Origin of the sequence: Streptomyces sp. SCPE 10 (genome assembly GCF_051980735.1) — a bacterium.
GTDB classification, from domain to species: domain Bacteria; phylum Actinomycetota; class Actinomycetes; order Streptomycetales; family Streptomycetaceae; genus Streptomyces; species Streptomyces misionensis.
This window is the reverse complement of record NZ_CP197069.1, coordinates 4,439,646-4,551,092: the sequence shown is the minus strand read 5'-3', so window position 1 is coordinate 4,551,092 and position 111,447 is coordinate 4,439,646. Positions and strand designations below refer to the sequence as shown.

The 111,447-nt window shown below is 71.9% G+C and carries 107 protein-coding genes, 3 tRNA genes, 1 pseudogene and 1 riboswitch (2 of these 112 running past the window's edge); of the genes and pseudogenes, 36 read left to right on the top strand and 75 right to left on the bottom strand.

Annotated features, from left to right (window positions below; translation table 11 throughout):
* On the top strand, nt 1–386 hold the 3' end of the coding sequence (locus ACSP97_RS21160) for a pyridoxal phosphate-dependent aminotransferase (protein ID WP_355145415.1). The gene continues 841 nt to the left of window position 1, outside the view; 386 of the gene's 1,227 nt are visible here — the last part of the coding sequence; its start codon lies off the left edge, out of view; its stop codon occupies nt 384–386.
* Between the two features lie 128 nt (nt 387–514).
* Complete coding sequence (locus ACSP97_RS21155) at nt 515–1,555, top strand: adenosine deaminase (RefSeq protein ID WP_440553772.1); 1,041 nt, start codon at nt 515–517, stop codon at nt 1,553–1,555.
* 9 nt (nt 1,556–1,564) lie between these two features.
* On the opposite strand, the gene ACSP97_RS21150 is transcribed toward ACSP97_RS21155, so the two are convergent.
* From ACSP97_RS21150 to ACSP97_RS21095, 12 genes are all read right to left on the bottom strand, one after another.
* On the bottom strand, nt 1,565–2,620 hold the full coding sequence (locus ACSP97_RS21150) for a UDP-N-acetylmuramate dehydrogenase (RefSeq protein ID WP_355324401.1): 1,056 nt from the start codon (nt 2,618–2,620) through the stop codon (nt 1,565–1,567).
* Nucleotides 2,621–2,691: 71 nt separating this feature from the next.
* Nucleotides 2,692–5,079: an ATP-binding protein gene (locus ACSP97_RS21145; RefSeq protein WP_440553770.1), complete on the bottom strand. Its 2,388-nt coding sequence runs from the start codon at nt 5,077–5,079 to the stop codon at nt 2,692–2,694.
* Nucleotides 5,076–5,684 (bottom strand): DUF6879 family protein, encoded by a 609-nt coding sequence (locus ACSP97_RS21140; RefSeq protein ID WP_388311160.1) that lies wholly within the window; start codon nt 5,682–5,684, stop codon nt 5,076–5,078. Before ACSP97_RS21140 ends, ACSP97_RS21145 begins: the two co-directional genes overlap by 4 nt.
* Nucleotides 5,677–5,946, bottom strand: a complete 270-nt coding sequence (locus tag ACSP97_RS21135) for a hypothetical protein (protein WP_355145406.1) — start codon at nt 5,944–5,946, stop codon at nt 5,677–5,679. Before ACSP97_RS21135 ends, ACSP97_RS21140 begins: the two co-directional genes overlap by 8 nt.
* Nucleotides 5,947–6,037: 91 nt before the next feature.
* The gene (locus ACSP97_RS21130) at nt 6,038–6,439 is read right to left on the bottom strand and encodes a hypothetical protein (RefSeq protein ID WP_355324405.1); all 402 of its coding nucleotides are present in this window, start codon (nt 6,437–6,439) and stop codon (nt 6,038–6,040) included.
* Nucleotides 6,440–6,712: 273 nt separating this feature from the next.
* The gene (locus ACSP97_RS21125; RefSeq protein ID WP_440553766.1) at nt 6,713–8,140 is read right to left on the bottom strand and encodes a DHA2 family efflux MFS transporter permease subunit; all 1,428 of its coding nucleotides are present in this window, start codon (nt 8,138–8,140) and stop codon (nt 6,713–6,715) included.
* 94 nt (nt 8,141–8,234) lie between these two features.
* Nucleotides 8,235–8,804, bottom strand: coding sequence for a TetR/AcrR family transcriptional regulator (locus ACSP97_RS21120; RefSeq protein WP_388295132.1), 570 nt, complete (start codon nt 8,802–8,804; stop codon nt 8,235–8,237).
* A gap of 147 nt (nt 8,805–8,951) precedes the next feature.
* Nucleotides 8,952–9,380: a MaoC family dehydratase gene (locus ACSP97_RS21115; RefSeq protein ID WP_355145398.1), complete on the bottom strand. Its 429-nt coding sequence runs from the start codon at nt 9,378–9,380 to the stop codon at nt 8,952–8,954.
* 7 nt (nt 9,381–9,387) lie between these two features.
* Nucleotides 9,388–9,840, bottom strand: coding sequence for a MaoC family dehydratase N-terminal domain-containing protein (locus ACSP97_RS21110; RefSeq protein ID WP_074993004.1), 453 nt, complete (start codon nt 9,838–9,840; stop codon nt 9,388–9,390).
* Nucleotides 9,841–9,952: 112 nt separating this feature from the next.
* A complete protein-coding gene (gene rpmG / locus ACSP97_RS21105; protein WP_003948671.1) occupies nt 9,953–10,117 on the bottom strand; it encodes a 50S ribosomal protein L33 in 165 nt (54 codons plus the stop codon).
* Nucleotides 10,118–10,206: 89 nt separating this feature from the next.
* Nucleotides 10,207–10,279: transfer RNA gene (locus tag ACSP97_RS21100), tRNA-Met, on the bottom strand.
* Nucleotides 10,280–10,325: 46 nt separating this feature from the next.
* Nucleotides 10,326–10,398: transfer RNA gene (locus ACSP97_RS21095), tRNA-Thr, on the bottom strand.
* 343 nt (nt 10,399–10,741) lie between these two features.
* Between ACSP97_RS21095 and ACSP97_RS21090 the strand changes: the two genes are divergently transcribed.
* Together ACSP97_RS21090 and ACSP97_RS21085 are read left to right on the top strand one after the other, a co-directional pair.
* On the top strand, nt 10,742–12,025 hold the full coding sequence (locus ACSP97_RS21090) for a hydrolase (RefSeq protein ID WP_355145396.1): 1,284 nt from the start codon (nt 10,742–10,744) through the stop codon (nt 12,023–12,025).
* An 81-nt stretch (nt 12,026–12,106) separates the two neighbouring features.
* Complete coding sequence (locus ACSP97_RS21085; protein WP_355145394.1) at nt 12,107–12,763, top strand: SDR family oxidoreductase; 657 nt, start codon at nt 12,107–12,109, stop codon at nt 12,761–12,763.
* 28 nt (nt 12,764–12,791) lie between these two features.
* On the opposite strand, the gene ACSP97_RS21080 is transcribed toward ACSP97_RS21085, so the two are convergent.
* The 3 genes from ACSP97_RS21080 to ACSP97_RS21070 form a co-directional block, all read right to left on the bottom strand.
* Nucleotides 12,792–13,004 carry a hypothetical protein gene (locus ACSP97_RS21080; RefSeq protein WP_355145392.1) on the bottom strand — a complete coding sequence of 71 codons (213 nt, stop codon included), beginning with the start codon at nt 13,002–13,004 and terminating at the stop codon, nt 12,792–12,794.
* 18 nt (nt 13,005–13,022) lie between these two features.
* Complete coding sequence (locus ACSP97_RS21075) at nt 13,023–13,247, bottom strand: hypothetical protein (protein WP_355145390.1); 225 nt, start codon at nt 13,245–13,247, stop codon at nt 13,023–13,025.
* A gap of 301 nt (nt 13,248–13,548) precedes the next feature.
* Nucleotides 13,549–13,630: transfer RNA gene (locus ACSP97_RS21070), tRNA-Tyr, on the bottom strand.
* Nucleotides 13,631–13,853: 223 nt separating this feature from the next.
* Here ACSP97_RS21070 and ACSP97_RS21065 point away from each other — a divergent pair.
* Entirely contained in the window at nt 13,854–14,342 is a 489-nt protein-coding gene (locus ACSP97_RS21065) for a YajQ family cyclic di-GMP-binding protein (RefSeq protein WP_070026353.1), read from the top strand.
* A gap of 82 nt (nt 14,343–14,424) precedes the next feature.
* Here the strand turns inward: ACSP97_RS21065 and ACSP97_RS21060 are convergent, their stop codons facing one another.
* Nucleotides 14,425–14,691 (bottom strand): GlsB/YeaQ/YmgE family stress response membrane protein, encoded by a 267-nt coding sequence (locus ACSP97_RS21060; protein WP_355145388.1) that lies wholly within the window; start codon nt 14,689–14,691, stop codon nt 14,425–14,427.
* A gap of 260 nt (nt 14,692–14,951) precedes the next feature.
* Between ACSP97_RS21060 and ACSP97_RS21055 the strand changes: the two genes are divergently transcribed.
* Together ACSP97_RS21055 and ACSP97_RS21050 are read left to right on the top strand one after the other, a co-directional pair.
* Complete coding sequence (locus ACSP97_RS21055) at nt 14,952–15,353, top strand: YccF domain-containing protein (RefSeq protein WP_355145386.1); 402 nt, start codon at nt 14,952–14,954, stop codon at nt 15,351–15,353.
* A gap of 206 nt (nt 15,354–15,559) precedes the next feature.
* Entirely contained in the window at nt 15,560–16,111 is a 552-nt protein-coding gene (locus ACSP97_RS21050; protein WP_355145384.1) for a DoxX family protein, read from the top strand.
* Nucleotides 16,112–16,144: 33 nt separating this feature from the next.
* On the opposite strand, the gene htpX is transcribed toward ACSP97_RS21050, so the two are convergent.
* From htpX to ACSP97_RS20995, 11 genes are all read right to left on the bottom strand, one after another.
* Nucleotides 16,145–17,008, bottom strand: coding sequence for a zinc metalloprotease HtpX (htpX, locus tag ACSP97_RS21045; protein WP_355145382.1), 864 nt, complete (start codon nt 17,006–17,008; stop codon nt 16,145–16,147).
* 166 nt (nt 17,009–17,174) lie between these two features.
* Nucleotides 17,175–18,701, bottom strand: a complete 1,527-nt coding sequence (locus tag ACSP97_RS21040) for an NADH-quinone oxidoreductase subunit N (protein ID WP_440553759.1) — start codon at nt 18,699–18,701, stop codon at nt 17,175–17,177.
* Nucleotides 18,698–20,299 (bottom strand): NADH-quinone oxidoreductase subunit M, encoded by a 1,602-nt coding sequence (locus ACSP97_RS21035; protein WP_358680316.1) that lies wholly within the window; start codon nt 20,297–20,299, stop codon nt 18,698–18,700. The genes ACSP97_RS21040 and ACSP97_RS21035 overlap by 4 nt, the downstream gene beginning before the upstream one ends.
* A 6-nt stretch (nt 20,300–20,305) precedes the next feature.
* On the bottom strand, nt 20,306–22,300 hold the full coding sequence (locus tag ACSP97_RS21030) for an NADH-quinone oxidoreductase subunit 5 family protein (RefSeq protein WP_440553757.1): 1,995 nt from the start codon (nt 22,298–22,300) through the stop codon (nt 20,306–20,308).
* Complete coding sequence (gene nuoK, locus ACSP97_RS21025) at nt 22,297–22,671, bottom strand: NADH-quinone oxidoreductase subunit NuoK (protein WP_070026359.1); 375 nt, start codon at nt 22,669–22,671, stop codon at nt 22,297–22,299. The genes ACSP97_RS21030 and nuoK (ACSP97_RS21025) overlap by 4 nt, the downstream gene beginning before the upstream one ends.
* Nucleotides 22,671–23,273, bottom strand: coding sequence for an NADH-quinone oxidoreductase subunit J family protein (locus tag ACSP97_RS21020; RefSeq protein ID WP_382071291.1), 603 nt, complete (start codon nt 23,271–23,273; stop codon nt 22,671–22,673). Before ACSP97_RS21020 ends, nuoK (ACSP97_RS21025) begins: the two co-directional genes overlap by 1 nt.
* Nucleotides 23,270–23,824 carry a NuoI/complex I 23 kDa subunit family protein gene (locus tag ACSP97_RS21015; protein WP_355145372.1) on the bottom strand — a complete coding sequence of 185 codons (555 nt, stop codon included), beginning with the start codon at nt 23,822–23,824 and terminating at the stop codon, nt 23,270–23,272. Before ACSP97_RS21015 ends, ACSP97_RS21020 begins: the two co-directional genes overlap by 4 nt.
* A gap of 2 nt (nt 23,825–23,826) precedes the next feature.
* Nucleotides 23,827–24,795 (bottom strand): complex I subunit 1/NuoH family protein, encoded by a 969-nt coding sequence (locus ACSP97_RS21010; RefSeq protein ID WP_355145370.1) that lies wholly within the window; start codon nt 24,793–24,795, stop codon nt 23,827–23,829.
* Entirely contained in the window at nt 24,792–26,276 is a 1,485-nt protein-coding gene (locus ACSP97_RS21005) for an NADH-quinone oxidoreductase subunit C (RefSeq protein WP_440553754.1), read from the bottom strand. The genes ACSP97_RS21010 and ACSP97_RS21005 overlap by 4 nt, the downstream gene beginning before the upstream one ends.
* Nucleotides 26,273–26,899: an NADH-quinone oxidoreductase subunit B gene (locus ACSP97_RS21000; protein ID WP_358270980.1), complete on the bottom strand. Its 627-nt coding sequence runs from the start codon at nt 26,897–26,899 to the stop codon at nt 26,273–26,275. The genes ACSP97_RS21005 and ACSP97_RS21000 overlap by 4 nt, the downstream gene beginning before the upstream one ends.
* Nucleotides 26,890–27,309: an NADH-quinone oxidoreductase subunit A gene (locus ACSP97_RS20995; RefSeq protein ID WP_355145364.1), complete on the bottom strand. Its 420-nt coding sequence runs from the start codon at nt 27,307–27,309 to the stop codon at nt 26,890–26,892. The genes ACSP97_RS21000 and ACSP97_RS20995 overlap by 10 nt, the downstream gene beginning before the upstream one ends.
* 232 nt (nt 27,310–27,541) lie before the next feature.
* On the opposite strand from ACSP97_RS20995, the gene ACSP97_RS20990 reads away from it, so the two are divergent.
* From ACSP97_RS20990 to rarD, 6 genes are all read left to right on the top strand, one after another.
* A complete protein-coding gene (locus tag ACSP97_RS20990) occupies nt 27,542–28,762 on the top strand; it encodes a sensor histidine kinase (protein ID WP_355145362.1) in 1,221 nt (406 codons plus the stop codon).
* Between the two features lie 253 nt (nt 28,763–29,015).
* Nucleotides 29,016–30,413 carry a sensor histidine kinase gene (locus ACSP97_RS20985; RefSeq protein ID WP_440553751.1) on the top strand — a complete coding sequence of 466 codons (1,398 nt, stop codon included), beginning with the start codon at nt 29,016–29,018 and terminating at the stop codon, nt 30,411–30,413.
* A gap of 149 nt (nt 30,414–30,562) precedes the next feature.
* Nucleotides 30,563–31,222 carry a response regulator transcription factor gene (locus ACSP97_RS20980; RefSeq protein ID WP_279628633.1) on the top strand — a complete coding sequence of 220 codons (660 nt, stop codon included), beginning with the start codon at nt 30,563–30,565 and terminating at the stop codon, nt 31,220–31,222.
* A gap of 272 nt (nt 31,223–31,494) precedes the next feature.
* A complete protein-coding gene (locus ACSP97_RS20975; protein ID WP_358270984.1) occupies nt 31,495–33,423 on the top strand; it encodes a 2-oxoacid:acceptor oxidoreductase subunit alpha in 1,929 nt (642 codons plus the stop codon).
* Nucleotides 33,416–34,477 (top strand): 2-oxoacid:ferredoxin oxidoreductase subunit beta, encoded by a 1,062-nt coding sequence (locus ACSP97_RS20970; RefSeq protein ID WP_440553749.1) that lies wholly within the window; start codon nt 33,416–33,418, stop codon nt 34,475–34,477. Before ACSP97_RS20975 ends, ACSP97_RS20970 begins: the two co-directional genes overlap by 8 nt.
* A gap of 247 nt (nt 34,478–34,724) precedes the next feature.
* Nucleotides 34,725–35,696 (top strand): EamA family transporter RarD, encoded by a 972-nt coding sequence (gene rarD, locus ACSP97_RS20965; protein WP_355145354.1) that lies wholly within the window; start codon nt 34,725–34,727, stop codon nt 35,694–35,696.
* Nucleotides 35,697–35,709: 13 nt separating this feature from the next.
* Here rarD and ACSP97_RS20960 read toward each other — a convergent pair whose 3' ends face one another.
* The 3 genes from ACSP97_RS20960 to ACSP97_RS20950 all read right to left on the bottom strand — a co-directional run bounded on the left by ACSP97_RS20960 (nt 35,710) and on the right by ACSP97_RS20950 (nt 39,765).
* A complete protein-coding gene (locus tag ACSP97_RS20960) occupies nt 35,710–36,972 on the bottom strand; it encodes a tetratricopeptide repeat protein (RefSeq protein ID WP_440553747.1) in 1,263 nt (420 codons plus the stop codon).
* A gap of 262 nt (nt 36,973–37,234) precedes the next feature.
* Nucleotides 37,235–38,461 carry a LolA family protein gene (locus ACSP97_RS20955; protein ID WP_440553745.1) on the bottom strand — a complete coding sequence of 409 codons (1,227 nt, stop codon included), beginning with the start codon at nt 38,459–38,461 and terminating at the stop codon, nt 37,235–37,237.
* A 293-nt stretch (nt 38,462–38,754) separates the two neighbouring features.
* Nucleotides 38,755–39,765 (bottom strand): polyprenyl synthetase family protein, encoded by a 1,011-nt coding sequence (locus ACSP97_RS20950; protein ID WP_440553743.1) that lies wholly within the window; start codon nt 39,763–39,765, stop codon nt 38,755–38,757.
* 532 nt (nt 39,766–40,297) lie between these two features.
* Nucleotides 40,298–40,506: riboswitch (cyclic di-AMP (ydaO/yuaA leader) on the top strand.
* Between the two features lie 3 nt (nt 40,507–40,509).
* On the opposite strand from ACSP97_RS20950, the gene ACSP97_RS20945 reads away from it, so the two are divergent.
* Nucleotides 40,510–40,995, top strand: a complete 486-nt coding sequence (locus ACSP97_RS20945) for a transglycosylase SLT domain-containing protein (protein WP_355145346.1) — start codon at nt 40,510–40,512, stop codon at nt 40,993–40,995.
* A gap of 29 nt (nt 40,996–41,024) precedes the next feature.
* On the opposite strand, the gene ACSP97_RS20940 is transcribed toward ACSP97_RS20945, so the two are convergent.
* A complete protein-coding gene (locus tag ACSP97_RS20940; RefSeq protein WP_358270990.1) occupies nt 41,025–41,837 on the bottom strand; it encodes an HAD family hydrolase in 813 nt (270 codons plus the stop codon).
* Nucleotides 41,838–42,134: 297 nt separating this feature from the next.
* Here ACSP97_RS20940 and fahA point away from each other — a divergent pair, with 297 nt between their 5' ends.
* Nucleotides 42,135–43,355, top strand: coding sequence for a fumarylacetoacetase (fahA, locus tag ACSP97_RS20935; RefSeq protein WP_355324467.1), 1,221 nt, complete (start codon nt 42,135–42,137; stop codon nt 43,353–43,355).
* Nucleotides 43,356–43,561: 206 nt separating this feature from the next.
* Nucleotides 43,562–44,500 carry a M56 family metallopeptidase gene (locus ACSP97_RS20930; protein WP_355528000.1) on the top strand — a complete coding sequence of 313 codons (939 nt, stop codon included), beginning with the start codon at nt 43,562–43,564 and terminating at the stop codon, nt 44,498–44,500.
* 77 nt (nt 44,501–44,577) lie between these two features.
* On the opposite strand, the gene pntB is transcribed toward ACSP97_RS20930, so the two are convergent.
* The 4 genes from pntB to ACSP97_RS20910 all read right to left on the bottom strand — a co-directional run bounded on the left by pntB (nt 44,578) and on the right by ACSP97_RS20910 (nt 50,728).
* The gene (gene pntB, locus ACSP97_RS20925; RefSeq protein ID WP_355145338.1) at nt 44,578–46,053 is read right to left on the bottom strand and encodes a Re/Si-specific NAD(P)(+) transhydrogenase subunit beta; all 1,476 of its coding nucleotides are present in this window, start codon (nt 46,051–46,053) and stop codon (nt 44,578–44,580) included.
* Between the two features lie 4 nt (nt 46,054–46,057).
* Nucleotides 46,058–47,599 carry a Re/Si-specific NAD(P)(+) transhydrogenase subunit alpha gene (locus tag ACSP97_RS20920; RefSeq protein WP_391869839.1) on the bottom strand — a complete coding sequence of 514 codons (1,542 nt, stop codon included), beginning with the start codon at nt 47,597–47,599 and terminating at the stop codon, nt 46,058–46,060.
* 316 nt (nt 47,600–47,915) lie between these two features.
* Complete coding sequence (recQ, locus tag ACSP97_RS20915; RefSeq protein WP_358270994.1) at nt 47,916–49,907, bottom strand: DNA helicase RecQ; 1,992 nt, start codon at nt 49,905–49,907, stop codon at nt 47,916–47,918.
* A 182-nt stretch (nt 49,908–50,089) separates the two neighbouring features.
* Nucleotides 50,090–50,728 (bottom strand): HD domain-containing protein, encoded by a 639-nt coding sequence (locus ACSP97_RS20910; protein ID WP_355324476.1) that lies wholly within the window; start codon nt 50,726–50,728, stop codon nt 50,090–50,092.
* A 136-nt stretch (nt 50,729–50,864) separates the two neighbouring features.
* Here ACSP97_RS20910 and ACSP97_RS20905 point away from each other — a divergent pair, with 136 nt between their 5' ends.
* The 3 genes from ACSP97_RS20905 (at nt 50,865) to ACSP97_RS20895 (ending at nt 53,853) form a co-directional block, all read left to right on the top strand.
* Nucleotides 50,865–51,833, top strand: coding sequence for a GlxA family transcriptional regulator (locus ACSP97_RS20905; RefSeq protein WP_355324479.1), 969 nt, complete (start codon nt 50,865–50,867; stop codon nt 51,831–51,833).
* A 176-nt stretch (nt 51,834–52,009) separates the two neighbouring features.
* A complete protein-coding gene (locus tag ACSP97_RS20900) occupies nt 52,010–52,687 on the top strand; it encodes a DUF429 domain-containing protein (protein ID WP_355145328.1) in 678 nt (225 codons plus the stop codon).
* A gap of 338 nt (nt 52,688–53,025) precedes the next feature.
* On the top strand, nt 53,026–53,853 hold the full coding sequence (locus ACSP97_RS20895) for an SDR family NAD(P)-dependent oxidoreductase (protein ID WP_440553738.1): 828 nt from the start codon (nt 53,026–53,028) through the stop codon (nt 53,851–53,853).
* A 334-nt stretch (nt 53,854–54,187) separates the two neighbouring features.
* Here the strand turns inward: ACSP97_RS20895 and ACSP97_RS20890 are convergent, their stop codons facing one another.
* The gene (locus ACSP97_RS20890; protein ID WP_440553737.1) at nt 54,188–55,048 is read right to left on the bottom strand and encodes a helix-turn-helix transcriptional regulator; all 861 of its coding nucleotides are present in this window, start codon (nt 55,046–55,048) and stop codon (nt 54,188–54,190) included.
* A 196-nt stretch (nt 55,049–55,244) separates the two neighbouring features.
* On the opposite strand from ACSP97_RS20890, the gene ACSP97_RS20885 reads away from it, so the two are divergent.
* Both ACSP97_RS20885 and ACSP97_RS20880 read left to right on the top strand, forming a co-directional pair.
* Entirely contained in the window at nt 55,245–55,679 is a 435-nt protein-coding gene (locus ACSP97_RS20885) for a nuclear transport factor 2 family protein (protein ID WP_382071330.1), read from the top strand.
* 161 nt (nt 55,680–55,840) lie between these two features.
* Nucleotides 55,841–56,677: an SDR family oxidoreductase gene (locus tag ACSP97_RS20880; protein WP_358680360.1), complete on the top strand. Its 837-nt coding sequence runs from the start codon at nt 55,841–55,843 to the stop codon at nt 56,675–56,677.
* Nucleotides 56,678–56,769: 92 nt separating this feature from the next.
* Here ACSP97_RS20880 and ACSP97_RS20875 read toward each other — a convergent pair whose 3' ends face one another.
* The gene (locus tag ACSP97_RS20875) at nt 56,770–57,486 is read right to left on the bottom strand and encodes a DUF4232 domain-containing protein (protein WP_388295183.1); all 717 of its coding nucleotides are present in this window, start codon (nt 57,484–57,486) and stop codon (nt 56,770–56,772) included.
* 782 nt (nt 57,487–58,268) lie between these two features.
* On the opposite strand from ACSP97_RS20875, the gene ACSP97_RS20870 reads away from it, so the two are divergent.
* The 3 genes from ACSP97_RS20870 to ACSP97_RS20860 all read left to right on the top strand — a co-directional run bounded on the left by ACSP97_RS20870 (nt 58,269) and on the right by ACSP97_RS20860 (nt 60,856).
* The gene (locus tag ACSP97_RS20870) at nt 58,269–58,856 is read left to right on the top strand and encodes a hypothetical protein (protein ID WP_358680763.1); all 588 of its coding nucleotides are present in this window, start codon (nt 58,269–58,271) and stop codon (nt 58,854–58,856) included.
* A gap of 90 nt (nt 58,857–58,946) precedes the next feature.
* Nucleotides 58,947–60,170, top strand: coding sequence for a sensor histidine kinase (locus ACSP97_RS20865; protein ID WP_440553734.1), 1,224 nt, complete (start codon nt 58,947–58,949; stop codon nt 60,168–60,170).
* On the top strand, nt 60,167–60,856 hold the full coding sequence (locus ACSP97_RS20860) for a response regulator transcription factor (protein WP_358271008.1): 690 nt from the start codon (nt 60,167–60,169) through the stop codon (nt 60,854–60,856). The genes ACSP97_RS20865 and ACSP97_RS20860 overlap by 4 nt, the downstream gene beginning before the upstream one ends.
* Before the next feature lie 85 nt (nt 60,857–60,941).
* Here ACSP97_RS20860 and ACSP97_RS20855 read toward each other — a convergent pair.
* Both ACSP97_RS20855 and ACSP97_RS20850 read right to left on the bottom strand, forming a co-directional pair.
* Nucleotides 60,942–62,063 (bottom strand): annotated as a pseudogene (locus ACSP97_RS20855) (IS630 family transposase).
* Between the two features lie 83 nt (nt 62,064–62,146).
* On the bottom strand, nt 62,147–63,070 hold the full coding sequence (locus tag ACSP97_RS20850; protein ID WP_355145316.1) for a ketopantoate reductase family protein: 924 nt from the start codon (nt 63,068–63,070) through the stop codon (nt 62,147–62,149).
* A gap of 206 nt (nt 63,071–63,276) precedes the next feature.
* Between ACSP97_RS20850 and ACSP97_RS20845 the strand changes: the two genes are divergently transcribed.
* Nucleotides 63,277–63,819 (top strand): hypothetical protein, encoded by a 543-nt coding sequence (locus tag ACSP97_RS20845; protein WP_355145314.1) that lies wholly within the window; start codon nt 63,277–63,279, stop codon nt 63,817–63,819.
* A 101-nt stretch (nt 63,820–63,920) separates the two neighbouring features.
* Here ACSP97_RS20845 and nuoN read toward each other — a convergent pair whose 3' ends face one another.
* The 14 genes from nuoN to ACSP97_RS20775 are packed head-to-tail and all read right to left on the bottom strand — an operon-like array spanning nt 63,921 to nt 79,919.
* Nucleotides 63,921–65,570: an NADH-quinone oxidoreductase subunit NuoN gene (nuoN, locus tag ACSP97_RS20840; protein ID WP_358271013.1), complete on the bottom strand. Its 1,650-nt coding sequence runs from the start codon at nt 65,568–65,570 to the stop codon at nt 63,921–63,923.
* Nucleotides 65,567–67,138 (bottom strand): NADH-quinone oxidoreductase subunit M, encoded by a 1,572-nt coding sequence (locus tag ACSP97_RS20835; RefSeq protein WP_355145310.1) that lies wholly within the window; start codon nt 67,136–67,138, stop codon nt 65,567–65,569. The genes nuoN and ACSP97_RS20835 overlap by 4 nt, the downstream gene beginning before the upstream one ends.
* Nucleotides 67,139–67,143: 5 nt before the next feature.
* Complete coding sequence (gene nuoL / locus ACSP97_RS20830) at nt 67,144–69,090, bottom strand: NADH-quinone oxidoreductase subunit L (RefSeq protein WP_355324494.1); 1,947 nt, start codon at nt 69,088–69,090, stop codon at nt 67,144–67,146.
* Nucleotides 69,091–69,105: 15 nt separating this feature from the next.
* On the bottom strand, nt 69,106–69,405 hold the full coding sequence (gene nuoK / locus ACSP97_RS20825) for an NADH-quinone oxidoreductase subunit NuoK (protein WP_070025335.1): 300 nt from the start codon (nt 69,403–69,405) through the stop codon (nt 69,106–69,108).
* Nucleotides 69,402–70,244 carry an NADH-quinone oxidoreductase subunit J gene (locus ACSP97_RS20820; protein ID WP_355145306.1) on the bottom strand — a complete coding sequence of 281 codons (843 nt, stop codon included), beginning with the start codon at nt 70,242–70,244 and terminating at the stop codon, nt 69,402–69,404. The genes nuoK (ACSP97_RS20825) and ACSP97_RS20820 overlap by 4 nt, the downstream gene beginning before the upstream one ends.
* Nucleotides 70,241–70,843, bottom strand: a complete 603-nt coding sequence (gene nuoI / locus ACSP97_RS20815; RefSeq protein ID WP_180329893.1) for an NADH-quinone oxidoreductase subunit NuoI — start codon at nt 70,841–70,843, stop codon at nt 70,241–70,243. The genes ACSP97_RS20820 and nuoI overlap by 4 nt, the downstream gene beginning before the upstream one ends.
* The gene (nuoH, locus tag ACSP97_RS20810; protein ID WP_355145302.1) at nt 70,836–72,212 is read right to left on the bottom strand and encodes an NADH-quinone oxidoreductase subunit NuoH; all 1,377 of its coding nucleotides are present in this window, start codon (nt 72,210–72,212) and stop codon (nt 70,836–70,838) included. Before nuoH ends, nuoI begins: the two co-directional genes overlap by 8 nt.
* Nucleotides 72,209–74,713: an NADH-quinone oxidoreductase subunit G gene (locus ACSP97_RS20805; RefSeq protein ID WP_355532001.1), complete on the bottom strand. Its 2,505-nt coding sequence runs from the start codon at nt 74,711–74,713 to the stop codon at nt 72,209–72,211. Before ACSP97_RS20805 ends, nuoH begins: the two co-directional genes overlap by 4 nt.
* On the bottom strand, nt 74,710–76,059 hold the full coding sequence (gene nuoF, locus ACSP97_RS20800) for an NADH-quinone oxidoreductase subunit NuoF (protein WP_355145298.1): 1,350 nt from the start codon (nt 76,057–76,059) through the stop codon (nt 74,710–74,712). Before nuoF ends, ACSP97_RS20805 begins: the two co-directional genes overlap by 4 nt.
* Nucleotides 76,056–76,919 carry an NADH-quinone oxidoreductase subunit NuoE gene (gene nuoE / locus ACSP97_RS20795; protein WP_355145296.1) on the bottom strand — a complete coding sequence of 288 codons (864 nt, stop codon included), beginning with the start codon at nt 76,917–76,919 and terminating at the stop codon, nt 76,056–76,058. Before nuoE ends, nuoF begins: the two co-directional genes overlap by 4 nt.
* A complete protein-coding gene (locus tag ACSP97_RS20790; RefSeq protein ID WP_355145294.1) occupies nt 76,916–78,241 on the bottom strand; it encodes an NADH-quinone oxidoreductase subunit D in 1,326 nt (441 codons plus the stop codon). Before ACSP97_RS20790 ends, nuoE begins: the two co-directional genes overlap by 4 nt.
* Nucleotides 78,238–78,993: an NADH-quinone oxidoreductase subunit C gene (locus ACSP97_RS20785; RefSeq protein WP_070025327.1), complete on the bottom strand. Its 756-nt coding sequence runs from the start codon at nt 78,991–78,993 to the stop codon at nt 78,238–78,240. The genes ACSP97_RS20790 and ACSP97_RS20785 overlap by 4 nt, the downstream gene beginning before the upstream one ends.
* Complete coding sequence (locus ACSP97_RS20780; RefSeq protein WP_009190037.1) at nt 78,990–79,544, bottom strand: NuoB/complex I 20 kDa subunit family protein; 555 nt, start codon at nt 79,542–79,544, stop codon at nt 78,990–78,992. Before ACSP97_RS20780 ends, ACSP97_RS20785 begins: the two co-directional genes overlap by 4 nt.
* A 15-nt stretch (nt 79,545–79,559) precedes the next feature.
* The gene (locus ACSP97_RS20775; RefSeq protein WP_030494815.1) at nt 79,560–79,919 is read right to left on the bottom strand and encodes an NADH-quinone oxidoreductase subunit A; all 360 of its coding nucleotides are present in this window, start codon (nt 79,917–79,919) and stop codon (nt 79,560–79,562) included.
* 742 nt (nt 79,920–80,661) lie between these two features.
* Here ACSP97_RS20775 and ACSP97_RS20770 point away from each other — a divergent pair.
* Both ACSP97_RS20770 and def read left to right on the top strand, forming a co-directional pair.
* Complete coding sequence (locus tag ACSP97_RS20770) at nt 80,662–81,489, top strand: C40 family peptidase (protein WP_355145291.1); 828 nt, start codon at nt 80,662–80,664, stop codon at nt 81,487–81,489.
* Between the two features lie 145 nt (nt 81,490–81,634).
* Nucleotides 81,635–82,258, top strand: coding sequence for a peptide deformylase (gene def, locus ACSP97_RS20765; protein WP_358271022.1), 624 nt, complete (start codon nt 81,635–81,637; stop codon nt 82,256–82,258).
* A 22-nt stretch (nt 82,259–82,280) separates the two neighbouring features.
* Here def and ACSP97_RS20760 read toward each other — a convergent pair whose 3' ends face one another.
* Nucleotides 82,281–83,564 carry a geranylgeranyl reductase family protein gene (locus tag ACSP97_RS20760; protein ID WP_355145287.1) on the bottom strand — a complete coding sequence of 428 codons (1,284 nt, stop codon included), beginning with the start codon at nt 83,562–83,564 and terminating at the stop codon, nt 82,281–82,283.
* A 97-nt stretch (nt 83,565–83,661) separates the two neighbouring features.
* On the opposite strand from ACSP97_RS20760, the gene ACSP97_RS20755 reads away from it, so the two are divergent.
* Both ACSP97_RS20755 and ACSP97_RS20750 read left to right on the top strand, forming a co-directional pair.
* Nucleotides 83,662–84,192 (top strand): GNAT family N-acetyltransferase, encoded by a 531-nt coding sequence (locus ACSP97_RS20755; protein WP_355145285.1) that lies wholly within the window; start codon nt 83,662–83,664, stop codon nt 84,190–84,192.
* Nucleotides 84,193–84,320: 128 nt separating this feature from the next.
* Entirely contained in the window at nt 84,321–84,602 is a 282-nt protein-coding gene (locus ACSP97_RS20750; RefSeq protein ID WP_440558459.1) for a PASTA domain-containing protein, read from the top strand.
* A gap of 12 nt (nt 84,603–84,614) precedes the next feature.
* On the opposite strand, the gene ACSP97_RS20745 is transcribed toward ACSP97_RS20750, so the two are convergent.
* The 6 genes from ACSP97_RS20745 to ACSP97_RS20720 all read right to left on the bottom strand — a co-directional run bounded on the left by ACSP97_RS20745 (nt 84,615) and on the right by ACSP97_RS20720 (nt 90,647).
* Nucleotides 84,615–85,307, bottom strand: a complete 693-nt coding sequence (locus tag ACSP97_RS20745; RefSeq protein WP_355145281.1) for a demethylmenaquinone methyltransferase — start codon at nt 85,305–85,307, stop codon at nt 84,615–84,617.
* A 73-nt stretch (nt 85,308–85,380) separates the two neighbouring features.
* Nucleotides 85,381–85,986, bottom strand: coding sequence for a hypothetical protein (locus ACSP97_RS20740; RefSeq protein WP_355145279.1), 606 nt, complete (start codon nt 85,984–85,986; stop codon nt 85,381–85,383).
* Between the two features lie 7 nt (nt 85,987–85,993).
* Nucleotides 85,994–87,193: a cyclic dehypoxanthinyl futalosine synthase gene (gene mqnC, locus ACSP97_RS20735; RefSeq protein ID WP_355145277.1), complete on the bottom strand. Its 1,200-nt coding sequence runs from the start codon at nt 87,191–87,193 to the stop codon at nt 85,994–85,996.
* 44 nt (nt 87,194–87,237) lie between these two features.
* Nucleotides 87,238–87,957: an A24 family peptidase gene (locus ACSP97_RS20730; RefSeq protein ID WP_355145275.1), complete on the bottom strand. Its 720-nt coding sequence runs from the start codon at nt 87,955–87,957 to the stop codon at nt 87,238–87,240.
* The gene (locus tag ACSP97_RS20725) at nt 87,954–89,675 is read right to left on the bottom strand and encodes a protein kinase domain-containing protein (RefSeq protein WP_440558458.1); all 1,722 of its coding nucleotides are present in this window, start codon (nt 89,673–89,675) and stop codon (nt 87,954–87,956) included. Before ACSP97_RS20725 ends, ACSP97_RS20730 begins: the two co-directional genes overlap by 4 nt.
* A 123-nt stretch (nt 89,676–89,798) precedes the next feature.
* Complete coding sequence (locus ACSP97_RS20720) at nt 89,799–90,647, bottom strand: menaquinone biosynthetic enzyme MqnA/MqnD family protein (protein ID WP_355145273.1); 849 nt, start codon at nt 90,645–90,647, stop codon at nt 89,799–89,801.
* A 286-nt stretch (nt 90,648–90,933) separates the two neighbouring features.
* On the opposite strand from ACSP97_RS20720, the gene ACSP97_RS20715 reads away from it, so the two are divergent.
* The 3 genes from ACSP97_RS20715 to ACSP97_RS20705 all read left to right on the top strand — a co-directional run bounded on the left by ACSP97_RS20715 (nt 90,934) and on the right by ACSP97_RS20705 (nt 92,372).
* Nucleotides 90,934–91,137 carry a cold-shock protein gene (locus ACSP97_RS20715; RefSeq protein ID WP_006133199.1) on the top strand — a complete coding sequence of 68 codons (204 nt, stop codon included), beginning with the start codon at nt 90,934–90,936 and terminating at the stop codon, nt 91,135–91,137.
* 229 nt (nt 91,138–91,366) lie between these two features.
* Nucleotides 91,367–92,026, top strand: coding sequence for a class I SAM-dependent methyltransferase (locus tag ACSP97_RS20710; RefSeq protein WP_355532011.1), 660 nt, complete (start codon nt 91,367–91,369; stop codon nt 92,024–92,026).
* Between the two features lie 160 nt (nt 92,027–92,186).
* Entirely contained in the window at nt 92,187–92,372 is a 186-nt protein-coding gene (locus ACSP97_RS20705) for a hypothetical protein (RefSeq protein WP_355145269.1), read from the top strand.
* 176 nt (nt 92,373–92,548) lie between these two features.
* Here the strand turns inward: ACSP97_RS20705 and ACSP97_RS20700 are convergent, their stop codons facing one another.
* The 5 genes from ACSP97_RS20700 to ACSP97_RS20680 all read right to left on the bottom strand — a co-directional run bounded on the left by ACSP97_RS20700 (nt 92,549) and on the right by ACSP97_RS20680 (nt 98,668).
* Nucleotides 92,549–95,566: an AfsR/SARP family transcriptional regulator gene (locus ACSP97_RS20700; protein ID WP_355324509.1), complete on the bottom strand. Its 3,018-nt coding sequence runs from the start codon at nt 95,564–95,566 to the stop codon at nt 92,549–92,551.
* Nucleotides 95,567–95,737: 171 nt separating this feature from the next.
* Nucleotides 95,738–96,532 (bottom strand): AfsR/SARP family transcriptional regulator, encoded by a 795-nt coding sequence (locus tag ACSP97_RS20695; protein WP_355145265.1) that lies wholly within the window; start codon nt 96,530–96,532, stop codon nt 95,738–95,740.
* 114 nt (nt 96,533–96,646) lie between these two features.
* Nucleotides 96,647–97,462 carry a hypothetical protein gene (locus ACSP97_RS20690; protein WP_355324515.1) on the bottom strand — a complete coding sequence of 272 codons (816 nt, stop codon included), beginning with the start codon at nt 97,460–97,462 and terminating at the stop codon, nt 96,647–96,649.
* Between the two features lie 151 nt (nt 97,463–97,613).
* Nucleotides 97,614–97,862, bottom strand: coding sequence for a DUF397 domain-containing protein (locus ACSP97_RS20685; RefSeq protein WP_358271035.1), 249 nt, complete (start codon nt 97,860–97,862; stop codon nt 97,614–97,616).
* Entirely contained in the window at nt 97,859–98,668 is an 810-nt protein-coding gene (locus tag ACSP97_RS20680) for a helix-turn-helix domain-containing protein (RefSeq protein WP_358271036.1), read from the bottom strand. Before ACSP97_RS20680 ends, ACSP97_RS20685 begins: the two co-directional genes overlap by 4 nt.
* Before the next feature lie 161 nt (nt 98,669–98,829).
* Between ACSP97_RS20680 and ACSP97_RS20675 the strand changes: the two genes are divergently transcribed.
* On the top strand, nt 98,830–99,249 hold the full coding sequence (locus ACSP97_RS20675; RefSeq protein ID WP_355145259.1) for an ATP-binding protein: 420 nt from the start codon (nt 98,830–98,832) through the stop codon (nt 99,247–99,249).
* A 77-nt stretch (nt 99,250–99,326) separates the two neighbouring features.
* Here the strand turns inward: ACSP97_RS20675 and ACSP97_RS20670 are convergent, their stop codons facing one another.
* Together ACSP97_RS20670 and ACSP97_RS20665 are read right to left on the bottom strand one after the other, a co-directional pair.
* A complete protein-coding gene (locus ACSP97_RS20670; protein WP_355145257.1) occupies nt 99,327–100,085 on the bottom strand; it encodes a G1 family glutamic endopeptidase in 759 nt (252 codons plus the stop codon).
* A gap of 184 nt (nt 100,086–100,269) precedes the next feature.
* A complete protein-coding gene (locus ACSP97_RS20665; protein WP_440553721.1) occupies nt 100,270–102,198 on the bottom strand; it encodes an AMP-dependent synthetase/ligase in 1,929 nt (642 codons plus the stop codon).
* A 241-nt stretch (nt 102,199–102,439) separates the two neighbouring features.
* Here ACSP97_RS20665 and ACSP97_RS20660 point away from each other — a divergent pair, with 241 nt between their 5' ends.
* The gene (locus ACSP97_RS20660) at nt 102,440–103,279 is read left to right on the top strand and encodes a MaoC family dehydratase (RefSeq protein WP_355145253.1); all 840 of its coding nucleotides are present in this window, start codon (nt 102,440–102,442) and stop codon (nt 103,277–103,279) included.
* A 61-nt stretch (nt 103,280–103,340) separates the two neighbouring features.
* Complete coding sequence (locus ACSP97_RS20655; RefSeq protein ID WP_355145251.1) at nt 103,341–104,204, top strand: hypothetical protein; 864 nt, start codon at nt 103,341–103,343, stop codon at nt 104,202–104,204.
* Between the two features lie 6 nt (nt 104,205–104,210).
* Here ACSP97_RS20655 and ACSP97_RS20650 read toward each other — a convergent pair whose 3' ends face one another.
* The 8 genes from ACSP97_RS20650 to ACSP97_RS20615 all read right to left on the bottom strand — a co-directional run bounded on the left by ACSP97_RS20650 (nt 104,211) and on the right by ACSP97_RS20615 (nt 110,928).
* On the bottom strand, nt 104,211–104,858 hold the full coding sequence (locus ACSP97_RS20650; protein ID WP_440553719.1) for a TetR/AcrR family transcriptional regulator: 648 nt from the start codon (nt 104,856–104,858) through the stop codon (nt 104,211–104,213).
* Nucleotides 104,859–104,953: 95 nt separating this feature from the next.
* Nucleotides 104,954–105,253 carry a DUF4229 domain-containing protein gene (locus ACSP97_RS20645; RefSeq protein ID WP_355145247.1) on the bottom strand — a complete coding sequence of 100 codons (300 nt, stop codon included), beginning with the start codon at nt 105,251–105,253 and terminating at the stop codon, nt 104,954–104,956.
* 193 nt (nt 105,254–105,446) lie between these two features.
* The gene (locus tag ACSP97_RS20640) at nt 105,447–106,097 is read right to left on the bottom strand and encodes a UdgX family uracil-DNA binding protein (protein ID WP_358271047.1); all 651 of its coding nucleotides are present in this window, start codon (nt 106,095–106,097) and stop codon (nt 105,447–105,449) included.
* 28 nt (nt 106,098–106,125) lie between these two features.
* Nucleotides 106,126–107,289 carry an aminofutalosine synthase MqnE gene (mqnE, locus tag ACSP97_RS20635; RefSeq protein ID WP_355145243.1) on the bottom strand — a complete coding sequence of 388 codons (1,164 nt, stop codon included), beginning with the start codon at nt 107,287–107,289 and terminating at the stop codon, nt 106,126–106,128.
* Between the two features lie 38 nt (nt 107,290–107,327).
* Nucleotides 107,328–107,783, bottom strand: a complete 456-nt coding sequence (locus tag ACSP97_RS20630; protein ID WP_070025304.1) for an Lrp/AsnC family transcriptional regulator — start codon at nt 107,781–107,783, stop codon at nt 107,328–107,330.
* A 50-nt stretch (nt 107,784–107,833) separates the two neighbouring features.
* Entirely contained in the window at nt 107,834–108,484 is a 651-nt protein-coding gene (locus ACSP97_RS20625; RefSeq protein WP_355145241.1) for a UbiX family flavin prenyltransferase, read from the bottom strand.
* Nucleotides 108,485–108,580: 96 nt separating this feature from the next.
* The gene (gene mqnP / locus ACSP97_RS20620; RefSeq protein ID WP_440558457.1) at nt 108,581–109,462 is read right to left on the bottom strand and encodes a menaquinone biosynthesis prenyltransferase MqnP; all 882 of its coding nucleotides are present in this window, start codon (nt 109,460–109,462) and stop codon (nt 108,581–108,583) included.
* A 14-nt stretch (nt 109,463–109,476) separates the two neighbouring features.
* Nucleotides 109,477–110,928 carry a menaquinone biosynthesis decarboxylase gene (locus tag ACSP97_RS20615; RefSeq protein WP_355145239.1) on the bottom strand — a complete coding sequence of 484 codons (1,452 nt, stop codon included), beginning with the start codon at nt 110,926–110,928 and terminating at the stop codon, nt 109,477–109,479.
* Between the two features lie 291 nt (nt 110,929–111,219).
* On the opposite strand from ACSP97_RS20615, the gene ACSP97_RS20610 reads away from it, so the two are divergent.
* A protein-coding gene (locus ACSP97_RS20610) for a condensation domain-containing protein (RefSeq protein ID WP_355145238.1) crosses the window boundary here: on the top strand, nt 111,220–111,447 show its 5' end (the start). The gene runs 1,179 nt beyond the window's last position; only the first 228 of its 1,407 coding nucleotides appear in the window; the start codon lies at nt 111,220–111,222; the stop codon falls past the right edge of the window.

The following is a 111,447-nucleotide window of genomic DNA, read 5'->3' as shown; positions in this document are numbered from 1 at the left end:
CCAACGTGGCCCAGGCCGCCGCGCTGGCCGCCGTCTCCGGTGACCTTCAGGCCGTGGCGAAGATGCGGGAGGCCTTCGACCGGCGCCGCAGGACCATCGTGCGGATGCTCAACGAGATCGACGGCGTGTTCTGCCCGGAGCCCGAGGGCGCCTTCTACGCCTACCCGTCGGTCAAGGCGCTGATCGGCAAGGAGATCCGCGGCAGGCGCCCGAAGGACACGGTCGAGCTGGCCGCGCTGATCCTGGAGGAGGCCGAGGTCGCGGTCGTCCCGGGCGAGGCCTTCGGCACACCGGGCTACCTGCGGCTTTCGTACGCGCTCGGCGACGAGGACCTGGTGGAGGGCGTGAGCCGGATCCAGAAGCTGCTGGCGGAGGCGCGGGACTGACGTCCCCCGGCGTGCATGGAGGGCCCACCTACGGACATCCGTAGGTGGGCCCCGTTCGTTTGTGCGAGCAAGACCTCGACCGGGGAAACGGCTACCGGGACACCGGGTGAGTGAGGCAGCATCTGGGAATGGAGCGCGTACGTGATCTCTCTGAGCTGCCGAAGGCCCATCTGCACCTGCATTTCACCGGCTCGATGCGGCCGGGCACCGTACTGGAACTGGCCGACAAGCACGGCGTACGGCTGCCCGAGACGCTGACGGAGGCGCTGACCAGCGGGGAACCGCCGAAACTCAGGGCGACGGACGAGCGGGGCTGGTTCCGCTTCCAGCGGCTGTACGACGCGGCGCGCTCCTGCCTGCGCGAGCCGGACGACATCCGGCGCCTGGTGCGGGAGGCCGCGCAGGAGGATCTGCGGGACGGCTCGGGCTGGCTGGAGATCCAGGTGGACCCGACGTCGTACGCGCCCCGGCTCGGCGGGCTAATCCCGACGCTGGAGATCATTCTGGACGCGGTGGAGAGCACCTCGCGGGAGACCGGGCTCGGGATGCGGGTCCTGGTGGCCGCGAACCGGATGAAGCACCCGCTGGACGCCCGCACCCTGGCCCGGCTCGCGGTGCGGTACGCGGACCGGGGCGTGGTGGGCTTCGGGCTGTCCAACGACGAACGGCGCGGCATGGCGCGGGACTTCGACCGGGCCTTCCACATCGCGCGGGAGGGCGGTCTGCTGTCGGCCCCGCACGGCGGCGAGCTGACCGGCCCGGCGTCGGTGCGGGACTGCCTGGACGATCTGCACGCGGCGCGGATCGGGCACGGGGTGCGGGCGGCCGAGGACCCGAGGCTGCTGAAGCGGCTGGCCGACCGCCAGGTGACGTGCGAGGTGTGCCCGGCGTCCAATGTGGCGCTCGGGGTGTACGAGAAGCCGGAGGACGTGCCGCTGCGCACCTTCTTCGACGCCGGTGTCCCGATGGCGCTGGGCGCCGACGACCCGCTGCTGTTCGGCTCGCGGCTGGCCGCGCAGTACGAGATCGCCCGTCATGTGCACGGCTTCTCGGACCCGGAACTGGCGGAGCTGGCCCGCCAGTCGGTGCGCGGCTCGGCCGCCCCCGCGGACGTCAAGGCGCGGCTGCTGGCGGGCGTGGACGACTGGCTGACGCGCCCGCCGGCCTGATCACCGGGCCTACAGGCCGACGCCCACCATCACCGGCTCGTTGACCAGGGTGATCCCGAAGGCCTCGCGCACCCCGGCGACGACCTCGCGGGCGAGGGCGAGCAGGTCCTCGGTGGTGGCCTCGCCGCGGTTGGTGAGGGCGAGGGTGTGCTTGGTGGAGATGCGGGCGGGCCCGGTGCCGTACCCCTTGGTGTAGCCGGCCTTGTCGATCAGCCAGGCCGCGGAGGTCTTCGTGCGGCCCTCCCCCGCCGGGTAGGCGGGCGGCTCGACGTCCGCGCCGAGCCGCTCGCGCACGCGCGCCCGGAACGCCGTGAACTGCTCCTCGGTGAGGATCGGGTTGGTAAAGAAGGAACCGGCCGACCAGGTGTCGTGGTCCTCGGCGTCGAGGACCATGCCCTTGCCCGCCCGCAGCTTCAGCACCGTCTCGCGGGCTTCGGCGAGCGGCACCCGGTCCCCGGGCTCCACGCCGAGCGTCCGGGCCGTCTCCGCGTACCTGACCGGCGCGGACAGCCCGCCCGCGTCCTCCAGCTCGAAGCGGACGCGCAGCACGACGTACCGCTCGGGGTCGGCCTTGAAGCGGCTGTGGCGGTAGGAGAAGGCGCACTCCGCGTTGGTGAGGGTGACCGTCTCGCCGGCGCGGCGGTCGTAGGCGATCACCTCGGAGATGGTGGCGGACACCTCCTGGCCGTACGCCCCCACGTTCTGGATCGGCGTGGCGCCCGCGGACCCGGGGATCCCGGCCAGGCACTCGATCCCGGCGAGCCCGGCCTCCACACTGCGGGCGACGGCGTCGCTCCACACCTCGCCGGCTGCCAGCTCCAGGGTCGTACCGCGCAGCTCGACCCCCCGGGTGGCGATCCGCAGCGCGGTCCCGTCGAATCCCTTGTCCCCGATGACCAGGTTCGACCCGCCGCCGACGATCAGCAGAGGGGTCCCGCGGTCATCGGCCTCGCGTACGGCGTCGATCACCTCGGCATCGGTCCCGGCGGTCACCAACCGCGTGGCGGGCCCACCGAGCCGGAAGGTGGTGAGCGGGGCGAGGGGGGCGTCGTGGAGTACGTGCACGGCCCCAAGACTACGAGAACGGCCCGCCGACGCCGGACGAGCGGGGTGGGGTGCCGCGGGGGCGGGGGTGGTCATGGGGGTGTGTGGCCGGGCGGTGAGTGGCCCACCAGGCTGTCCCGCAGCCGTAGGGCGCGCGGGTCGGCGAATTCCGTGAGCAGGCGGAGCGCCCGGGCCCGTGCGTCGGCTGCCTCCCGGGGCGCGGGGAGGCGGTCCAGGGCGAGGCCCAGGTGCGCCAGTGTCCGTGCCGTCTCCCACGGCAGTCGGAGGTCCCGGAAGGTCTCCGCCGCCCGGCGGTGGCAGTCCGCCGCCTCCGCCGCACGGCCCAGTTGCAGGCATGCCTGGCCGAAGCCGTCCCAGGCGGCGGCCTGGCGGGCGCGGTCGCCGAGGTCTTCCTGGAGCGCGGCGGCGCGCCGGTAGGAGTCCTGCGCCCGGGCGGGCTGCCCGGTGGCGCGTTGGGCGTCGCCCAGGGTCAGCAGCCAGTAGGCCTCGGTGGCCGCGCTGCGGATCTCGGTGGCGATGGCCACGGCCTCCTCCGCGTGCGCCAGCGCGGCGTCCGCGTGCCCGCTGTCGAGTTCCGCCGCGGCGAGGAGCCTGAGGGCGTTGCCCTCGGCGCGTCGGTCGCCGCGGGCCCTGAACGCCTCGATCCCGCGGCGCAGCGGGCCGGCCGTATTACGAGGGTGCCCGAGTTCCAGTTCCACCTCCGCGAGGTTGACCGCCACTCGGGGCTCCCAGAACCGGTCGTCCAGGGCCGCGAACAGTGCCCTGCCGCCTTCGAGGGCCGCCTGCGCCCGGTCGAGGTTGCGCCGGCGCAGTTCGAGCAGTCCCAGGCCGTTGAGTGTCAGGGCCTCGCCGAAGGTGTCGCGCAGTTCCCGGCGCAGGGCCAGTGCCGACTCGTAGTGCTCCGCGGCGGCCGTCAGGTCCTGGGACTGGGCGTATGCCATGCCGAGGCTTTCGTGGAGTTCGGCCTGGGCGCCTCGATCGCCGTCGCGCCGGGCGGCCTCCAGACCGGTCAGGGAGGTGGTGAGCCAGTCCCGGAACGGGTTGTTGGTCATGTAGACGGCGCGCAGGACCACCGCCAGCTGCCAGGCGATCCGGTCGAGGCCGCCACTCGCGGCGGCCCGCACGGCGGCCACCAGGTTGTCCCGTTCCGCCTCGTACCACCGCATCGCCTGTGCCGCGTCGGCGAACGGCGGTGCGGGCGGTCCCGCCCCGGCGGGTACCAGTGCCACGCGCGGCTCCTGCGGTGCGACACGGGCCTGGACCGCGTCCGCGGTGTGCAGGTACCAGGTCAGCACCCGGCGCAGTGCCTCCTCGCGTTCCTGCGGCGCCTCCTGAAGCCCGGCCTGATCGGCGGCGTAGGCGCGCAGCAGGTCGTGCAGGCGGAAGCGGTCGGACGCGGTCTGCTCGGCCATGTGCGCGGAGACGAGGACGTCGAGCAGACGTCGGGCGGTTCGCGCGTCGACCCCGGCGAGTGCCGCCGCGGCCGTGTCGCTGAAGTCGGCTCCGGGGTGCAGCCCGAGCAGCCGGAAGAACCGGGCTGCGTCCTGCGGCAATGCCCGGTAGGACCACGTGAACACGGAACGCACCGCCTCGGACTCCTCATCGCCGTCTGCCGACAGCGCTTCCCACCGTCCGGACGCGTCACGCAACTCGCCGATCAGATCCGCCAGACGCATCAGCGGTCGTCCGGCGGCCCGCTCGGCCGCGATTTTGAGCGCCAGCGGCAGGTGCGCGCACAGGGAGGCGAGTTCGGCCACCTGGGCGGGATCGTCCCCGTCCCGGTAGCCGGAGACGACGCCCTGGACCAGGGCGACCGAGCCGTCGCGGTCGAGCACGTCCAGGGTGAGGCGCCGCGCCCCCTCCCGGATCGTCAGGCCGGGCAGCCGGTGCCGGCTGGTCACGATGGCCAGGCATCCCGGCGTTCCCGGCAGCAAGGGCCTGACCTGGGCCACACCGGCGGCGTTGTCGAGCACCAGCAGCAGCCGGCGGCCGGCCAGCCGGGAGCGGAAGGCCGCGGCCATGTATTCGCCGTCGGCGTGGATCGTGTCCGCGGGGGCGCCGAGCGCCAGCAGAAAGCCTTCGAGCACCCGCTCGTAGGCGGCCGGGGCCTGCGGATCGTAGCCGTGCAGGTCGGCGTACAGCTGGCCGTCCGGGAACCGGTCGCGGACCGTGTGCGACCAGTGCAGCACGAGAGACGTCTTGCCGACACCGGCGGTGCCGGTCACCAGCAGCACCCGTGCGCCGGCAGTGTCGTCGAGCAGCCGGTCGAGTGCCGCCCGCTCGGCGCACCGATCGACGAACCCCCGTCCCGCCGCGGGGAGCTGGCGCGGGACGGGTGGTGCCGCGCGGTCGGCCGCCGGGGCGTGGAAGTGAATCCCGCCCCGCACGTCGCGGGCCTGTACGACCTCCCGGGCCGTACCGGAGAACGACGAGTCGACGTTTCCGTGCGGCCCGGTCATCGGCGGGGAGGTTCGAGGTGGGCCACGTCGCGGTCGAAGAACGTGCCGATGTCCTCCCCCAGCGCGTACAGGTTCTCGATCCGTGCCGCCACACGGTTCCTCGTGGCCGTGTCCACGTAGCGCACGGCGCCTTCGAGGACGCCCTCCGTGTCGTAGCGGATCTCGTAGACGGTGTCGTCGTTCAACGTGATCAGTTCCGGTACGGGGCCTGTGTCCTCGTACGCCGTGATGTGGTCGGGGCCGATGACGCGGATCAGTTCGCCGCACTCGGCACGCACCCGCAGCAGGTGCAGTTCCCAGTGCAGGTAGGGGGTGAGCGGCGGCTCCACCACGCGGACCCGCAGCAGGCGGCATCGGTGTCGCGCGGCCAGCCGGGACAGGTCGAGCAGCCCGGTCCGCTGTGCCTCGATCAGCCGCAGCGCCTCCTGCCAGTCCCCGCGGGCAAAGGCTTCCCAGCTCGGGTCCCCCGGCTCACGGAAGTGCTGGCGGCGCTCCAGCTTCCACGAGTCCCAGCCGTCCACGGCGAAGTCCCGGCTGCGGAAGTCCTCGCGGTACGCGTCCAGTTCCAGCTTCTCGCCACGGGAGGCGTCGAGGAGGTCACGCATCCGGAATGTGCGCCTTCGCCGCGAGCAGGGTGAGCCGTGGGATGACCACGAGGCGTTCGCCGCCGCCGATCACCGCGTCGTCGGGCAGGCCCTCGGCGTACACGTGTGTGAGGTCGCGGCCGATGACCGCGAAGTCGCCGTTGTCCAGCTCCCAGATGTCCGGGCAGCCGTCCCGTCCCCCGGTCGTACCCAACTCAGCCGGCGCGATCCCGACGCGCCGGACCAGCCGGGCCTTCCGGTCCGCGTCCCAGGTGTCGCTCATACGTCGCCCCCAGCTCGGTCCGTCCGGACAGGCCACTCAGCGTACGGATGCGACGACGGACCGTCCACCGCCATAAAAGGCCGCCTGCGGCCTACAGGGGGCGGACGAAATTGCGGCTGCTGTTGTGGTGGAACACCGTGAGGCCCGTCTGTGAAGAGCCCTGGGGGCGGGTGGCCCAGCGTTCGACGCGGGCGATCTCGGGGCACTCGGCGGCGCCGATCGCCGCGGTGAGCCAGGCGTCCGCGGTGTCGTCGGGCTTCGGGGCGGGGGCGGAGAACGGGGTGTCCGCGACCCCCTTCTCCACGTGCTCGTGCTTCTCCCCTTCGCCGAGTTGGTGGGTGATCTGCCAGCGCTCCTCACGGTCGCCGCGGGTGAGGGTGATACCGAAGGGCAGGTCGGTCTCACCGGCCTCGGCGAAGGACTGGACGCGGCTCACACCGGGCGTGTTCTTCACGGTGTCGATCAGCCAGCCCTGGAACCGTTCCGGACGCATCTGGCGCATTCCCTCTGTCGACGGCGGGCCCGCCAGGTTAGGAGCGCGGCCGGAAGAACAGGCCGAAGACGGGGACCGGACCACACCATCGTGGTAACCGCCCCGAAAACACGCTTGGTTGAGGGCTCAGCCCGCCGGGGCGTACGGCACGTGGTCTTGAACCACGCGGCTCCGGCCCGCCGGGGCCACCGAGTCGAGGCATGGACTGCTCCCGGTGGAGGCCCTGGCGGACCGTCGGGGGGGATCGAGGTGTTCCGGGGTGGCGTGCCGGGGTCAGCCCGCCGTGGCCTCCAGGGCCGGTGCGGCCGGTTCCGCCGGTGCCGGGCGGGGGCTGCCGGCGCGGGCCGGTATGACCAGGGCGGCCAGCGCGGCGAGGGCGACCACGGACGCGCCGGTGATCAGGGCCGGGCGTAGACCGTCGACGAAGGACTGGGCGGAGGTGTAGCCGCCGTACGCGGAGAAGATCGAGGACATCACCGCGATGCCGAGCGCGCCGCCCACCTCGCGCAGGGCGTTGTTCGCGCCGGAGGCGATGCCCTGTTCCCGCGGGCGCACGCTGGACATCACCAGGGCGGCGGCCGGGGCGAAGTACAGGGCCATGCCGACGCCGCTGAGGACGAGGGCGGGCAGCTGCTCGGCGTAGGAGGCGTGCGCGGTGACCACGCAGGCCAGGTAGCCGAGGCCGGCCGCCTGGAGCAGCAGGCCCGCGGCGACGACCGGACGGCCGCCCACGCGGTCGGACAGGAACCCGGCGATCGGGGCGACGAGCATCGGCATCCCGGTCCACGGCAGCATCCTGAGCCCGGCGGCCGTGGGCGAGTAGCCCAGCACGTTCTGCATGTACTGGCTGAGCAGGAAGATCGAGCCGAACATGCCGACGAACATCAGCAGGCTCGCCGCGTTGATCCCGGAGAAGGCCCGGGAGCGGAACAGGCGCATCGGCAGCATGGGGTTCGCGGCCCGCGAGCTCCAGCCCACGAAGGCGAGCAGGAGCACGCCGCCGGCCGACAGGGCGGTCAGCACGACCGGGTCCGTCCAGCCGTCGGAGGGGCCCCTGACCAGGCTGTACACGATCCCGAAGAGACCGCTGCCGGCGAGCAGGGTGCCGGGGACGTCGAGGCGGGCGTCGGTGCCGTGGGACTCGGCCAGCCGCAGACGCGCCAGCGGCAGGACGAGCAGGCCGAGCGGAACGTTCAGCCAGAAGATCCAGTGCCAGGACACGTGCTCGGTGAGGCTGCCGCCGATCAGCGGGCCGGAGGCGACCGCGAGGCCGTTGACCGCGCCCCAGATGCCGTACATCGTGCCGCGCCTGGCCGCCGGCACCGCCGCGGTCAGCAGGGTCAGCGTGAGCGGCATCATCACCGCCGCGCCCACGCCCTGCACCGCGCGGGCGGCGATCAGCGAGCCGATGCCGGGCGCCATCGCCGCGGCGGCGGACGCGCCGGTGAAGACGGTGAGCCCGGCGATGAACAGCCGCCTGCGCCCGAACCGGTCGCCGAGCGCGGCGCCGAACATCAGCAGGCAGGCGAAGGTGAGCGTGTACGCGCTCACCGTCCACTCCAGGTCGTCCAGCGCGCCGCCGAGATCCTGTCGGATCGAGGGCAGGGCGGTGGTGACGACGAGGTTGTCCAGGGCCGCCATGAAGCCGGCGACGCTGGTGACGAGAAGTGCCCAGGCGGCGCTTCCGCGGGTCTGTGACATCGCTCCCCCAGGGATGAGGTCCCGTTCGGTTGGTTAGTAATTACTGACTAACTTTTGCGGACGCGGGTGTGCCCATGGGTGTCCCGCGCTTTGCCTACGCCTGCGGTTCGCTCGGTCCGCACCGGAGCGGGTCCACGTCCAGCCCCTCCCACACCCGGTGTCCGACCGGGAAGCCGAGGGCGACCAGGCAGTTGATGAGCATCCCGTGGGCCATGAACCGGGTCGTACCGTCCACGCCGAGCGGCACACGGACGGCGTCCCACAGCCGCATCCACCCGGCCCGCACGGCCTCGCCGAACTCCCGGTCGCCCTCCTGCTCGGCGGCCGCGACGGCCAGGAACATCTGCATCTGCATCATCAGCCGCGAGGGCTGCTCGGCGATCGCCCTCTTGTAGGCCGTGCCCATGGCGTGCAGGGCCTCCTCGCCCTCCAGCCCCTCGGCCGCCTCCTCGAACATGCGGATGGTGTCCTGGATACAGCGATCCGCCGCCGCCAGGAAGATCGCCCGCTTTCCCGGGAAGAGCCGGAAGAGGTACGGCTGCGACACGCCGACCCGCTGTGCGATGGCCTCGGTGGAGGTGCCGTAGTAGCCCCCTCGGCCGAACTCCTCCATCGCCGCTCGGACGACGCTCTCGCGCCGCTCCTCCGCACTCATCCTGGGCATGGAAGTAAGTTAGTACTCAATCACTAATCGCACAACCCCATGGGTCCGCCTGGGAAACGTAAGGGGCGCCCCGCCAGGAGGACGCCCCTTACGTCTACCGCTGCGTCTACCGCTCAGCCGTGAACCCGCGGGCCCGCGGGCCCGCCGTCAGGCCAGTCGTACGACCGCCCGCGACATGCCCAGCACCTTCTGGCCGCCGCTGGTCGCCGTGAGGTCCACGCGGACGGTGTTGTCGTCCAGCTTGGCCGCGACCTTGCCGCTGACCTCGATCAGGGCGCCCTGGTCGTCGTTGGGCACGACGACCGGCTTGGTGAAGCGGACGCCGTACTCGACCACGGCGCCCGGGTCGCCGAGCCAGTCGGTGACCACGCGGATCGCCTCGGCCATGGTGAACATGCCGTGCGCGATCACGTCCGGCAGGCCCACCTCCTTGGCGAACTTCTCGTTCCAGTGGATGGGGTTGAAGTCCCCGGAGGCGCCCGCGTAGCGCACCAGGGTGGCGCGGGTCACGGGAAAGGTCCGGGCCGGCAGCTCGGTGCCGACCTCGACGTCGTCGTAGCCGATCTTCGCGGTCATCAGCTGCTCACGCCTCCTCGGCCGCGCGGGCCACGAGCTTGGTCCAGGCGGTCACAACGTGCTCGCCCGCCTCGTCGTGCACCTCGCCGCGGATGTCCAGGATGTCGTTGCCCGCGAGGGACTTGATCGCCTCGATGGTCGAGGTGACCGTGAGCCGGTCGCCGGCGCGCACCGGGCGGCGGTAGGCGAACTTCTGGTCGCCGTGCACCACCCGGCTGTAGTCCAGGCCGAGCTGGGGGTCCTCGATGACCTGGCCGGCAGCGCGGAAGGTGATGGAGAACACGAAGGTCGGGGGGGCGATCACGTCGGAGTACCCGTACGCCTTGGCGGCTTCCGGGTCCGTGAACACCGGGTTGGTCTCCCCCACGGCCTCGGCGAACTCGCGGATCTTCTCCCGGCCCACCTCGTAGGGGGCGGTGGGCGGGTAGGTCCGTCCCACGAAGGACTGGTCGAGCGCCATGGCCCGGCACCTCCTGATGTCTGGTGTGAGGGTCCCAAACTAGCCGGGCCCGACCGCGGGAACGCCGCGAGGCCGCCCCCTCGGAAGGGGACGGCCTCGCGAACGAGCCTATTTATCGCGTTTCGCGGTGCGCGGTGTGCGCGTTGCAACGCGGGCAGTGCTTCTTCATCTCAAGGCGATCCGGGTTGTTACGCCGGTTCTTCTTGGTGATGTAGTTCCGCTCCTTGCACTCCACGCAGGCCAGCGTGATCTTCGGGCGGACGTCGGTGGCAGCCACGTGAGTGCTCCTAGGACGAACGGATGGACTTATTTAACGCAAGAAGAGTAGCCGATCGAAGGACCGACCCCACAATCGGCTACTGTCAGTAGCGGTGACCGGACTTGAACCGGTGACACAGCGATTATGAGCCGCTTGCTCTACCGACTGAGCTACACCGCTTTGATGAGATCGGATCCCGTCTTACGACGGGAACCTCTCACACCAGAGCCCCAAAACGGAATCGAACCGTTGACCTTCTCCTTACCATGGAGACGCTCTGCCGACTGAGCTATTGGGGCGAGCGATGAAGACATTACACGGTCCGCCGCCGTTCGCCCAAATCCGTATCCGCCCGGCTGCGGGCGCGCGTCGTGGCGGGCGGCCGGGGTGCGGGTGCGCGGGTGCCGCGGGTGCGGCGAGGGGGGCCGAGGGGGTGCGACGGCACGGCGGCGGAGGGGGCCGGACGCGCCGGCGCGGGGAGCGGGAACGCACGGTCACCGCGCCGTGGGCCACGCCGGTATGACTATTGCGCTCCTGCGCCATCCGCGCGGCTCGCCACCCTAGGCTCGGTCCGCCCTGTGTGATCTTGGGATGTCTCCCGGTCACCGGCCCCCGCCCCCCTTCTGCCCTCCCTGGAGCGCGATGCCCGACAGCCAGCCGCAGCCGCACCCGCCGTCGAACTGGTCGGGGTCCTCGGGCCCGTCCGGGTCCCGGGGACCGGACGATCCGGGCGGCCTGCTGCTGTGCGGGGCGCGGCTCACCGACGGACGGACCGTGGACGTGCGGCTGGGCGGCGGGCGGATCGAGGCCGTGGGCACCGCGGGCAGCCTGGCGTCGGCTCCGGCGCGCGCGGGCGTGCAGCGCGTCGACCTGACGGGCTATCTGCTGCTGCCTGCCCCGGCGGAGCCGCACGCCCACGGCGACACCGCCCTGTCCGCCGAGCGCCCGGGCCCGGCCTCGTACGCCCCCGACGACGTCCAGCGAAGGGCCACGGAATCCGCGCTGCTACAGCTGGCGCACGGGGCGACGGCCGTCCGGGCGCACGTGCGCGTGGGCGATGTGCAGGGGCTGGGCGCGCTGGGTGCCGTGCTGCGGGCGCGGCGGGCGCTGCGCGGGCTCGCGGAGCTGACGACGGTGGCGATGCCGCGGCTGCTGACGGGGGTGGCCGGCGCGGACGGGCTGGCGGTGCTGCGGGACGCGGCGAAGATGGGCGCGGCGGTGGTGGGCGGCTGCCCGGACCTGGACCCGGATCCCACGGGGTACGTGGAGGCGGTCCTGGAGGTGGCCTCGGAGCACGGCTGCCCGGTGGACCTGCACACCGACGCGGCGGACCCGGCGCGGTTGTCCCGGCTCGCGGCGATGGCGGGTGGTCTGCGCCCCGGCGTGACGATCGGGCCGTGCGCCGGTCTCGCGCACCTGCCCGCCGACATGGCCTCCCGCGCCGCCGACCAGCTGGCGGCGGCCGGGGTGACGGTGGTGTGCCTGCCCCAAGGCGGCTGCGCGGGCGCCGACCGCCGGGGGACGGCGCCGGTACGGCTGCTGCGGGCGGCCGGGGTGCGGGTGGCGGCCGGCAGCGGCGCTCTGCGGGACGTGTCGAACCCGGTGGGCCGCGGCGACCCCCTGGAGGCGGCCTACCTCCTCGCCTCCGCCCACGGCCTCGGCCCCGAGGACGCCTACGACGCGGTGAGCACCTCCGCCCGGGCCGCGCTCGGCCTGCCCCGGGTCAGCGTGGAGGCGGGCTTCCCGGCCGAACTCCTCGCCGTGCGCGGCGACCACCTCCCCGGCGCCCTCTCCCTCGCCTACAGCCGCATCGTGATCCACCACGGCCGGGTGGTGGCCCGTACCAGCGCGGTCCGCGAGTACCGCAACTCGGCGATGGCCGCGGAACCCGGGCTGCCTCGGCAGGGGCGGGGAGAGGCGCCGTAGGGCCGGCGGGCGCGCCCGGCCGGCCGGGGCCGCGGTCAACCCGTGCGGCGCGCAGGGACCTTCGGGCGTACGGTCGGAAGCATGCGCATTGTCATCGCTGGAGGGCACGGTCAGATCGCGTTGCGGCTGGAGCGGCTGCTCGCCGCGCGCGGGGACGAGGTCGCGGGGATCATCCGCGCGGCGGGGCAGGCCGACGACCTGCGCTCGGCCGGCGCCGAGCCGGTGGTGCTCGATCTGGAGTCGGCGTCGGTGGAGGAGGTCGCCGAGCGGCTGCGGGGCGCGGACGCGGCGGTTTTCGCGGCCGGCGCCGGTCCGGGCAGCGGCACGGCCCGCAAGGAGACGGTGGACAAGGGTGCGGCGGTGCTGTTCGCGGACGCGGCCGTGCGCGCGGGCGTACGCCGTTTCGTCGTGGTGTCGTCGATGGGCGCGGACCCGGCGCACCAGGGCGACGAGGTCTTCGACGTCTATCTGCGCGCCAAGGGCGAGGCCGACGCCCATGTGGCCCGCCAGAAGGACCTGGACTGGACGATCCTGCGGCCCGGTTCGCTGACCGACGACGCGGGCACCGGCCTGGTCCGGCTGGAGGCGCACACCGGGCGCGGCACGGTTCCGCGCGACGACGTGGCGGCCGTACTCGCGGAGCTGGTGGACACGTCGGCGACGGCCGGTCTGACGCTGGAGCTGACGAGTGGTTCGACGCCGGTGTCGGTCGCGGTGAAGTCGGTGGCCGGCAACTGACGCCTGCGCGGGGCGAGCTGACGTCGCCTCAGAACAGCGGCAGCTGACCGGGGAACTCGGGTACGACATAGCCGTCCAACGTGGGCTGCGCCGCCCCGAGTCGGGCCTGTCGCCGGGACCCCTCGCAGGAGACGAGCCGCGTGCCCTCGCGGGCCCCGGGCGGGTCGTGCCGGGCGAAGCGGCCCGCCACGACGGCGATCTCACGGTGGCACACGGGGCAGGTGCTGCGTCGGGAGGACATACCGCCAGTGTGCCCGGTTCAGGTGCGCGACTCCGTCTCCCAGCGCTCGGGGCCCACCCCGCGCCAGTCGATCAACGGGGAGTCCGCCACCTGCTCGGGTTCGATGTCCAGCCCCGCCCGGCGCAGGAATTCCACCAGGTCGCGCACGTTGTGCGCGAGCCCGAGGATCTCCCCGTCCACCCGGACCCGGCGACCGCCGGTCGGGGAGGGCAGATGCACCACGATGGGTCGCTTGCCGGTCATGGCTCCAGCATCGTCCGGGTGCGGCACCGCCGCACCCGCACCCGGATCACGGTCCGGGCCCGGCCTTCCATAATCGTTCACCCGTTCGATTCTAGTGAACCCTCCGGACGAGCCCCGGGTGGGGTGGACCCATGTGGGCATCCGACGACCATGGGCACGGCGACGGCCGGGGCCTGGGACGACGGGTCGGCGCGGGGAAGAAACGGCCGCGCTCCGTCCACGACGAGGCGAACTCCGCCTAACAACGAGAAACCCCCTCTGACCAGGTCATCGACCTGATCAGAGGGGGTTTCCCTCCGTGTGGCGGCGCCAGGATTCGAACCTGGGAAGGCTGAGCCGGCAGATTTACAGTCTGCTCCCTTTGGCCGCTCGGGCACACCGCCGGGTTTGCTGCCAATCGAACCCGCTTGCGGCGGTGTTCCCCGGCAACGACGTAAACAATACCCGATCCACGGGGGTGCTTCGCCACCCGGTTGATCTCCGGCTCTCGGGTCCCGGGGTGGCTAGGCTGGTGCGGATGCGGCCCGGCAGGATGCCGGGCCCGGCGGCCGCCGCCGCACACGCCGGTACGCACGACACGCACCCCGATACAAGGAGCCACAGGACATGGCCGACTCCAGTTTCGACATCGTCTCGAAGGTCGAGCGGCAGGAGGTCGACAACGCCCTCAACCAGACCGCCAAGGAGATCTCCCAGCGTTACGACTTCAAGGGCGTCGGCGCCTCGATCTCGTGGTCCGGGGAGAAGATCCTCCTGGAGGCGAACTCCGAGGACAGGGTGAAGGCGGTCCTCGACGTCTTCGAGTCCAAGCTGATCAAGCGCGGCATCTCGCTGAAGGCGCTGGACGCGGGCGAGCCCCAGCTGTCCGGCAAGGAGTACAAGATCTTCGCGACGATCCAGGAGGGCATCTCCCAGGAGAACGCCAAGAAGGTGGCGAAGATCATCCGCGACGAGGGCCCCAAGGGCGTCAAGGCCCAGGTGCAGGGCGAGGAGCTGCGGGTCAGCTCCAAGAGCCGCGACGACCTCCAGACCGTGATCGCCCTGCTCAAGGGCAAGGACTTCGACTTCGCGCTGCAGTTCGTGAACTACCGCTAGGGAGAAGGAAAGAAGGGTGGGCGTCCCGTGCGGGAGCCCACCCTTCCGTGCTGCCGGGGCCGGTCGTCCGGGGTGTGCCGGATCAGTCGCGGGAGTTGCCGAAGACCAGGCGGTAGGCGATCAGCAGCACCAGGGAGCCGCCGATGGCCGCGACCCAGGTGGGGCCGTCGAAGAAGTTCTTGCTGATCTCGTGGTGCAGCCAGCGGGACGAGATCCAGCCGCCGATGAACGCGCCGGCGATGCCGATGACCGTCGTGCCGAGCAGGCCACCGGGGTCGCGTCCCGGCAGCAGGAACTTGGCTATGGCGCCGGCCAGCAGCCCCAGAATGATCCAACCGATGATGCTCATAGCGCGATCCCTGCCCCTTCGTGCCCTGCGCGCACGGTGGCCGGCGTGAGATCTCCGTGAAGATCGGCGGTCCGCCGGCGCGCTTTCGTGCCGTCTCGGAAGGGAGGACGCCGGGGGTCCGGGACGCGGTTGCCCGCGGGTTCGTACCGGATTGTTCCCGATCCCGCTACAACGGCGTCGCCGTGCTCTCCCGTACCCCGACCGGCTGATACTTGTGGCAGCAGGCAAGACCGGCGGAGCGACCTGGAGAGGTGCCGATCATGAAGGTGTTCCACCTGCTGCTCAACATCCTGTGGCTGGTGTGCTGCGGCCTCTGGATGGCGATCGGCTATCTGATCGCCGCGCTGATCTGCTTCGTGCTGATCGTCACCATCCCGTTCGGCATCGCCTCGCTGCGCATCGCCGGTTTCGTGCTCTGGCCGTTCGGCCGTACCACCGTGGAGCGGCGGGACGCCGGTGCGGGGTCGGTCATCGGCAATGTGATCTGGGTGATCTTCGCCGGCTGGTGGCTCGCGCTGGGGCACCTGATCACCAGCATCCCGCTGTTCCTGTCGATCATCGGCATCCCCTTCGGCTGGGCCAACCTGAAGCTCGTCCCGATCTCCCTGATGCCGCTGGGACGTGAGGTCGTACCCACGGACCAGGCCTTCGGCGGCCGCTAGAACGGCGCACGGGGCGACGGCTCCGGCGTGCCGGGGGCAACCACGCCGACATGCGAGCGCGACAACGCCGACGTGTGAGGGGCGGCCGGGCTGATCGATGTGCGCCGGCGCCGCCCCTCCGGAATCATCGGGGGCAGGAGACAGGGGGGCGACGCCTGTCCAGGCTTGGGGGAAGTGCACACCCGGCATCCGTACGGAGTCCTCAGATGCCCAGGCACCACACCGAGACAGCGACCACCACGCCCGCTGCCGGAGAACAGGCCCGCCACGCGGGCGTGACCGCCGCCGACGGGGGGCTGCTGCTCCTCCGGGTGGCCATCGGTCTACCGCTCGCCGGGCACGGCGCCCAGAAGCTCTTCGGGCTGTTCGGCGGCCAGGGGCTGACCGCGACCGGCAAGGGGTTCGACTCCCTGGGCTACCGCCCGGGCAAGCTCTTCGCGGCCATCGGCGGCCTCTCCGAACTCCTGGGCGGCCTCGGGCTCACCCTGGGGCTGTTCACACCGCTCGCGGCCGCGGCGATCGTGGGCGTGATGATCAACGCCATGGTCACCGTGACCGCCGCCCACGGGCTGTGGGCCGACAAGGGCGGGATGGAGTACAACATCTGCATCGCCGCCGTCGCCCTCGCCGTCACCGCCATCGGGCCCGGCCGGCTGGCCCTGGACCACTATCTGCCCTGGGGCAGAGGGGGCTGGCCGCACGCGGCCCTCGCCCTCGGCCTCGGCGGTCTGGGGGCGGGCCTGGTGCTGGCCCTGTGAGCCGCGGGGCGGCCCGGCCCGGAGCGGGAAGGCTCAGGGCCGACGCCCCGCCATGTTCTCCAGGCGGGCGATCCGCTCCGCCATCGGCGGGTGCGTGGAGAACATCTTGGACACGCCCTGCCCGGGACGGAACGGGTTGGCGATCATCATGTGGCTCGCGGTCTCGATCCGGGGCTCGGGCGGCAGCGGCAGTTGCCGGGTGCCGATCTCCAGCTTGCGCAGGGCGCCGGCGAGGGCCAGCGGGTCCCCGGTGAGCTGGGCACCGGACGCGTCCGCCTCGTACTCCCGGGAGCGGCTGATGGCCAGCTGGATCAGCGTGGCGGCGAGCGGGCCCAGGATCATGATCAGCAGCATGCCGACGAGTCCGGGGCCCTCGTCGTCGTCCGAGCGGCCGACCGGGATCAGCCAGGCGAAGTTCACCAGGAACATGATCACCGAGGCGAGCGCGCCGGCCACCGAGGAGATGAGGATGTCCCGGTTGTAGACGTGGCTCAGTTCGTGCCCGATGACGCCGCGCAGCTCGCGTTCGTCCAGCAGGCGCAGGATGCCCTCGGTGCAGCACACCGCCGCGTTGCGCGGGTTGCGGCCCGTGGCGAAGGCGTTGGGGGCCTCGGTCGGGGAGATGTACAGCCGCGGCATGGGCTGGCGGGCCTGCGTGGACAGCTCGCGCACCATCCGGTAGAGACCCGGCGCCTCGAACTCGCTCACCGGGCGGGCCCGCATCGCCCGCAGGGCCAGCTTGTCGCTGTTCCAGTACGCGTACGCGTTCGTCCCGAGGGCGACCAGGAGCGCCACGATCAGACCGGTGCGCCCGAAGAAGCTGCCGATGACGATGATGAGCGCCGACAGCCCCCCGAGGAGTACTGCGGTCCTGAGCCCGTTGTGCCGGCGGTGCACGGTACGCCCTCCAAGTGGTACAGCAGGGAACCCTTCGGTCCAGTGGACCCTCCCGCTCTGGTCAACGCCAGGCGACGGTGACGAGTTCCCAGGTGGGCAGGGTCACGCCCGGGGGCCGGACAGGTGAAGGGGTTCCCGCGCCTCCTCAGAACGGTCCGGTGGCCGCTCAGAACAGTCCGGTGGCCGCGAACCGCAGCACCAGCTGGGGCGCCGCCGACAGGGCCACGGCCGCCACCCCGGTGAGGGCGATCGCGGCCGTGAGCGGGGCCGGGACCCGGTGCCGTACCGCCTCGCCCTCGGGGGCGCGGAAGAGCACGGCCGTCCACTGGAGGTAGTAGAAGAGCGCGATCACCACGTTGACGGCCATGACGACCGCGAGCCAGCCCAGGCCCGCGTCGACGGCCGCCGAGAACACGGTGACCTTGGCGAACAGTCCGATGACGCCGGGCGGCAGGCCGGCCAGGCAGAGCAGGAAGAAGGCCAGCAGGAGCGCGGTCGGCGGGTTGGTGGCGTACAGGCCGCGGTAGTCGGAGACGCGGTTCGCGGGGCGGCCGCGGCCCACCACGGCGGCCACCGCGAACGCGCCCAGGTTCACGGCGGCGTACATCAGGGCGTACGCGACCGTCGAACCGATCGCCTGCTGCGCGTCCCGGGCGTACCCGGCGGCCGCGATCGGCACCAGGAGGTAGCCGGCCTGTCCGACGGAGGACCAGGCGAGCAGTCGTACGGCGCTGTGGGCACGGCCGGCCCGCTGGCGCAGCGCGCCGAGGTTGCCGACGGTCATGGTGAGCGCGGCCAGGACGGCGAGCGCGGGCCCCCACACATCGGCGTAGGAGGGGAACGCGACGACGGTGACGAGGATCAGTCCGGAGAAGCCGACCGCCTTGCCGACGACCGACAGATAGGCGGCGACCGGCAGCGGCGCGCCCACGTAGGTGTCGGGCACCCAGAAGTGGAAGGGCACCGCGGCGGTCTTGAAGGCGAAGCCGATCAGGGTGAGGACGACGCCGGTCTGGGCCAGGGTGTGCAGCTGGCCGCCGGTGTGCGGCAGGCGCTGGGCGACCTGGGTGAGGTAGAGGGAGCCGGTGGCGGCGTAGACGAAGCTGACGCCCATCAGGCTGACCGCGGTCGCGGTGACCGAGGACAGGAAGAACTTCAGGGCGGCCTCGGAGGACCGCTTGTCGCCGTGCCGGATGCCGACCAGGGCGAAGGCGGGCAGCGAGGCGACCTCCAGGGCCACGATCAGGGTGGCCAGGTCGCGGGCGGCGGGCAGCAGGGCGGCGCCGGCCGCGGAGGACAGCAGCAGGAACCAGAACTCCCCGGCGGGCACGCGCCGCCGGTCGTCGTCGACGTTCGTGATCGACAGCAGGGCCGCGAGCAGGGCCCCGCCGAGGATCAGGAGCTGGATGACGAGGGTGAAGCGGTCGGCGGTGTAGCTGCACGCGCGCGGGGTGCCGGGCAGGCAGAAGGTGGCGCGGTCGCCGCCCAGGAGCGGCAGCAGCATCAGCGCGGCGGCGGCGAGCCCGGCGACCGAGATCCAGCCGAGGACGGCCTTGCGGGCCGCGGGCAGGAACAGGTCGGCGACGAGCACGGCGAGCGCCACCAGGGCGGCGATCAGCGGTGGCGCGACGGCGAGCCAGTCGACGGACTGGACCAGTGAACCGGCGGACTCGGCAAGGGGCTGGGGGCTCATCGGGTGCCTCCTGCGAGGAGCTGGTGCACGGCCGGGTCGGTCAGGCCGAGCAGGGCGCGCGGCCAGAGTCCGGCGACGACGGTGAGGGCGACGAGCGGGGTCCAGGCGGCGAACTCGTAGCCGTGCACGTCGGCGAGCCGGTGGGCCGGGCCGTCGGTGGCGAGCCCGGGGGTCTCCTCGACGGTGCCGCCCATGCAGACCCGGCGGACCACGATCAGCATGTACGCGGCGGTCAGCAGGGTGCCGAACGCGCCGATCGCCATGAAGGTGAGGTAGGCGGGGCGGTCGAGCCCGGCGGCGGGCTTGAACGCGCCGAACAGGGACAGCATCTCGCCCCAGAACCCGGCGAGTCCGGGCAGTCCGAGGGAGGCGACGGCGCCGAAGGCGAGCAGTCCGCCGAGGCGCGGGGCCTTGCCGTACAGGGCGAGTCCCGTCTCCTTGGCCAGCGTGTCGAGGTCGGTGGTGCCGGTGCGGTCCTTGAGGGCGCCGACCAGGAAGAAGAGCAGGCCGGTGATCAGGCCGTGGGCGATGTTGGCGAACAGGGCGCCGTTGACGCCGGTCGGGGTCATGGTGGCGATGCCGAGGAGGACGAAGCCCATGTGGCCGACGGAGGAGTAGGCGATCAGCCGTTTGAGGTCGCCCTTCGCGCCCCGCCTGGCCAGGGCGAGACAGGCCAGGGAGCCGTAGACGATCCCGACGACGGCGAGGGCGGCGAGGTAGGGCGCGAACGTGCGGAAGCCGTGCGGCGCCACCGGCAGCAGGATCCGTACGAACCCGTATGTGCCCATCTTCAGCAGCACCCCGGCCAGCAGCACCGAGCCGGTGGTCGGGGCGGCGGTGTGGGCGTCGGGCAGCCAGCTGTGCAGCGGCCACATCGGGGTCTTGACCGCGAGCCCGAGCCCGATCGCCAGTACGGCGACGACCTGCACGGACGCGGTCAGGGACCGGCCGTTGTCAGTGGCGAGTGCCACCATGTCGAAGGTGCCGGCCTTGATTCCGATCAGGAGCAGGCCGAGCAGCATGACGACGGAGCCGAGCAGCGTGAACAGGATGAACTTCCACGCGGCGCGGGTCCGCCCCTCGCCGCCCCAGCGGGCGATGAGGAAGTACATCGGGATCAGCACGGTCTCGAACGCGAGGAAGAACAGCAGCAGGTCGAGCACGGAGAACGTCGCGAGGGTGCCGGTCTCCAGCAGGAGCAGCAGCGCGACGAACGCCTTCGGGGACGGGCCCGCGGGCGGCTTGAAGTAGGAGTACAGCGCGCACAGGAAGGTCAGCAGCGCGGTCAGTACGACGAGGGGGAGGGAGATGCCGTCGATGCCGAGGTGGATGCGCACGTCGAGCGCGGGGATCCAGCTGATGTCGGTCGTGGCCTGCATCCTCGACGGATGGTGGTGGTCGAAGCCGAGCGCGAGGACGACCGCGGCGGCGAGGACCGCACCGGTCACGGTGACGCCGTGCCGCAGCACGGCCTGCTCGGGTGACTTCCCCTTCAGCCCGGGCGGGGCCGGCAGGAGAGCGGCGGCGGCGCCGAGGAGCGGGCCGACGACGACGAACGCCAGGAGGAACTGCATCACGGACTCGTTGATATCGATCACGCCTGCTCACGCTCCCGTGGCGACGAGGACGACGGCGACCGCGAGGACGACGGTGCCGGCGAGCAGCGCGCTCACATAGGTCTGCACATTGCCGGTCTGGGCGCGGCGTACGGCGGCCCCGAGCAGCCGGGGCAGCGCTCCGGCGGCGCCCACGTAGGTGTCCACGACCTCGCGGTCGAGGAACCGTACGAGGCTCGCCCCGGCCCGTACCGGGCGGACGAACAGCGCGTCGTAGACGGCGTCCAGATGGAAGCCGACGGCCGCGTGCCGGTGCAGCGGGCCGAGCAGCACCCGTCCGGGGTCCGCCGGGTCGGGGGCGTAGGCGATGTCGCCGTAGGCCGGGGTGTGGGTGGCGATGGCCTCGGCCTCGACGCGGCCGGCGTCGGCCCCGGGGTGGGCGGCGACCGCGCCGAGCGGGGGGCTGACCAGGTTCCGGGTGGTGCGCTGCCACACGCCGTAGGTGAGCAGCCCGCCGACCACGGCGAGGCCGGTGCCGAGGACGGAGGTGAGCGCGGTCGGGGCCAGGGACCGGCCGTCGAACCAGCCGGGCAGCGCCCGGTAGGCGAGCCCGCCGAAGGCCAGGGAGGGGATCGCGAGGACCCACAGCACCACGGTCATGGCCGGCGGCTGGCGGCCGTGGTCGGGGGCCTCGGCGCCCCGGCCGTGGAAGGCCAGCAGCCACAGCCGGGTGGCGTAGGCGGCGGTCAGTACGGCGGTGATCAGTCCGGCGACGAACACCAGCCGGCCGGCCGCGCCGGGCACGTGCGCGGTGTGGCCGCCGGCCGCGTGCTCGGCGGCGCCGAGGACGGACTCCTTGGAGAAGAAGCCGCTGAACGGCGGGATCGCGGCGAGCGCGAGCAGTGCCACGGTCATCGTCCAGTAGGCGTCCGGGACACGGTCGCGCAGTCCGCGCATGCGGGACATGGCGGCCAGCGAGTTGGTGCCGGCGGCGTGGATGACCACACCGGCGGCGAGGAACAGCAGCGCCTTGAAGGCACCGTGGGACAGGAGGTGGAAGACGGCGGCGCCGCGGTCGCCGACGGCGAGGGCGCCGGTCATGTAGCCGAGCTGACCGATGGTCGAGTAGGCCAGGACGCGCTTGATGTCGTCCTGGGCGAGGGCGGCCAGTCCCGAGCCGGTCATGGTGACGGCGGCCATCACGGCCAGCACCAGCATCGCGGCCCCGGATGCCTCGAACACCGGGAGGAGGCGGGCGACGAAGTAGACGCCGGCGGCGACCATCGTCGCGGCGTGGATCAGCGCGGAGACGGGCGTCGGGCCCGCCATGGCGTCCGGCAGCCAGGTGTGCAGCGGGAACTGCGCCGACTTGCCCGCCACGCCCGCGAGCAGCAGCAGGGCGACGAGGGTCGGGTGGTGCAGGCCGCCGCTCGCGACGGTGCCGAGGACGCTGGTGACGCGGAACGAGCCGGCGTCGGTGGCGAGCGCGAACAGGCCGATCAGGAACGGCACGTCGCCGAGCTTGGTGACCAGGAACGCCTTGAGGGAGGCGGCGCGGGCCTCGGGGGTCTCCCAGTAGTGGCCGACCAGGAAGTAGGAGCAGATGCCCATGACCTCCCAGCCGACCAGCAGCACGATCAGGTCGCCGGAGTAGACGACGAGCAGCATCGCGGAGGTGAACAGGGAGACGAGGGCGGCGTACGAGGGGTAGCGCGGGTCGTTGCGGAGGTAGCCCGTGGAGTAGATCTGCACGCAGGACGCGACGAAGGCGACCAGGATCGCGACGAGCGCGGCGAAGCCGTCGATGTGCAGGGCCAGCTCGACGGGGACCGAGCCGGTGGGGGTCAGCTCCGTGTGGGCGTCCAGGGCCGGTCCGCCGCCCTGGCGGACGGCGACCAGCGCGGCCGTCACCAGCGAGGCCAGCGGGGGCAGCACGGCGAGCGGGCGGACGAAGCCGGGCGCGGTGCGGCCGAGCAGCAGCCCGGCCGCGGCACCGAGGAAGGGCAGCAGGGGGACGAGTACGGCGAGGGTGGTCGTGGTCACGCGGTGGCCTCGGTCTTCTCTGCCGCTGCGGCACCCGGCTCCGCGCCGTCGGGGCGCTCGGCGGTGTCGCGGAGCTTGTCGATGTCGGAGGTGCCGCGGTTGCGGTACACGGCGAGCACGATCGCCAGGCCGATGCCGATCTCGGCGGCGGCGATGGCGATGGTGAACAGGGTCAGCGCCTGGCCGGAGTGCAGGGTGTCGCGGGCGGCGCGGCTGAGCCAGACGTCGAAGGCGACCAGGTTGAGGTTGACGGCGTTGAGCATCAGCTCGACCGACATCAGCACCAGGATCGCGTTGCGCCGGGCGAGGACGCCGTACAGGCCGGTGCAGAACAGGAGGGCGGAGAGTACGGCGGGATAGACGAGGTGCATCAGCGGGCGCCGTCCTTCCCGGCGGGGGCGGGTACGGGCGTGCCGTCGGCGCCCGCCCCGGCCTTGGCCTTGCGGGACAGCACGATGGCGCCGACCAGGGCGGCGAGGAGCAGCACGGACAGCGCCTCGAAGGGCAGCACCCAGTACCGGAACAGGCTCGCGCCGGTGACGTGGGTGGCGCCGGCGGCCGGTCCGGTCAGGTCCATCCAGGTCGTGCGGAAGGCGTCGACGACCACCCACACCAGGGCGACGGCGGCGGCGAGGGCGACGGCGAGGGCGGCCCAGCGGTTGCCGGAGTCGGCGTCCGGGGAGTGCCCGATGGGCGCCCTGGTGAGCATCAGCCCGAACAGCAGGAGGACGACGACGGAGCCGACGTAGATCAGGACCTGCACCCAGGCGATGAACTCGGCGGTGAGCAGCAGGTACTCCACGGCGAGTCCGCCGAGCGCGACCACCAGCCACAGGGCGGCGTGCACCAGTTGCCGGGTGGTGACGGTGATCAGCGCGGCGCCGAAGGTGACCAGGCCGACCAGGAGGAAGGCGATCTCGACACCGGTCGGCGAGAGGAAACCGTGCGGGGCCGCGGCGAGGGCGGGGCTCATGCGTCGCCCTCCTCGGACTCGGCCTTCCGCGCGGCGGCCAGCTTGTCGGCGGTCTTGCGGGCGGCGGCGATCTCCTTCGGCTCCTCCGCGCCCGGGTCGAGGGCGGGCGGCGCCGGGACGGTCCACATCCACTCGCGGAGCTTGTCGCGCTCATGGGTGAGGTCGCGGATGTCGGTCTCGGCGTACTCGAACTCCGGCGACCAGAACAGCGCGTCGAAGGGGCAGACCTCGATGCAGATGCCGCAGTACATGCAGAGCGAGAAGTCGATGGCGAACCGGTCGAGGACGTTGCGGCTGCGCTCGCGGCCGCCGGGGGCGGCGGGCGGGACGGTCTCCTTGTGGGAGTCGATGTAGATGCACCAGTCGGGGCATTCGCGGGCGCACAGCATGCAGACCGTGCAGTTCTCCTCGAACAGCCCGATCACGCCCCGGGTGCGGGGCGGGAGTTCGGGCAGGGCGTCCGGGTACTGCTCGGTGCCGTGCTTGCGGGTCATCGTGCGCAGGGTGACGGCCAGGCCCTTGGCGAGTCCGGAACCGGGAATCGGAGCCATGGTTAGCTGATCACCACCTTGACGATGCCGGTGAGGGCGATCTGGACGAGGGAGAGGGGGACGAGGAGGGTCCAGGACAGCTTCTGGAGCTGGTCCTCGCGCAGCCGCGGGTAGGTGACGCGCAGCCAGATGACGACGAAGGCGAGGATCGCGGTCTTCAGCAGGGTCCAGACCCAGCCGAGCCCGCCGTCGCCCCAGGGGCCGTGCCAGCCGCCCAGGAAGAGGACGGTGGTCAGGCCGCACAGCACCACGATGCCGGCGTACTCGGCGAGCAGGAACAGGGCGAAGCGCAGGCCCGTGTACTCGGTGTACGCGCCGAAGATGATCTCCGAGTCGGCGACGGGCATGTCGAACGGCGGGCGTTGCAGCTCGGCGAGACCGGCGACGAAGAAGACGACCGCGCCGATGATCTGCCAGGGCAGCCACCACCAGTGGAAGGCGTGCAGGATGCCCTGGAGGGAGACCGTGCCGGCCGCCATCGCGACGGAGGCGGCGGCGAGCAGCATCGGCAGTTCGTAGGCGAGCAGCTGGGCGGCGGTGCGCAGGCCGCCGAGCAGGGAGAACTTGTTGGCGCTGGCCCAGCCCGCCATGAGCGAGCCGAGCACGCCGACGCCCATCACCGCGAGCGCGAAGAACACGCCGGCGTCCAGGGCCTGGCCGACGGCGCCCTCGCCCGGGCCGATGGGGATGACGAGCAGCACCAGCAGGTAGGGCAGCAGGGCCACGGCGGGCGCGAGCTGGAAGACGCGGCGGTCGGCGTCCGCCGGCACCACGTCCTCCTTCTGCGCGAACTTCACGCCGTCCGCGATCAGCTGGGCCCACCCGTGGAACCCGCCCGCGTACATCGGTCCGAGCCGCCCCTGCATATGGGCCATCACCTTGTGCTCGGTCTGCCCCACCACCAGCGGGAAGACCAGGAACACCAGGAACACCGCGACGACCCGCAGCACGACATCCAGCACACCGCTCACTGCGGGCCTCCTGTCGGGTCGGTCGGGGGGGCGTCGGGGGTTTCGGGATCGTCGGGGGTGCCGGGAGCGGGGTCGCTCCCGTCCCGGCCGGGGGCGGGGCCGGGCTCGCGAGAGGGCGAGGGCTCGGGAGAGGGCGAGGGCTGCGACTCGGCCTCCGGAGCCGGACTCGGCTCGGCCTCCTCCGCAGCCGGACGCGGCTCGGGCGAGTCCGGCTCGGGGGAGGCCGGCGTCCGCGGACGCCGGGGCCGTTCGGTCGGGGCCTGCGTGGGCTGCGGTTCGGCCGGGGCGGTGGGGTCCGTCGCGTCGGTCCGCTCGCGCGGCTCCTGGTCGTCGAAGGCCGGGCGGGCGTGGTGCCACGGGGCGTCGGAGCTGCGCGGGGCCGGGCGGTCGGCCTGGCCGGGCGTCCGCGGCGTCGGTTCCGTGGCGCGCTGGGAGGCCGAGCCCTGGGAGGCGCTGCGGTCGCGACGGGGGCGGGCCGGTGCCGGACCGGGCTCGTGCGCCACCGAGGCCTCCGCCGCGGGACCCTCCGCGGTCTGCGCGGTCTCCCCCTCGGCCGCGGCCTGCTTCCGCTCCGCCGCGTCCTCGCCCTGCGCCGCCGCCGTCTGGCTCACCGAACCCTCGCTCGCGCTGCGCATCCTGCGGGGACGCGCCGGGGCACCCTCCCCCGCCGGTGCCTGACTCGCCGAACCCTCACTCGCGCTGCGCATCCGACGCGGGCGGCCCGGAGCGGCGCCCTCCCCCGCCGGTGCCTGACTCGCCGAACCCTCACTCGCGCTGCGCATCCGGCGCGGGCGGCCCGGAGCGGCGCCCTCGGCGGCGCCAGGCTGATTCGCCGAACCCTCCGCCGCCGTGCGGGTACGGCGGACCGGGCGGTCCCCGGCGGCGCGGGCGGGGCGGGCCGGGGCGGGGGGCAGCTGGCCCTTGAGGGGGCCCCACTCGTTGGGGTCGGGGACGCCCGGCGGCAGCATCTGGCGGCGCTTGGGTCCGCCGTGCTCGGACTCGCCGGGTTCCTTGGCGCCGGGCCACGCCTTGACGACCCGGGCGGCGAGGACGAAGTCCTTGCGCAGGGGGTGGCCCTCGAAGTTCTCGGGGAGGAGCAGGTGTTCGAGCGAGGGGTGGCCCTCGAAGGTCACCCCGAACATTTCGTACGTCTCGCGCTCGTGCCACGCCGCGCCCGCGTACACGCCGACGGCGGACGGCAGCACCGGCGTCTCGTGCGGCACCGTCGTGCGCAGCAGAAGGCGCCGCACCGGGTGCAGGGCGACCACGTGGGCCGCGACGCGGAAGCCGACGCCGGGTTCGTCCACCGCGCTGAGCCAGTCGAAGTAGGTGCAGGTCAGCGTCGTACGGGCCGTCTCCAGGGCGTCCAGCCAGGCGGACGGCGGTACGTCCACGGTCAGGACCTCGTACGACTCCTCGGCCACCGCCTCGGGCCCGAAGAGCTCCCCGGCGGGGGCGGGCAGCCAGCCGGCCGTGCTCATCGCGCGTCCCCCTCGGAGCCGTCCCCCGCCGAGCCGTCCCCCGCCGGGGCCGGCGGCCGCACCAGACCGCTCTGCAGCGCGGCCGCCGACGGACGCCCGGTGTCGGTGCCGTACCGCTCCCCCAGCGACTCGGCCGCGATCTTCTCCTGGAGCTTGAGGATGCCCTGGAGCAGCGCCTCGGGGCGCGGCGGGCAGCCGGGGACATACACGTCCACGGGGATGATCTGGTCGACGCCCTTGGTGACGGAGTACGAGTCCCAGTACGGTCCGCCGCAGTTGGAGCACGCGCCGAACGAGATGACGTACTTCGGCTCGGGCATCTGTTCGTACAGTCGTTTGACGGCCGGGGCCATCTTGTCCGTGACCGTGCCGGAGACCACCATCAGGTCGGCCTGGCGGGGCCCCGGCGCGAAGGGGATGACGCCGAGCCGGATGAAGTCGTGGCGGGCCATCGACGCGGCGATGAACTCGATCGCGCAGCAGGCGAGGCCGAAGTTGAAGACCCAGAGCGAGTAGCGGCGGCCCCAGTTGAGGACCACCTTCATGGGCTCGGGGGCCAGACGGGCCAGCGCGCCGAGCCGCTTGGGCTCCGGGAGGTACACGGGGTCCGGGGTCACGTCCATGTCAGGACGCCCTTCTTGTATGCGTACAGCAGGCCCACGGCGAGGAAGCCGAGGAAGATGAACATCTCCACGAGGGTCGTCGCGCCGTAGCCGGGGGCGGCGAAGACCGTCGCCCAGGGGAACAGGAAGACCGAGTCGACCGCGAAGATCACGTACAGGAAGGCGTAGACGTAGTAGCGGACCTGGGTGTGGGCCCAGCCCTCGCCGACGGGGTCGACGCCGCACTCGTAAGTCAGGAGTTTCTCCGGGGTGGGCACTACGGGGCGCAGCAGCCGGCCGGCGCCGAAGGCGGCCGCGACGAACAGCGCGCCGACGACGGCGAGCAGTCCCACGGCCGAGTACGACCGGAAGTAGCCGGCCGCGATGACGTGCGCCGTGGCGGCCGTCGAGTCCCCCAGCGTGTCCCGCACGGTCCCGTCCCTCGCTCCCTGACCTCGTGACCTGTACGCACGGGAGTCTAGGCCCTGATAAAGAGGCGGTAAGCAGGCAGTCGCGCCGGGAGAGGTCCGCGGCGGGCGGGCGGCGGCACCCGGGACCCCTGGGTGAAGCCCCCGAGGCGGACGGGGGTGGGGTTTTCCCCCGTCGGCGCAGGGCGGCGCACCGCATGGCGCGAGAGGTGTCCCACGCGGCAGGCTGGCCGTTATGACCGCACCCAGCTCCGCCGGCCACCGGCACGGCACCGGCCCCGTCCGGACCGACGGCGCCGACGCCTCCGACGGCCCCGACCGCCTGCCGCCGATCAGGCCGGCCTACAACCGGCACACCTGGAAGGAGATCGCGCACCTCCTGCTGAACCTGCCGGTGGCGGTGTTCGGGTTCTGCTACGCGATCACCGTGCTGACCGTCGGCGGCGTCCTCACCCTCACCGTGGTCGGTCTGCCGCTGCTGGCGCTGTCCCTGCTGGGCGCCCGGCAGCTGGGCAAGCTGGAGCGGGCGCGGGCCCGGGCGCTGCTCGGGGTCCGGGTGGAGGAGCCGTCGCCGCTGCCGCCGGCCCGCGGCGAGGGTGCGTTCCAGCGGCTGTGGACGGCCGTCAAGGACCCGGTGGGCTGGCGGACGCTGTTGTACGACGCGATACGGCTGCCCTGGGGCATCTTCACCTTCTGCACCGTGCTGACCTCGCTGTTCGTGCTGTGGCCCGTGCTGCCGTACCTCGCGAGGGGCCTGGCGAACGTGGACCGGGCGATGGTGCGCGCTCTGCTGTCCCCCTCCGACGAGCTGGAGCGCCGAATAGCGGAGCTGGAGTCGGACCGGGGTGTGGTGGTGGACACCGCCGCCGCCGACCTGCGCCGCATCGAGCGCGATCTGCACGACGGGGCGCAGGCCCGGCTGGTCAACCTGGCCATGGGGCTCGGCCTGGCCAAGGAGAAGCTGCTGGAGGACCCGGACACCGCGGCGGCGATGGTGGCGGAGGCGCACGGCGAGGTCAAGCTGGCCCTCCAGGAGCTGCGCGACCTGGCCCGGGGCATCCACCCGGCCGTGCTGACCGACCGGGGCCTGGACGCGGCCCTGTCCTCGGTCGCCTCGCGCTGCACGGTGCCGGTGAAGGTGACCGTGGAGCTCGCGGACCGCCCCGCCGCGGCCATCGAGGGCATCGCCTACTTCACGGTCTCCGAGCTGCTGCAGAACGTCAGCAAGCACAGCGGGGCCCGGTCCGCCTCGGTCGACGTGTGGCGCGCGCAGGACCGGCTGCTGATCCAGGTCCAGGACGACGGCCGGGGCGGTGCCCGGCTGGACGGCGGCAGCGGGATGCGCGGCCTGGCGGACCGGCTGGGCGCGGTGGACGGACTGTTCGCCGTGGCGTCGCCGGTCGGCGGCCCGACGGTGGTCACGGCCGAACTGCCCTGGCGCGACCGCGAGGAATAGCCGCGCGGGAAGCCGTTAGAGCCGTCGTGCGCGGCGGCGTGCGGTGACGCGTGGTGCAGCGGTGACGCACCGTGTCGCGCGGGTGTCGTGCGGTGCCGTGCCGGGCGGCGGCCGGGTGTCCGCGGGACCGGGTGGGGTGGGGAAAACCCCCGCTCGAAGAGGCCGATGGTCTCCATGGTCCGCGGGGGCGCGGCGCACGAGTCTTGAGTCACGGGCGAAAGCGCCGCTCGACGAGGAGAACGGGACGGATTCGATGGCCACGGAGTACGGACACGGCGGGCACGGGCCCGGGCGGGGGCGCGGCGGCCACGAGCAGGGTTACGACGACTGGGATTCCGGTTGGTCCACCGGCTCCTCCGGGAGCGACCGCCGCCACCGGCTGCCCGCCGCGCTGCGGGCGCCGATAGCGGCCCGCACCTGGCGCGAGCTGGGGTACGTCCTGCTGAGCCTGCCGATCTCGGTGGTGCTGTTCACCTGGACGGTGACGATGGTGTCGCTGGGCGCGGGCCTGCTGGTGACCTTCCTCGGCGTCCCGGTACTGGCGGCGGCCCTGGCCGGCTGCCGAGGCTTCGGCGCGCTGGAGCGGGCCCGGGCGCGGGCGCTGCTGGACGTGGACGTGCGGGGCCCGGAGCCGCTGCGGGTGCGCAAGCCGGGCGCGCTGGCCTGGATGGGCGCGGTCCTCAAGAGCGGCGCCTCCTGGCGGAACCTGCTGTACACGCTGGTGCAGTTCCCCTGGGCGCTGTTCTCCTTCATCGTGGCGGCGACCCTCTATCCGCTCGGCTGGAGCCTGCTGACCTACCCGCTGTGGTTCTGGGTCTTCCCGATGTACGCGGGACAGGCCGGGCTCCAGCTCTACGGCGACGACCACCACCGGATCTACCTGGACAACCCGTTCGAGATCACCGTGACCATGCTGGTCGGACTGGGCTTCACGCTGGCCACGCCGTGGCTGGTGCGCGCCCTGACCACGGTGGACGGGCTGCTGGTGCGGGGGCTGCTCGGCCCGTCGCTGCTGTCGGAGCGGGTGGTGGAGCTGGAGTCGGACCGGGGTGTCGTGGTGGACACGGCCGCCGCCGACCTGCGTCGCATCGAGCGCGATCTGCACGACGGGGCGCAGGCCCGGCTGGTCGGTCTGGCCATGGACCTGGGGCTGGCGAAGGAGAAGCTGCGGGAGGACCCGCAGGCGGCGGCCCGCATGGTGGAGGAGGCCCACGGCGAGGTGAAGACCGCCCTCCAGGAGCTGCGCGACCTGGCCCGGGGCATCCACCCGGCCGTGCTGACCGACCGGGGCCTGGACGCGGCCCTGTCCTCGGTCGCCTCCCGCTGCACCGTGCCGGTCCGGGTCGAGGTGGACCTGCCGTCCCGCCCGGCGCCGGCCATCGAGGGCATCGCCTACTTCACCGTGTGCGAGCTGCTGCAGAACATCTCCAAGCACAGCCGGGCCCGGTCCGCCTCGGTCGACGTGTGGCGTTCGGAGAACCGGCTGATGCTCCAGGTGAGCGACGACGGCGTGGGCGGTGCGGACGCCGCGGCCGGCTCGGGCCTCGCGGGGCTGCGGGACCGGCTGGACGCGGTGGACGGCGTGCTGCTGGTCGACTCCCCGGCGGGCGGTCCCACCCGTGTGATCGCGGAGCTGCCCTGGCGTGGCTGACCTGCGGATACAGCCGCCCTCGACAAGTTATCCACAGGCACGGCACGCTCCCGGCCGTTTCCTGGAATGCTGGGGTCCCGTAAAGGCGCGTCACCGAAGGACGTCGTCACGGGACCGGGTGTACGGGGGCATGGAGCGTGGAGAACAGGGTGCGGGTGGTCATCGCCGAGGACTCGGTGCTGTTGCGGGAGGGGCTGACCCGGCTGCTCACCGACCGGGGGCATGACGTGGTGGCCGGCGTGGGGGACGCCGAGGCGCTGGTGAAGACCATCGCCGATCTGGCCGGCGAGGGCGCGCTGCCGGACGTGGTGGTGGCGGACGTGCGGATGCCGCCGACGCACACTGACGAGGGGGTGCGGGCGGCCGTGGCCCTGCGCCGGCGGCATCCCGGCCTCGGGGTGCTGGTGCTGTCGCAGTACGTGGAGGAGCGGTACGCCACCGAGCTGCTGGCCGGTTCCTCCCGGGGCGTGGGCTATCTGCTCAAGGACCGGGTCGCGGAGGTCCGCGAGTTCGTGGACGCGGTGGTGCGGGTCGCCGAGGGCGGGACGGCGCTGGACCCGGAGGTGGTCGCGCAGCTGCTGGGCCGCAGCCGCAAGCAGGACGTGCTGGCCAAGCTCACCCCGCGCGAACGCGAGGTGCTGGGGCTGATGGCGGAGGGCCGTACGAACTCGGCGATCGCCCGGCAGCTCGTGGTCAGCGACGGCGCGGTGGAGAAGCACGTCAGCAACATCTTCCTCAAGCTCGGCCTGGCGCCGAGCGACGGCGACCACCGGCGCGTGCTGGCCGTGCTCACCTATCTGAACTCCTGATCGGCCGCCTCCCGGCACCGGCCGGGGGCCACGGCGTCAGGGGCGCGTCAGAGCCTCCGGCTTCCGTGGGAAAGACGGGTACCCGGCAGGGGAGCGGAGGGGGGAAGCGGGGAAGGAAGCCCTGACATGTCAGCGCGACAGGCCGACTCGAAACGTCGTCCCAATCTACGGATGACCTCGGGAAGGCGACCCTAACCGACGTAGGGTTGATCCTGGGATGGTCCGTGGTGCGACCACGCCCCGGACAGCCGCCTCGAAGGAGGTCCAGTTCAGTGACCAGCCAGGTCAGCAGCCAGGCGGAGCAGGCCGACGGATCAGTAGTCGGGGAGCAGCGCAAACCGGGCGGCACGAAGGATGTGCGCCGCCTGGACCGGGTGATCATCCGGTTCGCGGGGGACTCGGGTGACGGCATGCAGCTCACCGGGGACCGATTCACCTCGGAGACCGCTTCCTTCGGCAACGACCTCTCCACCCTTCCGAACTTCCCCGCCGAGATCCGTGCCCCCGCAGGCACCCTCCCCGGCGTCTCCTCGTTCCAGCTCCACTTCGCCGACCACGACATCCTCACCCCGGGTGACGCGCCGAACGTCCTCGTCGCGATGAACCCGGCGGCCCTGAAGGCCAACATCGGGGATCTGCCGCGCGGCGCCGAGATCATCGTGAACACGGACGAGTTCACCAAGCGGGCCCTGCAGAAGGTGGGCTACGACGCCTCGCCGCTGGAGGACGGCTCGCTCGACGGCTACGGCCTCCACCCGGTGCCGCTGACCACCCTGACGGTGGAGGCCCTCAAGGAGTTCGACCTCTCCCGCAAGGAGGCCGAGCGCAGCAAGAACATGTTCGCCCTGGGCCTGCTGAGCTGGATGTACCACCGGCCGACCGAGGGCACCGAGAGGTTCCTGAAGTCGAAGTTCGCGAAGAAGCCGGAGATCATGGCGGCGAACATCGCCGCGTTCCGCGCCGGCTGGAACTTCGGCGAGACCACCGAGGACTTCGCGGTCTCCTACGAGGTCGCCCCGGCCGCCAAGGCCTTCCCGGTGGGCACCTACCGGAACATCTCCGGCAACCTGGCCCTGTCCTACGGTCTGATCAGCGCCTCCCGGCAGGCGGATCTGCCGCTGTTCCTGGGCTCGTACCCGATCACCCCGGCCTCCGACATCCTGCACGAGCTGAGCAAGCACAAGAACTTCGGCGTGCGGACCTTCCAGGCGGAGGACGAGATCGCGGGCATCGGCGCGGCGCTGGGCGCGGCGTTCGGCGGTTCGCTCGCGGTCACCACGACGTCCGGTCCCGGTATCGCGCTCAAGAGCGAGACGATCGGCCTGGCGGTCTCCCTGGAGCTGCCGCTGCTGGTGGTGGACATCCAGCGCGGCGGCCCGTCCACGGGTCTGCCGACCAAGACCGAGCAGGCGGACCTGCTCCAGGCGATGTACGGCCGCAACGGCGAGGCGCCGGTCCCGGTGATCGCGCCCAGAACGCCGGCCGACTGCTTCGACGCGGCCCTGGAGGCGGCCCGGATCGCGCTGACGTACCGCACCCCGGTGATGCTGCTCTCGGACGGCTACCTGGCCAACGGTTCCGAGCCGTGGCGCATCCCCGAGGTGGACGAACTGCCGGACCTGCGTGTCCGGTTCGCCTCGGGCCCGAACCACACCCTGGCCGACGGCACCGAGGTCTTCTGGCCCTACAAGCGGGACCCCCGGACCCTCGCCCGTCCCTGGGCGGTGCCGGGCACCCCGGGCCTGGAGCACCGCATCGGCGGCATCGAGAAGCAGGACGGCACGGGCAACATCTCCTACGACCCGGCCAACCACGACTTCATGGTCCGCACCCGGCAGGCCAAGATCGACGGCATCGAGGTCCCGGACATCGAGGTGGACGACCCGCACGGCGCGCGGACCCTGGTCCTCGGCTGGGGCTCGACGTACGGCCCGATCACGGCGGCGGTACGGCGGCTGCGCGCGTCCGGCGACGCGATCGCGCAAGCGCACCTGCGCCACCTCAATCCCTTCCCGCGCAATCTGGGCGCGGTGCTCGCGCGCTACGACAAGGTCGTGGTCCCCGAGATGAACCTGGGGCAGCTCGCGACGCTGATCCGGGCGAAATACCTGGTCGACGCCCATTCGTACAACCAGGTCAACGGTATGCCGTTCAAGGCGGAGCAGCTCGCCACGGCGCTGAAGGAGGCCATCGATGACTGACGCCGGCAACGGACTGCTGCAGCTGGTCCCCAAGGCCGAGGCCAAGCAGTCGATGAAGGACTTCAAGTCGGACCAGGAGGTGCGCTGGTGCCCGGGCTGCGGTGACTACGCGATCCTCGCCGCCGTACAGGGCTTCATGCCCGAACTCGGCCTGGCCCGGGAGAACATCGTCTTCGTCTCCGGCATCGGCTGCTCCTCCCGCTTCCCGTACTACATGAACACCTACGGGATGCACTCCATCCACGGCCGCGCCCCCGCCATCGCCACCGGCCTCGCCAGCTCCCGCCGCGACCTCAGCGTGTGGGTCGTCACGGGCGACGGCGACGCGCTGTCCATCGGCGGCAACCACCTGATCCACGCCCTGCGCCGCAACGTCAACCTCAAGATCCTGCTCTTCAACAACCGCATCTACGGCCTGACCAAGGGCCAGTACTCCCCCACCTCCGAGGTCGGCAAGATCACCAAGTCCACGCCGATGGGCTCGCTGGACGCGCCCTTCAACCCGGTGTCCCTGGCCCTCGGCGCGGAGGCGTCCTTCGTGGCCCGGACCATCGACTCCGACCGCAAGCACCTCACCGAGGTGCTGCGCGCCGCCGCCGAACACCCGGGCACCGCGCTGATCGAGATCTACCAGAACTGCAACATCTTCAACGACGGCGCCTTCGACGCCCTCAAGGACCGCCAGCAGGCCGAGGAGGCGCTGATCCGGCTGGAACACGGCCGACCCATCCGCTTCGGCCCGGACGGCACGCGCGGCGTCGTCCGCGACCCGCGGACCGGGGACCTGGAAGTCGTCACCGTGACCCCGGAGAACGAGGCGGACCTCGTCGTCCACGACGCCCACGCCGCGTCCCCGACCACCGCCTTCGCCCTCTCCCGGCTGGCCGACCCGGACACCCTGCACCACACCCCGATCGGCGTCTTCCGCTCCATCGAGCGGCCGGTCTACGACGTCCAGATGAGCGACCAGCTGGATGCCGCGATCGAGCAGAAGGGCAAGGGCGACCTGGCCGCGCTGCTCGCGGGCGGCGACACGTGGACGGTCGTCGGCTGACGGTTCACCGCACCACAGCCCCACCGCACCATCGCACCACCGGCTGCGCCGCTCGGCGCTCCACGAGGCCCGGGACCCCCGTCCCGGGCCTCGACGCGTGTCCGCCGGCTCCCCCGGGGGGCGTGCTTTCTCTCCCGCCTCGCCTGTCATGACCGTATGCCGATACGGGCATGACAGGCAGGGGTGCCCGGCGCTACCTTCGTCCCCGCGCGTACGCCGGCGCGTGGAGGAGTCAGAGGGAGGGTCCGTGGCCGGGGCATCCAAGGGTGAGCACCGCATAGGTCTGCTGAACGGTTTCGCCGCCTATGGCGCGTGGGGCCTGGTCCCCCTGTACTGGCCGCTGCTGAAGCCGGCCGGGGCGGTGGAGGTCCTGGCCCACCGCATGGCGTGGTCCCTGCTCTTCGTCATCGCGGCCCTGCTGTGCGTACGGCGCTGGGCCTGGCTCGGCGAACTGCTGCGCCAGCCGAGGCGGTTGGCGCTCATCGCGGTGGCGGCGGCGGTGATCACCGTCAACTGGGGCGTCTACATCTGGGCGGTGAACTCCGGTCATGTGGTCGAGGCGTCCCTCGGCTACTTCATCAATCCGCTGGTCACCATCGCCATGGGCGTGCTGCTCCTGAAGGAGCGGCTGCGGCCCGTGCAGTGGGCGGCGGTCGCGACCGGCTTCGCCGCCGTCGTCATCCTGACCATCGGCTACGGCCGACCGCCGTGGATCTCGCTCTGCCTCGCCTTCAGCTTCGCCACCTACGGGCTGGTGAAGAAGAAGGTCGCCCTCGGGGGCATCGAGTCACTGGCCGCGGAGACCGCGATCCTGTTCCTGCCCGCGCTCGGCTACCTGCTGTGGCTCACGGCGCAGGGCCGCTCCACCTTCACGACGGAGGGCGTGGGCCACGGGGCGCTGCTCGCCTCCACCGGTATCGTCACCGCCCTGCCCCTGGTCTGCTTCGGCGCGGCGGCGATCCGCGTCCCGCTCTCCACCCTGGGCCTGCTCCAGTACCTGACCCCGGTCTTCCAGTTCCTCCTGGGCATCCTCTACTTCCACGAGGCCATGCCGCCCGAGCGCTGGGCCGGCTTCGCCCTGGTGTGGGTGGCCCTGCTGCTGCTGACGGGCAACGCGCTGCACACGGCACGCGGACAGCGGAAGGCGGCGGCCGTGCCGGCCGCCCCGCTGGAGACGCCCGGGGCGAAGTCCCCGGACCAGGCCTCGCTGGAGGCCTGACGGCACCGGCCGGTCACCCGGCGGCGCGGGCGGCCCGGTCGGTGAGGCGGAGCATGCGGGCGCGGGCGGACTCCAGGGGGCGGGGGTCGTCGGCCGCGGGGCCCGGTTCGGCGGCCAGGTCCGTCCAGAGGTCGATCAGGTCACGCCCCAGCCGCAGGCCCTCCTCCGGGTCCCGCACGGCACGCCAGGCGGTCGACGCGCTCTGCACGTTGCCGTACGCCGCCTCGGCGTCCCCGGCGGTCCGGCGCAGCCGGGCCAGGTCGAGGGAGAGTTGGCAGGCGCGCACCGGCTCGCCCGCCAAGTAGGCGATGTAGGCGGCCAGTTCGCGCAGGTGCAGCACCTCGGCGTGCCGGGCGCCCAGCACGGTGGAGGCCTCCTCGACCGTGTGCTCGACGAGTTCGGCCGCGGCCTCGATGCGGCCCGCCCGCACGGCCTCGTTGATCCGCGTCATCGGCTCGGTGAGCAGTTCCGCCCCCTCCCGCGTCTCGGTGACCGGGCCGTCGCCCAGCACCTCCTCGGCCACGGCGTCGAAGCCGCGGGGCGGGGTGGGGGTGGCGGTGGTGGGGGCGGAGGACTCGGTGGGCCAGTCGGTGGTGATGGGGGGCTCGGAGGCCGGGGGCCCGGCGGTGACGACGACGTCCGTGAGCGGCTCCGGCCCTTCCACGACCGGCACCGGCACGGCGGACGCGAGCGCGTCGGGCACGGAGGACACGCCGGGCGCGGGCACAGCGGGTACGGCGGACGCAGCGGGCACGACAGGCGGTGGCACGGCGGGTACGGCGGACGCAGCGGGCGGTGGCACGGCGGGCACGGACGCCGGAGAGGCAGGCGCCGGGGCCGGAGAAGCGGATGCCGGGGCGGGAGAGGCGGGTGCCGGAACCGGAGAGGCGGATGCCGGGGCCGCCATGACGGGGGCCGGGCCGAACGCGCCCCTGGGCGTGCGCGACCTCCCCGAGGGCGCGAACTCCGGGGACTCCGCAGGGGCCACCCGTACGGCCTTCCCCGTGACCCGGCTGGAGCCGTCCGCCGAGACCTCCAGGGGGACGACGCAGCCGGCGCGGTCGTCCTGGATGGTGGCGCGTATGGGGGCGCCGAGGCTGATGGCGAGGCGCTGGAGGTGGTTGAGCACGGCCTGCTGGATCTCCTCGCCCGGCTCCGCCACGACCGCCGTACCGCCCACGGAGGCGCCGCCCGCGCCGTACACCCGCACGGGCACCGCCGCCGGGTGTGCCGCGGGCCCCGGCGCCCGCTTCTTCTCGAAGCTCAGTCGAGCCATCGGTCCTTCCCTCACTCCCCCGTGCCGCGATCCGGCCGTACGCATCCTGCCGACCAGTGTGCTGGTTCCACCCCGGCCCCCGCGTCACCACGACGTCACAGCCTCGTCCCAACGGACCGGTGCCGCAGGTCCGCGGCTCGCCGGGGGCCTCGCGGGTGCGCTGATCAACGACGCGGGGCCGGACTCGATGCGCCGCCGGGAGGGGCGCATGCGAAAGGGAGCCGAAGGCGCTGCCCTCGGCTCCCTCGCGGACCGCTGCGGCCTACTTGCCCGCGTCCGCCGCCCGCACCAGCGCGTCCTTGGTGACCGCGCCGGCGTAGACCTTGCCGTTGTCGGTGATCAGGGCGTTGACCAGGCGGGTGGAGAAGACCGTGCCCTTGCCGAACTTGCCGGAGACCTTGTCGCCCAGGGAGCCGAGGAAGCCGGCCGCGTCACTGCCCTTGGCGCCGGTGGGGAGGCCGCCCTTGGCGCCGGTGTCGAAGACGGCGATGGAGGTCCAGCCCTTGCCGAGGACGGTCGGACCCGCGGTGCCTTCCAGGCCCTTGCCCTCGGTCCCCTCCAGCCCCTTGCCGGGCCACTGCGTGTCCTTGTGCGGCGCGCCCTTGCCCCGCGTGTCCTCGCGCTCGGTGACCTTCGCGCCCTTCGGCGGGGTGAAGGCGAAGGCGGAGGCGGCCGGGCGGGCGAAGGAAACCTCGGTGAAGCCCGCGTCGAGCACCGCGGCGCCGCCGCTCTTCGGGGTCAGCGTGAACTTGAGTGGCATGCCCGTCCTGGCGTCCACCGCGATGCTGATCGCGCCGACCGTGGTGCCGGACTGCCGGGGCTTGATCAGCAGCTTGTAGGCGTCGCGCCCGGCGACGTGGGCGGTGCCGTCGACGGTCACGGACGTGGTGTCGTCCACCGACTTCAGGGCCTCGTCGGCGAAGTCCTTGGGCGTGGCCGGGGGCTCGGCCCGCCGGTCCTTGCCGGCCGGCGCGGTGCCGTGGGAGACCTGGTTGCTCTTGCTGTCGTAGCCCCAGACGTCCTTGCCGTTGTGGATGACGCTGTACTCGGCGCCCTGCTCGACGAGCGACAGCTTCTGCCGGTCGGGGCCGTCGGCGGCGACGCGCAGGGTGTGCGTGCCGGTGACCAGTTCGGTGAGCCGGGTCTGCGGGTCGGCGGCGGAGCCGGAGCCGGCGCCGGGGGTCATGCCGGAGGTGAGGCCGCTCTCCAGGCCGCCGAGGTCGGGCAGGCCCAGGTCGGTGCTGACCTTCACGGTGCCGGACAGCCGCTGCACGTCCGACGCGGCGATCTTCTGGATGAGCTGCTGGGCGGTGATCCGGGGCAGGTCGGGGTCGCCGGAGTCGGCGAGGGCCGGGACCAGCCCGATCGTGGCCGCCGCCACCCCCACCACCGCGACCGGGACGGCGTACCGGGCGGCCTTGCGGCGGCCCGAGCGCGTCTCCTCGCCCCGGTCGGCGCCCTGTGCGTCGTCGGATTCGTACGGTGCCATGTGTGCCTTACCTCCGTCGTCGGCGGCGGCTGCTCTCACGCTGGTCCACCCGAGCCGCCGGTCTCACCCGAATCGGTGAGGAGTGGTGATGTCCGTGGTGTCCATACGACCAAATCCGCGCTGAGGAATCGTCAGACCACGGAGGCAACTCGGCGTACGACTGCGGTATGACACGCAAGGGACACCCCTAGGGGCTCGAACGGATCCCTATGGGCAGGATGGAGCACCCGGGCGGGTACGGCCACCCGGTGGACGCCGGACGGGTCGGTCCCGGTGGACGCCGAACCGGTCGGTCACCCGGTGCGGTGCACCACCGCGTCGCACAGCTCGATCAGCGCGGCCTTGGCGTCGCACTCCCGCAGCGGTGCCAGCGCGGCGCGCGCCTCCTCGGCGTAGCGCACGGTGTCCCGGCGGGCCTGCTCCAGGGCCGGGTGGGCGCGCAGCGCGGCCAGCGCCTCGGCGTGCCGGGCGTCGTCGCTGAGGTCGGAGTCCAGCAGCTCGCACAGGGCGATGTCCTCGGGCAGGCCGAGCCGGGCGGCGCGCTCGCGCAGCCGGAGCACGGGGAGGGTCGCGATGCCCTCGCGCAGGTCGGTCCCGGGGGTCTTGCCGGACTCGTGGGAGTCGGAGGCGATGTCCAGGTAGTCGTCGGCGAGCTGGAAGGCCACGCCGAGCCGCTCGCCGTACTGGGTGAGCACGTCCACGACCGTCTCGTCGGAGCCGGACATCATCGCGCCGAACCGGCAGGAGACCGCCACCAGGGAGCCCGTCTTGCCGCCGAGCACGTCCAGGTAGTGCTCCACCGGGTCGCGGCCGTCGGTGGGGCCCGCGGTCTCCAGGATCTGGCCGGTGACCAGCCGTTCGAACGCGAGGGCCTGCACCCGGACCGCCTCGGGGCCGAGGTCGGCGAGGATCTGGGAGGCGCGGGCGAAGAGGAAGTCGCCGGTGAGGACCGCGACGGAGTTGCCCCAGCGGGTGTTGGCGCTGTCCACGCCCCGGCGTACGGCGGCCTCGTCCATGACGTCGTCGTGGTACAGCGTGGCGAGGTGGGTCAGCTCCACCACCACGGCGGACGGCACCACACCGGGCGCGTAGGGGTCGCCGAACTGTGCCGCGAGCATCACGAGCAGCGGCCTGAACCGCTTCCCGCCGGCCCGTACGAGGTGCTGCGCGGCCCCGGTGATGAACGGGACCTCGCTCTTGGTGGCCTCTAGCAGGCCTTCCTCGACAGCCGCCAATCCGGCCTGGACATCGGCTTCGAGAGCCTGGTCCCGCACGCTCAGCCCGAACGGCCCGACGACGGTCACGAGGGGTCTCCTGTCTGCTGGTGTCTGCTGGCGATTACACGGTTTGTCGATAGGTCGCTGCCATCACTCAAGTCAGCGTATCCGGTCCGGTTTCGATCACCGATAGCGCCCACCCGTCCAGCCCGGGCGGTATCGGAGCACATCCGGCACCCCTTCGATCGGATGAGAAGAACGGACATTTTTCGACTTAACAGGAAAATCCGAGCTTCGTCGCGAGCCCGGAGGTGAGCGGAGTACCCGGTCCACCCCACCGAGGGACGAATACCCGGAATCCCCCATGCCCGATTTAACACAGTTTGCCATTTGGTGAATTGGGCCACACACACCCCCTGCCCCCGACCGGCCGCCCGAGACCCCCTTCCCCCTTGCCGCGTAAGCGAGTTGAGCGTTGACAATCGCAAAGGATCAAGTACCCCATAGGGCAATGATCAAGGTCAAATGCCACATCGCATGAATCCGGCACTTGTTCCCGACATGTGCTCTCGCATACGTTCCCGACCCATCGGGCGGACGCCGAATCCTGCCGCCGCCCGTACACCCATCAACGAACTCATTCGTACGGCAGGAGCGGGGGACCCAGGTAAGTCGCCGGACCGGACGACACACGTGACGCGGCACATGCCGCGACACGCGGTCGCACCGGGACGGCTCGGGGTTAAGCCGTGCCTCTCGCGGGGCACGGCCGGGCACCTCCCCGCCCGAACCCGACAGCTCACCTCGCAGGCGTAGGAGAGGAACGTCCCCATGCCTGCTGCCGTTCAGTCGCGCCGCACCCGCACCAACCGCGTCGTCCGTATGCTCGCCGTCGCCGGCACCGGCGCCGCCGTGATCGCCATGCCGCTCGTGGGCGCCGCCAGCGCCTCCGCGGCCACCGCCACCACCTCGGCCGCCGTCACCACCGCCGGGTACCCGAACAACCTCGACGGCTGGATCCGCGAGTCCCTGGCGATCATGAGCCAGAAGGGCATCCCGGGCTCCTACAACGGCATCTACCGCAACATCATGCGCGAGTCCTCGGGCAACCCGAACGCCATCAACCTGTGGGACTCCAACGCCGCCAAGGGCATCCCGTCCAAGGGCCTGCTCCAGGTGATCGACCCGACCTTCAACACGTACCACGTGGCCGGGACCTCCTGGAACATCTACGACCCGGTCGCCAACATCACCGCCGCCTGCAACTACGCGGCCCACCGCTACGGCTCCATGGACAACGTCAACAGCGCCTACTGACCGGCGCCCGGCGGGCCGACGACACCCCGTCAGCCCGCCGGGAACAGTCTTTCGAGGACGACGGCGATGCCGTCGTCCTCGTTCGACGCGGTGACCTCGTCGGCCACCGCCTTCAGCTCCGGATGGGCGTCGGCCATGGCGACCCCGTGCGCCGCCCACCGGAACATCGGGACGTCGTTGGGCATGTCGCCGAAGGCCAGCGAGCGTTCCGCGGCGATACCGAGCCGCTCGGCGGCCAGCGCCAGACCGGTCGCCTTGGTCACCCCGCACGGCTGGAGCTCCACGGTCCCCGGACCCGACATGGTGACCGTGGCCAGCGGGCCCACCACCGAGCGCGCCACCGCCGCCAACGCGTCGTCGGACAGGGTGGCGTGGCGCAGCAGCACCTTGCTGATCGGCGCCCCCCACAGATCGTCGCGCCGGCCCACCCGCACCGCGGGCAGCGTCGGATGGGGCATCCGGTAGCCCGGCTCGGTCAGCGTGAGCCCGTCCACCCCGTCCTGGTCGACGGCCGCGTACACCTGCCCCACCTCGGCCTCGATCTTGCCGAGCGCGGCCTCGGCCTGCTCCCGGTCCAGCCGCACCGACCACAGCAGCCGGTCGGCCCCGGCGTCGTAGACCTGCGCCCCCTGTCCGCACACCGCGAGCCCCGTGCAGCCGAGGGCCGCCAGCAGCGGCCGCACTCTGGGGGCCGGACGGCCGGTCACCACCAGGTGCCGGGCGCCGGTCCGGGCCGCCCGCGCAAGCGCCGAAAGCGTGCGCTCGGAGACGGTGTCGTCGCCGCGCAGCAGCGTCCCGTCCAGGTCGGTGGCGATCAGTGCGTACGCGGGGGAGGGTGCCATGAGCAGAGAATACGGATCCTCCGACTCCGCCGACTCATCCGTCGGCGCGCGTACTTGCGTGCCGACCGCCCCCAAGTGCGCGCGGTGGCGCCCCTGATGGGGACCGGCCGCGGGCCGCGGGCCGGACGTACCGCCGGGCGCGGAGCACGGTCCGGGTACCCGGACCGGTCGATCGGGGCACGCCGGGGCGGCGACCCCCGGCGGGCACTGCCCAAGAGGCGCGTCGCGGCCGTAACGTGTGGCCGATCACGTGGAACAGCGCCATGCATGGCCCGGATGAGAGCGAGGCAGCACCCCATGCCCCCCTTCGACGTCCCCGAGGGCGACCCCTTCGGTCCGCACAACCTTCCCTATGGCGTGTTCTCGCCCTCCGGCAGCCGGGAGCGCCGGGTCGGCGTCCGGCTCGGGGACCAGGTCCTCGACGCGGGCGCCGCGGCCGCCGCCCTGGGCTCGCCGCACCACGCACTGCTCGCCCGACCCACCCTCAACCCGCTGCTCGCGGCGGGCCGCGCCGCCTGGTCGGAGGTGCGCGCCGCGCTCACCTCCTGGGTCACCGACCCCGCGCACCGCGAGACCCTGGAGCCGCTCTTCCACCCGCTGTCCGAGGTGGACCTGCACCTGCCCTTCGAGGTCGCGGACTACGTCGACTTCTACGCCTCGGAGAACCACGCCCGCAACGTCGGCACGATCTTCCGCCCGGACGCCCCCGACTCCCTCACCCCCAACTGGAAGCACCTGCCGATCGGCTACCACGGCCGCGCCGGCACCGTGGTGGTCTCGGGCACGGACGTCGTACGGCCCTCCGGGCAGCGCAAGGGCCCCGCCGACCCGGCGCCCGTGTTCGGGCCGTCGATCCGGCTGGACATCGAGGCCGAGGTCGGCTTCGTCGTGGGCGTGCCGACCGAGCTGGGGACCCCGGTCGCGCTCGGCGACTTCCGGGAGCACGTCTTCGGGCTGTGCCTGCTCAACGACTGGTCCGCGCGGGACATCCAGGCCTGGGAGTACGTGCCCCTCGGCCCGTTCCTCGGCAAGTCGTTCGCGACCTCGGTGTCGGCGTGGATCACCCCGCTGGAGGCCCTGGAACACGCGAGGACGGCCCCGCCCGAGCGCACCCACCCGCTGCTCCCCTACCTGGACGACGCCGCCCCCGGCATCGAGCCCGGCGGCTACGACCTGCGGATCTCGGTCGCCGTCAACGGCCACGTGGTGGCCGAGCCGCCGTTCTCCACCATGTACTGGACCGCCGCGCAGCAGCTCGCCCAGATGACGGTCAACGGCGCCTCGCTGCGCACCGGCGACCTGTACGGCTCGGGCACCGTCAGCGGGCCCGACGAGCACCAGCGCGGCTCGCTGCTGGAGCTGACCTGGAACGGCCGTGACCCCCTCGACCTCCCCGACGGCAAGCGCGCCTTCCTGGAGGACGGCGACGTGGTGACGCTGTCGGCGTGGGCCCCCGGCCCGAACGGGACCCGCGTCGGGCTCGGCGAGGTCACCGGGCGGATCGTGCCGTCGGTCTGATCCGGCACCGGGCGCCGCGCGCGGGTGCCGGATCGGGACGGTCCGTGTTCCGGTACCTGACTCCCGGCGCCCCTCTTCGTCATACTGGCGGGGACAGGCACCACGTCCCGGCGGGCGCCCGCGCGCACCGCCCCTCGCCGCACCACCCGTACCCGCACCGCCCCTTTCCTTCCCGCCCCTCTCGGACCAGGAACCGGAGCCCCGGCATGACCGTCTGCCTGCTCCTGCTGAGCGTCGTCGCCCTGACGGCGGCCGTACCGGCACCGCGCGCGCTGACCCGGGCCGACTGGCCCGAACGGGAACCCGTGGTCGCGCTGTGGGTGTGGCAGTGCCTGGTCGCCACCGTCCTCCTGTGCTGTGTGGCCGGGCTGACCCTCGGCGCCGCGGCCGTCTTCCGCACCGTGCGCGACCATGTGTTCGCTCCCGCGCCGCCCGCCGTCACGGCCGCCTACGACCTCTCCGCGGCCCCGGTGTGGGCCGCCCTGCTCACCGTGGGGCTGGCCTGCGGGGCCGCCTGGACGACCGCGATGCTCGGCCGGGAACTGGTCGAGGTCCGCCGCAGCCGGGGCCAGGCCCGGGCCCAACTGCGGGAGCGGGCGCCGGAGCTGCCGGCCGGGCTGCGGGCCGCGCGCGGCCCGATGCTGGTCCTGGAGGACGAGTACCCGGACGCCTGGTGGATGCCGGGCCACCCCCCGCAGCTGGTGGTGACCACCGGGGCGCTGCACCGGCTCACCGGCCATCAGCTGGACGCCGTCCTCACCCATGAACGCGGCCACGCGCGCGCCCACCACGACTGGCTGCTGCACCTGTCCGCCGCGCTCGCCGCGGGCTTCCCCCGGGTGCCGCTCTTCGCGCACTTCCGCGACCAGACGCACCGTCTGGTGGAACTGGCCGCCGACGACGCCGCCTCCCGCCGCTGCGGCCATCTGACCACCGCCCTCGCGTTGATCGAGCTCAACCAGCACCGGGGCGTCCTGTCCTGCGCCTCCAGCCGCCGGCTGCTGGGCGAGCGGGTGGACCGTCTGCTGGAGCCGCCCCCTCGGCTGCTGCGCCGCCACCGGGCCCTGACCACCACGGTGGCCGCGCTGGTGCCGCTCCTGCCGCTGCTGATCACCTTCGCGCCGGGGCTGACGGCGCTGTCCTGAGCCGGACGTGACGAGGGCCCGGCGACGTGGACCACCGGGCCCTGACGAGGTGTCAGGCGGGCAGGGGCCCGGCCGGCCTACACCGCGGCGTGCACCGTCCGGGCCGCGGAGAGTGCCCCGACGATGTCGTCGACCCGTGTCTTGGCGTCGCCGAAGAGCATCTGGGAGTTCTCCCGGAAGAACAGCGGGTTCTGCACGCCCGCGTAGCCGGTGGCCATGGAGCGCTTGAAGACGACGACGTTCTTCGCCTCCCAGACCCGCAGCACCGGCATGCCGGCGATCGGGCTGGCGGGGTCCTCGGCCGCGGCCGGGTTGACGGTGTCGTTGGCGCCGATGACCAGCACGACGTCGGTCGCGGCCAGGTCGTCGTTGATCTCGTCCATCTCCAGCACGATGTCGTAGGGCACCTTCGCCTCCGCCAGCAGCACGTTCATGTGCCCGGGGAGCCGCCCGGCGACGGGGTGGACGCCGAAGCGGACGTCGACACCGCGCTCGCGCAGCAGGCGGGTCAGCTCGGCCACCGGGTACTGCGCCTGGGCGACGGCCATGCCGTAGCCCGGCGTGATGACCACGCTCGACGCGGTGGCCAGCAGTTCGGCGGTCTCCTCGGCCGAGATCTCGCGGTGCTCGCCGTGCGCGCCGCCGTCGGAGGCCGTGGCCTCGATGCCGAAGCCGCCGGCGATGACCGAGATGAACGACCGGTTCATCGCCTTGCACATGATGTAGGAGAGGTAGGCGCCGGAGGAGCCGACCAGGGCGCCGGTGACGATCAGCAGGTCGTTGTCGAGCAGGAAGCCCGAGGCCGCCGCGGCCCAGCCGGAGTAGCTGTTGAGCATCGAGACCACGACCGGCATGTCACCGCCGCCGATGGAGGCGACCAGGTGCCAGCCCAGGGCCAGGGCGACCAGGGTGATCAGCCCGAGGACGAGCGTGCCCGTGGCGTCGGTCCGGTCGTGGGAGACGACGATGTAAGCCGCGGTGAGCCCCGCGAAGACGACGAGCGCGCCCACGTTGATGAGGTTCTTGCCCGGCAGCATCAGCGGGGCGCCCTTGATCCGCGCCGACAGCTTGAGGTTGGCCACGATCGAACCGGTGAAGGTGACCGCGCCGATGAAGATGCCGATGGCGATCTCGGCGTTGTGGATGTGCCACAGCGAGATCGGCGACTCGGACGGTGCGCGGGCCAGCAGGCCCTCGCGGTGGCCGACCCAGCCGATCAGCACGGCGGCCAGACCGACGAAGGAGTGCAGCAGCGCGATCAGCTCGGGCATGCCGGTCATCCGGACGATCCGGGCGCGCCACAGGCCGATCACCCCGCCGACCAGGACGGCGACGAACATCAGGACGATGCCGAGCGTGCTGGTGTCGCCGGCCTGGTCGTGGCCGTCCTTGATGACGTGGACGATGGTGGCGACCAGGGCGACGCCCATGCCGGTGACGCCGTAGACCCAGCCCTGCCGGGCGCTTTCGTGTCTGGACAGTCCGGCGAGGCTGAGGATGAAGAGCAGCGCGGCGATGATGTACGCCGCGGTGGCCATGGCGGAGACGGTCATGTCGTCAGTTCCCCCTGCTGAACATGGCGAGCATGCGGCGGGTCACCGCGAAGCCACCGAAGATGTTGATGGAGGCGAGCAGGACGGCGAGGACGCCGAGCGCCTGCATGAGGTGGTCGGGGAACCACACCTTCAGCAGCGCGCCCACGACGACGACGCCGGAGATGGCGTTGGTGACGCTCATCAGCGGGGTGTGCAGGGCGTGGTGGACCTTGCCGATCACGTAGTAGCCGATGACGATCGCGAGCATCAGCACGGTGAAGTGCTGCGGCAGCGGCGCCGGGGCGAAGGCGACCACCAGGCCGAAGACGAGGATGCCGGTCAGGGTCAGGGCGACCCTGGTGCCGGCGCTCATCGGCGCCTTCTCCTCCTTGGCGGGTGCCTCGGGGGCCGGCCCCTGCTCGGCGGCGGGCGCCGCCGAGACCTGCACGGGCGGCGGCGGCCACAGCTTCTCGCCGTCCTTGACCACGGTGATGCCGCGCTGCACGACGTCGTCCAGGTCGAGCACGGTCTTGCCGTCCTTGCCCGGGGTGAGCAGCTTCATCAGGTTGACCAGGTTGGTCCCGTACAACTGCGAGGCCTGGGTGGGCAGCCGGCCGGCGAGGTCGGTGTAGCCGAGGATGATCACGCCGTTGCCGGTGACGATCCGCTGCCCGGGTTCGCTGCCCTCGACATTGCCGCCCATGCCGGCGGCCATGTCGACGATCACCGAGCCCGGCTTCATGCTCGCCACGTCGGCGGCCGTGATCAGCCGCGGTGCCGGGCGCCCGGGGATCAGCGCCGTGGTGATGATGATGTCCACGTCCGCGGCCTGCTCGGAGTAGAGCTTCGCCGCGGCCTCGTTGTAGAGGTCCGAGGTGGCCTTCGCATAGCCGTCGGACGACCGCTGCGCCTCCTCCTCGACCACCACCGGGAGGTACTCGCCGCCCAGCGATTTCACCTGATCGGCCACCTCCGGGCGGGGGTCGGTCGCGCGCACCACCGCGCCCAGCGACGAGGCCGCGCCGATCGCGGCCAGACCGGCCACGCCCGCGCCGGCGACGAGCACCTTGGCCGGCGGCACCTTGCCCGCGGCGGTCACCTGGCCGGTGAAGAAGCGGCCGAACTCGTGGGCGGCCTCGACCACCGCGCGGTAGCCGGCGATGTTGGCCATGGACGAGAGCACGTCCAGCGACTGGGCGCGGCTGATGCGCGGCACCGCGTCCATCGCCAGCACCGTGATCGGTCTCGCCGCGAGCGCGTCGACCAGTTCGGGGTTGAGGGCCGGCGCGAGCGTGGAGATCAGGGTGGCGCCGTCCCTCGGCTTGCCCACCTCGTCCATCGACGGGCCGTTGACCCGGAAGACGATGTCGGCGCCCCACGCCTCCTCGCCCGTGCCGATCCGCGCCCCTGCCTCCGCGTACGCCGCGTCGGCGAAGGCGGAGAGTGCCCCGGCCCCCGACTCGACGAGCACGTCGTACCCGAGTCCTGCCAGTTGTCGGACCGTCGCCGGGGTCGCGGCGACGCGTGTCTCCCCTGCTGGTTCGCGAGGGACTCCAATGCGCATGGGAGTACTCCAATTCAGCTCGGTTGCGCCTCCGAGCGGCGTGCGCGGTCGGCTCGGAGGCGCCGGCGGGGTCCCGCACAGGATGCAGGTCGGCGGACCCGCGTGTCACTAAGCAGTCACCGTTGCCGGTGACTTCGCGAGGTACTGGAGGAGGTGGTCGTTCAGGGTGTGGTGGAAGCTCGCCGCGCGGCGGGACCGCGGGGCGAACAGGTCGAAGGCGTGACAGGTACGCCGAGCGCCCGCCCCCGGAGAGGAACAGGGGCGGGCGCTCGGCGGCGTGGTGTGGTCGGAACGGAGGGTGCGGGAGGGGAGGCCGTCACTCCCAGAAGTCCGGCTCGTCCTCCGGGGCCGGCCAGTCGTCGTCCCGCGGTGCCTCGTCGGGGGCTGATGCGGCGGCGGGTGCGGCGGGGCCGTCCAGGGAGGCCAGCACGGCGAGGACCTCCTCGCCGTATGTCGCCAGCTTCTTCTCGCCGACCCCGCTGACCGTGGCCAGTTCCCGGATGGAACGCGGCATCTGGGAGACGATCGCGCGCAGGGTGGCGTCGTTGAAGATGATGTACGGCGGAACGCCCTGCTCGCGGGCCTGTCCGGTGCGCCAGGCCCGCAGGGCCTCGAAGGCGGGGAGCAGTTCCTCGGGCAGGTCGGCCGCGACGGCCTTGGCCTTGCCGCCGCCCGACCCGCCGCCCGACCTGGACCGGGAGGCGGCCGGCCGCTTCGGCTCCTTGCGCAGCGGCACCTCCCGTTCGCCGCGCAGTACCGCGCCGCTCGCCTCGGTGAGCACCAGCGTGCCGTACTCCCCCTCGACCGCGAGCAGGCCCTGGGCCAGCAGCTGCCGGATGGCACCGCGCCACTCGCCCTCTTCGAGGTCCTTGCCGATGCCGAAGACGGACAGCTGGTCGTGGTCGAACTGGATCACCTTGGCGGTGCGCTTGCCGAGCAGGATGTCCACGATCTGGAGGGCGCCGAACTTCTGCCCGCGCTCACGCTGCAGCCGCACCACCGTCGACAGCACCTTCTGCGCGGCGACGGTGCCGTCCCAGGTCTCCGGCGGGGTCAGGCAGGTGTCGCAGTTGCCGCAGCCCGTCGCGTCCGGCTCCTGGCCGAAGTAGGCGAGCAGCTGGCCGCGCCGGCACCGGGCGGTCTCGCACAGGGCGAGCATCGCGTCGAGGTGGGCGGCCGCGCGGCGCCGGAACGCCTCGTCGCCCTCGCCGGACTGGATCAGCTTGCGCTGCTGCACCACGTCGTTGAGGCCGTACGCCATCCAGGCCGTGGACGGCAGCCCGTCGCGGCCCGCGCGGCCGGTCTCCTGGTAGTAGCCCTCGATGGACTTGGGCAGGTCCAGGTGGGCCACGAAGCGGACGTCGGGCTTGTCGATGCCCATGCCGAAGGCGATGGTCGCCACCACGACCAGGCCGTCCTCGCGCAGGAACCGGGACTGGTGGGCGGCGCGGGTGCCCGCGTCCAGGCCCGCGTGGTACGGCACCGCCTCGATGCCGTTGGCGGTCAGGAACTCCGCGGTGCGCTCCACCGAGTTGCGCGAGAGGCAGTAGACGATGCCCGCGTCGCCCGGGTGCTCCTCCCGCAGGAAGGCGAGCAGCTGCTTCCTCGGGTCGGCCTTGGGGACGATCCGGTACTGGATGTTGGGCCGGTCGAAACTGGCCACGAAGTGGCGGGCCGCGGGCAGGTTCAGCCGCTGGGTGATCTCCTCGTGGGTGGCCCGGGTCGCGGTGGCCGTCAGGGCGATCCGCGGCACGTCCGGCCAGCGCTCGCCGAGCAGGCTCAGGCTGAGGTAGTCGGGGCGGAAGTCGTGACCCCACTGGGAGACGCAGTGCGCCTCGTCGATCGCGAAGACGGAGATCTTGCCGCGTGAGAGCAGGTCCAGGGTGCTGTCCAGGCGCAGCCGCTCCGGCGCCAGGTACAGCAGGTCCAGCTCGCCGGCCAGGAACTCGGCCTCGACCGTCCGCCGCTCGTCGAAGTCCTGGGTGGAGTTGACGAAGCCGGCCCGCACACCGAGGGCGCGCAGGGCGTCCACCTGGTCCTGCATCAGCGCGATCAGCGGCGAGACGACCACGCCGGTACCGGGTCTGACCAGGGCCGGGATCTGGTAGCACAGCGACTTGCCGCCGCCGGTCGGCATGAGCACCAGGGCGTCACCGCCCGCCACCACATGCTCGATGATCTCTTCCTGCCGGCCCCGGAAGGCCTCGTACCCGAAGACCCGGTTCAGGGTGGCCAGCACCTCGCTGCCGGCCGCGCCCAGCTCTTCGGTCACCGTTGGCATCTCGCTGATCCCGCCCGTCGCATCCATCGTCCTGTCCCCCGCCGGTCCCCCGCGTGCCGCCCTTCGACCACTGCCTCAACGATAGGGGTCCGCACCGACAGCCCCGGAGTTTTCCACAGACTGCGAACGCCAGTGCGATTCCAGGCGCCGGAAAGCACCGGGGAGGGGCCCGGCCGCGGTGCACCCGCACGACGGCGCCGTCCGGTGGGTCACCGCGGCCAGGGAGCGCCGAGGACGCGCTCGACCATGGACGCGCGGCGGAATCCGGGAACGAAATGCTCCAGGACGTCCGCGTTGATGGTTCCGTACGTGGTGTCCGGGCGGTCCTTGAGGCCGTCGACGAATTGCCGCAGGAACTCCTTCTTGAAGTCACCGCGAGGATGAGCGGCGACGATCTCGTCGACCCGGTCGCCGTCCAGTTTGTCCAGTCCCCAGCCGAGCGCGTCGGTCAGCACGCCCTGGTTCATGGCGGCGGTCTCGGGACCCATCCGGCCGGGGATCGCCGGCGTCGTGTGCAGGGCGATCGCCGTCCAGACCACCTCGGCCGCGCTCTCGGAGAACCCGCGGTCGAGCAGGAACTTCCGCGCGTGGTCGGCGCCGTCCAGCTCGAAACGCTGCTGCGTCTTTGAGAACGGGAGGGAAAGACCCGTGTCGTGGAACATCGACGCGATGTAGAGCAACTCGGGATCGGGCCGGCGGCCGAGTTCGCGGGCGTGCAGTGAAGCGAAGAGGAATACCCGCCGGGAGTGGTGGAAGATCAGGGGGTTGGTCCTCTCCCGGAGGAAGTCCGTGGCCTCCGCGACGGCCGGTGTTCCGGGTATTTCCACCCCTGCGATGATGTCGGTCATTGGTGTCCGTGCTCTCCGGTGCGATGGGTGACGAGTGGACCGCGCGTCCGTTCTCCACGGTGCCGACCCCGCGGCCCCCGGCGCCGCCTCGGTCCGGCCATGAACCACTCGAATCCGGTCACCTCAGGATGGGTCTGTGAGCTCCGGCACGCATCGGGTGGCGGTCCTCGTCCACGACGGGGTCAAGCTGCTGGACGTGGCCGGCCCCGCCGAGGTGTTCGGGGAAGCGAACCTGCTCGGTGCCGACTACCGGATCACCCTGGTGTCGACGACGGGGGCCGACGTCGCCTCCTCGATCGGGGTGCGGATCGCCGTCGACGGCGGCGCCGCCACGCAGCCGGACCCCGACACGTTCCTGATCCCGGGCGGAGACGTCCACCCCAGGACCCCGGTCACGCGCGACCTTGTCGAAGCCGCCAGGGACCTGGCAGCCCGTTCCGGCCGGGTCGCCTCCGTGTGCTCCGGCGCCTTCGTCCTCGGCGCGACCGGCCTCCTGGACGGCAAACGGGCGACCACCCACTGGAAGATCGCGGACAGACTCGCCGCCCTGCACCCCGGGACCCGCGTCGAACCCGACGCCATCCACGTGCGCGACGGCACGGTCTACACCTCGGCGGGTGTCACCGCGGGCATCGACCTCGCGCTGGCCCTCGTCGAGGAGGACCACGGTCCCGACCTCGCCCGGGAGGTGGCCCGCTCCCTGGTCGTCTACCTGCGGCGGGCGGGCGGCCAGTCGCAGTTCTCCGCTCCCCTGCAGGGCCCGCCTCCCCGGTCGCCCGCCCTGCGCGGGGTCGTCGACCTGGTCACGGCGCAGCCCGCCGGCGACTACTCCCTCACCGAACTGGCCGCGCGTCTGCACCTCAGCACGCGTCACCTCACGAGGCTGTTCCGGGAGGAACTGGGCACCACGCCAGCCCGGTACGTCGAGTCGATCCGGTTCGGCATCGCGAAGTCGCTGCTCGACCAGGGGTACACCGCGACGCAGGCGGCGTCCTTGGCCGGATTCCCGGGCTACGAGAGCCTCCGCCGCGTCTTCGCACGGGAACTGTCCATCAGCCCCGCCGCCTACCAGCGCCGCTTCGCCACGGCCCGCGACGCCGAGTAGGGCCCGACGGGCGGTGGCGGTACGGGTGGGTCGTGGCCGCCGCGCCGGGCCGGGCCGCCGCCCGGGCACGCTGTGAGGACCGGGCCCGGAGCGGGATCCTCGTCTTCGTCGGGGAAACGAGCCTGGGCACGGCCCCGGCTCCCCGGACGGGTTCCTGTGGGAGAGGGGTGGAGTGAATGGATGTCCTCGGAGTGGACGCCTGTGGCAAGCAGGGGTGGGTGGGCGTCGCGCTCACGGACGGCTCGTACGCGGGCAGCCTGGTGGACCGGCGGCTCGGTGCGCTGATCGAGCGTGCCGGCGACGTGCGGGTGATCGCGGTCGACATGCCGCTGGGGCTGATCGAGAAGGGCTGGCGCGCCGCCGACCTCGAGGCCCGCGCGCTCCTCGGGGCGCGGCGCAGCAGCGTCTTCCTGGTGGCGCCGAGGCCGGCGTGGCAGGAGACGGACTTCGCGGCGGCCGGGGACCGGTGCCGGGAACTCACCGGCAGCGGCCTGAGCCGGCAGGCGTGGGCCCTGGCACCGAAGCTGCTCGAAGCGCGGGAGTGCCGGGCCGTGGACGAGCGGATCCACGAGGTGCATCCCGAGCTGTCCTTCCAGGCCCTGGCGGGCGGGGCGCCGCCGGCGTACGCCAAGAAGACCTGGCGTGGGCAGAACCTGCGCCGCTCCCTGCTGTCGCGGGCGGGGCTGGTGCTCCCGGACGAGCTCGGCGAGGCCGACCGGGTGCCCGCGGACGACGTGCTCGACGCCGCCGCGGCCGCCTGGTCGGCCCACCGGATCGCGCTCGGGACCGCCGTCCGGGTGCCCGAGAGGCCGGAACGGGACGCGGAGGGACGGCTGGTGGAGATCCACTACTGACCGGCCGCCGCGGGCCCATCCGGGTCATGGCCTCGGCCGCGCCGGAGCCGCGTTCCCGGGGCCGCCCTCCGTCGCGCCCTCCGCGGCGGATCGGCGGGGGGCGCCGGTCCCGGCCCGGCGGATGCGCGGATCCGCTCGCCGGGCGCCGGCTGGGGCACGTACACCCGCTCGGCCGTACGCCTGGACCGCGGCTCCTCGGCCACCCGTACCCGATCGGCGCAGGTCCAGGGCCCGGGCGCTCCTCGTCTCGGCCGCCGGCCGGCCCGGCGGATCACGGGCGCGTCACCGGTTCCGGCGCGAGTCTGGAGGCGTGACCGGCGGCGAGACGAGGAGTGGTCATGGACAGGGTGTGGCTGGTGACCGGCGCGAGCAGCGGCTTCGGCCGGGCGATCAGCGAGGCGGCGCTGGCCGCCGGCGACGTCGTGGTGGGCGCGGCCCGGCGGACCGAGGCGCTGCAGGACCTGGTGGCCGCCCGGCCCGGCCGGATGGAGGCGCTGCGTCTGGACGTCACCGACACGGGCGCGGCCGAGACAGCGGTACGGGATGTGGTGGCCCGGCACGGGCGGATCGACGTCCTGGTCAACAACGCCGGCTGGACCCATGTCGGCGCCGTCGAGGAGACGACCGACCAGGAGCTGCGCCGCCTGTTGGACGTGCACGTCCTCGGGCCCGCCGCGCTCGTCCGCGCGGTCCTGCCGCACATGCGCGAGCGGCGCTCGGGCGCGATCGTGCAGATGAGCAGCATGGGCGGACAGACGTCCATCGCGGGCTTCGGCGGCTACAGCGCGGCGAAGTTCGCCCTGGAGGGGCTCTCGGAGGCGCTCGCCGACGAGGTCGCCGAGTACGGCATCAGGGTGCTGATCGTCGAACCGGGCGCGTTCCGGACCTCGGTGTTCGCGGCGAGCAGGGCCGGCGTCAGCCCGGACAGCGGCGTGTACGAGAAGGTGGCCGACAGCCGCGCATGGGTGTCCGAGGGCGACGGCACCCAGCCCGGCGACCCCGCGAAGGCGGCAGCGCTCATCCTCGCCGTCCTGGACGCGGACGACGCCCCGCTGCGGCTGCCCCTGGGCGAGGACGCGGTCACGGCTGTGCTCGAACACCTCGACGACGTCCGCGGCGATGTCGCCGCCTGGGAGGAGCGCGCCCGCGCCACCGCCATCGACTGACCGCCGGGCATTCCCGACGCCGCCCGGCGTCGCCGGAGCCGGACAGGGAGCGAACGCCCGTGAGGCGCCCCGCACTTCGGGCCCGAGGCGCCGGACGCGGCCGGACGCCGGGGTGCGGCCCGGCGCGGCGGGGGTGGAGCCGGGCACCGGGGTGCGGCCTGATGCCGGGGCGGGCGCCGGGGCGCGGAGCCCGCGGGACGCGCGCTGGCTACGGCCGGGCCAGGCCCGACTTCAGCCCCGCCCCGCACGGCGGCGCCACCGCCGGCTTCCCGCCGAGCGCCCCCTCCCGCACCGCCGCCCGGCAGTCGCCGCCTACTGCCGACGGATCTCTGGCTCAGGTCACCAGTCCGGTTGTGGCGGACCAGCTGGCGAGCAGCTTCAGGTGGTCCTCAGCGGCGGTTTCGGGGGGCGCGCTGTAGACGACCACGCTCAGGCCGCTTGCGTCCGGCAGGCTCATGGTCTCCTGATCGAGTTCGAGGTCGCCGACGAGCGGATGGTTGAGGCGTTTGGTGCTCTCGCGGAAGACATGCACGTCGTGGGATCCCCACATCACGCGGAAGGTGTCGCTGCGGGTGGACAGTTCACCGATCAGGTTCGACAGTTCCCGGTCGTAGGGACTCTTCCCCGCCTCGACGCGCAGCGCGCCCACGGCGAAGCGGGCCATGCGCTCCCAGTCGGTGTAGAACCGCCTGGCTGCGGGGTTGAGGAACGCGAACCGGGCGACGTTCGCCCCGCAGGTCGGGTCGGCGAACATCTCCGAGTACAGGGCGCGGCCCAGTGGGTTGGCGGCCAGCGTGTCGAGGCGGTTGTTCATCACGTATGCCGGCAGCTCCGGCATGCCTTCGACGATCCGTGCCACGCTCGGCCGCACCGTCGGCCGGACCGTCCGCTGCCGGGCTCGCGCCCCGGGCGCCGGTCCCGCGGCGCGGGCGAGGTCGTACAGGTACGTGCGCTCGGTGTCGTCGAGCCGCAGGGCGTGGGCGAGGGCGTCCAGCACGCTGTCGGAGACTCCTTTGAGGTTGCCGCGCTCCAGGCGTGTGTAGTACTCGACGCTCACCCCGGCGAGCGCGGCGACCTCTCCCCTGCGCAGTCCGGGCACCCGTCGCTGACCGTAGGTCGGCAGACCCGCCTGCTCGGGGGTGATCTTGTCGCGTCGGGAGCGGAGGAAGGCGCTGACTGCGTCCCGGGTGTCCATGACGACAGGGTAGGCAGGCCACGCGAGCGGTGGGGGACCCTGCCAGTACCCCTCACAGCGGAAACTCCCCCGTCACGCCCCTCTGCCGTTGCATGGTGCGTGCCCCGATCCTCTGGGGCCCGACCGGTGCGAGGGCACATGTGCCCCGGGCCGGCCGACCTTTCCGGTACCGGAACAGAACTGAAGGGCACGCGAGATGAGCAACCAGCCGAAGACACTGGAGGAGAGCCCCGCGCAGGTCGTGCGAGGGCTGTATGACGCGCTGGGCAAGGGCGACGTGCCGGGTGTCCTGGCCAAGCTCGCCCCCGACGTGATCATCGACGAGCCGGCCCAGCTCCCCTACGGCGGCGTGCACCAGGGCCGCGAGGTGTTCGTGCAGTCGATCCTGGGCGCGATGATGGGCTACGCCGATGTCGCCATCACCGATGCCGAGGTGTTCGAAGGCCCGGCCGGCGTCATCGGAAGGCTCAGCGGAACGCTCACGGCCCACACCACCGGTGAGGAGTTCCCGCTGACCATGGTCGAGATCCACCAGGTCGAGGACGGCGCGGTGCGCAAGATCGACGTCTACACCAAGAACCCCCACGAGCTCGCCGCGTTCTACGCGCGCGCCGAGGCGGGCACCGTCTGACGACGGCACCTCGGCAAGGTTCCGGCCGAGTTGCCTCACGGCAGCGCGAGCGACTCGGCGGACTCATCCCCAGCCCAGGCCCAGGCCCGTCGCATCGATGCCCCCTGTCCGCATCAGCGACACCGCGACCGGCCACGCGCACCGCACAGCGAAGGAAAACCATGACCACCACCTGGTTCATCACCGGCACCTCCTCAGGCTTCGGGCGACTGCTCACCGAACACCTGCTGGCCCGTGGCGACCGCGTCGCCGCCACTCTCCGCCGGCCCGGGGCGCTCGATGACCTCCGCGCCGAACACGGCGACCGGCTCTGGACCGCCCAGCTCGATGTCACCGACACCGAGCGAGTGCGTCGCGTCGTCGACGAGGCGTTTGAGACCCTCGGCACGATCGACGTCGTCGTCAACAACGCCGGCTACGGCGTTCTCGCGTCCGTCGAGGAGGCGTCCGACGAACAGATCCGGCGCGTCATCGACACCAACCTGGTCGGCTCGATCCAGGTCATCCGTGCCGCCCTCCCGCACCTGCGCGCCCAGGCCCGAGGCCGCATCCTGCAGGTGTCCACCGCGGGCGGTCAGACGACCTACCCCAGCCTCGGCTACTACCACGCCTCCAAGTGGGGCATCGAGGGGTTCTGCGAGACCGTCGCCCGCGAGATCGCGCCGTTCGGCCTGGCCCTGACCATCATCGAGCCGGGCGCGACCCCCACCGGCTTCGGCACGTCGCTGGACATCGCACCGTCCCTGCCCGAGTACGAGAACACCCCCGCGGCCGACACCCGGCAGGCGTTCCTCGGCGGCCACTTCCCGGTGCCCAACAGCGCGGAGAAACTCACGGAGGCGATGATCGACCTCGTTGACTCCGGTGCGACCCCGCTCCGCCTCCCGCTCGGCCCCGACACCTACGAAGACGTCCGCGCCGCCCTCACCGGCCGGCTCGCCGAACACGAGGCTCATCGCGATGTCGCCCACTCGGTGGCGGTCACCACGGCCCGGTGACCGAAACCCGCGTCACGGATGCTCCGCGGACGGACCCTCGGCGTCGGCGCACGTGCCGGCGAGGCCCGCGGCCCCGCCGACCGACGCTGGAGTCACTTGCCGGTGCCGGTGTGGTAGCCGATGGGGTCGACGTAGACGTCGGGCGCGTTGCCGGCGGTGGCGGGGACGGTGATCTTCAGGCCGTCGAGGTTCATGACGTCGAAGACGGTTTCGTTGGGCGGGGTGACGGCGAGCTTGGTGTAGGTCTTGCCGGAGCCGCTGGTGTCGGGGATGTAGTGGAGGAGGAAGCGGGTCTCCTCGCCGGGGGCGATGGTGACGGCGGGTGCGGTGGTGTCGGTGCGGGCGGCGTCGGGGCCCCTGTCGCCCAGACCGTCGGCACCGAGGAGCTGGACGCCGGGGAAGCCGTGCATGCGGCAGGTGGCGGAGCCGGTGTTCTTCAGGTTGACGACGATCTCGTTCTCGACTCCCGCGGGGGCGGCGCTGAAGCCGAGGTGCTCGGTCTTGCACATGGCACCCGACGCGGTGGTCCCGGTCCGGGCGGCGGCCTTCTTCCCCGTGCCGCCGCTGGTGCCGGATCCGGTGCCGGTGCCGGTGCTTCCTGCGGTACCGGTCCCCGTGCCGCCACTGGTGTCGCCGGAACTGCCGGAGGAGGCGCCGGTGGTGCCCTGGCCGCCCGTGGAACTGCTCGCGGAAGCCGACGTGCCGCTCTGTGCCGCCGCGCTCGAACCGTCGTTGCCGCCGCACGCGGTCAGCGAGAGGCCGGCCGCGGCGACGATCACGGCGAGGGCGGAGATCTTCCTGACACGCATGTGCACTCCTGCGAAGTGGTCCTGTCCGGCCCGCTCGAACCGGCGAGCCGCTGTCGTTCACTTCTGGGGATGCCTGCTTCCGGGCGGGCCGTTGCGATGCGGATCGAATCAGGATTCCGCTGTGACACGCGAGTTGACGACCCGTGACATCCCCTTGCCCGAAACGGGGCGAACCCGACGAACCGGCATGGCACGGCTGCCGGAACCCGACGGAACCGGTCGCGTCGTTCAGCACAGAGCGTCCGTCTTGGCAGGCTCACCGCACACAGCAAGCCGCCGAAGACCGAGAGGCCCTGGGGTCTTTCGTTTGGATCAGGCCGGATCAGGGAGCGGGGTCTGGCGCCGTGCGTCGCAAGGCGGAGGAGGGCGACATGGCGGAGCCATGGCAACCGACGACAACGCCGCGAGGCGCGGTGCCAGGGCTCGCGAGCCCGGCACGATCCAAACGAGAGGCCCTAGTGCTGTGACCAGGAAGGTTCACCGGGTCGGCGGTCAGTGGTGTGGCGAGGCGCGGTGCCTGGGTGGTGCTTGAACGGAAGGGGATCTTGAGGGGTTTGGTCCTGTTTCACGGTGGCGGTTATCACTGATCGTCAGGCAGGAGTGGAGCCCGAGGACCTGATCGAGGTCTGGACGCAAACGCGATGACCGGGTGGATCGATGCCACAGGCGGCCGTCGGTAGAAGGGGGTGGACCGTGGTCTCCACCCCCCACCCCCGCATCTCCACCCGGTGACCGGCCCGGAGGCCGATGGCAGGGCCGGGCGTCGCGGCGAAGGTGGGTGCATGACAGCGAACATCGTGATCATGCAGCTGGCGCTTCTGGCCGTGGTGCTCGAGTCCGATCTCGGCCGCCGCAAGATCGGCTGGTTCCGGGTGGGACGGCCGATCATCGGCGTCGCCCTCATCGTGCCGTTCTTCTTCACCTCGCTGCCCACCGGTGAAAACGACCTGCTGCTGCAAGGCGTCAGCGCGCTGGCCGGGGCGGCACTCGGGCTGTTCTCGGTCTGCCCGCTGCTGGTGTCCGTCGACTACCACCCGGATTGGCGACGCCGTTGGCCGCGCACCTCGCCCACCCCAGGCAGCCCCGCCGCGGTCAGCCGCTCGGGAGCTGGTTACGCGGCGGTCTGGATCGCCGTGACCGCCGCCCGGCTCGGCTTCGCCTACGGCGCCCAGCACGTCTTTCCGGTGGGGCTCGGCGTGTTCCTGACCAACCACCACCTGAGCGCCACCGGTCTGACGAACGGCTTCATCTTCCTGTCCGTGAGCATGAGTCTGTTCCGCAGCCTGGGGCTGTGGGTGCGAGGCCGCGCGCGCCTGGCCCAGGCCGGCCCGATCATGGGCGCCGCGCATGCGACGGGAGGCGCACGGTGATCCTCCTACCGCTGCTCACCCTGATCGTCCGCGCTGTCCGTGCGCTGCGGATCGCTCTTCAGGCACACCGGACTGGGATAATCCGAAGCGATGAGTATCACCAGTAGATTCAGCCCGGCCGCGGACCATCCCGGGATCGGGCTGAGCGGCATGATCCCCGACCCACGGGCGCGTGCCGCGGCCATGCTGGTGGGGCTGGGCGTGTCGATCTGGATCAACGTCGCCACGCTCCCCGCCGACCCGGGGGTCGTGGCGCCCGTCGCCCTGGCCATCGCCGCGCTGGCCTGGCTCGTCCTGATCGCCGGCACCCTGCTGACCGCCTTCACCCAGGGTGCGCACGTGGCCGCGGTCGCCGCGGTGATGTGCGCGGCCGGGGCGGTGCTCGCGGTCACCGACACCAATGGGCTGATCTTCACCGGCGTGGCGGCGAGCCTGGCCGCCGTCGCGTTCGATCCGCACGCCGCCCTCGTGCTGTCCACCGCCGGCCCCGTCGCCTACTGCCTCGCGGCGATCCCTCACGGGCCTTTTCCCGGGCGCCTGTTGAGCACCGCCGCGGTGGCCCTCGCCGGACTGGTGGCCGGTGCGAGCCGACGCGAGATCGACCAGCGTGCCCGGCACAGCACGCTGGTCGCCACGGAACGCCGGCGTACCGAGCTCGCCCGGGCCGAGGCGGAACTCGCCGGTGAGCGCAACCGGCTCGGCCGCGAGCTGCACGACGTGCTCGCCCACACCCTCGGCGCCCTGTCGATCCAGCTCACCGCGATCGACACCCTCGCCCGGACCGACGCACCGCGCGAGAAGCTCATCACACAGATCGAGCTCGGCCACGAGCTGGTCAGCACGGGCCTGGACGAGGCACGCCAAGCCGTCCGCGCGCTGCGTGGCGAGGCCACGTCGCTGGCCGCGCAGCTCGAACGGCTCTGCGAGCTCCACCAGGCAGAACTCGAACTGGACGGTAGCCGCCAGGAACTGGACGCCGACACCACGCTCACGCTCTACCGGCTCGCCCAGGAAGCACTGACCAACGCCGCCAAACACGCCCCCGGCACGCAGGTGAACGTCCGGGTCGGCTTCGGTTTGCAGGACGTGACCGTACAGGTCGGCAACACCAGACCCGCCCCGGCCCCGGACACACCCGCGGCACTGCGCCCGAGCGGCGGCGGGTTCGGGCTCCAGGGCATGAGGGAACGCGTCGAGCAGGCGGGCGGCGATTTCCAGGCCGGCCCCGCGTCCGACGGCGGATGGCGGGTCGCCGCACGCATCCCCTACCGAAGGGGCAACCTGGGCAACCGCAGCGACGGGAGCGACCGATGAGCCCCACACCGATCTCGGTGATCATCGCGGATGACCATCGGGTCGTCCGCGAGGGCCTGGCCACCATCCTCGGCGCCGTCGACGGGGTGCACGTCGCCGGATTGGCCGCGGACGGGGCGCAGGCCGTCGATCTCGCCGCCCGGCACGAGGCCGACGTGGTTCTGATGGACCTTCACATGCCCGGCACCGACGGCGTCGAGGCCACACGCCGACTGAAGACCGACCGTCCGGCCACGGCCATCGTGGTCCTCACCACCTATACCGACGACGACTCCATCCTCGCCGCACTCGAAGCCGGCGCCACCGGCTACCTGACCAAGAACGCCTCCGCCGCGGACATCCACCGCGCCATCGAGGCCGCCGCCAGCGGCCACGCCATGCTCGACCCGCTCGCCGCCGCCCGCCTGATCCACGCGAGCCGCCGCACCGACCCGGGACACACCGCCAAGAACGCAGCCCTCCCCGACGGCCTCACCGAACGCGAGGCCCAGGTACTCGGCCTGATCGCGGAGGGCCTGTCCAACGCGGAAATCGCCGCCAGGCTGTACCTGAGCCGCTCCACGGTGAAGACCCACATCCATCAGATCTTCGCCAAGACCGGCAGCCGCGACCGACCACAGGCCATTGTGTACGCACACCGGCATGGGATCCGCGCCGAGGAGGATCCAGCCCAGCGGAACGGGTGACGGGCCGGGCCCTTCAGAGCTTCAAGATCAACTCATTGCCCCCTGCGGCAGCTTCGCCCGTCCAGGACACAGTTCGCCGGGTTCTTCAGGCCGCGGTGGCGAGGGGGCGCCCGCCCCAGCGGATGCCCTTCTCGCTGCGGATGCGGGCACGTTCGCGACGCTGGGCAGCGAGGACCTCGGGGTGGCGGGCGTTGGCGTTAGGCCAGCGCAGATACGCGTGCAGGGCTTGGGTCTGCGCGGTGTGATTGCAGGGGTTGGAGTTGGCGACGGTGAACTGCCGCAACGGCCCGAAGTGCGCCTCGATCGGGTTGGCCCAAGACGCGTAGGTCGGCGTGAAGCACAGCTCGACCCGGTTCTTCTTCGCCCAGCGCCGGATCGTCTCACCCTTGTGCGCGGACAGGTTGTCCAGGATCACGTAGAGGGGAGCGCCGTCCGGGCGGGCCGCCCGGATCGACCTCAGCGCGGCCAGGGTGTTCGCGGCGCCCTTCTTCCTGCGGTTGACGCCCCACAACTTGTCGTCGCCGACCGAATAGCAGCCGTGGAAGTAGCGCACCCCGTGCGTGCGGTGATAGGTCGCGGGGTGCCGCTCAGGATGTCCCTGCTCGGCCCAGCACGACCCGGCGGCGGGCCGGATACCGAGCGGCCCGAACTCGTCGAACGCGAACACCCGGTCCGGGAACTGCTCCAAGACCTGTTCGATCCGGTCGAGCTTGGCGTCGCGCTCAGGGTCGGGCGACTCCTTCCACGTCTTGGTGCGCTGGAAGGTGATGCCGCGGCGGGCGAGCAGGCACCGTAACGCCTCGCGGCCGATCCGGGTCACGCGGCCGTGCACTTTCCGCAGGTAGGCCGCGAGTTTGCGGATGGACCAGCGGGTGAAGGGCTGGCCGAGCTTGGTCAGGCGGGTGGTGGCCGTCTGGACGACGAAGGCCTCGTCGTCAGGACTGAGGAGGCGGGGACGGCCTCCCGCCCACCGAGGGCCCAGTCAGTCCAGGCCGATCTCGTTGAACCGGTGGATCACGTCGCGGACGGTGTCCTCGTTGGCCTGCACCAGCTTCGCGATCACCGGCACCCGGTTCCCACCGGTCGAGGCCAGCAACATCATCGCCCGCCGGTAGCGCACCGAACTGGTGCTGCCACGGCGCACGATCTGCTGCAGCTTCTGCCCCTCCTGGTCGGACAACCTGCGCACACGAACAGGCTCAGCCACCGCACTCCCAACAGTCGGATCGAACGACACGCCATATCCAACCGCTCCGACCACCAACCCGGTGAACCTCCCTGGTCACAGCACTAGTGACCCGCCGCCGCGATCTCCCGCACCAGCCTCGTCGTCACCGGCACTGGTACGCCGTGGCGGTCGGCGGCCCGCAGCAGTGCGCCGCCGATGGCGTCGAGCTCCAGGGGGCGGCCCGCCTCCGCGTCGCGCTGCATGGAGGACTTGGTCCCGGGCGGGAAGGCGTCGTAGCGCGCCAGGGCCCCGGCGGGGTCGACGGGGCAGCCGCAGGCGCGGCTCACCGCGGCGGTCTCCGCGACCAGGCCCTCCAGCTCCTCCCGGTGGCGGGTGCGGGCCTCGCCGAGCGGGAGGCCGTACCGGGTGGTGAGCAGGGCGAACGGGGCGAGGAAGGACATCTTCTCCCACAGCGTCCTGGTCTCGTCCTCCACCACCCGGGCCGTCGTCCCCGCCTCCGACAGCGCCTTCGCGAGGGCTTCGAGGCGGGCACGGTCGGCCGGGCCGGCGGCCAGGTCGATCTCGGCGAACGGGCTGCCGTGCTCGATCACGACGGGTCCGGTGCCGTCGGACGGCAGGCGGGTGGACTCCACCCGGATCGCCGCGGGGGCCACCCGGTCGGTCCCGTAGCGGGCGCGCAGGACGGCGGGGTGCTCGACGCCGTTCAGGAACGGCACGACCAGGGCGTCGCCGAGCGCGGCGGGCGTGACCCGGTCGAGCGCGGCGTCCAGGGTGGTGTGCTTCACGGTGATCAGGCAGGCGTCCACCGGCTCGCGCAGTTCGGTGTCCGCCTCCACCGCGGCCCGGAAGTCGCCGAACCGCCGGCTGCGGACCTCGATCCCGCCGTCGCGCAGGGCGTCGGCCGTGGCCTCGCGGGCCAGGCAGACGACCCGGTGGCCGGAGCGGGACAGCAGGGCGGCCAGCAGACCGCCGACGCCTCCCGCGCCCAGGATGGCCACGGTGGGCTTGCTCGTCGTGAGCGTCATGACATCGTCCTCTCGTCGGTCGGCCCCGATGACCGGTGGCCGCCTTCACCGCGATCTTGCCAAAGCCGTACGCCGTTCGGGTGAGAAGCGAGAGAAACGGCCCGCCCCCCGCGTCACCCGGACGGCCGTCCTCGGATGGCCCCTTGACCAGCCCCGGCGCAAGCTGCTCGATGCGACCCCGTCTCCTCCCCAAGGAGCCCCGCACGATGCCCGCTCACCTCGTCAAGGCCGCCCTCGCCCTCGCGTCCACCGCAGGTCTCACCCTCGCGACAGCCCCCGCCCACGCCGACCAGGGACCCGTCGACGCCTCCGTCTGGAAGCAGCTGGCGCCCACCGTGTCGGCCACCGCGAAGTACCGGCACATCCCCTTCGCGCTGGCCGCCGGGTACAAGCCCAACCCCTGCACCATGGACATGAACGACGGCAAGGGCGCCATGGGCTACCACTACATCAACCCCAGGCTGTACGGCTCCCTCGACCCGGTGAAGCCCGCCGCCCTGCTCTACGAGGACGACGGCAAGGGCGGGCGCACGCTCACCGGGGTGGAGTGGATCGTGAAGGCCGACAAGAACACCGCGCGGCCCACGATGTTCGGGCGGAAGTTCGAGGGCCCGGTCACCGCGCACCACAACTCGACCATCCCGGCCCACTACTCGCTGCACGCCTGGCTCTACAAGAAGAACCCCAGCGGGCTGTTCTACGAGTGGAATCCCGAGGTGAAGTGCCCCTACCCGGGCGCGCCCGGCTGAGCATGCGACGGCCGGCCGTACGGCCGCGCCAAGGCCCGTGCGGCACGCGAAGGCCCCGGCTCCGAAAGGGAACCGGGGCCATCGCGCCGTGCGGCGGCGGCTCAGCGCACGAACACGCTCGCCTGGCTCGCCAGGTCGAGGAAGTACTGCGGCGCCACACCGAGCACCAGCGTGACCGCCACCCCGATGCCGATCGCCAGCGTGGTCAGCGGCGACGGCACGGCCACGGTCGGGCCCTCGGGCCTGGGCTCGCTGAAGAACATCAGCACGATCACGCGGATGTAGAAGAACGCCGCGATCGCCGAGGAGATCACACCGATGACCACCAGCGGGACCGCGCCGCCGGCCGCCGCCGCCTTGAACACGGCGAACTTCCCGGCGAAGCCGGACGTCAGCGGGATGCCGGCGAAGGCCAGCAGGAACACCGCGAAGACCGCCGCGACCAGCGGGGAACGCCGGCCGAGCCCGGCCCACTTGGACAGGTGGGTCGCCTCGCCGCCCGCGTCCCGCACCAGGGTGACCACCGCGAACGCGCCGATGGTCACGAACGAGTAGCCGGCCAGGTAGAAGAGGACCGACGACACACCGTTCTTCGAGGTGGCGATGACACCCGCGAGGATGAACCCGGCGTGCGCGATGGACGAGTACGCCAGCAGCCGCTTGATGTCGGTCTGGGTGATCGCGACGATCGCGCCGCCCAGCATGGTGATGATCGCCACCGCCCACATCACCGGCCGCCAGTCCCAGCGCAGCCCCGGCAGCACGACGTAGAGGAGCCGCAGCAGCGCGCCGAACGCGGCCACCTTGGTCGCCGCCGCCATGAAGCCGGTCACCGGGGTGGGCGCGCCCTGGTACACGTCGGGTGTCCACATGTGGAACGGCACCGCGCCGACCTTGAACAGCAGGCCCATCACGAGCAGGGCGCCGCCGATGAGCAGCAGCGCGTCATTGCCCATGGTGCCCGCCAGCGCCGGGCTCACATCGGTGACCGAGCCGTCCACGACCTGGGCGATGCGCCCGTACGACACCGAGCCCGCGTAGCCGTACAGCAGCGCGATGCCGAACAGGGTGAACGCGGAGGCGAACGCGCCCAGCAGGAAGTACTTGACGGCGGCTTCCTGCGACATCAGCCGCTTGCGACGGGCCAGCGCGCACAGCAGGTACAGCGGCAGGGAGAAGACCTCCAGGGCGACGAACAGCGTCAGCAGGTCGTTCGCCGAGGTGAACACCAGCATGCCGGCGACGGCGAAGAGCAGCAGCGGGAAGACCTCGGTGGTGGTGAACCCGGCCTTGACCGCGGCCTGTTCGCCCTCGCCGCCCGGCACCGCGGCGGCCTGCGCCGCGAAGGAGTCGACCCGGTTGCCGTGGGCCGCCGGGTCCAGGCGCCGTTCGGCGAAGGTGAACAGCCCCACCAGGCCGGCCAGCAGGATGACGCCCTGGAGGAACAGCGAGGGACCGTCGACGGCGATGGCGCCCATGGCGGCGATGTGCGCCTTGGTGGTGCCGTACCCGTCGGCGGCGAGCCCGACGACCGCGGCGAACGCGGCGCACAGGGCGACGACCGACACGAACACCTGGGCGTGGTAACGGGATCTGCGCGGGACGAACGCCTCGACCAGCACCCCGACCAGCGCGGCGCCGATGATGATCAGCGTCGGCGACAATTGCCCGTACTCGATCTTCGGCGCGCCGATCTGGGGGATGCGGTCCGCCGCGGTTGTCCACAGGCTGTGGACGGCTGGGGTGCTCACTTGACCGCCTCCACCTCGGGCTTGGGGTCCTTCTTCTGGACGTCGGACATGGTGTGCCGCACCGCCGGGTTGACGATGTCCGTCACGGGCTTCGGATAGACGCCCAGGAAGATCAGCAGCACGATCAGCGGCCCGACGACCAGCAGTTCGCGCACCTTCAGGTCGGGCATCGCCGAGACCTCGGGCTTCACCGGGCCCGTCATGGTCCGCTGGTAGAGCACCAGGGTGTAGAGCGCGGCGAGGACGATGCCGAAGGTGGCGATGATGCCGATCACCGGGTAGCGCGTGAACGTGCCCACCAGGACGAGGAATTCACTCACGAACGGTGCCAGTCCGGGCAGTGACAGGGTGGCCAGGCCGCCGATCAGGAAGGTGCCGGCGAGCACCGGGGCGACCTTCTGCACCCCGCCGTAGTCGGCGATGAGCCGCGAGCCGCGCCGGGAGATCAGGAACCCGGCGACCAGCATCAACGCGGCCGTGGAAATACCGTGGTTGACCATGTACAGGGTGGCGCCGGACTGGCCCTGGCTGGTCATCGCGAAGATGCCCATGATGATGAAGCCGAAGTGGGAGATCGACGCGTACGCCACCAGGCGCTTGATGTCCCGCTGGCCGACGGCGAGCAGCGCGCCGTAGACGATGCTGATCAGGGCCAGGACGAGGATCACCGGCGTCGCCCACCGGCTGGCCTCCGGGAACAGCCCGAGGCAGAAGCGGAGCATCGCGAAGGTGCCCACCTTGTCGACCACCGCCGTGATGAGGACGGCGACCGGGGCGGTGGACTCCTGCATGGCGTTGGGCAGCCAGGTGTGCAGCGGCCACAGCGGCGCCTTCACCGCGAAGGCGAAGAAGAAGCCGAGGAACAGCCAGCGTTCGGTGCTCGTCGCCATGTGCAGCGAGCCGTTCGCGCGGGCCTCGGCGATCTGCTGGAGGGAGAAGTTCCCGGCGACCACGTAGAGGCCGATCACCGCGGCCAGCATGATCAGACCGCCGACCAGGTTGTAGAGGAGGAACTTCACGGCCGCGTACGACCGCTGGGTGGTCGCCGCCTGCTCGCCCTGCGCGTGGGCGCGGTCCCCGAAGCCGCCGATGAGGAAGTACATCGGGATCAGCATGGCTTCGAAGAAGATGTAGAACACGAAGACGTCGGTGGCCTCGAAGGAGATGAGGACCATCGCCTCGACCGCCAGGATCAGCGCGAAGAAGCCCTGGGTGGGGCGCCAGCGGCGGCTGCCGGTCTCCAGCGGGTCGGCGTCGTGCCAGCCCGCCAGGACGATGAACGGGATCAGCACGGCGGTCAGCGCGATCAGCGCGACCCCGATGCCGTCCACCCCCAGCTCGTAGCGCACCCCGAAGTCGCTGATCCAGGAGTGGGATTCGGTGAGCTGGTAGCGGGCGCCGCCCGGGTCGAAGCGGACCAGGACGGTGATCGCGAGCGCGAGCGTGCCGAGCGAGACGAGCAGGGCCAGCCACTTGGCGGCGGTGCGCCTCGCGGCCGGTACGGCGGCCGTGGCGACGGCTCCCACGGCCGGGAGCGCCGCCGTCGCTGTCAGCAGGGGAAAGGACATCGGTATCAGACCGCCCTCATCAGCAGGGTCGCGGCGACCAGGAGGGCCGCACCGCCGAACATCGAGACCGCGTAGGAGCGGGCGAAGCCGTTCTGGAGCCGGCGCAGCCGCCCGGACAGGCCGCCGAAGCCGGCCGCCGTGCCGTTGACGACGCCGTCGACCAGCGAGTGGTCGAGATAGACCAGGGAGCGCGTCAGGTGCTCGCCGCCGCGCACCAGGACCACGTGGTTGAAGTCGTCCTGGAGCAGGTCGCGGCGGGCGGCGCGGGTGAGCAGGGAGCCGCGCGGGGCGACGGCCGGGACCGGTTTGCGGCCGTACTGCGCCCAGGCGATGGCCACGCCGATCACCAGGCAGACCATCGTGGCCGCGGTGACCTCGCCGGCGCTGACCGGGGAGTGGCCCTCGCTGTGGCCGGTGACCGGCTCCAGCCAGTGCAGGAAGCGGTCGCCGATGCTGAAGAAGCCACCGCCGAGGACCGAGCCGACGGCCAGCACGATCATCGGGATCGTCATGACCTTCGGGGACTCGTGCGGGTGCGGTTCCGTGTGCTCGCCGCGGTGCTCGGCGGCGGGCTCGGCGCTGGGCGCCTCGGGCGAGCGGGTGGGCCGGTTCTTCCAGCGCTCCTCGCCGAAGAAGGTCATCAGCATCACGCGCGTCATGTAGAACGCGGTGATGGCCGCGCCCAGCAGGGCCGCGCCGCCGAGGATCCAGCCCTCGGTGCCGCCCTTGGCGAAGGCCGCCTCGATGATCTTGTCCTTGGAGAAGAAGCCGGACAGGCCCGGGAAGCCGATGATGGCGAGGTAGCCGAGGCCGAAGGTGACGAAGGTGACCGGCATGTACTTACGCAGACCGCCGTACCTGCGCATGTCGACCTCGTCGTTCATGCCGTGCATCACGGAGCCCGCGCCGAGGAACAGCCCGGCCTTGAAGAAGCCGTGCGTCACCAGGTGCATGATCGCGAAGACGTAGCCGATGGGGCCGAGGCCCGCGGCCAGCACCATGTAGCCGATCTGCGACATGGTCGAGCCGGCCAGGGCCTTCTTGATGTCGTCCTTGGCGCAACCGACGATCGCACCGAACAGCAGCGTGACCGCGCCGACCACGGTGACGGCGAGCTGCGCGTCCGGCGCCGCGTTGAAGACGGCCGCCGAACGGACGATCAGGTAGACGCCCGCGGTCACCATGGTCGCCGCGTGGATCAGGGCCGAGACCGGGGTCGGGCCCTCCATCGCGTCGCCCAGCCAGGACTGGAGCGGCACCTGGGCGGACTTGCCGCACGCGGCCAGCAGCAGCATCAGGCCGATCGCGGTGAGCTTGCCCTGGGAGGCATCGCCCACGTGACCGAAGACCGGGCCGAAGGCGAAGCTGCCGAAGGTGGTGAACATCAGCATGATCGCGATCGACAGGCCCATGTCGCCGACGCGGTTGACCAGGAACGCCTTCTTGGCGGCCGTGGCGGCGCTGGGCTTGTGCTGCCAGAAGCCGATCAGCAGGTAGGAGGCGAGGCCGACGCCCTCCCAGCCGACGTACAGCAGCAGGTAGTTGTCGGCGAGGACCAGCAGCAGCATCGCCGCGAGGAACAGGTTCAGATAGCCGAAGAAGCGGCGGCGGCGCGCGTCGTGCTCCATGTACCCGACCGAGTACAGGTGGATCAGCGAACCGACGCCGGTGATCAGCAGCACGAAGGTCATCGACAGCTGGTCGAGGCGCAGGGTGACGTCCGCCTGGAAGCCCTCGACCGGGATCCAGCTCCACAGGTGCTGGATCAGGGTGCGGTGTTCGGCATTCTTGCCGAGCAGGTCGGCGAAGAGGAGCAGGCCGAACACGAAGGACGCGGTCGACAGCAGGGTGCCGATCCAGTGGCCGACGCGGTCCAGGCGCCGGCCGCCGACCAGGAGGACGGCCGCTCCGAGCAGGGGCGCCGCGATGAGCAGCGCGATCAGTTTCTCCACGATTCTCCCGACCCCTTACAGCTTCATCAGGCTGGCGTCGTCGACCGAGGCCGAGTGGCGGGTACGGAACAGCGACACGATGATCGCGAGGCCCACCACGACCTCCGCGGCGGCCACGACCATCGTGAAGAAGGCGAAGACCTGGCCGTCGAGGTTGCCGTGCAGCCGGGAGAAGGTGACGAACGCGAGATTGCAGGCGTTCAGCATCAGCTCGACGCACATGAAGACCACGATCGCGTTGCGCCGGATCAGTACGCCGGTCGCGCCGATGGTGAACAGCAGACCGGCGAGGTACAGGTAGTTGACCGGGTTCACTTCGACGCCTCCTCGGGCCGCTTGAACGTCTCCGGTGCGATCGGCGTCCGCTCCAGGCGTTCCTCGGAGCGCTGTTCCAGCGCCCGCAGGTCGTTGAGGGCGTCGGTGGACACGTCCCGGATCTGGCCGCGTTCGCGCAGCGTCTTGCTGACGGTCAGCTCGGAGGGGGTGCCGTCGGGCAGCAGACCCGCGACGTCCACGGCGTTGTGCCGGGCGTAGACACCGGGGGCGGGCAGCGGCGGCACGTACTTCCCCTCGCGCACGCGCTGTTCGGACAGCTCGCGCTGGGTCTTGGCGCGCTCGGTGCGCTCGCGGTGGGTGAGCACCATCGCGCCGACGGCGGCCGTGATCAGCAGGGCGCCGGTGATCTCGAAGGCGAAGACGTACTTGGTGAAGATGAGGGCGGCGAGGCCCTCCACATTGCCGTTGGCGTTGGCCTGGCCGGTGCCGGCGAAGTCCTTCAGGGAGGCGTTGGCGATCCCGGCGAGCAGCAGCACGCCGAAGCCGATCCCGCACAGCAGGGCCAGCCAGCGCTGGCCCTTGATGGTCTCCTTCAGCGAGTCCGCGGCCGTGACGCCGACGAGCATCACCACGAACAGGAACAGCATCATGATCGCGCCGGTGTAGACGACGATCTGCACGATGCCCAGGAAGTAGGCGCCGTTGGCGAGGTAGAACACCGCCAGCACGATCATGGTGCCGGCGAGGCTGAGCGCGCTGTGCACGGCCTTCTTCATGAAGACGGTGCACAGGGCGCCGATCACCGCGACGGTGCCGAGGACCCAGAACTGGAAGGCCTCACCGGTGGAGGTCGTGTAGGCGGCGAGCTGCGCGCTCATGCGTCCACCCCCTGGTCCTCTTCCTTCTCCCCCTTGGAGACGGCGACCTGGCGGACCGTGCCGGGCGCGGCCTGGGTGACCAGGCCCCGGTAGTAGTCCTCCTCGGTGGTGCCGGGGAAGATCGAGTGCGGCGTGTCGACCATGCCCTCTTCGAGGCCGGCCAGCAGCTGCTCCTTGGTGTAGATGAGGTTGGCGCGGCTGGAGTCGGCCAGCTCGAACTCGTTGGTCATCGTCAGCGCGCGGGTGGGGCACGCCTCGATGCACAGCCCGCACAGGATGCAGCGGGCGTAGTTGATCTGGTAGACGCGGCCGTAGCGCTCCCCGGGCGAGTAGCGCTCCTCGTCGGTGTTGTCGGCGCCCTCCACGTAGATGGCGTCGGCGGGGCAGGCCCAGGCGCACAGCTCGCAGCCGACGCACTTCTCCAGGCCGTCCGGATGGCGGTTGAGCTGGTGCCGTCCGTGGAAACGCGGAGCGGTGGTCTTCTTCTGCTCCGGGTACTGCTCGGTCAGCCGCTTCTTGAACATGGCCTTGAAGGTCACGCCGAAGCCGGCCACCGGGTTCTGGAAACCGGGCTTGATCTCCTTGGGCTCCTCAGCCATCGGACGCCTCCTTTCCATCCGTTGTTCCGTCCGAAGTTCCGTCACCGACAGTGTCGGGCCCGCCACTGACAATCAGCTCCCGCTCCCGGCGCGGGCGGCGCCTGGGCACCGGCGGCAGCTCCTGTCCGGGCATCGGCGGCACCGGGAAGCCGCCCGCCATCGGGTCGAAGCCGCCCGGCGCGGGGCCCGTCCGCGCCTCGGCCTGCCCCCGCTCGCGGAACATGTCGACGACGAAGGAGATCAGCAGCAGGGCGAGCACTCCGCCGCCCACGTAGAGGGCGATGTCGGCGAAGTCGTAGTGCTGGTTGCGCAGTGCCCGCACCGAGGCGACCAGCATCAGCCAGGTCACCGAGACCGGGATCAGCACCTTCCAGCCGAGCTTCATCAGCTGGTCGTAGCGGACCCGCGGCAGGGTGCCGCGCAGCCAGATGAAGAAGAACAGCAGCAGCTGCACCTTGACGACGAACCAGAGCAGCGGCCACCAGCCGTGGTTGGCGCCCTCCCAGAAGGTGCTGATCGGCCAGGGGGCGCGCCAGCCGCCGAGGAAGAGGGTGGTGGAGACGGCCGAGACCGTCACCATGTTCACGTACTCGGCGAGCATGAACATCGCGAACTTGATGGACGAGTACTCGGTGTTGAAACCGCCCACCAGGTCGCCCTCGGACTCCGGCATGTCGAAGGGGGCGCGGTTGGTCTCGCCGACCATGGTGACGATGTAGAGCAGGAAGGAGACCGGCAGCAGCAGGATGTACCAGCGGTCGTGCTGCTGGGCCACGATGGTCGACGTCGACATGGAGCCCGAGTAGAGGAACACCGAGGCGAACGCGGCGCCCATGGCGATCTCGTACGAGATCATCTGCGCGCAGGACCGCAGGCCGCCCAGGAGCGGGTACGTCGAGCCGGAGCTCCAGCCCGCCAGCACGATCCCGTAGATGCCGACCGAGGCGACCGCGAGGATGTAGAGCAGGGCGATCGGCAGGTCGGTCAGCTGCATCGTCGTACGGGTGCCGAAGATGGAGACCTCGTGGTCGGCGGGGCCGAACGGGATCACCGCGATCGCCATGAAGGCCGGGATGGCCGCGACGATCGGCGCGAGGACGTAGACCGCCTTGTCCGCGCGGCGGACGATCAGGTCCTCCTTGAGCATCAGCTTCACGCCGTCGGCGAGCGACTGGAGCATGCCCCAGGGGCCGTGCCGGTTGGGTCCGATGCGCAGCTGCATCCAGGCGACGACCTTGCGCTCCCAGACGATGGAGAACAGCACGGTCACCATCAGGAAGGCGAAGCAGAAGACGGCCTTGACGACGACCAGCCACCAGGGGTCGCGGCCGAACATCGAGAGGTCTTCAGCGGCGAGGTACGGGCTCATGCCTCCACCTCCTGGGGGGCGGTGTCGGCGGGGGCCGCCGGGCCGATGCGGACGAGGTTGCCGGGCTGTGCCCCGGTGTCGGAGGCGACGCCGCCGCCGACGGAGTTCAGCGGGAGCCAGACCACCCGGTCGGGCATCTCGGTGACCTGGAGCGGGAGTTCGACGGTTCCGGCGGGGCCGGTGACGGCGAGCAGGGCGCCGTCCGCGACGCCGGCCTCGGCGGCCGTGGCGGCCGACAGGCGCGCGCGTGCGGCGTGCCGGGTGCCGGCCAGCGCCTCGTCGCCCTCCTGGAGGACGCCCTGGTCGAGCAGCAGCCGGTGCCCGGCGAGCACGGCCTCGCCCGCGGCCGCGCGGGGCGGCGCGCCCGCGGACTCCCGGGGCTCCGCGGCGCGCGGCCCGTTCCAGGGGCCGAGCCGGTCGATCTCCGCGCGGACGGTGCGCAGGTCCGGCAGCCCCAGGTGGACGTCCATGGCGTCGGCCAGCATGTGCAGGACGCGCGCGTCGGCCGGGGGCAGGCGGCGGGTCATCTGGTCGGGCTTGAGCGCGGCCTCGAAGGAGCGCACCCGGCCCTCCCAGTCGAGGAAGCTGCCGGGTTTCTCGGCGACCGCGGCGACCGGCAGGACGACGTCGGCGCGTTCGGTGACCTCGCTGGGCCGCAGCTCCAGCGAGACCAGGAAGCCGACGTTGTCCAGCGCCTCGCGCGCGCGGGCCGGGTCGGGCAGGTCGGCGACCTCCACGCCGGCGACCACCAGGGCCGACAGCAGGCCGTCGGCGGCGGCCTCGACGATCCGGCCGGTGTCGCGGCCGTAGCCGAGCGGCAGGTCGGCGAGGCCCCAGGCGGCGGCGACCTCCTCGCGGGCGCGGGGGTCGGTCGCGGGGCGGCCGCCCGGCAGCAGCGCGGGCAGCGCGCCGGCCTCCAGGGCGCCGCGCTCACCGGCCCGGCGCGGGATCCACACCAGGCGGGCGCCGGTCGCGGTGGCGGCCCGTACCGCGGCGGTGAACCCGCCGGCGACCGAGGCCAGCCGCTCCCCCACGACGATGACGGCGCCCTCGCCGCGCAGCGCCTCGGCGGCCCGGGTGCCGGGCTCCTCCAGGCCGACGCCGCTCGCGAGCGCGTCCAGCCACTCGGTCTCGGTGCCGGGCGCGGCCGGCAGCAGCGTGCCGCCCGCCTTCTCAAGGCCCCGGGTCGCGTGTGTGGCCAGCGAGAACACCAGCTGCCCGTGCTTGCGCCAGGCCTTGCGCAGCCGCAGGAAGACGCCGGGCGCCTCCTCCTCCGACTCGAAGCCGACGAGCAGGACGGCGGGCGCCTTCTCCAGGGCGGAGTACGTGACGCCCGTGCCGTCGAGATCGACGCCCCGGCCCGCCACCCGGGAGGCGAGGAAGGCGGCCTCCTCGGCGCTGTGCGCGCGGGCGCGGAAGTCGATGTCGTTGGTGTCGAGGGCGACGCGTGCGAACTTGCTGTACGCGTAGGCGTCCTCGACGGTCAGCCGGCCGCCGATCAGCACGCCGGCCCGGGAGCGGGCGGCGCGCAGACCGCGCGCGGCGGCCTCCAGCGCCTCCGGCCAGGACGCGGGCTCCAGGACCCCGTCGGCGCCGCGCACCAGCGGGGTGTCGAGGCGGTCCCCCAGCTGCGCGTAGCGGAACGCGAAGCGTCCCTTGTCGCAGACCCACTCCTCGTTGACCTCGGGGTCGTTGGCGGCCAGCCGCCGCATGACCTTGCCGCGCCGGTGGTCGGTGCGGGTGGCGCAGCCGCCCGCGCAGTGCTCGCACACCGACGGCGAGGAGACCAGGTCGAACGGGCGGGAGCGGAAGCGGTACGCCGCCGAGGTGAGCGCGCCGACCGGGCAGATCTGGATGGTGTTGCCGGAGAAGTACGACTCGAAGGGGTCGCCCTCGCCGGTGCCGACCTGCTGGAGGGCGCCGCGCTCGATCAGCTCGATCATCGGGTCGCCGGCGATCTGGTTGGAGAAGCGGGTGCAGCGGGCGCACAGCACGCAGCGCTCGCGGTCCAGCAGCACCTGGCTGGAGATCGGCACCGGCTTCTCGTAGGTCCGCTTGCGGCCGTCGAAGCGGGACTCGGCGTTGCCGTGCGACATGGCCTGGTTCTGCAGCGGGCACTCGCCGCCCTTGTCGCAGACCGGGCAGTCCAGCGGGTGGTTGATGAGCAGCAGCTCCATCACCCCGTGCTGGGCCTTCTCGGCGACCGGCGAGGTCAGCTGGGTGCGCACCACCATGCCGTCGGTGCAGGTGATGGTGCAGGACGCCATGGGCTTGCGCTGGCCCTCGACCTCCACGATGCACTGCCGGCAGGCGCCCGCCGGGTCGAGCAGGGGGTGGTCGCAGAAGCGGGGGATCTCGATGCCGAGCTGTTCGGCGGCCCGGATGACCAGGGTGCCCTTGGGCACGCTGATCTCGATGCCGTCGATCGTCAGCGTGACGAGGTCGTCCGGCGGGAGGGCCGCCTCTCCGCCACCCGCGGGAGCGTTGGTGGTCACGGTCATGCGTTCACCTCCGGGCGGTCCGCCCAGGCCGTCGACTTGGCCGGGTCGAAGGGACAGCCCCGGCCCGTGATGTGTTCCTCGTACTCCTCGCGGAAGTACTTCAGCGAGGAGAAGATCGGCGAGGCCGCGCCGTCGCCGAGGGCGCAGAAGGACTTGCCGTTGATGTTGTCGGCGATGTCCGCGAGCTTGTCGAGGTCGGACTTGACGCCCTTGCCGGCCTCGATGTCCCGCAGCAACTGCACCAGCCAGTACGTCCCTTCGCGGCAGGGGGTGCACTTTCCGCAGGATTCATGGGCGTAGAACTCGGTCCAGCGGGTGACCGCCCGCACCACGCAGGTCGTCTCGTCGAAGCACTGCAGCGCCTTGGTGCCGAGCATGGAGCCGGCGGCGCCGACGCCCTCGTAGTCGAGGGGGACGTCGAGGTGTTCGGCGGTGAACATCGGGGTGGAGGAGCCGCCCGGCGTCCAGAACTTCAGCCGGTGGCCGGGGCGCATCCCGCCGCTCATCTCCAGGAGCTGGCGCAGGGTGATGCCGAGCGGGGCCTCGTACTGGCCGGGGCTGGCGACGTGGCCGCTGAGCGAGTAGAGCGTGAAGCCCGGGGACTTCTCGCTGCCCATCGACCTGAACCATTCTTTCCCGTTTTTCAGGATGGCGGGAACCGACGCGATCGACTCGACGTTGTTCACCACAGTGGGGCAGGCGTAGAGACCTTCCACCGCGGGGAAAGGGGGACGCAGTCGCGGTTGACCACGGCGGCCTTCGAGCGAGTCCAGCAGCGCGGTCTCCTCACCGCAGATGTACGCGCCGGCGCCCGCGTGCACGGTGAGATCGAGGTTCAGTCCGCTGCCGAGGATGTTCTCGCCGAGGTAGCCCGCCGCGTAGGCCTCGCGTACGGCCTCGTGCAACCGCCGCAGTACGGGGACGACTTCGCCCCGGAGGTAGATGAAGGCGTGCGACGACCTGATGGCGTAGCACGCGATCACGATGCCCTCGATGAGGCTGTGCGGGTTCGCGAAGAGGAGTGGGATGTCCTTGCAGGTCCCCGGCTCCGACTCGTCGGCGTTGACCACCAGGTAGTGCGGCTTTCCGTCTCCCTGGGGGATGAACTGCCACTTCATCCCGGTGGGGAAGCCCGCGCCGCCGCGGCCGCGCAGGCCGGATTCCTTGACGTAGGCGATCAGGTCGTCCGGCGACATGGCGAGCGCCTTGCGCAGGCCCTCGTACCCCTCGTGGGCCCGGTAGACGTCCAGGGACCAGGAGCGGTCCTCGTCCCAGAAGGCCGACAGCACCGGTGCGAGCAGCTTCTCCGGGCTGGAGTCCTTGACTTCGGCGGCCACGCTCATCACTCCCCCTCCTCGGCGGTAGGCCCTGCGGGGTGCGCGGGATCGGAGGCCGAGGTCTCCTGCGGCGCGTCATGGGAGCTGAGGTGCTCGGCCGGAGACGGCTCGTGCACCGTGTCCCGCCGGCCCTCCGGTCCGCCGCGCGGATGGACCACGCGCGCGGATTCGGTCTCCCCCTTGGCCAGGCGCAGGCCCACCAGTGACGCGGGTCCCGCGCTGCCGCCCTCCTCGACGGCCCCGGGCCGTTCGTCGGGGAAGCCGGCCAGGATGCGCGCGGTCTCCTTGAAGGTGCACATCCGGGCCCCGCGCGTGGGCTGTACGGGCCGTCCCGCGCGCAGGTCGTCCACCAGCCGTTTGGCGCCGGCGGGCGTCTGGTTGTCGAAGAACTCCCAGTTGACCATCACGACCGGCGCGAAGTCGCAGGCCGCGTTGCACTCGATGTGTTCCAGAGTAATCTTGCCGTCGTCGGTGGTCTCGCCGTTGCCGACGCCCAGGTGCTCCTGGAGGGCCTCGAAGATCGCGTCGCCGCCCATCACCGCGCACAGGGTGTTGGTGCACACCCCGACCTGGTAGTCGCCGGAGGGCCGGCGCCGGTACATGGTGTAGAAGGTGGCCACCGCGGTGACCTCGGCGGTGGTCAGGCCGAGCATCTCGGCGCAGAACCGCATGCCGGTGCGCGTGACGTGGCCCTCCTCCGACTGCACGAGGTGGAGCAGCGGCAGCAGGGCGGAGCGGGAGTCCGGGTAGCGCGCGATCACCTCGCGCGCGTCCGCCTCCAGACGGGCCCGTACGTCGTCCGGATAGGCGGGCGCGGGCAGTTCGGGCATGCCCAGGCTGACGCCGTGCTCCGAAGAAGAGGTGGTCACCGGTCGACGCCTCCCATCACGGGGTCGATGGACGCGACGGCGACGATCACGTCGGCGACCTGGCCGCCCTCGCACATCGCCGCCATGGCCTGAAGGTTGGTGAAGGACGGGTCGCGGAAGTGGACCCGGTAGGGGCGGGTGCCGCCGTCGGAGACGGCGTGCACGCCGAGTTCGCCCTTGGGGGACTCCACGGCCGCGTAGGCCTGGCCCGGCGGGACCCGGAAGCCCTCGGTGACCAGCTTGAAGTGGTGGATCAGGGCCTCCATGGAGGTGCCCATGATCTTCTTGATGTGGTCGAGGGAGTTGCCGAGCCCGTCCGGTCCCAGGGCGAGCTGGGCGGGCCAGGCGATCTTCTTGTCGGCGACCATGACCGGTCCGGGCTGGAGCCGGTCCAGGCACTGCTCGACGATCCTGAGCGACTGGCGCATCTCCTCGATGCGGATCAGGAAGCGGCCGTAGGCGTCGCAGCTGTCGGCGGTCGGGACCTCGAAGTCGTAGGTCTCGTAGCCGCAGTACGGCTGGGTCTTGCGCAGGTCGTGCGGCAGGCCGGTGGCGCGCAGGATCGGTCCGGTGGCGCCGAGGGCCATGCAGCCGGCCAGGTCGAGGTAGCCGATGTCCTGCATGCGGGCCTTGAAGATGGGGTTCCCGGTGGCGAGCTTGTCGTACTCCGGGAGGTTCTTGCGCATCTTCTTGACGAACTCGCGGATCTGGTCGACCGCGCCGGGCGGCAGGTCCTGGGCGAGTCCGCCGGGGCGGATGAACGCGTGGTTCATCCGCAGGCCGGTGATCAGCTCGTAGAGGTCGAGAATCATTTCACGATCACGGAAGCCGTAGATCATGATCGTGGTGGCGCCGAGTTCCATGCCGCCGGTGGCGATGGCCACCAGGTGGGAGGACATCCGGTTCAGCTCCATCAGGAGCACCCGGATGATCTGGGCGCGCTCGGTGACGTCGTCCTCGATGCCGAGGAGTTTCTCGACGGCGAGGCAGTAGCCGGTCTCGTTGAAGAAGGACGTCAGGTAGTCCATGCGCGTGACGAAGGTGGTGCCCTGCGTCCACGTGCGGAACTCGAGGTTCTTCTCGATGCCGGTGTGCAGGTAGCCGATGCCGCAGCGGGCCTCGGTGACCGTCTCGCCCTCGATCTCCAGGATCAGCCGGAGCACCCCGTGGGTGGAGGGGTGCTGGGGACCCATGTTGACGACGATGCGCTCGTCGTCGGCGCGGGCCGCGGACTGGACGACCTCGTCCCAGTCGCCACCGGTGACCGTGTAGACGGTGCCCTCGGTGGTTTCCCGGGAGGCTGCTGACTGGGTGCTGCTCACGAGTACGACCTCCGCTGGTCCGGAGCCGGGATCTGGGCGCCCTTGTACTCGACGGGGATGCCGCCGAGCGGGTAGTCCTTGCGCTGCGGGTGGCCCTGCCAGTCGTCCGGCATCATGATCCGCGTGAGGGCCGGGTGGCCGTCGAAGACGATTCCGAAGAAGTCGTAGGTCTCGCGTTCGTGCCAGTCGTTGGTGGGATACACGGAGACCAGGGACGGGATGCGCGGGTCGGCGTCGGGGGCGCTGACCTCCAGGCGGATCAGCCGGTTGTGGGTGATGGAGCGCAGGTGGTAGACGGCGTGCAGCTCGCGGCCCTTGTCGTGCGGGTAATGGACGCCGCTGACGCCGGTGCACAGTTCGAAGCGCAGGGCGGGGTCGTCGCGCAGGGTGCGGGCGACGCGGACCAGGTGCTCGCGTTCGATGTGGAAGGTGAGTTCGCCGCGGTCGACGACCGTCTTCTCGATGGCGTTGTCCGGCAGCAGGCCCTGTTCCTCCAGGGCGCCCTCCAGCTCGTCGGCGACCTCGTCGAACCAGCCGCCGTAGGGCCGCGTCGCCGGTCCCGGGAGGCGGACCGAGCGGACCAGTCCGCCGTAGCCGGAGGTGTCGCCGCCGTTGTTGGCGCCGAACATGCCGCGCTGGACGCGGATCTCCTCGCCGCCCTGGCCGCGCTGACCGGGGAGGTTGGAGGCGGACAGGTCCTTCTCCGGGTTCACCCCGTTCGCCCCGCCGTGGGTGCCGTTCGCGTCGCTCACCGCAGCAGCCCCTTCATCTCGATGGTGGGCAGGGCCTTGAGCGCCGCCTCCTCCGCCTCGCGGGCCGCTTCCTCCGCGTTGACGCCGAGCTTGGTGGACTGGATCTTCTGGTGGAGCTTGAGGATCGCGTCCATCAGCATCTCGGGGCGCGGCGGGCAGCCGGGGAGGTAGATGTCGACCGGGACGATGTGGTCGACGCCCTGGACGATCGCGTAGTTGTTGAACATGCCGCCCGAGGACGCGCAGACGCCCATGGAGATGACCCACTTGGGGTTCGGCATCTGGTCGTAGACCTGCCGCAGGACCGGTGCCATCTTCTGGCTGACCCGGCCGGCCACGATCATCAGGTCCGCCTGGCGCGGCGAACCCCGGAACACCTCCATGCCGAAGCGCGCCAGGTCGTAACGGCCGGCGCCGGTGGTCATCATCTCGATGGCGCAGCAGGCCAGGCCGAAGGTGGCCGGGAAGACGGACGCCTTGCGCACCCAGCCCGCGGCCTGTTCGACGGTGGTCAGCAGGAAGCCGCTCGGCAGCTTTTCTTCGAGTCCCATGTCTTATATGGCCCCTCAGTCCCATTCCAGGCCGCCGCGCCGCCATACGTACGCGTACGCGACGAAGACGGTGAGCACGAAGAGCAGCATCTCCACGAGCCCGAAAAGCCCCAGGGCGTCGAAGGTGACGGCCCAGGGGTAGAGGAAGACGATCTCGATGTCGAAGACGATGAAGAGCATCGCCGTCAGGTAGTACTTGATGGGGAAGCGCCCGCCGCCGGCCGGCGTGGGGGTCGGCTCGATACCGCACTCGTAGGCTTCGAGCTTGGCGCGGTTGTACCGCTTCGGACCGATCAGCGTGGCCATGACCACGGAGAAGATCGCAAAGCCTGCCCCGAGGGCTCCCAGTACGAGGATGGGCGCATACGCGTTCACCGCTCCTCGCTCCTCTCAGTCGGCACTGACTGCTGGCGGTTCACTGGGCTCGCATCCGCCTCACCGGCCCCACGAACCACGCTCGTCCCGGCGAAGATCGAGAACATGTGAAGCAGGTCACAAGCCCAACTGCCTCGCATCTTATGCCTGCCGCTCTGTGATCTGCGACACGGGGTATTCCACAAGCTTTGTGATCTCCACCACCTGACGAAGGATCATGAAGTCGGATGATGGGTGATCTTCATACGCGAAGCGTTCAGTTGATCACCAGAAGTGACAATCCAGCTCGTCACCGCAGGCCGGAGGGGGCGTCTCAATATCAAGAAAGTTCACCTGCATGCAAATTCGCCTTGGACGTTCACTCTTGATAGTGGACTCCGTTCACACGTCGGGGGGAGCCACAGGGGGAGATGTGGACGGAGTGAAAGTGCGTGCACGCGTTCACGAGCTCCACACGCGCGGGACGCCGGCTCCCGGGTGACCGTTCCGTGACCTCCGCCACACCGGTAACAAGCCGTCAACAGCCGGGCTTGGCCATCGACCCCAACCAGTGGTAGGCGGGGGGCAATTCGGGCGTAATGATCAAAGACCGTGATCAAGGGCTTGATCGCGGGCGTCCGCAATGTCCGTTACGGCGTCAATAAAGAGCGACACGCCCGGGATTCAAGGTCTCGATTGGGCAACTGTGGCACAGGACACGTTTCTTGAAGATACGGAGGAGCCCCTGATACCGGTTGTTCCCATGTCCCACACCGCTCACATACGCAGCCACCGGAAGCCCCGCCGCAGCGCGTCGTCCCTCGCGATGCGGGCCGGAGTTGCCGGTGGCGTCCTCAGCACCCTGGCAGTCGCCGGGGCCGCCGGTTCGGCCAGCGCCGCCGAGCCGGTGACGCAGACCCTCGAACTGCCCACCCTGACGTCCGACCTGGCCGCCCAGGCGGCCCAGTCCGCGGACGCCACGCAGCAGGCCGCCGCGAACTACCAGCTGCAGGCCGAGCGCGACGCGGCCGCCGCGAACGCCGCGAAGCAGGCCAAGGCGGACCTCGCGGACGCCAAGCAGAAGGCGGCCGAGGCCAAGAAGAAGGCCGAGGAGGCCGCCCGCAAGGCCGCCGCCGAGCGCGCCTCGCGCAGCGAGGTCCGTACGACGCTCGCCGCCTCCACGGGCGGCTCCGGCTCCGTCTCCACCGGCGTCGACACCGGCTCCTCCACGGCCACCGGCTCCGCCGCGGCCGTCGTCAGCTTCGTCAAGTCGCAGCTGGGCAAGGCGTACGTCTCCGGTGCCACCGGCCCGTCCGCGTACGACTGCTCGGGCCTCGTGCAGACGGCCTTCAAGCAGGTCGGCGTGAGCCTGCCGCGCGTCTCCCAGGACCAGTCGACCGCCGGCACCCAGGTATCGCTGAGCAACCTCCAGCCGGGCGACATCCTGTACTGGGGCAGCGCGGGCAGCGCGTACCACGTCGCGGTGTACGTGGGCGGCGGTATGTTCGTCGGCGCGCAGAACCCGTCGGACGGCGTCGCGGAGCACCCGCTCTCGTACGACCAGCCGACCGGCGCCGTGCGGGTGCTCTGAGCCGACCCGCACCTTTCACGACGCTTCAGGCGTTCTTTCGCAGGGCCGCAGCCGCTCGGGGGCAGCGGCCCTGCGGCGTTCCCTGGCATGCTCGGGGACCGGGCCGCCGTCCGGCGGTCCGTCCACGAGCGAAGGAGAAGCCGCGATGCCACGCGTCTTCGTACAGGGCGGCCCCGTGGCCGAGTTCCCCCGTTACGCCCCCGAGTCCGGGCGCGGCCGGGTGCGCCGCATCACCGAGGTCGGCGAGGAGGTGCTGCACAAGCCGTGCCGGGACGTCACGGAGTTCGGTCCCGACCTCGCCGCGCTCATCGACGACATGTTCCGCACCATGTACGTCGCCGAGGGGGCGGGCCTCGCCGCGAACCAGGTCGGGGTCGATCTGCGTCTTTTCGTGTACGACTGCCCCGACGACGATGGAAACCGGCATGTCGGACACATCGTCAATCCCGTGCTGGAATCGCCCGTGACCCGGCGTCGGCTGCTGGACGAGGGCGAGGGCTGCCTGTCGGTGCCGGGCGCGGTGATGGCGCTGCCGAGGCCGGACCGCGCCGTCGTGCGCGGCCAGGACCGGGACGGCAACCCGCTGGAGATCGAGGGCACGGGCTACTTCGCGCGCTGCCTCGCCCACGAGACCGATCACACCAACGGGTACATCTACCTGGACCGGTTGACGAAACGGGAGAAGAAGGACGCGCTGCGGCAGATGGCCGACCGGCGGGCGGAGGTCCATGCCCGCCGGTCGGCCAGGGAAGCCGAGCTGAACGCCTGACTCCGGATCCGGAGAACGGGCGTCAGGCCTTCGGGGTCACCTTCGTCAGGCCGTTGATGATGCGGTCCATCGCGTCGCCGCCCGTGGGGTCGGTCAGGTTCGCCAGCAGCTTCAGGGTGAACTTCATCAGGATCGGGTGGGTCAGACCGCGCTGGGTGGCGATCTGCATGACCTTCGGGTTGCCGATGAGCTTCACGAAGGCGCGGCCGAGGTTGTAGTAGCCGCCGTAGGTGTCCTTGAGGACCTGCGGGTAGCGCTGCAGGGCGATCTCGCGCTGGGCGGGCGTGGCCCTGGCGTGGGCCTGGACGATGACGTCGGCGGCGATCTGGCCGGACTCCATGGCGTAGGCGATGCCCTCGCCGTTGAAGGGGTTCACCAGGCCGCCGGCGTCGCCGACGAGCAGCAGGCCGCGGGTGTAGTGGGGCTTGCGGTTGAAGGCCATGGGCAGGGCGGCGCCGCGGATCGGGCCCGTCATGTTCTCCGGGGTGTAGCCCCAGTCCTCGGGCATGGAGGCGCACCAGGCCTTGAGGATCTCGCGCCAGTCCAGCTCCTTGAAGGCGGCGGAGGTGTTGAGTACGCCGAGGCCGACGTTGGAGGTGCCGTCGCCCATGCCGAAGATCCAGCCGTAGCCGGGCAGCAGCCGGTCCTGGGGGCCGCGCCGGTCCCACAGTTCCAGCCAGGACTCCAGGTAGTCGTCGTCGTGGCGGGGCGAGGTGAAGTACGTGCGCACCGCGACGCCCATCGGGCGGTCCTCGCGCCGGTGCAGGCCCATCGCGAGGGACAGCCGGGTGGAGTTGCCGTCGGCGGCGACGACGAGCGGCGCGTGGAAGGCGGCCTCGCGCTTCTCCTCGCCGACCTTGGCGGTGACACCGGTGATCCGGCCGGTGCGCTCGTCCACGATCGGGCCGGAGACGTTGCAGCGCTCGTACAGCCGCGCGCCCGCCTTCTGGGCGTTGCGGGCCAGGATCTCGTCGAAGTCGTCGCGCTTGCGGACGAGTCCGTAGTTCGGGTAGGCGGCGAGATCGGGCCAGTCGAGCTGGAGGCGGGAGCCGCCGCCGATGATGCGCAGGCCCTTGTTGCGCAGCCAGCCCGCCTCCTCGGAGATGTCGATGCCCATGGCGACGAGCTGCTTGACGGCACGGGGGGTGAGGCCGTCACCGCACACCTTTTCGCGGGGGAACTCGGTCTTCTCCAGGAGCAGTACGTCGAGACCGGCCTTCGCGAGGTGGTACGCGGTCGCGGAGCCGGCTGGCCCCGCGCCCACGACGATCACATCGGCGGTGTGGTCGGAGAGGGGCTCGGTCACGGCGGGATCTCCCCAAGTTCGAAATCTGCGTGCCGACGGGCACTGGACATGGGCAGTCTATTCAGCGGAATAGATCACCCGGCTGAAGGGCTGCCCTGTGAACCGATCTCTCCCCGCTCCGCGGCTGCGTGTTCCCACCCACGAGGACGCCCTCGCCTGGCACCGCCTCTTCGCCGACCCCGAGGTGATGGAGTTCCACGGCGGCAAGCCCGCCGCGCTGTCGGTGTACGAGGAACTCACCGCGCGCCAGCGGCGGCACGACGCCGAACTCGGCTTCTGCCTGTGGACGATCCTGGACGAGTCCGGCGAGGTCCTCGGCTTCACCGGCGCCCAGCCCTGGCGGCCGGCCTGGGGCCCGGTGGGCGCCACGGAGATCGGCTGGCGGCTCGGCCGGGCGCACTGGGGCAAGGGGTACGTCACCGCCGCCGCGCGCGAGACCCTCCAGCGGGTACGGGCGGCGGGCGTGCCGGAGGTGGTGGCGATGGTGCGGCCGGGCAACGCGCGCTCCATCGCGGTGACCAGGCGTCTGGGCATGCGCCCGGCGGAGACCTACCCGCACCCCACGCTGGACGAGGACGCGCTCTGCTTCCGGCTGGCACTCGGCTCACCCACTGCTGACGCAGGGTAGTCGTCTGTCACAGAACGACACCGGATCCTTCCGGCCGGTGTGCGCCGGGGGCTACCCTGCCAGTACCGCTGGGGGTGACATCTGTGCGCACAACACCCGAAGTGCGTGTGCCACGGCTGGTCGGGCTGATGGCCGTGGACGCGCGCGAGACCGCCCGGGCGCGGGGCCTGTTCCTGGCCGCGCCGGACCGCCCGGACTTCCACCGCACGATGGTCGACTACGTCGTACGCCAGTACCCGCGTCCCGGCGCGGAGGTGCCGGCGGAGTCGATGGTGTACGTGTGGTTCGACCTGGCGGAGGGCGAGGGCGGCGGGGGCGTCCGTGAACCACGCGTCCCCGGGCCGCCGGCGGGCGGACTCCAGCGCGAACTGGGCGAGCCGGGGGACGCGTTCGAGGTGATCGGCCGGTGAGCGGCCCGGGGCTCAGTCCTTGAAGCCCCGGTGCAGCGCGACCACACCGCCCGTCAGGTTGCGCCAGGCGACCCTGGACCAGCCGGCCTCGCGCAGCCGTGCGGCGAGGCCGGGCTGGTCCGGCCAGGCGCGGATGGACTCGGCGAGGTAGACGTACGCGTCGGGGTTGGAGGACACCGCGCGGGCGACCGGGGGCAGGGCGCGCATCAGGTACTCGGTGTAGACGGTCCGGAAGGGCGTCCAGGTCGGGTGCGAGAACTCGCAGATCACCACGCGTCCGCCGGGCCGGGTCACCCGGTACATCTCCCGCAGGGCCGCGTCCGTGTCCTGCACGTTGCGCAGGCCGAAGGAGATGGTGACGGCGTCGAAGGTGTCGTCCTTGAACGGCAGCTTCGTCGCGTCGCCGGCCGTGAACGGCATCCAGGTGTGGCGCTTCTTGCCGACCTGGAGCATGCCGAGGGAGAAGTCGCAGGGCACGACGTACGCACCCGTGCGGGCGAAGGGGAGGGAGGAGGTGGCGGTGCCGGCGGCGAGGTCCAGGACCTTCTGCGCGGGGCGCGCGTCGACGGCGGCGGCGACCTCCTTGCGCCAGCGGCGGTCCTGCCCCAGGGACAGCACGTCGTTGGTGAGGTCGTACCGTTCCGCCACGTTGTCGAACATCGAGGCGACTTCGTGCGGCTGCTTGTCCAGGGATGCGCGGGTCACCCGGCCATTGTCGCAGCAGGGTTCCGCCGGAGTCCGCCGGGTCGGGGAGTCGGTGCGGCGGGCACCGCGCGGCTCACCGACGGCGGTACAGCAGCCGGCCGCCGATGACCGTCGCCACGCACGTCGAGGCGCCCCGCTCGGCCAGCTCCGCCTCGTCGGCGACGTCGAAGACGGCGAAGCACGCGGCGCTGCCGGTCGTACGGGCCGGGGGCGTGCGGGGCGGCAGCCCGGAGGCGAACGGGTCCAGCGAGGGCACCCCGCCGGGACGCCCCTGCCGGTCCACGATGTCCAGTCCGGTGCGCCGTACCGCGTCCCGGACCGCCCGGTTGCGCAGCGGGTCGCAGGCCGCCGCCACCGTGCCGTGCGCCAGCATCCGCTGGACGCCGCGCCGCGCGCTCCCGCCCCAGCGCACGTCGTCCGGTGCGAGCGCGGCGAGCGCGGCGCCGGTCAGCGGTTCGGTGCCGAGGGCGTCGGCCTCCCGGGGGTCGGGGTGGTACGCCTCCTCCAGCAGCTCGGTGCCGTGCAGGTTGACGAGGCCGGGCGTGAGGATGCCGGGCCAGCGGCGCACCCGCGCCCGCGGATACCCGTCGGCCAGTTCCGCCAGGTCCCCCGCGCCCACGATCACCTCGCCCTCGACGGCGAGCGCGGACCCCCTGGAGTCGGCGTGGATGGTCAGCACCGCGGGCTCAGTTGGCGGGGAGCAGCTTCAGCTCGGGGTGGGCGGTGCCGCCCTCGATGGCGGTGGAGGAGATGTGGGAGGCGACGCGGTCGTCCACCGGGTCGTTCGCCGGGTCGTCGTGCACGACGAGGTGCTCGTAGGTCGTGGCCCGCTGCGCCGGCACCCGGCCCGCCTTGCGGATGAGGTCGATGATCTCCAGCCGGTTGGAGCGGTGCTTCGCGCCGGCCGAGGACACCACGTTCTCCTCCAGCATGATCGAGCCGAGGTCGTCCGCGCCGTAGTGCAGGGACAGCTGGCCGACCTCCTTGCCCGTGGTGAGCCAGGAGCCCTGGATGTGCCGGACGTTGTCGAGGAACAGCCGGGCGATGGCGATCATCCGCAGGTACTCGAAGATCGTCGCCTGGGTGCGGCCCTTGAGGTGGTTGTTCTCCGGCTGGTACGTGTACGGGATGAACGCGCGGAAGCCGCCCGTGCGGTCCTGGACGTCGCGGATCATCCGCAGGTGCTCGATGCGCTCGGCGTTGGTCTCGCCGGTGCCCATCAGCATGGTGGAGGTGGACTCGACACCCAGCTTGTGCGCGGTCTCCATGATCTCCAGCCAGCGCTCGCCGCTCTCCTTCAGCGGGGCGATGGCCTTGCGGGGCCGCTCGGGCAGCAGTTCGGCACCGGCGCCGGCGAAGGAGTCGAGGCCGGCCTCGTGGATCCGGGTGATGGCCTCCTCGACCGACACGCCGCTGATCCGGGCCATGTGCTCGACCTCGGACGCGCCCAGCGAGTGGATCACCAGCTGGGGGAAGGCGTCCTTGATGGCCTTGAAGTGCTTCTCGTAGTACTCGACGCCGTAGTCCGGGTGGTGGCCGCCCTGGAACATGATCTGGGTGCCGCCCAGCTCGACGGTCTCCGCGCAGCGGCGCAGGATGTCGTCGAGGTCGCGGGTCCAGCCCTTCTCCTTGTCCTTGGGGGCCGCGTAGAAGGCGCAGAACTTGCACGCCGTGACACACACGTTCGTGTAGTTGATGTTGCGCTCGATGATGTACGTCGCGATGTGCTCGATACCGGCGTACATGCGGCGGCGCACGGCGTCGGCGGCGGCGCCCAGCGCGTGCAGGGGGGCGTCGCGGTAGAGGGCGACGGCCTCTTCCGGGGTGATCCGCCCACCGGCGGCGGCACGGTCGAGGACGGACTGGAGGTCGGCCTTCTCGGTCACCGGGGGCTTCCCTTTCTGAAGGGGCGAGGACGGACCGGACCAGCCTACGCCAGCGCCGCATACCCGCCGATCAGCACCCCGACCAGCGTCCCGCACAGCAGGAACGGCCCGAACGGGATCACCGACCCCCGCCCGGCCCGCCGCAGCACGACGAGCGCACCGCCGTACAGGGCCCCGAGCACGAACCCGGCGAACGTGCCGAGCAGCACCACGGACCACCCGTACCACCCGAGCACGGCCCCCGCCCCGAGCGCCAGCTTCACGTCCCCGAAGCCCAGGCCGGCCGGGTTGACCAGGTGCAGTACGGCGTAACCGGCCGCGAGCGCGAGGGACGCGCAGAGCGCGGTGAGCCAGTGGCCGCGGTGGCCGGGCAGCAGCGAGGCGAGCCCCAGCAGCGCGAGCGCGGCGGCGGCGAGGGGCAGGGTCAGCACGTCGGGCAACCGCCGCACCCGGACGTCGACCACCCCGAGCAGCACCCCCGCCGGAGCGAGCAGCAGCCAGGCCCCCGCCTCGGGCCGGGGGCCGGTCGCGGCGACGAGGGCGGCGCAGACCAGGGCGGTGACGGCGGGCAGGAGGGGGCCGGCGGCGGACGCGCACCGCGGGCACGCCGTGCGGCCGAGCCAGCCCCGCAGCGGGTGGCCCTCCGCGCAGTGCGCGCGCCGGGGTTCGCCCGCCGGTACGGCGAGCCGGTGCGCGGCGCGGGGCAGCAGGGCGCCCGCGAGCGCGCCCCACAGCAGGGCGCCGAGCACGAGGGCCCCGGTCACCCGCCGACCCTGGACATGCGGGACGCCGGGTGGCCCTCCGCCGCGCTGTCGGAGGTGTAGGCGAGGTCGTCGTCGCCGGTCGGGGTCAGTTCGATCCGGTGGGGGGCGCGGTCGCAGCCGGCGTGGTCGTCCTTCGCGCCCACCGAGGTGGCGAGGAGCCGGGTGGCGGTGGCCTTCTGGAGGGTGAGCAGGTCGGTGCAGACGGCGCCGGCGGTGTCGGTCCGGCGCAGCTTCCCCAACGGCCGCCCGGGCGCCGCCTGGTGGACGGTGAGCCGGAAGGTGCCCATGGGCCGGGTGCCGCCGAGGCCGGCGGCCGGGCCCTCCCACGTGCCGATGTACCGCGCCGGGACGCTGCCGGACCCCGGGGTTCCGGCGGAGGGGTCGGACGCGCCGGGCGGGGGGTCGCCGACGGCGCCGTCGCCGGGGGCCGTGCTATGGGCCGGGGTGGGGGCGCCGCCCGCTTCGTCGTGCCCGCCGCCGTCGGCGCCGTACCACGGGCGCAGCAGCGCGCCGAGGCCCACCGCCACCAGGGCGAGGGCCCCGGCGACCGCCAGGGCGACGGTGCAACTCAGCCTGCGGCCGCGGCCGTTCTCCGTCGGGGCCGCGTTCGCCGCGACGCTCACCGAGAGTCTGCCGGCGCGGGGGGCGGGGACGGCGGCCAGGGGGCCGGGGGCGTGGGCCGGCCGGGGCGGAGGGGTCTGTGGCGCGGGCGGGGTCATGACCGGGGCCGGGCCGAACCGCCCCGGCAGGGAAGGGGGGTCCGTCGGCGTTGCGCTCACCGACGGCCCGTCGAACGCCACCGGTCCCGAGTGGACCGTCTCCCCGGTGTCCAGGTTGAGCAGGTGGACCGCGCTCCTGCTGACCCGCTCCACCAGCGGCCCCGGCAGCCAGCCCCCGGCCACGAGGCGGGCGGCGCCGCCCGGGGCGAGGCGGTGGCCGACGTCGGCCGGAAAGGGGCGGGCCGACGGGGACTTGGCCAGGCAGGCGGCGGCGACCTCCCGCAGTTCCCCGCTCAGCGCGCCCAGTTCGGGGTCCTCGTGGACGACCTTGTAGAGCAGCGCGGCGGAGGAGTCGCCCGGGAACGGGGACCGGCCCGTCGCCGCGTAGGTGAGGACCGCGCCCAGGGAGAAGACGTCCGCCGCGCCGGTGACGGTCTTGCCGAGGATCTGCTCCGGGGACATGTAGCCCGGCGAGCCGACCGACGCGCCGGTGGCGGTGAGGGAGGCGGTGCCGTCCGTGGCGCGGGCGATGCCGAAGTCGATCAGCAGGGGGCCGTCCAGGGTGAGCAGCACGTTGGACGGCTTGACGTCCCGGTGGACCAGGCCCAGGGCGTGCACGGCGGTCAGCGCCTCGGCGAGGCCCGCGGCCAGCGCCCGTACCGTGTGCTCGGGCAGCGGCCCGTGCTCGGTGACGGCGGCGGCGAGGGAGGGGCCGGCCGCGTAGGCGGTGGCGACCCAGGGCACCGGGGCGTCCGGGTCCGCGTCCAGCACCGGCGCGGTCCAGGCACCGCCGACCCGGCGGGCGGCCTCCACCTCGCGCCGGAAGCGGGCCCGGAACTCCTCGTCCAGCGCGAGGTGCGGGTGCACGATCTTGACCGCGACGGTGCGGCCCCCCGCGCTGCGCCCGAGGTAGACCCGCCCCATGCCACCGGCCCCGAGCCGCCCGATCAGCCGGTACGGTCCCACGGCCACCGGTTCGTCCCCGGCGAGCGCCCGCACGACCGGCCCGCCGGCCCCGAAGGACGGGCCGGCCGAGCCGCCGGGCGTGTCCTGGTCGTTCCCGCCCGTGTGCTCCGGCCGCATGGCGGTCCCCCTCCCCGTTCACCACCGGCAGCGTAGTGACTACGGCTGGAGCAGATCCACCTTCACATCGGCGGGGAAGCCGGTCGTCGGGCCCACCCGGCGGGCGAACTCGGAGACGGCCGCCAGCTGGGGGGCGCCGAAGCTGAAGTCGAGGGTGGTGAAGTACTGGGCGAGGGTCGCCGCGTCGAAGGCCTCCCAGTGGGCCGCCTGCTCCGCGACCTTGTCGACCTCCTCCAGGGACAGCGCCTTGGACTCCAGGAAGGCCCGGTGGACCTGGCGGGTGATGTCCGGCTCCCGCTCCAGGTAGTCGCGCCGGGCCGCCCACACCGCGAAGACGAACGGCAGGCCGGTCCACTCCTTCCAGAGCGCGCCGAGGTCGTGCACGTCGAGGCCGTAGCGCGGGCCGTCGTGCAGGTTGGCGCGCAGGGCCGCGTCCCCGATGAGGACGGCGGCGTCCGCCTCCCGCATCATCAGGCCGAGGTCGGGCGGGCACGTGTAGTACTCGGGCTGGACGCCGTAACGCTCGGCGAGGAGGAGCTGCGCGAGCCGGACCGAGGTGCGGGAGGTCGAGCCGAGGGCCACCTTCGCGCCGTCCAGCCGGTCCAGCGGGACCTGCGAGACGATCACGCAGGACATCACCGGGCCGTCGCAGCCCACGGCGATGTCCGGGAAGGCGACCAGGTCGTCGGCGTTCTTCAGGAACTCGACCAGGGTCACCGGTCCGATGTCGAGATCACCCTGCACCAGCTGCTCGCTGAGCTTCTCCGGGGTGTCCTTGGTCAGCTCGAAGTCGAGGAGGGTGCCGGTTCTCGCGAGCCCCCAGTAGAGGGGCAGGCAGTTCAGGAACTGGATGTGGCCGACGCGCGGCCGGGTGCGAGAATTGTCCACATCGCGGGACTCTAGACCCCGCCTGGTACGGTGCAGAGACCGGCCCCGCCGTCAAACGGGTTACCGCGTTCAAACATCCGAGTGAAGTGATCTTGCCCTCTATTGCTTCCGGCTGCCCGCGTGCTAGGCTCGCCGCAAGTTGCAGTTTGGTTTCCCTTGCAGTACAGAGCCTGCGGAGCATGTGACCGCGGGCTCTCGTCGTTTTCAGACGAATGCAGTGGTGCAGCACAGTTTCGCACTTGCAGGTTCTGGAGCAGGGCAACCCTTTTGAGCCCAAGGAGGGCTTATGGCTACCGGAACCGTTAAGTGGTTCAACGCCGAAAAGGGCTTTGGCTTCATCGCCCAGGAGGGCGGCGGCCCCGACGTCTTCGTTCACTACTCCGCGATCAACGCCACCGGCTTCCGCTCCCTCGAGGAGAACCAGCAGGTGACCTTCGACGTGACGCAGGGCCCGAAGGGCCCGCAGGCGGAGAACGTCACCCCCGCCTGATCACTGCCTGATCGCAGAACCTGAGAGCAGTACCCAAGGAGCCCCACGCCGCTCGCGGCGACGGGGCTCCTGCCTTTGTCCGGACACTTCGGCCGCCAATTCCGGATGAACTCGGGACGAATTCCAGGGTCCGGGCCCGCTGTTCGTTCACGGCGCCCTGGCCAGGATCATGCGCCGCGCGGGAAACCGTCTGCCCCGCCGCGGCTTCCGGCCACTACCTTCCATGCGCATGACCGAAACCCGGGACTTCCTGACCGACACCCGCACCTTCTACGACACCGTCGCCGAGGACTACGCCGAGCACTTCCGCGACCCGCTCGCCGGCATGCCGCTGGAGCGGGCGCTGCTCGCCGCGTTCGCCGAGGAGGTGGGACCGGACGGCCGGGTGGCCGACCTCGGCTGCGGGCCCGGCGACGTCACCGCGCACCTCGCCGCCCTGGGCCTGGACGCCTGCGGCCTCGACCTCTCCGCGGCCATGCTCGCCGTGGCCCGCCGCAACCACCCCGGCCTGCGCTTCGAGCAGGGCTCCATGCTGGACCTCCCGTTCCCCGACGGCTCCCTCGCCGGGGCACTCTCCTGGTACTCCTCCATCCACACCCCGGACGAGCGGCTCCCGGACCTGTTCGCCGAGCTGTACCGCGTCCTCGCGCCCGGCGGGCACCTGCTGGTGGCGTTCCAGGTCGGCCGGGACTCGCTGCGCCCGGAGAGGCCCTGGGACCACGCCGTCACGCTGGACTTCCGGCGGCGGCTCCCCGAGGACATGACGCGGCTGCTGGCGGACGCCGGGTTCCGGCTCGCCTCCCGTACCGTGCGCGAGCCCGACGGGCGGCTCGGCAAGGGTGTCGCCCAGGTCCCGCAGGCCTTCGTGTGGGTCGTGAAACCCGGCTGACACCCGCCCTCACCTGCGGGAACGACGAGGAGTACCGACGGCCTACCCGGACCCGGTAACCAGTGGGGAAGGCTTGGGGACCGGGGGCCCGGAACATCGATCGTGGCGTCGGGGAGGGCCCGGCGACCGGAACACGATCCGTCTCTCTCTGGGGGTCATCATGCGTGCCATCACTCTGCGTACGAAGACCGTTCTGGCCGCTCTCGCCGGTGCCGGCGTCCTCGCCCTGGGTACCGCCGCCACCGTCCCCGCCACCGGCCTGCACCAGGCCCTGGTGCACGGCAACAGCAGCCACTCCCGCTCCGTTCTGGCCGACGACCGTGGCCCGGGCCTCGTCCACTCCTGACCGCCCGTCCGCCGCGGCGGACGTCCACGGCATCCGTCGAACACCCCGTACGCAGCACGCACGAGCACGCCGACGGCACCGGCCGGGTCACACCCACCGGTGCCGTCGCCTTGTCCGGGACGCCGGCGAAACGCCGGGTACGGCGACCGGTACGGAAGGAGCACCCCGCGCCGGTTCTACAGCCGCCGCCCCGCCTCGGTGACCCCCATCGCGTCGTACAGCGCCTTCGCCTGCGCGTGATGCAGCTCCGCGGTCTTCTCGTCGTCGAGTGCCTGCGCGGCCTCGGCCATCCCGTGCAGGGCGTGCGCGATCTCGATCCGGTACCCGTGCCGGGAGGCCAGTTCGTGGGCCTGGCCGTGCAGTTCCATCGCCCGGTCGGGGGCGCCGCTGCGCAGATGGACGAGCCCCACCACGTTGGAGACCGTCGCCTGCCGCAGCGCCGTGCCTTCCGCGGAGACCAGGTCGAGGGCGCGCTCGGCGTGCTCGGCGGCGGAGCGGACGTCGCCCAGGCGCTGGCAGACGCGGGCCCAGTGGGCGAGGACGACGGCGACGTTGGCGGGCTTGCGGGACTCGTCGCACAGCTCCAGGGCCTGGGCGAGGCAGGCGCGGGCCCGCTCGTCCTCGCCGGTGCCGAGGTGGGCGAGGGCGAGGAAGGTCAGGGAGTGGATCTCGTTGCTGCGCTCGCCCAGGCGCCGGTTCAGCTCGGTGGCGCGGGCCGCGTTGCGGGCGCCCTCGGCGTAGTGGCCGGTCCAGATCTGCACGGTGGACAGGTTGACCAGCGCCTGCGCCTCCATCCGGGACAGCCCCAGCTCCCGGTGCAGGGCGATGCCCTGGTCCAGGTAGGCGCGGGCCTGTTCGAAGTTGCCGAGGGAGCCGTGCAGCAGGCCGAGCACGTCCAGGCACATCGCCTCGGAGCGCGGGTCGCTGCCGCTGGAGTGCTCCAGGCCCTCCTGGGCGGTGGTGATGCCGTCCTGGAAGTCGCCGAGCCACCAGTGCGCGACGGCCAGGTTGCACAGGCTGATGCCGAGCAGCGCGGGGTCGTCCAGCTGGCGGCAGGCGGCGACCCCGATCCGGCCGACCACCCGGAACTCCTCGTAGCGTCCGCGCAGGTCCAGGTAGAAGAGCAGGTTGCGGGCGAGCAGCGCGGCCGGGCGGTGCAGGCCCTGGGTGCCGGCCCGGGCGACCACCGCGAGCAGCGCCTCGTACTCCCGGTCGAACCAGCGCAGTGCCTGCTCGCCGTCGTCCAGCCGGGGCAGGTCGGCCAGGTCGGCGGGGGCGTCGCCGTAGCGGGTGCGGCCGGGGAAGAGGGTCTCGCAGGCCAGGTCCGTGGCCTGGATGTAGTACGCGACCAGCCGCTCGGCGGCGGCCTCCTCGTCGTCCTCCACCTCGCGCACGCTCAGCGCGTACGTGCGCACCAGATCGTGGAAGCCGTACAGGCCCGCCTCGTGCTGCTCCAGCAGATGGGCGTCGAGCAGGCCCTCCAGGATGTCCTCGGCGTCGCGGCCGTCGGTGGCGAGCAGGGCGGCGGCGGAGTGCACGTCGATGGCGCTGCCGGGGTGCAGCCCGAGCAGCCGGAACGCGCCGCGCTGGTCCTCGTCCATGGCCTGGTACGACAGTCTCAGCGTGGCCTCGACGCTCCGCTCCCCCGCGCTCAGCTCGCGCAGCCGCCGGGTCTCGTCGGCGAGCCGGTCGACCAGGTACTGCACGGTCCAGCGGGGCCGGTTGCGCAGCCGGGCGGTGGTGATGCGCAGGGCGAGCGGCAGGCCGCCGCACAGCCGGGCGAGCTGGTCCACGGCCTGGGGTTCGGCGGCGGTGCGGCCGGTGCCGAGCATCCGGGTGAGCAGGGTGGTGCTGTCGCCCGCGGACAGCAGCCCGAGGGACAGCCATTCGGAGCCGTCGAGGTCGAGCATGCGGACCCGGCTGGTGAGGATGGCGAGGCAGTTCTCGGAGGCGGGCAGCAGGGGTCTGACCTGGGCGGCGTCGGCGGCGTTGTCGAGCAGCAGGAGCAGTTTCCGCTGGGCGGAGACGGTGCGCCAGAAGGTGATACGACGCTCCAGGTCGTCCGGTATTCGGTCGTCCGGTATGCCCAGCGTGTGGAGTAAGGAGTGCAGCACGGCGCCCGGATCCTGGGCCTTCTCGCCGGGGCTGAAGCCGCGCAGGTCCACGAAGAGCTGCCCGTCGGGGTAGTCGGGGGCGAGCAGGTGGGCGGCGTGCACGGCGAGCGCGGTCTTGCCGCTGCCGCCCATGCCGTCGACGCCGACGATCCGGGCGCCGCCCCCGGCCGGGGCGCGGCCCACGGTGACCAGCCGGGCCAGTTCGTCGTCGCGGCCGGTGAAGTCGGGCAGGTCGTAGGGGAGGGTGCAGGGTGCGGGCTCGGTGCCGGAGGGCTGGGTGGTGTACGGCGCGGGGACCAGCAGCGCGGCCCGGTCGGACACCGACTGCGGCAGCCGGGGCGCCACTTCGGGGCTGTCGCGCAGGATCGCCTCGTACAGTCGGGTGAGTTCGGCACCGGGGTCGATGCCCAGCTCCTCCACCAGCAGGTCGCGCACCCGGCCGAACTCCTCCAGCGCCTCGGCCTGCCGGCCGGCCCGGTACAGCGCCAGCATCAGCCGGCCGCGCAGAGTCTCCCGCAGCGGGTGCGCGGTGACCAGCTCGCGCAGCGGGCCGACCAGATCGCCGGACTGGCCCAGTTCAAGCTGGAGTTCGAAATACTGCTCGGCGACCGCCATGTGGCGCTCCTCCAGCGCCGCCGAGGCCGCGCTGATCACCGAGCCGCCCGCGCCCGCCATCACCGGGCCGCGCCACAGGTCGAGACAGGCCCGCAGATGCCCGACCGCGTCCTCGGGCCGCCCGGCCGCCACCGCCTGCCGGGCCTGTCTGGACCACTCGGTGAACTCGTGCAGGTCCAGCTGGTGTTCGCCGAGCATGGCCCGGTAGCCGGCGCCGTCGGTGATGATCAGCGCCGCACCGTCCGGGATGCGGGTGCGCAGCGCGGCGACGCACTTGCGGATCTGGTGACTCGCCGTCTGCGGTGGCTCGTCGTCCCAGGCCGCGGCGATCAGCCGGGACATCGGCACCATGCGGCCGGGTTCGAGGAGCAGGGTGACCAGAACACGTTCCTGGGTCGGACTGCCGAGCCGCAACCGGCGCTCGCCGCACCAGCCTTCAAGCGAGCCGAGGATGTTGAAGCGCACGACAGGACGACCGGATGCCGCCGATTCCACGAACCCGTCCCCTCCGCCCCGCCGCGCCGCCCGGCCCGAGTTGTTCGGGTCCACCCTAGGTTGTACCCGAACGAGCAACACGGAGGAGGCGTTTCCGGCTACCTGGGGTCTTCCTCGGTCCTGGCGAACAGGCTAACCACCTCAAGCGATCTGGAGGAGGGTGGAACGCGCATCACCGGCCAGGGCGGGATCATGACGGAGTATCGCGCTCTCCACGCGGCGCAGTGCGGGCGAGGGCTGGATGCCGAGTTCCTCGTCGAGCTGGCGGCGCATCCGGCGGTACACGTCGAGGGCGTCGGCCTGTCGTCCCGAGCAGTACAGGGCGACCATCAACTGCTCGCAGAAACGTTCGCGCAGCGGGTGGTTGGCGTGGGCCTCGGCCAGCTCGGCGAGGACGGCCGCATGCCGTCCGAGCCGCAGTTCCGCGTCGAATCGCAGTTCCATGGCCCGCATCCGGTACTCCTCGTAGCGGGCCCCGGCCAGCTGGCAGAGGGTGCCTCCGGGGAACCCTCCGAAGACCGGTCCGCGCCACAGTGAGAGGGCCTGTCCGAGCATCCGGGCGGTGCCTTCCGCGTCGTACGCGGAGCACGACTCCGCCTCGCGTACGGTCCGTACGAACTCGGCCGCGTCCAGTTCTCCCTCCTCCACGGTGAGCCGGTATCCGGAGGGATGAATCGTCACCCGAGATACCGGACGCCCCGGTTCCAGGGCTTTCAGCTTCCGTCGCAGCCGGCTCACGTGCGCCTGGAGGGCGTTGGCCTGGTTGTCGGGTACGGCCTCGCCCCACATCTCCTCGACCAGCCCCTCACCGGACACCGGCTGTCCCTCGCTGACCAGCAGCGTCTGCACGAGGGTGCGTTGCAGGTCGCCGGAGATCTCCGCAGGGCCGGACACGGTGCGGACCTGCAGTGCCCCGAGAATCGAGAACTTCAGCATCCTGACTCCGCCTCCTGTTGACGTCGCGGGCGTCGTCGTCCTTCTTCCGGCGACGTATCAACGATGCGGCGGGCCTCTACCGTTTCGTTACCGATCCGTTCCCGGTTCTCCGGATCAGCTCGCCTCGCCCGCGACCAGCGCGTTCAGCGAGGTCACCCGCTGCGCCGCCGTTTCCGGGGAGTCGGCGTGCACCACGAAGTGCCCGGGGCCCCGGGACCCGGACGTCGACACGACCCGCACATCCGGAACCACTCCCACCTCCTCGGCGCACTGCCGCCAGGGCCGCCTCAGTTCGGCCGCGGCGGCGAACCGGCACGGGCGGGCGGTCTCCACGAGCTTTCCGGCCAGCACCCGTACGGCTCCGGCGGCCAGGTCGAAGCCCCCGGCCACCTTGAGCAGTTCGGGTATCGGTTCGTCCGCGAGGCCGGCCCGGCACCCGGTGATCACCGGGCCCTGCCGGGTCAGCGTGACCCCCGTGTGCGCCGGTCCGTACTGGTATCCGGTGAGGTCCAGCAGCGCGGTCACCACGGCCCGTACCTCCGCCGCGGTGTCCTCCGTCAGGGGGGCCGGGTGGAGCAGGCCGTACGGCGTGCGGGCGGTGATCCCCACGGTCTGGTGCATCCCGTGCACGCTGAGCGTCTCCACGGTCAGCCGGGGCGCGCCGGACACCGCTCCGGCGTCCGGGGACAGCCGGTTGTCCCGTACCAGCCGCTGTACGGCGTCGGGGTCGGCCAGCAGCCGCAGGGCGCGTGCGGGATTGACGAACAGTCCGGCCGCCGCGGCCTCCTTCAGGAGGGGCCGCAGCGCGGACTCGTCGTGCGCCTCGATCCGGGCCGAGCGCACTTGTACACCGGCCCGGTGCGCCTCTCTCAGGAGGCGCGGATCCGGGTTCAGCAGGAAGATCCGGCTGACGTCATTGTCTTCTTTCATACCTCTGCTCGGGTAACGAAGTCGGCGAGGGTGGAAAGGCAGGCTACGAGCGGGCGTTACCGATCCGGTCCCGGACGGTTCCCCGGCATTCGCTTGCGGGCGGAACGTTCCGTACGGTACCGGGCCGCCGCCGCGCGGGCCCGCCAGTCGTTCAGCTTGCCGTCACTCGGGCAACCGAGAGGAAGGCGGCCCAGGTGGCGGGAGTCACGGTGAGGTGGGCGGTGGGGCGTTTCGAGTCGCGGATGTGGATGACGCTGGGGTGTTCGGCGACCTCGACGCATTCGCCGCCCTCAGCCCCGCTGTAGCTCGACTTGCGCCAGGTGTACGAGAGTTCCACGCATTCGCCGCCCTCGCCGCTGCTGTAGCTCGACTTGATCCAGGGCAGGCCCTCGGTACTCATAGCTTCTCCAATTTCTCCGCGATCAGGGCGCGGGATTCCTTGGGAGTCAGTGCCACCGCGCGCATGATCCCATAGCGGTCGGCGATCTTCCGGACGTCGTCCCGATGGATGATCAACTGAGGGTGGCCCTGCACTTCCAGGTACGCCACCTGCTCATGCCCCTTCGGCACCAAGAGGTTGAACGCACCGTCAACGCCGGGGTGTTCCTCCATCTTGGTCGGCATCACCTGGATCTCGACGTTCTGCCTGTCCCCCACGGCCAGCAGGCGACGCAACTGGTCAGCATGGACCCGCACCCCGCCGATCGGCCGGTCGAGTACCGCTTCTTCGAGGACGTAGCTGACGATGGGCGGCGGCCAGCGCTCGAAGACCTGCTGGCGCGAGAGTCGGTCGGCCACTCGCTTCTCGATGGTCTCCTCGCTGAAGAACGGCCGCCGCTTGGCGAACAGGGCCCGCGCGTGATCCTCGGTTTGCAAGAGGCCCGGCACGGCGTGTGTGGCGTAGAAGTGCAGCTCCACCGCCTCCCTCTCCATCTCGGCCTGTCCCCGATACCACTCCGGGTGCCGCGTCCGCGCCCTGCGCATCGCGTCCTCGACCTCGGGGATGACCGCGATCAGCATCTTGTCGGCGTTGAGGATGGGGTCCGCCTTGACCAGGAAGTCCGGCCTGGGGGTCCGCACACCCCTCTCCATGGCCGAGATCTGATCGGGTCCGTACCCGACCAGCGCCCCGAACTCCGACTGACTGAGTCCTGCCCGCTCCCGCAAGAGCTTCAACTGCCTGCCCACCATGGCAAAGACACCCATCGCCCCGTTCTCCTGACCAGGAGTGTCCGGCCGCCGCTCTCGTTCGTCTACCACTCCGTCCTCCGCCCTCTCCGTACACAGACGACCCGCACCCGTACGACTACGCACAGTCGCCGGGTTTCTCCTGGTCAGCGTAGGGAGAACCGGCCACGCTCAGTGATGTGAATCCGCAAATCTCCACCCCCCTGAAAGAGTTGGTCCAGCGACTCAGCGCCACCCCCCGCGGCGCCCGGCTGGCCCGGCGGCTCACCGCCTCCTCGCTCGCGAGTTGGGGATACCCCTACGAGAGCGACGCGAACGAGACCGCCCAGCTCCTCGTCTCCGAGCTGGCGACCAACGCCGTCACCCACGGTCGCGTACCCGGCCGGGACTTCGAGCTGCGGCTGACGCTGCTGCCCGAGGCGGACGCCTTGCGCATCGAGGTGAGCGACGCGCGGGGGGAACGCCATCTCCAGATCCTGCGCGGGGCACCGCAGGACGAACAAGGCCGGGGGCTGATCCTCGTGGAGGCGCTGTCGCGCAAGTGGGGCGTCGCGGAGCGGGTCGTCGGCAAGACGGTGTGGGCCGAGATCCCGCTGTAGCCCGGCAGCGGAAAACGGGGCGGCCCCGGAACGCCGTAGCGTCCGGGACCGCCCCGCCGGATCGGCCGGTGGCCGGCTCAGCTGTGGTTGTAGGTGACCGAGAAGTTCTCCCCGCCGCTCAGCGAGGACGTCGTCGCCTTGGTGGTGCTGCCCGACGCCATGTTGATCTTGTCGGGCGAGAAGTTGCCTATCGCCTGGCCGTTGGCGGTGGCACTGGTGAAGTTGGCGGTGCCGAAGTTCGACAGCGGCAGCACACCGGTGTTGCTGGACGGCGCCTCGGCGATCACCTCGGCCGAGGCGTTGGACAGACCGCTCTGCGTCTTGGTGGTGGTCTTCGTCCAGCCCTTGGTGGTGTCCGAGAGGGTGAGCGTGTACGTGCTGCCGCTTCTGCTGACCGTGGCCGTGAAGTGGTCGCCGGCGCTCACCGTGTTGCTGTAGTTCACCGGGTACGCCGGGTACATCTCGTACCAGGACGAGTAGACCGCCCGCCCGCTGGAGCAGTCCGCCTCGGTACCCGTCTGCTCCACGGAGTTGCTGCCGTCTCCGTCGATGCCGACCCAGAACGAGGAGTACGTGGTCGCGCTCGTGCAACTGACCGCCGGCTGCACCCAGCTCGCGGAGACGCTGGTGAACGTCGTGCCGGTCGCGGCGTAACCGGCCCAGTTGGAGCTGGTGCTGTTCCTGATGCCACCGACCAGGTGGTGGCTGGTGAGGTGAGTGCCGACCGGGGTCATGCGCAGGGCCGGGGCGGCGGCGGCCGCGGGGGAGGTCGCCAGCGCGGAGAGGACGGCTGCGGCTACGGCTGTGGCGGCGGTGAGGCGGATCGTTGCAGACATGCTGCTCCTTCTCGCGGAACTCGCGGTGCAGACGTAGCTGGTGGCCACCAGTGGGGGTGAACGTGCGCCCGTTGTTGTCAGTGTGCAGTCAATGGACTGGCCCCGGGCAACCGGCTACCGGCAATACACAGCAAAGGTCCTGCCAAGTGCGCGCGATAAAAGGAGCGTTGGCGGAGATTCCGGTTCAGGCCCCGTCGTACAGGCCCGCCACCTCGCGCCCGAAGTCCCGCAGGATCTGCTCGCGCCGGAGCTTCATGGAAGGGGTCAGATGGCCGGCCTCCTCCGTGAAGTCGACGGGCAGCACGGTGAAGCGGCGGATGGACTCGGGGCGGGAGACGAGCCGGTTGGCGTCGTCCACGGCCCGTTGCAGGACCGCCCGCAACTCCGGGTCGTCGGCGAGGAGTTCCGCCGGTACCGGGTGTTTGCCGTTCATCCGGCGCCAGTGGGTGATGCCCTCGGGATCGAGGGTGAGCAGCGCGGCGATGTACGGGCGGCCGTCGCCGACCAGCATCGCCTGGGAGATCAGCGGGTGCTGGCGCAGCCAGTTCTCCAGCGGCGCGGGCGCCACCGACTTGCCGCCCGCCGTGATGAGGAGTTCCTTCTTGCGGCCGGTGATGGTCAGATAGCCCTCGTCGTCCAGCCGGCCGAGGTCCCCGGTGTGCAGCCAGCCGTCGTGTGTCGCGGGGACGACCCCGCCGGCCTGCGGGTCCCAGTACCCGCGCAGCACGTGGTCGCCGGAGACGAGGATCTCCCCGTCGGCCGCGATCCGCACGCGGGTGCCGGGCAGCGGCCAGCCCACCGTGCCCAGGCGCGGTTTGAGCGGCGGGGTGACGGTGGTGGCGCCGGTGGTCTCGGTGAGGCCGTACCCCTCGTAGATCTCGATCCCGGCGCCCGCGTAGAACGCGGCGAGGGGGCGGCCGAGCGGGGAGCCACCGCAGATGACGTGCCGGACCCGGCCGCCCATGGCGCCCCGGATGCGCCGGTAGACGAGCGGGTCGTAGAAACCGCGCTGGGTTCTGAGCGCGCGGCCGGGTCCGTCGCCGGTGCCGCTCTGCTGGGCCTGGAGCGCCTCGCCGTAGCGGCGGGCGACGGCGGCGGCCCGGTCGAAGACGGCGGCACGGCCACCGGACTCGGCCTTGGCGCGGGCCGAGTTGAAGATCTTCTCCAGCATGTAGGGGATGGCCAGCAGGCAGGTGGGCCGGAAGGCGGCGAGGTCCGGCAGCAGGTCGTCCGCCTTCAGGCTGGGCGCGTGCCCGAGGCGGACGCGGGCACGGAGGCAGGCGATGGCCACCATGCGCCCGAAGACGTGCGACAGGGGCAGGAAGAGCAGGACGGAGGGGTCGTCGCCCTTCTGCTTGAAGACGGGGTAGAGCAGTTCGATGGCGTTGTCGACCTCGGCGAGGAAGTTGCCGTGGGTGAGCGCGCAGCCCTTGGGACGGCCGGTGGTGCCGGAGGTGTAGACGAGGGTGGCGAGGGTGTCGGGCCCGAGCATGCCCCGCCGTACGCCGATCTCCGCCTCCGGGACCCGGACCCCGGCGTCGGACAGCCGGTCCACATGCCCCTTCTCCATGACCCACAGGTGCTTGAGGTCGGGCAGGTGCTGGAGTTCGGGGCCGAGGGCGGAAGCCTGCCGGGCGGTCTCGGTGACGAGGGCGACGGCGCCGGAGTCGTGCAGGATCCAGCGGGTCTGGAAGACGGAGGAGGTGGGGTAGACGGGGACGGTGACGAGCCCGGCGGCCCAGGCGGCGAAGTCGAGGAGCGTCCACTCGTACGTGGTGCGGGCCATGATGGCGATGCGGTCGCCGGGCGCGAGCCCCTCGGCGATCAGCCCCTTGGCGGTCGCGAGCACCTGGGCGGCGAAGCGGGCGGCGGTGAGGTCGGTCCAGCGGCCCTCGGGGAGCCTGCGGCTGAGCACGACGGCGTCCGGGTCGGCGGCCGCGTTGTCGAACGGCAGGTCGGCGAGGGAGCCGCGCTGCACCGGCGGGGCGAAGGGCGGCACGACCGCTTCCCGCACCGCCCCGTCGAGCCGCCGCGTCTCGGGGGCGACGAGCACCGGCAGCCCGTCGTAGTCGACGGCGGAGACGGGGGTGTTGGCGGTGGGCGGCGTGGACACGGGGCGGCTCCTCGGACGGGCTGCGAGGCGTTCACCGGCGGCGGAGCGCGCGGCGAACGAGCTGAGGGTGGTTACCGCCGGTCAGGCGAGTGATGGTACGGGCCCGTTGTGGGGGCTTCGTGCGGCTTCGGGAAGGGTCCGGGGACGGGGATGTGCAACCTCTGCTCACTGGCCCCTCACAACTTACCTACGGTAACCTTACTGCCCGGTAAGGCTTTTGTTCCCGTCCTCGGAGGGTTTGATGACGACGGCCGTCGTCCTCGGCAGGGCACCGTCCCTGGCACGGTCGCTCGCGCGGGGCGCGCTGCGGTCCCCGGTGAAGCGCCCGTCGCCGCAGGCGTCGTACCCGCGCACCCGTCTGGTCCTGCGGGACGTGCGCGCCGACGCGGCGCGGCTGTCGTCCTACCACCGTCTCTGCGGCTTCCCGCCGCCGGCCGGAGACCTCCCGCTCCCCTACCCTCACGTCCTGGCCTTCCCCCTGACCATGCGTCTGCTGAGCGCGCGGGACTTCCCGCTGCCGCTGCCGGGCCTGATCCACACCTCGATCACCCTGGCCCGGCACGCCGCGCTGCCGGCCACCGCCGCGTACGAACTCGGCGTCCGGGTCGACGGCCTGTCCCCGCACCACCGGGGCACGGAGGCCACCCTGGTGACGGAGGCCCACCTGGACGGGAACCTGGTCTGGGAGTCCCGCAGCACCTACCTGGCCCGCCACCGCACGGACCACGGCCCCGCGTCCGCCGCACCCCCGTCCCCCGCTCCCCTGCCGGTCCTGGCCGAGTGGCCGCTCCCGGCCGGCCTGGGCCGCGCCTACGCCGCCCTGTCCGGCGACCGCAACCCCATCCACCTGCACCCGCTCACCGCCCGCCTGTTCGGCTTCCCGCGCGCGATCGCCCACGGCATGTGGACGGCGGCGCGGTGCCTCGCCGCGTACGGCGACACGAGCACGGCCCAGGTGCGCTTCCGCTCCCCGGTGCCGCTGCCGGGGACGGTGCGCTACGGCGCGCGGGGCGACCGGTTCGAACTGCGGGACGAGCGGGGGCGGTTGCACCTGTCGGGCCGGGCGGGCGGGGCGGCGTAGGGCCGGCGTCTCCCGCGGTGCCGCTTCCGGTCCGCGGCCCGGTATCGTCCTCGCGACACAGATGCGTACCGGGGGGCGAGCGCTCTTGCCGACAGGTGGAAGACGTCGAGCGGCCGTGGCCGCGTTGTTCTGCGCCGTGGGCGTGCTGCTGCTCGGCGCGTGCGGGACGCGGGTGGCCGGGCGGCCGCCCTCGCCGGGGACGGCCACCCCGATCCCGTGGACCACGATGCAGCCCTCCGCGGTCACCGGGGTCCGGGTCGGCGAGGACCACCGCACACTGCTCCTGGACACACGGGTGCCCAGCGGCGCGGACGCGTGCGTACGCGGGCTGAAGGCGGTGCTCACCGACCCGATGACGGATCTCGTGCGGGTGCAGCTCACCTTCGTCTCGCCGTCCGGGGACCGGGCCTCCGGGTGCACCGAGGAACGCGGGAGCACGGCGAAGGTCAGGCTGCCCGAGCCGCTGGGCGACCGGGACGTGATCGTCGACAACTCCACCCGCTTCACCGCGCGGGGCGCCCGGCCTCCCGCGCTGCGGCAGTGCGGGGAGCTGGGCTGCACACCGCCGGCCACCGGCTGCACCGCCGCCTCCTACGACCAGGCGGCGCGGGCGGCCGACGTGCCCCTGCACACCTACCGGGAGGCGCAGAGGTGCGACGGAAAATGGCTGGTACTCGACCTCTCCTGGCGCACCGGACCGATCTGCGGCGACCCGCACGACCCCGCCTGCACCTCCCGGCGGGGCGACCGCTGGTTCTTCCGGGCGCGGAAGACCGGCTGGCAGCCGATCACCCGCACCGCGGCCGGCGGCTGCCGGGACGTCCGGCGCGCGGAGCCCGCCTTCCCGGCCGCCCTGTGCGCGTCGCTGGACCCGCTGTCCCCCGCGCTGCTCCCGTCGTACTCCCCGGCGCCCGGGGCGCGTTGACGAGGCTCAGCCGGTGTCCGGCGCGGTCCAGCGGTTGCCGGCCATGAGGTTGCCCAGGCCCGACCAGGCGAAGTTCATCAGCGTGCCGGCGGCCTGGGCGGCGGTGACGCCGTCGGTGGTGTTGGCCCAGTCGGCCAGGGACTCCGCCGCGCCGATCAGGGCCATGGCGAGGCCGGCGACCTCGTGCTCCGGCAGGTCGCCGGCGGGCTGGGACTCGCGGGCGGCGGACGCGATCAGCCGGGTGACGAAGGCGGCCAGCTCCGCGCGCATCAGATCGGCCTCGGCGGCGAACTTCGGGCCGTGGGTGCGGGCCTGGAGGTGGAGGACGGTCCAGCCGTCGGGGTGCTCTGCGGTGTAGGCGAAGAACGCCTGGACGCCGTCCCAGAGTTGGCGTTCGGCCGGCCGGTCCGGGCGCACCGCCGCGTGTACCGCCCGGGTCAGGGCGGCGGCCTCACGGCGGATGCAGGCGGTGAAGAGGTCGTCCTTGGAGTTGAGGTACAGGTAGACCAACGGCTTGGAGACGCCCGCCAGTTCGGCGATGTCGTCCATCGACGCGGCCGTGTAGCCGTGCCGGCCGATGATCTCCACGGCGGCGTCGAGCATCTGCCGCTCGCGCTCCGCCCTCGGCATCCGTTTGGTCCTGACGGCACCCATGAGGGCAAGGGTAAGGCGCCCGCGACGGGCTCAGGTGATCTTCGGCGATCCCGGCCCGGGGCGGACCGAGCGCCGGTGACCGGCCGGGACCGGCGCTACGACACCTGGCTCTGGGCGCGCGCGGCGTCGTCGGCGATGTCCTCCTGGGTGCGGTTCGCCTCCAGGTTCGCCTTCATCCGGTCGACCCGGCCCACGATGTGCAGCGAGGCCCGGTCCCGCTCCTTCCGCAGCGCCACCCAGCTGATCGGCGCCGAGACGACCAGGGCGAGCAGCAGGATCCACAGGCCGTTGGAGCTGCCGAGGCCGCGCGGGAAGATGCCGGCGTAGACGGCTCCCCAGACGACCAGGAGGCAGCCCACGAAGATACCGAGGCGCATCAGCGTGTAGCGGAGCATCTCAATCCACTCGTCCGAATCCAAAAGGGGTCATCGTCCAGTGAAGCACGCCTCGCGGGCGATCTTGCAGTGGGGTCGGCCGAGCCGCAGCACCATGGTGATCTCGTCGCGGTCGTCGCCCGGCGCGACCCGTACGGCGCCGGGGACGCGGCCGGTCTCCCGGTAGCCGAAGGCCCGCGAGGGACCGCAGCCGTCATCCGAGGGCGCGTGCGGCCACTTTGAGGTCGGCGAGGAAGCCCCGGTAGGCCGTGTCGCGGTCCTCGGCGCGCAGGACCGAGGAGGGGTGGACGGTGGGCACCAGCCGCTCGCGGTGGCCGTGGATCTCTTCCTCCAGGACGGTGCCGCGGACCCGGCCGACCCGGAAGGAGGAACCGAGGAGGGCCTTGCCGGCGGTGGCGCCCAGCACGACGATCAGCTCGGGCTCGACGAGTGCCAGCTCTCTTTCCAGCCAGGGGGCGCAGGCCGTCATCTCCCGCAGGGTGGGGGCGCGGTGGATCCTGCGCTTGCCGGGTTCGGTCCGCGCGAACTTGAAGTGCTTGACCGCGTTGGTGACGTACGCCTCCGCGGGATCCAGGCCGGCCTCCTCCAGCGCCCGGTCCAGGAGGTGGCCCGCGGGGCCGACGAAGGGCTTCCCCTTCCGGTCCTCCTGATCCCCGGGCTGCTCCCCCACGAGCATCAGCCGGGCGTCCGCGCTCCCCTCGCCGAAGACCGTCCGCGATGCGTGGAGGTGCAGCGGACACCCTCGGCATCCGGCCGCCGCCTCCCGCAGCGCCGCCAGCCCGCCGCGCCCGGGCAGGAAGGGCTCGGCGGTGTAGGCGTCCTCGGGCGCGCCGGTGGTGGCCATGCGCGCCGGGTACCCGGGGGGCGGAGGGTCAGACGCGCATCGGCTGCGGGGCGTCCCGGCGGGACGGGTCCGCGGGGTCGTACTCGCGGATGATCTCGTAGCGCGTGTTGCGCTCCACGGGGCGGAAGCCGGCGTCGCGGATGAGGTCCAGGAGGTCCTCGCGGGTCAGCTTGTTCGGGGTGCCGTAGTTGTCCGCGTCGTGGGTGATCTTGTACTCGACGACCGAGCCGTCCATGTCGTCCGCGCCGTGCTGGAGGGCCAGCTGCGCGGTCTGGACGCCGTGCATGACCCAGAAGACCTTGACGTGCGGGACGTTGTCGAACAGCAGCCGGGAGACCGCGAAGGTCTTCAGCGCCTCCGCGCCCGTCGCCATCGTCGTCCGCGCCTGGAGGCGGTTGCGGATCTTGCCGTCCTTCATGTCCACGAAGTCGTGCTGGTAGCGCAGCGGGATGAAGACCTGGAAGCCGCCCGTCTCGTCCTGCAGCTCACGCAGCCGCAGCACGTGGTCGACGCGGTGGCGCGGCTCCTCGATGTGGCCGTAGAGCATGGTGGCCGGGGTCTTCAGACCCTTCTCGTGCGCCAGCCGGTGGATGCGGGACCAGTCCTCCCAGTGGGTCTTGTGGTCCACGATGTGCTGACGGACCTCCCAGTCGAAGATCTCCGCACCGCCGCCGGTCAGGGACTCCAGACCCGCGTCGATCAGCTCGTCCAGGATCTCCGACGCCGACAGACCGGAGATCGTCTCGAAGTGGTGGATCTCCGTCGCCGTGAACGCCTTCAGCGAGACGTTCGGCAGGGCCGCCTTCAGCTCGCGCAGCGACCGCGGGTAGTACCGCCACGGCAGGTTCGGGTGCAGCCCGTTGACGATGTGCAGCTCGGTGAGGTTCTCCGTCTCCATCGCCTTCGCGAGCCGGACGGCCTCCTCGATGCGCATCGTGTACGCGTCCTTCTCCCCCGGCTTGCGCTGGAAGGAGCAGTACGCGCAGGAGGCCGTGCACACGTTCGTCATGTTCAGGTGCCGGTTGACGTTGAAGTGCACCACGTCGCCGTTCTTGCGCGTCCGCACCTCGTGCGCCAGGCCGCCGAGCCAGGCCAGATCGTCCGACTCGTACAGCGCGATGCCGTCCTCGCGGGTCAGCCGCTCACCGGAACGGACCTTCTCCTCCAGCTCGCGCTTGAGCCCGACGTCCATGCCAACACCTTTCTACGACAGTCCGGCCTACGGTATCCCTAGACCTCTTCCGGCAGTTCCCCGACCCGGTTCTCCCACTTGGTGGAGAGCACGATCGTGGTACGGGTGCGGGACACGCCCTTGGTACCGCTGAGCCGGCGGATGATCCGCTCCAGGCCGTCCACGTCGGTCGCCCGCGCCTTGAGCATGAAGGAGTCGTCGCCGGCGATGAACCAGCAGTCCTCGATCTCCTTGAGGTCCCGCAGCCGCTGCGCCACGTCCTCGTGGTCGGCGGCGTCGGACAGCGAGATGCCGATCAGGGCGGTGACGCCGAGGCCGAGGGAGGCCGAGTCGACCGTGGCGCGGTAACCGGTGATGACCCCGGCCGCCTCCAGCCGGTTGATGCGGTCGGTGACGCTGGGGCCCGACAGCCCGACGAGGCGTCCCAGCTCCGCGTATGAGGCCCGGCCGTTCTCCCTCAGGGCCTGGATGAGCTGCCTGTCCACCGCGTCCATGCGATCGAAGCCTTCCGCTGAAGAGTTCTCGAGTGATGAGGGGTAGAGCGCTACTGCTGGGTCGTACCGCCGCCCAGCTCGCCGCGCCAGCGCCGGTACAGGCCGTGTTCGACACCCGCCGCGTCCAGCACCCGCCCGGCGACGAAGTCCACCAGGTCCTGGATGTGGGTGGCGCCCGCGTAGAAGGCGGGCGAGGCGGGGACGACCGAGGCGCCGGCGTCGTCCAGGGCGACGAGGTGCCGCAGGGTCTGGCCGTTCAGGGGGGTCTCCCGTACGGCGACGACGAGGGTCCGGCGTTCCTTCAGTGTGACGCTCGCGGTGCGCTGGAGCAGGTCCTTGGACAGCCCGAGCGCGACACCGGCCACGCACGCCGTGGAGGCGGGCACGATCAGCATGCCCTTCGCCGGGTACGAGCCGGAGGACGGCCCCGCCGCGAGGTCGCCCGCGTTCCAGTACCGCACCCCGGAAAGGTCCACATCGAAGGTCCCGGGCTTGCCGTCGGCGCCCCGGGCCAGCCATTCCCGCAGGTCGTCCTGCCAGTGGGCGTCCCGGAACGAGATCCCCGTCTCGTCCAGCAGCGTCAGCCGGGAGGCCCGGCTGACCACCAGGTCCACCGCCTCCCCCGCCCCCAGCAGCCCCCGCAGCACGGCAGCCGCATAGGGAGTCCCGGAAGCTCCGGACACCCCCACGATCCAAGGCACGCGCCGCGTTTCTCCTGCGTTCACACCTTGAGCGTACCGGCGCGCCCACCCGGGCTCAGGCCGGGTGGGGGCAAGCCCCGGGCCGCGCCCCCGGGTTCAGACGGTCAGCCCCCGGACCAGCAGGTCCAGCAGGGCGCACACGAAAAGGGCGATACCGATGAAACCGTTGACGTTGAAGAACGCCCGGTTGAGGCGGGAGAGGTCGTTGGGACGGACGATGGAGTGCTCGTAGAGGAACGCACCGGCGACGATCACCAGGCCGAGCCAGAAGAAGGGGCCGGCGTGGGTGGCGAGGGCGTACCAGACGAAGAGCGCGGTGGTGATGGCGTGGCAGACCCGGGCGCCGCGGATCGCGGCCGGGATGCCGAAGCGGGCCGGGACCGACTTCACGCCGATGGCGCGGTCCGTCTCCACGTCCTGGCAGGCGTAGATCAGGTCGAAGCCGCCGATCCAGATGCCGACCGCGAGACCGAGGACCACCGCGTCCCAGGACCAGGTGCCGGAGATGGCCAGCCAGCCGCCGATCGGCCCCATGGCCTGCGCCAGGCCCAGGATGGCCTGCGGGAAGTTGGTGAACCGCTTCCCGTAGGGGTAGACCACCATCGGGATCACCGCGACCGGGGCCAGCGCCAGGCACAGCGGGTTCAGCAGCGCCGCCGCGCCCAGGAAGATCACCAGGGCGACCAGCGCGCCGGTCCAGGCGTGCCGCACCGACATCGCGCCCGTCACCAGTTCGCGGTGGGCGGTGCGCGGGTTACGCGCGTCGATCTCGCGGTCGATGATCCGGTTGACGGCCATCGCGAACGTGCGCAGGCCGACCATGCACACCGTGACCAGCAGCAGCCGGCCCCAGTGGATGTTCTCGTCCCACTCGTACATCGCCGTCAGCGAGGCGATGTACGCGAAGGGCAGCGCGAAGACCGAGTGCTCGATCATCACCAGGCGCAGGAACGCCTTGGTGCGCCCCGGCCGGGGCATGGCGGCGGCCGTGCTCACAGGCCGTACTCCTTCCAGCGGCGGTCCACCAGGGCCGCCGTATCCGGGTCCGACAGGACCATGTCCGGCCACCCGCCGTCGCGCGTGTAGCCCTCCTCCGGCCACTTCCTCGTGGCGTCGATCCCGGCCTTGCCGCCCCAGAACTGCTGGTAGGAGGCGTGGTCGAGATGGTCGACGGGGCCTTCCACGACCGTGAGGTCACGGGCGTAGTCGGTGTTGCCGAGGGCGCGCCAGGCGACCTCGTGCAGATCGTGGACGTCGCAGTCGGCGTCCACGACCACGATCAGCTTGGTGAGGGACATCATGTGCGCCCCCCAGATCGCGTGCATCACCTTCTGCGCGTGCTTCGGGTACTTCTTGTCGATCGAGACGATCGCGCAGTTGTGGAAGCCGCCGGCCTCGGGCAGGTGGTAGTCCACGATGTCCGGAACGATGATCTTCAGCAGTGGTAGGAAGAAGCGTTCCGTGGCGCGGCCGAGGGGGCCGTCCTCGGTCGGCGGCCGGCCCACCACGATCGACTGGAGCAGCGGGCGCCTGCGCATGGTCACGCAGTCGATCTTCAGCGCGGGGAAGGGCTCCTGCGGGGTGTAGAAACCGGTGTGGTCGCCGAAGGGGCCCTCGGGCAGCATCTCGCCCGGCTCCAGCCAGCCCTCCAGGACGACCTCGGCCTGGGCCGGGACCTGGAGCGGCACGGTCTTGCAGTCGACCATCTCGATCCGCTTGCCCGCGAGGAACCCGGCGAACAGGTACTCGTCGATGTCACCGGGGAGCGGGGCGGTGGAGGCGTACGTGACGGCCGGGGGGCAGCCGAAGGCGATGGCGACCGGCAGGCGCTCGCCCCGGCGCGCGGCCACCTGGTAGTGGTTGCGGCTGTCCTTGTGGATCTGCCAGTGCATGCCGATGGTGCGCCGGTCGTGGCGCTGGAGCCGGTACAGGCCCAGGTTGCGGACGCCGGTCTCGGGGTCCTTGGTGTGGGTCAGGCCCAGGTTGAAGAAGGACCCGCCGTCCTTGGGCCAGGTGAACAGGGCGGGGAGGCGGTCGAGGTCGACGTCGTCGCCTTGCAGCACGACCTCCTGCACGGGGGCTTCCTTGACCTTCCGGGGCGGCACGTGCGCCATCGCGCCGAGCTTGCCGAACGCCTCGCGGACGCCGATGAAGCCGTGCGGCAGCTCGGGCCGCAGCAGCCCGCCGATCTTCTCGGAGATCTCGCCGTACGACTTCAGGCCCAGCGCCTTCAGCAGCCGGCGGTCGGTGCCGAAGACGTTCATGGCCAGCGGCATCGCCGAGCCCTTGACGTTCTCGAAGAGCAGCGCCGGGCCGCCGGCCTTCTGCACCCGGTCGACGATCTCCCCGACTTCCAGGTAGGGGTCGACCTCGGCCTTGATGCGCTTGAGGTCTCCCTCGCGCTCCAGGGCCCGGAGCAGGGAGCGAAGATCGTCGTAAGCCATGCGTCCCAGTATCGGCCACCCACCCCCCGGGCCCGGCAACCGGGCCCGGCCGAGCCGTTCCCGGGCGCTTGGCGGCGCCTCCGGCCGGTTCCGGCGGGCGGTCGCGGCGGACCCCGTCGAGGGCGGAGAAGCGGCACCACGACCGTCACCGTCGGTTAATCACTTCCCCGTTCGCCCTGCCACCCGTTCCGCTGAAATGGCTCCGCCGGGCATGTCCCGGGCGCGTCCCCCGTCATTGCCTTGACGGGGGCCCCACATCCAGCAGGGGCCCCCTTCTGCGATGGGAGACGCGTGCGAATCACTGACATCCAGCGCTGCGGAGTACGGCCGGGACGGCTCGTCGAGTGGACGCTGAGCCCGGCCACCGTCGCGGCGGCGACCCGGCTGCCGGAGGACTCGCGGCCGCCGGCCTACATCCAGGAGTCGCACATCCGGACCGCCAAGTGCGTCCGGGAGGACGGCCTGTTCGTGCCGACCTGGCTGGGCACCGGGTTCGACCTGCCCGGCCCGGTCGACCTC

Coding starts and splice junctions, on each gene's coding strand:
- ACSP97_RS20770 (WP_355145291.1), top strand. CDS start 80,662: ATGTCCCACACCGCTCACATACGCAGCCACCGGAAGCCCCGCCGCAGC.
- ACSP97_RS21145 (WP_440553770.1), bottom strand. CDS start 5,079: ATGACCGGGCCGCACGGAAACGTCGACTCGTCGTTCTCCGGTACGGCC.
- ACSP97_RS21125 (WP_440553766.1), bottom strand. CDS start 8,140: ATGTCACAGACCCGCGGAAGCGCCGCCTGGGCACTTCTCGTCACCAGC.
- ACSP97_RS20870 (WP_358680763.1), top strand. CDS start 58,269: ATGACAGCGAACATCGTGATCATGCAGCTGGCGCTTCTGGCCGTGGTG.
- ACSP97_RS20650 (WP_440553719.1), bottom strand. CDS start 104,858: ATGGGTGCCGTCAGGACCAAACGGATGCCGAGGGCGGAGCGCGAGCGG.
- ACSP97_RS21020 (WP_382071291.1), bottom strand. CDS start 23,273: ATGAGCCCCGCCCTCGCCGCGGCCCCGCACGGTTTCCTCTCGCCGACC.
- ACSP97_RS20895 (WP_440553738.1), top strand. CDS start 53,026: ATGGACAGGGTGTGGCTGGTGACCGGCGCGAGCAGCGGCTTCGGCCGG.
- ACSP97_RS21060 (WP_355145388.1), bottom strand. CDS start 14,691: ATGAGCATCATCGGTTGGATCATTCTGGGGCTGCTGGCCGGCGCCATA.
- ACSP97_RS21000 (WP_358270980.1), bottom strand. CDS start 26,899: ATGGACGTGACCCCGGACCCCGTGTACCTCCCGGAGCCCAAGCGGCTC.
- ACSP97_RS21130 (WP_355324405.1), bottom strand. CDS start 6,439: ATGCGTCCGGAACGGTTCCAGGGCTGGCTGATCGACACCGTGAAGAAC.
- ACSP97_RS20690 (WP_355324515.1), bottom strand. CDS start 97,462: ATGAAAGAAGACAATGACGTCAGCCGGATCTTCCTGCTGAACCCGGAT.
- ACSP97_RS20820 (WP_355145306.1), bottom strand. CDS start 70,244: ATGAGCGCGCAGCTCGCCGCCTACACGACCTCCACCGGTGAGGCCTTC.
- ACSP97_RS20985 (WP_440553751.1), top strand. CDS start 29,016: ATGGCCACGGAGTACGGACACGGCGGGCACGGGCCCGGGCGGGGGCGC.
- ACSP97_RS21120 (WP_388295132.1), bottom strand. CDS start 8,804: ATGCCCAGGATGAGTGCGGAGGAGCGGCGCGAGAGCGTCGTCCGAGCG.
- ACSP97_RS21065 (WP_070026353.1), top strand. CDS start 13,854: ATGGCCGACTCCAGTTTCGACATCGTCTCGAAGGTCGAGCGGCAGGAG.
- ACSP97_RS20990 (WP_355145362.1), top strand. CDS start 27,542: ATGACCGCACCCAGCTCCGCCGGCCACCGGCACGGCACCGGCCCCGTC.
- ACSP97_RS20850 (WP_355145316.1), bottom strand. CDS start 63,070: ATGACGCTCACGACGAGCAAGCCCACCGTGGCCATCCTGGGCGCGGGA.
- def (WP_358271022.1), top strand. CDS start 81,635: ATGCCACGCGTCTTCGTACAGGGCGGCCCCGTGGCCGAGTTCCCCCGT.
- ACSP97_RS20920 (WP_391869839.1), bottom strand. CDS start 47,599: ATGCGCATTGGAGTCCCTCGCGAACCAGCAGGGGAGACACGCGTCGCC.
- ACSP97_RS20670 (WP_355145257.1), bottom strand. CDS start 100,085: ATGTCTGCAACGATCCGCCTCACCGCCGCCACAGCCGTAGCCGCAGCC.
- ACSP97_RS21110 (WP_074993004.1), bottom strand. CDS start 9,840: ATGGCGCTCGACCAGTCCTTCGTGGGACGGACCTACCCGCCCACCGCC.
- ACSP97_RS21140 (WP_388311160.1), bottom strand. CDS start 5,684: ATGCGTGACCTCCTCGACGCCTCCCGTGGCGAGAAGCTGGAACTGGAC.
- ACSP97_RS21135 (WP_355145406.1), bottom strand. CDS start 5,946: ATGAGCGACACCTGGGACGCGGACCGGAAGGCCCGGCTGGTCCGGCGC.
- ACSP97_RS20880 (WP_358680360.1), top strand. CDS start 55,841: ATGACCACCACCTGGTTCATCACCGGCACCTCCTCAGGCTTCGGGCGA.
- ACSP97_RS21005 (WP_440553754.1), bottom strand. CDS start 26,276: ATGAGCACGGCCGGCTGGCTGCCCGCCCCCGCCGGGGAGCTCTTCGGG.
- mqnE (WP_355145243.1), bottom strand. CDS start 107,289: ATGGACGTCGGGCTCAAGCGCGAGCTGGAGGAGAAGGTCCGTTCCGGT.
- ACSP97_RS20780 (WP_009190037.1), bottom strand. CDS start 79,544: ATGGGACTCGAAGAAAAGCTGCCGAGCGGCTTCCTGCTGACCACCGTC.
- ACSP97_RS21155 (WP_440553772.1), top strand. CDS start 515: ATGGAGCGCGTACGTGATCTCTCTGAGCTGCCGAAGGCCCATCTGCAC.
- ACSP97_RS21075 (WP_355145390.1), bottom strand. CDS start 13,247: ATGACCGGCAAGCGACCCATCGTGGTGCATCTGCCCTCCCCGACCGGC.
- nuoI (WP_180329893.1), bottom strand. CDS start 70,843: ATGGCTGAGGAGCCCAAGGAGATCAAGCCCGGTTTCCAGAACCCGGTG.
- ACSP97_RS21040 (WP_440553759.1), bottom strand. CDS start 18,701: ATGAGCCCCCAGCCCCTTGCCGAGTCCGCCGGTTCACTGGTCCAGTCC.
- ACSP97_RS21050 (WP_355145384.1), top strand. CDS start 15,560: ATGCCCAGGCACCACACCGAGACAGCGACCACCACGCCCGCTGCCGGA.
- ACSP97_RS20715 (WP_006133199.1), top strand. CDS start 90,934: ATGGCTACCGGAACCGTTAAGTGGTTCAACGCCGAAAAGGGCTTTGGC.
- mqnP (WP_440558457.1), bottom strand. CDS start 109,462: ATGCCCCGGCCGGGGCGCACCAAGGCGTTCCTGCGCCTGGTGATGATC.
- ACSP97_RS20970 (WP_440553749.1), top strand. CDS start 33,416: ATGACTGACGCCGGCAACGGACTGCTGCAGCTGGTCCCCAAGGCCGAG.
- ACSP97_RS20630 (WP_070025304.1), bottom strand. CDS start 107,783: ATGGACGCGGTGGACAGGCAGCTCATCCAGGCCCTGAGGGAGAACGGC.
- ACSP97_RS20710 (WP_355532011.1), top strand. CDS start 91,367: ATGACCGAAACCCGGGACTTCCTGACCGACACCCGCACCTTCTACGAC.
- ACSP97_RS21090 (WP_355145396.1), top strand. CDS start 10,742: ATGCCCGACAGCCAGCCGCAGCCGCACCCGCCGTCGAACTGGTCGGGG.
- ACSP97_RS20660 (WP_355145253.1), top strand. CDS start 102,440: ATGACGACGGCCGTCGTCCTCGGCAGGGCACCGTCCCTGGCACGGTCG.
- ACSP97_RS21055 (WP_355145386.1), top strand. CDS start 14,952: ATGAAGGTGTTCCACCTGCTGCTCAACATCCTGTGGCTGGTGTGCTGC.
- ACSP97_RS20655 (WP_355145251.1), top strand. CDS start 103,341: ATGCGTACCGGGGGGCGAGCGCTCTTGCCGACAGGTGGAAGACGTCGA.
- ACSP97_RS20945 (WP_355145346.1), top strand. CDS start 40,510: ATGCCTGCTGCCGTTCAGTCGCGCCGCACCCGCACCAACCGCGTCGTC.
- ACSP97_RS20930 (WP_355528000.1), top strand. CDS start 43,562: ATGACCGTCTGCCTGCTCCTGCTGAGCGTCGTCGCCCTGACGGCGGCC.
- ACSP97_RS20705 (WP_355145269.1), top strand. CDS start 92,187: ATGCGTGCCATCACTCTGCGTACGAAGACCGTTCTGGCCGCTCTCGCC.
- nuoH (WP_355145302.1), bottom strand. CDS start 72,212: ATGAGCCCGTACCTCGCCGCTGAAGACCTCTCGATGTTCGGCCGCGAC.
- ACSP97_RS20900 (WP_355145328.1), top strand. CDS start 52,010: ATGGATGTCCTCGGAGTGGACGCCTGTGGCAAGCAGGGGTGGGTGGGC.
- fahA (WP_355324467.1), top strand. CDS start 42,135: ATGCCCCCCTTCGACGTCCCCGAGGGCGACCCCTTCGGTCCGCACAAC.
- ACSP97_RS20885 (WP_382071330.1), top strand. CDS start 55,245: ATGAGCAACCAGCCGAAGACACTGGAGGAGAGCCCCGCGCAGGTCGTG.
- ACSP97_RS20890 (WP_440553737.1), bottom strand. CDS start 55,048: ATGGACACCCGGGACGCAGTCAGCGCCTTCCTCCGCTCCCGACGCGAC.
- ACSP97_RS20645 (WP_355145247.1), bottom strand. CDS start 105,253: ATGCTCCGCTACACGCTGATGCGCCTCGGTATCTTCGTGGGCTGCCTC.
- ACSP97_RS20685 (WP_358271035.1), bottom strand. CDS start 97,862: ATGAGTACCGAGGGCCTGCCCTGGATCAAGTCGAGCTACAGCAGCGGC.
- ACSP97_RS20875 (WP_388295183.1), bottom strand. CDS start 57,486: ATGCGTGTCAGGAAGATCTCCGCCCTCGCCGTGATCGTCGCCGCGGCC.
- ACSP97_RS20940 (WP_358270990.1), bottom strand. CDS start 41,837: ATGGCACCCTCCCCCGCGTACGCACTGATCGCCACCGACCTGGACGGG.
- ACSP97_RS20835 (WP_355145310.1), bottom strand. CDS start 67,138: ATGTCCTTTCCCCTGCTGACAGCGACGGCGGCGCTCCCGGCCGTGGGA.
- ACSP97_RS20845 (WP_355145314.1), top strand. CDS start 63,277: ATGCCCGCTCACCTCGTCAAGGCCGCCCTCGCCCTCGCGTCCACCGCA.
- nuoK (WP_070026359.1), bottom strand. CDS start 22,671: ATGCACCTCGTCTATCCCGCCGTACTCTCCGCCCTCCTGTTCTGCACC.
- ACSP97_RS20750 (WP_440558459.1), top strand. CDS start 84,321: ATGGCCGTGGACGCGCGCGAGACCGCCCGGGCGCGGGGCCTGTTCCTG.
- ACSP97_RS20615 (WP_355145239.1), bottom strand. CDS start 110,928: ATGGCTTACGACGATCTTCGCTCCCTGCTCCGGGCCCTGGAGCGCGAG.
- ACSP97_RS21015 (WP_355145372.1), bottom strand. CDS start 23,824: ATGGCTCCGATTCCCGGTTCCGGACTCGCCAAGGGCCTGGCCGTCACC.
- ACSP97_RS20865 (WP_440553734.1), top strand. CDS start 58,947: ATGAGTATCACCAGTAGATTCAGCCCGGCCGCGGACCATCCCGGGATC.
- ACSP97_RS20680 (WP_358271036.1), bottom strand. CDS start 98,668: ATGGGTGTCTTTGCCATGGTGGGCAGGCAGTTGAAGCTCTTGCGGGAG.
- pntB (WP_355145338.1), bottom strand. CDS start 46,053: ATGACCGTCTCCGCCATGGCCACCGCGGCGTACATCATCGCCGCGCTG.
- recQ (WP_358270994.1), bottom strand. CDS start 49,907: ATGGATGCGACGGGCGGGATCAGCGAGATGCCAACGGTGACCGAAGAG.
- ACSP97_RS20910 (WP_355324476.1), bottom strand. CDS start 50,728: ATGACCGACATCATCGCAGGGGTGGAAATACCCGGAACACCGGCCGTC.
- ACSP97_RS21080 (WP_355145392.1), bottom strand. CDS start 13,004: ATGTCCTCCCGACGCAGCACCTGCCCCGTGTGCCACCGTGAGATCGCC.
- ACSP97_RS20640 (WP_358271047.1), bottom strand. CDS start 106,097: ATGGCCACCACCGGCGCGCCCGAGGACGCCTACACCGCCGAGCCCTTC.
- ACSP97_RS20860 (WP_358271008.1), top strand. CDS start 60,167: ATGAGCCCCACACCGATCTCGGTGATCATCGCGGATGACCATCGGGTC.
- ACSP97_RS21115 (WP_355145398.1), bottom strand. CDS start 9,380: ATGACCGCGAAGATCGGCTACGACGACGTCGAGGTCGGCACCGAGCTG.
- ACSP97_RS21085 (WP_355145394.1), top strand. CDS start 12,107: ATGCGCATTGTCATCGCTGGAGGGCACGGTCAGATCGCGTTGCGGCTG.
- ACSP97_RS20695 (WP_355145265.1), bottom strand. CDS start 96,532: ATGCTGAAGTTCTCGATTCTCGGGGCACTGCAGGTCCGCACCGTGTCC.
- ACSP97_RS20805 (WP_355532001.1), bottom strand. CDS start 74,713: ATGACCGTGACCACCAACGCTCCCGCGGGTGGCGGAGAGGCGGCCCTC.
- ACSP97_RS20960 (WP_440553747.1), bottom strand. CDS start 36,972: ATGGCTCGACTGAGCTTCGAGAAGAAGCGGGCGCCGGGGCCCGCGGCA.
- ACSP97_RS20955 (WP_440553745.1), bottom strand. CDS start 38,461: ATGGCACCGTACGAATCCGACGACGCACAGGGCGCCGACCGGGGCGAG.